Consider the following 115,343-nt stretch of genomic DNA (forward strand, 5'->3'; position numbering starts at 1 on the left):
CGGGCAGACAACGTGAGTTCGCGAATTTTGGCGAGAAATCCGTCGCACCCCTGTACCGTCTCTAGTTCCGCGAGGGGCGCTTCGGGATTGTCTTCTCTGAGGCCATTGATGGACTCGCACAGCGAAGTGCCGGATTTAAAGTCGGTCGGCTTTAACGACTCGATGATTGTGACTTTGCTAAAGCTGAAATTAGACATTCTATGGCCCCGATTGGGTTTTTTTATATGGATCGAATGATAAGACACTGAGATGCCAAGCGTCAGTAAATGCATAGCTCAACTATTGCCATTGACTGCGCATCAGTTAGAAGCCGTTGCTAAAAAGACAACGGTAATTACTGCTTTTCGCCAATAGCCGACCTTCATAACGCACCACTGTCGGCACGGAGCGGACGCAGCCAGCCCAAAAGAGTGGACGCTCAATGCTGAAAATGTGGTGCACCCCGCGCATATCGCCGCGTTGAGTTCACGCAGATTATCAATCTTCATTCGACCTTCGATAGGCCGGATGGGCGTTTCAAATAAACCGCCAATTGTCCTTCGGTGAGAAAGGTCACTCCAGGAAGATCGATATTTTCATCCGCGGAAATAATCGGCGCCTTAGTTACTACGATGCACTCATCAGCACCAAGGCTGGATGCAGCAGCGCGCAATCTCTCGGCCAATTGAGCCAGGACAGGTATCGGAACCCTGCGCGTCCAAGACTTTACCTCGATAAGAAATTTACGTCCGTCGCGTTCGACCAAAAAATCGCCGGCCACCACCTCAGAAGATAAGACTTGAAGATTGGCGCCGGACTTTTTGAGTGTGCTCGCCACATTTCGTTCAAAGCGAATTGACTGTTCGATTCCCTGACTTTTTGTCGTCGGTTCTTCTTGCGCGGCGCGAATTCTGTAGGCGGTGAGAAACAATGCGATCATGGCCAGGCTGGCGATCGCGGTCAAAATGGCGGGCCAAAGAAGTTCGGGGCGCTCGGTATCAAGATTCGCAATACTCGGAAGCGCAGCGACTATCGCGCCAACTATAGACGCCAGGACAGCCATGAGCGTAACCGCCCGCATTCTCTCGATCTGTGCATGCTTAATTTCAACCTCTTCGGCGGCCACCGCCTCGACCGGCTTCGCTTCACTTTCTAGAAGTGCCGGAGTAATTCGGTCGACCATCTTTCGACGTTCGTCGGGAGGTACGAGATCGCTTTCCACTATGCGCGTATAGAGAGTATTTAGAGTTTGCAGGACGGATAGTAAGTCGTCTGGCTGAACCCGGAAGTCACGAGCCTTTCCGTCTATGAGACGTTCAATGTCAAGACGGTTCGGGACATAGCCTTCGAGAATGAGTCGACGAAAGATAATCTTCTCCACCTCGACGTTGCATGCTGCAATGCGCTCTTTCTTCGCACCGATAGTTTGTCGATAGCCAATCAGGAATAGCCCAAACGATACGACGATCCCAAAAATCGAAAGAAATGTGTCCATCCTACCCTGACTCCGTCTTGACTCATGATCCAGCGGCAGCACTTCCGGCTAGTTCGTGCTCTCGCCGCTCTATTTAATCACGGCGTGCGGCGCCTCTCCACCGACGTTGTGAACCTATATAACGGCTATTGAGGCCAAAACTTGAGTTCGGGTTGAGCATACATTCTGAGATGCGTCGATTTAAGTCTTCTAACGGTCGCTTCCTCTTTGCCTCTTTGCCTCTTTGCCGGAAGCAGCTATTTTCAAATGACAGGAAAAAAGTGTCAGACTCTGAGGTTTCCCCGCGAAGTTCCAGGGAAACTCATTCTGAATCAATGGCTTGTTGCGCGGGGCGGAGGCAAGCTTTTGGCTTGTAGATGATCAAGGGCGTGCATGGCGCCAGTCTTATACCCTTCATAGGGCGACCAAACCGTTTGAAGGAAGACAGGCCATGCACGCAGTCGGAGTATTGCAGAAGCTGCTCCAGGATTCGATCCCCAGCCTGCATCTAAGCCAGCTCAAGGCCTTGACGAGCACTGTGCGAAGTACGATGACAACCCGGCGGCTGACTCTCAGTGGACTGGCGCGTGGTTTGCCGGCCGACCAGGCAATCAGGCATCGGATCAAGCGGGTGGACCGGCTGCTGGGCAAGAAAAAAAGGTGTCAGACTGAGCTAACCCGGGTTTTCCGGACACCCGAAGAAGTAGACAATACTTGAAGGAGGTGTCCCATGGATAAATCCAAACCCGAAGGCAAGCCGCTTGAAGCCAAACGCCAGTATCACAGTCGGGAGTTCAAGATCGAGGCGGTCAGACAACTGGAGGAAGGCAAGGTCAGCGGCACGCAACTATCGCTGATGCTGGGCGTGAAGCGGTCGATTATTTACCGATGGAAGAAAGAGCTGGCGACACACGGCCCAGACGTCTCATTTCCCGGTAAAGGCAAGGCTCGCACCGACGAGCAGACCGAGATTCAGCGCCTCAAGCGTCAGTTGGCCGAGGTCACCGAAGAGCGCGATATCTTAAAAAAAGCGGCAGCGTACTTTGCGCGGGAACTGCCGTGAGGTACGCCTTTGTGCAGGCTCATCAGCAGCAGTTCCGGGTCGCTCGGTTATGCCGGGCCTTGCACGTCAGCCGCAGCGGGTATTACGACTGGCAACGTCGTGAACCCTCGGCAAGGCAGCAAGAGGACGTCAAGCTGCTCGCGGCCATCGAGCAGACCCATCAGACCTGCCGGCAAGCGTATGGCGCGGAAAAGACCTGGCGCGCGCTTAACGCCAACGGCGTGGCGTGCGGCAAGCATCGCGTCGCAAGACTGCGACGCCAAGCCGGCATCGAGGCGCTGCGCAAGCAGCGGTTTCGTCGGCTGGAGAAGCATTCGCTGCTGGGGCCAGCCCCGAACCGCCTGCAACGTCAGTTCACCGTGCAATGTCCCAATAAAGTCTGGGTGGGCGACATAACGGTTGTACCAACACGGACAGGCTGGCTATATCTGGCCGTACTGCTGGATCTCTACTCTCGGTCGGTGATCGGCTGGAGCATGGCCGAGAAGGCCGACCGCAGGTTGTTGATCCATACACTTCAAATGGCCCTAGCCCGGCGCCGTCCCGATCCTGGACTGTTGCACCACAGCGATCGCGGTGCGCAGTACAGTTCGGCAGAGTACCGAGGCATGCTTAAGGACCACGGCATCATCATCAGCATGAGCGCCAAGGGGGATCCCTACGACAATGCCGTCGCAGAGAGCTTCTTCAGCAACTTAAAGAACGAATTAACGCATCACAAGGTCTTCCACAGCAGGGAGCATGCGCGGCTGGCGATCTTTAACTACATTGAGGTCTTCTATAACCGCCAGCGAATCCACCAGGGGCTAGGTTATCGAACCCCTGCCCAGGTCGAGGCCTCCGTGTCTTAACCAAACTGTCCGAGAAATCCGGGTCAGCTCAGTCAGACTACAACTCTCTCGGCAGATTGCAGCCAAACACCATTTCTCCCACGCGCAAAGGGGATAACCCATGCCAAAGTTCGTTACCATCGGATATGGCGATCAAGAGGGCTACGACCGTACGCCCGCAGCCATCCGAAACGCAGCGCATGCGCACGACGCAAAATTGCGAAAAGACGGGGTATTGATGGGCGTCGCAGGCAAGCCCATACAAGTGCGCAACCACGAGGCCGCCCGGGTCGAAACAACGCCCGGTCCATTCATGAGATCGCCCTTACCAGTAGCAGGCTTCGCCATCATCGAAGCCGCCGACATGGCCGAGGCTATAGCAATGGTGTCGCAAACGCCCTGCGCCGTCGCGCACGGGGTCGTTGAAGTGTGGCCGCTAGAACAGCCGTAGCGACACCGCTCATCCGCACCGCAGGTTTATGTCTCGCAAGAACAAGGGAATAACAGCCCAGCGCCTATCCCCTACCCCGCATTCACAAATGCCGATGGCTGCAAACCATAGCCTGCCCGGTCAGCCCCTCGATCAGCCTGGCCAGCCCCCTCGCACTGCCATCATCCAGCCATTCAGTCCGAACCATCCGAAACCCCATCGCCAAGCTGAACCGCCAATCCAGCTCCAATATCCGGTAATCGCGCCCATTCTCCGCGCAATGCCACTGCGCCGCCGGATCCTCGTAAGCCGCCCCAATAAAATCAACATGCGAGTCAAACGGCGGCATGGATTCCAGCAGTTCATCTGACCCCGGCAAACTAGGCTCGGACAGATTCTCCCCCACCGCCACATGTGGCTCAGGCCCGTCATAGGCCAGCAGCATCAACGGAAAATTCTTGGGGTCTGCGTCATAGGAAGCCCGCGTATCGTCAGTCAGATAGGCACGCGCCGCCGGCCCCAGGCAGTACTGCGGACTATTCCAATCGCTGCTCTCGTTATCCGCATACCGATCCCCCGGCGTAATACCGTGCTCAGCCAGCAACGCCATGGCCTCTGCCATCGTGTCGTTATGGCGTATCGGTATCTCCACCGGCAGATACCCCGCCCCCACGTACATGGCGATCACGTCTCCCGTGGTGCGCAGGCCTTCCTGATATTGGTACGAACCTTCGTTCAAGCTCGCCAGATCGAAGCTCAGATTCAACAGCGCGCGATACGGAACACCGTCACCGCGCGGCTCCAGCACATATCCGCCTTCCAGCAGTTTTATTTCCAGCACCCGCCAATCGGGCGGCGGCAAATGCATGTCGCGGGGGCACAGAAACTGGTGGTGTTCAGACATGGGCGGGACTCACTCTGCTGAGGTAGTTGGGGCCGGCGAATTGTATGCTGGCGCCCCGCGCATTTCCCTAGGCAGGGAATCAGGCAACGCAAACACTTAATCCACTTTCGCCCCCGACCGCTGCACCAGCGGCACCCATTTGGCGATATCGGCCTGGATAAAAGCAGCCAGTCCGCTGGGTGGCCCGTCGTGGAAGATCTCATACCCCAAGCCCTGCAGCCGCTGGCGCTGTTCGGCGCTGCCCATGACTTTGCGTGCCGCGGCGTTGAGTTTTGCCACGACATCCGGCGGTGTGCCGGCGGGCGCCATCAAGCCGAGGTCGACGGTGATCACGTAGCCCGGCACGCCCTCTTCCATCATGGTTGGCATGTCTGGCAGCAAGGGGGATCGGGCCTCGCCGGTGACCGCCAGGGCGCGCAGCTTGCCCTCCTTGACCAGGCCGGACACGCTGGGCGTGTTGTAGAAGGCGAAGGCGACTTCATGTGCCATGACGGCGGCCACGCCTTGCGGCGCGCCGCGGTAGGGGATGTGCGCGGCCTGGGTGCCGGTGATCGACAGCAGCAGTTCGGCCGAGAGGTGGTGCGTGGTGCCGTTGCCGCCGGATGAGTACATCAGCTTGCCGGGTTGGGCTTTCAAGGCCGAGACCAGTTCGGGTACGGAGCGGTATGGGCTGTCGGACGGCACGACCAGTACATTGGAGCCGCCGGCCAGATAGGCGACCGGCACGAAGTCCTTGTTCGGATCGTAGGACAGCTTCGAGAACAGTCCCAGGTTGATGGCCCAGGTATTGTTGGAGCCCAGCACCAGCGTATAGCCATCGGGCGAGGCCTTGGCTACGTAGCTCATGGCGATCTGGCCGCCGCCGCCGGGCTTGTTCTCGACGACGACCGTTTGCCCCAGTTGCTGGCTCAGGCCGGGTTGGATGGACCGCGCCAGGATATCGGCCGTGCTGCCCGCCGCAAGGGGCACGACCAGCGTGATGGGACGATCCGGAAACGGCGCCGCCTCGGCTGGCGTCGCGACTAGCGACGCACAGGCCAGTACAGCCCCCAGTAGAACCCCTTGTAGTGTTTTCATGATGCCTCCGCGCTGGCGCGAGCAATGGAAACCATGCGGGCTTGCATGATGCCAAGCAGCGTATCGGAGCAGGCAACCCCGAAAAATAGGCGGGGTGCTATAGCGTCATGCCATCACGGCATGGCGGCGTCGCGGCGCAGGCGTTGGGAGACGGAACGGACCACGGCGACGAAGGCCTGGGCCGCGGGAGACAAAGGGTAGTTGGCCAGGCGCGCGATGGAGATCGGCCATTCCAGCGCCGGATTGCGCAAGGCGATGCCCTTGATGCCGGCGGGCATCTGCCCGCGCGCGATCTGCGGCAGCATGGCTACTCCCATGCCCGCCTGTATCAGGCCGATGGCCGTGGACAGCAGGACGACGCGCTGTTCGACGCGCGGATAGATGTTCGCGGCGATCAAGCGGCGGCTGATGTTGAGCCAGGCGGGCGCTTCGGGATTCAGCTGGATGCAGGGCAATTCGGCTAGCACCTTGGCGTCGACCTCGTCCAGCCTGGCCAGGGGGTGATCCATGCGCGCGAAGAGCGCGACGCCGCTGTCCGAAAGCTGTTCCACCATGATGCGGGAGTCGTCGTCCTGCATGACCGCGCCCAGGCCGACATCGGCCTCGTGCGAGAGCAGGCGCGTGCGGATCTGCTGCACCATGCAATCGACCACGATCAGGTCCAGTTGGGGGTGGCGCTGGCGGAACTCCATCAGGATGTGCGGCAACAAGGTGGCCGCGCTGACGTGGCCCACGGCGACCATGACTTTGCCGCGCTTCAGGTCGGAGTGTTCGCGGCATTCCTGGATGGAACTGTCGATGGCCAGGATGGCGCGCCGCGCCGCGTCGACCATGGCCTGGCCGTCGCGCGTCAAGGAGACCTCGCGGCCGCGCACCACCAGCGGCTGGCCGACTTCGGTCTCCAAGCGGCGGATCAGGTGGCTGACCGAGGGTTGCGACAGGCCCAGGCGTTCGCCGGCGGCCGTGAAACTGGCCGTTTCACCGATAGCGACCAACGCGCGCAGTTGGCGCAGGGAGACGGACTCGATCGGCTCGGTCATGTAGCGACGTCATGATGGAATAGTTTGCATACTATAGCTATATGGATGTGCGGTCCCTAAGATGGGATTTCCCTAACCCGCCAGGAACCGCAATGCCCCACTCTTCCTACGCCGCCGACCGCATGGGATCGGCCATCGTCGAACCTACCGGCCGCTTCGAAGCGGGCAGCTTCGCGTCGTTCACGCTGACGTACACCGCAGGCTATTTCGGCATCGACGACACCGGGTCGATCAAGATCGTGCACCGCTTCGCCAGCGACATGGGCAAGCCGCAGTTCGATCAGCCGGACGGCTGGAACTACACCACGGTCGAGGCTTCCAACGGCGCGGTATTGCAGGTCGAGTACGACGGCAAGCGCAACATCCGGCCCTGGGACAAGACGCTATTCATCCGGGTGGTGCGCGGCTACCTGGAGGAAGGCGATCGCATCGTGGTGCGCTTCGGCGATACGCGGCAGGGCTCGCCCGGCATGCGGGTGCAGACGTTCAGCGAGCCAACTTTCGAATTCAAGGTGCTGGTGGACGCCTTCGCCACCTACAACTACACCGAACTCCAGCACTCGCCCACCATCGCCGTGGTGGCCGGGCTGCCGGTCGCCTACAAGGCCATCCTGCCCAGCCAGGCGGTGGCGGGCGTGCCCTTCGGCCTGGGTTTCAAGGGCGAAGACAAATGGGGCAACCCCAGCGATCAGGTAACCGGCGAGTTCACCCTGCGCAGCAGCCTGCCGCTGCACGGCCTGCCTGCCACGCTCACTATGCGCGAGGGCGAGCTCTCGTCGAGGCTTGAAGGATTGGTGGCCGAAGCGCCCGGCGAGCTGCGCATCGAGGTGCTGCGCGATGGCGTGCCCGTGGCGCAAAGCACGCCCTGCCGCATCGTCGCGGCCGGCAGCGGAACGCGCGGGCACTACTGGGCCGACCTGCACGGGCAGTCCGAGGAAACCATAGGCACCAATTCGGCCGAGGACCTGATCCTGTTCGCGCGCGACCGCGCCTTTCTGGATGTCATGAGCCACCAGGGCAATGACTTCCAGATCACCACGCCGTTCTGGGAACAGTTGAACAAGCTGACCGCGCAATACAACCAGGACGGATCGTTCATCATCTTCCCCGGCTATGAATGGTCGGGCAACACCGGCCTGGGCGGCGACCGCAACGTGCTGTACCTGAAGGAAGGCCGTCCCATCCATCGTTCCTCGCACGCGCTGATCGACGACCTGTCGGACCTGGCGCTGGACGCCAACGATGCCGATGCGCTGTTCGACGCGCTGAAGGACGAGGATGTGGTGGTGTTCGCGCACATCGGCGGCCGCTACGCCGACATTACGCGGTCCCATGACGCGCGGCTGGAGCGCTCCATCGAGATCCACTCCGACTGGGGCACCTTCGAATGGTTGCTGGAGGACGCCTTCCGGTTGGGCTACCGCGTGGGCATCCTGGCCAATAGCGATGGACACAAGGGCCGGCATGGCGCCAGCCATCCTGGCGCATCGATGTTTGGCGCGTATGGCGGCCTGAGCTGTCTGATTGCCGACCAGCTAACCCGCCAGTCGATCGCCGAGTGCCTGCGCCAGCGCCGCCACTACGCCACCACCGGATGCCGCGCCTACCTGGATGTGCAAGCGCATTTCGACAGGCCGGCGCAGCGCTATTCCGACGATCCCAAGCTGGGCGCCCCGCTCACGCGCGAGCCTGTCACGCAGGCCGATATGGGTGCCATCCTGTCGTACGACGGCGACTCGCTGGAACTGTCCTTCGAGGTCCTGACCCATGGCGCCATCGAGCGCGTGGAAGTCCGCAACCGCATGGACGTGGTGCAGACGCTGTACCCCTACGACGAGGCTGCGCTGGGCAGCCGAATCCGCATCGTGTGGGAAGGATCCGAGTACCGCGGCCGCGGCCGCCAGACGGTCTGGGACGGCAGCGCGACCCTCGAGGGCAATACCTTCGTCGATCCGCTGCCCATCAATTTCTGGAACCTGGACAAGACCTTGACGCAACCTCGCCCCGACATGCTGAGCTGGCGCTCGCTGACCACCGGCGGCTATAGCGGCATCGACGTGCGGCTGAGCAATCCGCGCGCCGGCGTGCTGAAAATCGACACGCCGGTGGTGCGTGCCGAGATCCCCGTCGACCAGATCGGACTGGAGCCGGTCGTCGTGGAAAACGGCGGCATCCGGCGCCGGCTCCAGGTCTATCGCCTGCCTGACGAGAACCCGGTACAGCGGATGCAGGCGCGGGTGCGCGTGCCGCTGCACACAGACTCCGACAATGCGGTGTACCTGCGCATCACGACTGAGGACGGCTTCTTCATCTATTCCAGCCCGATCTATGTGGAGCGGACCGGGTCCGGGCCGAAATAAGATGGCCGGCCGCTAAGCGCCGGCGGCATCGATCAATTCCGCCGAGGACTCCCGCAGGCACTCGGCGAATAGCTGCGTGGTAGATGTCGTGGTGTCTTCGCGCCAGTACAGGATGGCCTCGCCCAAGGGGCCCAACGGCGGCAGCGGCAGCATCCGCATGCAACATGGCAAGCAGCAGAAACGTTGCCTCACATGAGGTCAACCCGACAAGCGTCAGATGCGCGCCGAGCAACTCCACCAACACCAGCGCGCGGAGCATCATCAAGGTCGGCCCATCGAGCCGCGGCCGGTGGTGGGAAATCTCCTGCAACGCAGCTTCTGCTCGGGCTTATGCGACGGAATCGGCGAGGGGCAAACGTACCGCATCCCTTTCCAGCGTTTCGATCAGTGCGTCGCGCATCACCGCGACGGGTCGCACAAGACGGCCTGGCAGCACGCCATGCACGAGCCATACGCTCAGCCCGCTATTGAACTCCGGCACATCGACGATCTGCAGCGCATTGCGATGCGGGCTGCGCGCCAGCACTTCAGGCGCAGCGAGCCCGACGCCCAAGGCGCGCGCGACCAGCGACAACTGCAGTTCCGAACCGAACGCTTCGACAGCGACATTGAACGGCAAACCCGCCGCAGACATGGCGCGGCTCAGTGCTGAACGCATTCCGCAGCCGTCCTGGTTCAGCACCCAGGGATAAGCCGCTAGATCGGCGAGCGAGACGGGTTTGTCGGGCAGACTGAACGAGCGCGGCGCGACGACGACCGTGGGCTTATAGGCGAGAAGCGTCGACGTCAGGCCTTCCGGCAACGGCACGCTTTCGGGTAAAAGCACGACGACCGCGTCCGCCTTCGCCTTTTCGATGCCCTCCAGCAGTCCTGGCGACCAGCCCGCTGTCACGCGCAGCGTCAGATTCGGAAAGGCGGCACGCAGACGGTCGATGGGTTGTTCCAACGCCAGCTCAGACAAAAACGGCGGCACCCCGATCCTAAACTCGCCTGTCGGCTCGCTATCAGGCGACGCGACGGCCAGCAGGTCGTCGACCGCGCGTAGCACCGCACGCGCAAGGCCATAGACATCGCTTCCTGCCGCCGTCGGCTTGAGCGGCTTGCTCTGCCGGTCGAGCAACTCGATGCCGAGCATCGTTTCCAGATTCTGGACACGGCGCGTGAGTCCCGGCTGAGTCAGAAACAGCCTCTCTGCGGCCCGCACCATTGAGCCGTTTTCGACCACTGCCACGAAAGCCTGCAAGTCACGCGTGTTCATAAAACAATCTCGCATAAACATTATCAAGATAATTCAATTGTCGCATAACGTTCTTGTCCTTAGGATGGGCCACACTCGTACACCCGGAAGCCCAAACCCATGAGTCAACCCGCTGACGCCTGCGCTCGCAAACTGCCCTCCGCTTCGCTGCCCTCACTGCAAGCGGATGCGCCCCCAGGCGGTGGCCTGACCACGTCATTGACGATCTTTTTTGCCGCCGCCGTCGGCGTGATCGTCGTGAACCTGACGGCCGCGCAACCTCTGACGGGGCCTGTCAGCCGAGCACTGACTCTGCCGCCCGAGCTTGCCGGCGTGATCGCGATGCTCCCGCAACTCGGCTACGCCGCAGGTCTGCTATTGCTCGTACCGCTATGCGACCTCCTCGAAAATCGCCGCCTGATCGTGTGGACGCTCGCCTGCTGCGCGATGTTCCTCGGACTGGCGTCGCTCGCGCGATCAGGCTGGCTGTTCCTGGCATCGGTGTTCATGGCGGGGGCGACATCGAGCGTGATCCAGATGCTCGTGCCGATGGCGGCGTCGATGGCGCCTGAAAGCCGGCGCGGACGCGCAGTCGGCAACGTGATGAGCGGCCTGATGCTTGGCATCCTGTTGTCACGACCGCTCGCGAGCCTGATCGGCGGAACGTTTGGCTGGCGTGCGTTCTATTGCATCGCGGCGTTGGCCGACTTGCTGCTTGCAGTCGTGCTGCTGACACGGTTGCCGAGTCACACGCCGCACACGGCCGCTCGCTACCTGGACTTGCTGCGCTCGCTGTGGACCTTGCTGCGCACCGAACCCGTCTTACAGCGTCGCGCGACGCTTGCCGCGCTCGCGCTCGGTGCGTTCAGCGCGTTCTGGACAGCCATCGCACTGCTTCTCGCCCAGCCGCCGTTTTCGCTGGGTATGCAAGGCATTGCCGCCTTCGCGCTGGCGGGTGCAACCGGTGCGATGGTGACGCCGCTCGCGGGCTACCTTGGCGATTGCGGCGCGGGGCGTGCGACACAAATCGCCGCGCATCTGGTGATGATCGCGGCGGTACTCGTGCTCGCGGCTGCCGGGGCTGGCTGGGGCGGGTTCTCCGCGGCCATGCATCCCGTCCTTGCACTCGCATTGCTGGTAGTCGGGGCGGCGGCGCTCGACGCCGGTGTGATCGCCGATCAAACGCTCGGCCGACGCGCGATCAACCTGATTAATCCGGCGGCTCGTGGCCGATTGAACGCGCTCTTTGTCGGCATCTTTTTCGTCGGCGGCGCAATTGGTGCTGCGCTGTCAGGCGCGGCATGGGCATGGGCGGGATGGAATGGCGTGTGCGTCGTCACACTGGGATTCGCAATTGCCGTGTTTTTGTTCGGCTGCTTCGACCGTGCCGCGGAGTCAAGCCGCCGATGAAGTGAACACGGTCACCGCCGACGGCGCAGTGCGCGAGGCGCTGCACACAGACTCCGACAATGCCGTGTACCTGCGCATCACAACCGAGGACGGCTTCTTCATCTACTCCAGCCCGATCTATGTGGAACGGACCGGGGCCGGGCCGAAATAAGGCGGCCAGCCGCTAGGCGCCGGTGGCGTCGATCAATTCCGCCGACGACTCCCGCAAGCACTCGGCGAACAGCTGCGTGGTGGATGTCGTGGTGTCTTCGCGCCAGTACAGGATGGCCTCGCCCAGTGGCCCCAGCGGCGGCAGCGGCAGCATCCGCATGGTTCCGCGCTGCACGTAGCGGCGCGCGAGCGACAGCGGCAGGATCGAGACGTATCCGCCGTCGCGCAGCAAGGACAGGTTCAGTGCCAAGGAACTGGACTCGATGGTCGGGCGCAGCAGGGTCACGCCATGTTCGGCCAGGATTTCGACCATGGTCGCAAAAGCGGGCGAACCCTGCATGGGCGTGATCCAGCGCACGTCCTGCAGGTCGCCCCAGGCCACGGGGGTGTCGGGGCCGCCCAATGGGTGGCGCGTGCCCACCACGAACACGAACGGCTCGTGATGCAAGGATTCGTGGCGCATCACCGGCAGATACCCGGTCACGCGGTTGCGGCCCAAGGCCAGGTCGAGGTTGCCTTCATCCATCATCTTGAGCAGGCGATCGAGCGTGGCTTCCACGAACGAGAACGAGGCGTTCGGCGCGCGCCGCGTGAACAGTTCGACGGCATGCGCGATCAGGGGTTGGGGAATCGTCACCACGGCGCCGAATCTCACATGGCCTGCCGTGCCAGAGGCCAGCGCCTTGACGTCGCGCCGCGCCAGTTCGATCTGGCGCAGGATCTCGCGCCCGCGTTCGACCAGCACGCGTCCTATGCGCGTCAATTCAATGGCGTTGCCCACGCGGCGCACGACCGGCGTGGCCAGCGCTTCCTCGATCTCCGCGATCTGCTTGGAGATGGCTGGCTGCGTGACGTGGAATGCCGCGGCCACCCGTGTCACCTGACGAAGCTCGCCCAGCGCCACCAGGATACGCAGATGCCCTAGCTTCAAGCCGCTGCGGAAGAAACGTTCTATCGAGTTGTCGGACGGCGTGCTGGCGGACATGTCGGGAGTGGAAAGACTGGGGAATCTGTCGCCATCGGGTAATGGCGCAAGCCGCCAATCATAACCAAACGGTAATGCCGAATGCGGAAAGTGTGATTTGCCGCCGGGTCCAGGCAGCCCGTACCCTTCGAACGGACAGCACTGTAGCGCGGGCCTCTCATGAAGCATCGATGAATCACCGGGAGCAAGGATTGATCCCGCGTCGATGCCGCATCGCATAACCGAACTCGCAGTCTGCCGAATAACTCGATGTGCCCCATGGCACACACCCACGGAGACAACACCCATGAGCTCGTCCCTTTCCGGCGGCGCGCCGGCCTATGCCGGCTCGCAGGCCGCGCAGAATCCTGCGCAGCTAGACGCGCTGTACCGCAAGCTGGCCTGGCGCATCATGCCGTTCCTGTTCCTGTCGTTCATCGTCGCGTACATCGACCGCGTGAACGTGAGCTTCGCCAAGCTGCAAATGCTGGCCGATCTGTCGATGTCGGAAACGGTCTACGGCTTGGGGGCCGGCATTTTCTTTCTGGGCTACTTCATCTTCGAGGTGCCCAGCAATCTGATCCTGCATCGCGTGGGCGCGCGCATCTGGATCGCGCGCATCATGGTCACGTGGTCGATCATTTCGTCGCTGACGATGTTCGCGCAAGGACCGCTGTCGTTCTATCTGCTGCGTTTCCTGCTGGGGGTGGCCGAAGCCGGCTTCTTCCCGGGCATCGTGCTGTATCTGTCGACCTGGTTCCCGTCGAGCCGTCGCTCGCAGATCATCGCCCTGTTCATGGTGGCCATCCCGGTGTCGGGCGCCATCGGCGGCCCGCTGTCCGGCTGGATCATGGAGCGGTTCGGTGGCATGCATGACCTCGCTGGCTGGCAGTGGCTGTTCCTGGTCGAGGGTATCGGATCGCTGCTGGTCGGGATCGCCGCCTTCTTCATGCTGCAGGACCGGATCGAGACGGTGAAGTGGCTGAACGCGGACGAAAAGCGCCTGCTGGCGCAGGATCTGGCCGCCGACGACAGCACCCGGGCCCGCCATAGCGTGAGGCAGGTGTTCGGCGACCGCAAAGTGTGGCTGCTCGGCCTGCTCTATTTCTGCATCGCCATGGGCAACTATGGCCTGGTGTTCTGGCTGCCGACGATGATACGGGCCGCGGGCGTGGCCAACCTGGGCAGTATCGGCCTGCTGTCGGCGGTGCCGTCGCTGGTCAGCGCGGTGGCGATGATACTCATCGCGCGCCATGCGGACCGCACCAACGAACGCCGTATCCACGTTGCCGTGTGCTGTGTGCTGGGCGCCGTCGGCATGCTGGTTTCCGTGCTGCTTGCCGAGCACCTGTGGTGGTCGATGGCCGCCCTCATCGTCGCCGCCATCGGCATCAACTCGATCGCGCCGGTCTTCTGGGGCATCCCCACGGCGATGTTGAGCGGCGCGGGCGCCGCGGCGGCCATCGCGCTGATCAATTCCGTCGGCAACCTGGCCGGCTTCGTCAGCCCCTATGTCATCGGCTTTCTCAAGGACACCACGGGGCAGCTGCTGCCCGGCATGATCCTGCTGGCCTGCGCGCTGGTCGGCGGGGCCTTCATCGCCCTGTCGCTGCGCACGAAGCGGGGTCAGGCATGAGCGTGCCCGTCTGTCTGGTAACCGGCGCGGCCAGCGGCATCGGCGCCGCCACGGCCCTGCGTTTCGCGCGTGAAGGCTGGGCCGTGGCCATCAACAATTTCGACCAAGGCACCCGGGCGTCTGCCGAGGCGGTGGCCGCGCAGTGCGGCGACGCCGGCGCCCAGACCCTCATCGTGGATGCCGACGTGGGCGACGACGCCGCTTGCCGCCGCATGGTCGATGCCGTCGCGGCACGGTGGGGACGGCTGGACGCGGTCGTGAACAGCGCGGGCACGACCCGTGTGATTCCGCACGGCGATCTGGAAGCGGTCGACGCCAGCGAGTTCGAACGCGTCTATCGCGTCAACCTCATCGGCATGTTCCAGGTGACGCGCGCTGCGGCTCCCCTGCTGCGCGAGCATCCGGCGGGCGCGGCGTCGGGCTGCGTCATCAATATTTCTTCGCTGGCGTCCTTGAATGGCACGGGATCGTCCATCGCCTATGCGGCCTCGAAGGGCGCGGTCAATTCGCTGACGCTGTCGCTCGCGCGCAATCTCGCCCCGCAGGTCCGCGTGAACGCCATCGCCCCGGGCATGGTCGACGACGGCCTGCTGCGGCGCGTGCTCGGCGACGAGGCCTACGCCCGCGTGGTCGACGGCATGCGCGAGAACGCGCCTCTCAAGCGGGTATCCCAGCCGTCGGAAGTGGCGGAACTGGCCTGGTTCATCGCCGCCCGAGCGCCGGCGATGACTGGCCAGGTGCTGGCCATCGAAAACGGCTTGATGCTCAACACCTGAGCCTCCCCCGAGACTGATACTAGGAATTCCATCCATGAAAGATCTGCACAAACACCGCTCCCGCACGGTCACCGAGGGCGTGACGCGCGCGCCGCACCGCGCTTTCCTGCGCGCCACGGGCCTGGACGACGAGGCCATCGACAAGCCGTTCGTCGCCATCGTCGACACGTACGGCGAGAACACGCCCTGTTCCATGTCGCTGAACCAGATTTCGGACAACGTGCGTCTCGGAATCGCGGCGGGCGGCGGCGTGCCGATACGCGGCTCGGCGATCTCGGTCTCCGACGGCACGTCGATGAATCACTCGGGCATGCGCTTCTCGCTGGTGTCGCGCGAGACCATCGCCGACAGCGTCGAACTGTTCGTGCGCGCCCACTGCTACGACGCGCTGGTCGGCGTGGCCGGTTGCGACAAGACCCTGCCCGGCATCCTGATGGGCATGGTGCGCGTGAACGTCCCCGGCGTGTTCCTTTTTGGCGGGGCGATGCTGCCGGGCGTGGCCCCGGACGGCTCGCAGGCCACGATCCTGACGGCCATCGAGGCCGTGGGCGCGGCGCAGCGCGGCGACATGTCGGCCGAGACGCTGCGCGGCATAGAAAAGCGTTGCACGCCGACCGCCGGTTCCTGCCCGGGGCAATTCACGGCCAACACCATGGCGATGGTCGCTGAGGTGCTGGGGTTGGCTCCGCTAGGCTCGGCGATGGTGCCGGCCGTCTACAGCGAACGCATCGCGATTGCCCGCCGCGCCGGTGAAAGCGTCATGCGCACGCTGCGCAACGGCGGGCCGCTGCCGCGCGACCTGGTGACGCGCAAGAGCCTGGAGAACGCCTGCGCGGCCGTCGCCGCCACCGGGGGTTCGACCAATGCCATGCTGCACATCCCGGCCATCGCCCACGAGGCAGGCATTGCATTCACGCTAGATGACGTCTCGGACGTCCTGGCGCGCACGCCGCTCATCGGCGACATGCAGCCGGGCGGACGCTATCTTGCCGTGGACCTGCATCATGTCGGCGGCGTACCGGCGGTACTCAACGCCCTGCTCGCGGGCGGGCATATACACGGCGACACGCTCACGCAAAGCGGCGAAACGCTGGAAACGGCGCTGCGCGCCTTCCCCGGCCCCGACGGCCGCGTGGTCAAGCCGCATGACGAACCGCTCTCGCCCAACGCGGGGCTGGTGGTCCTGCGCGGCAATCTGGCCCCGGACGGCGCCGCGCTGAAAACCGCCGGCCTCAAGCAGCTGGTGTTCTCGGGCACGGCGCGGGTGTTCGAGACGGAAGAGGACTGCATGGCGGTGGTGGCCGCCGGCGCCTATCGGGAAGGCGACGTCCTCGTGATACGCAACGAAGGGCCCAAGGGCGGCCCGGGCATGCGTGAAATGCTGAGCGTCACCGCAGCGATCTATGGGCAAGGCATGGGTGAAAAGGTCGCGCTGCTGACCGATGGCCGGTTCTCGGGCGCGACGCGCGGCATGTGCATCGGCTATGTGGGGCCAGAAGCGGCGGCGGGCGGCCCGATACGCCTGCTGCGCGACGGCGACCGCATACACATCGATGCGATCAAGGGGAGTCTGGACGTCGAACTCCCCGACGAGGAACTCGCGGAGCGGGCGAAGGCCAGCCAACCGTTCGTGCGCGGCAGGCTGGGCGGCGTGCTTGAGAAGTATGAAGCGCTGGTGCGTCCGGCCAAGCTGGGCGCCGTGACCCATTCCGGGGCCGTGACGTGGCCTTACGAAGCATCTCTTGGGGAAACGCCAGCCCAGGGAGGTCAACAATGACGAAGACGCCACGCATCGGGTTTTGCGGCATCGGCCGCATGGGCGAACCCATGACCCGGCGGCTGTTGGCCGCTGGGTATGAGGTCGCTGTCTGGAACCGCTCCAGCGCGAAGCTCGGCTCCCTGCTCGATGCCGGGGCCGTGGCAAGCGCCACGCCTCGGGCGCTGGGCGCAAGCGTGGACATCGCCCTGCTTTGCCTGGGCGACGGCAAAGCCGTCGTGGACGTGGTGTTCGGCGAACACGGGCTGGCGCACGCCGCCACGCCGCCCTCTTCTCTCATCGACCATTCGACCTTGTCGCCCGCACTCACCCGCGCCCTGGCCCAGCGCTGGACGGCAGCAACAGGCGGCGTGTGGATCGATGCTCCTGTCTCGGGCGGCACGGACGGCGCGGCCGCCGGCAAGCTGGCCATCATGACGGGCGGCCCGGCGGACACAATCGAATTGGTAACGCCCGTGCTGCGCACGTACGCCGCGCGCGTCACGCGCATGGGCGATGTCGGCGCGGGCCAGACCACCAAGCTGGCCAATCAAGCCATCGTCGCGACCACGCTCGCCGGTTTGGCCGAAGCCTTCGTGCTGGCCAAGCGCAGCGGCATCGATACTGCCGCCCTGCCGTCGGCCCTGCAAGGCGGCTGGGCCGATTCCGTGCTGCTGCAAACCTTATGGCCGCGCATGGTGACCCCGCCCGAGCATGCTACCGGTACGGTGCGCGTGTTGCTCAAGGATCTCGACGCGATTGCCGAACTCGCCGAAGCGAGCGCCACAATCCAACGCGTGCTGCCGGAAGTTCGCCGGCTGCTGCAGGATGCCGCGCAGCGTGGGATGGGGGACTGGGATCTGTCGCAGGTATTCCGGATCGGCGAAGCGGAGAGTCAGGCCGGCGTGTAGCGGACTGGGCGTCAGGGAGCGTTTGGCGGCGCGGGACGCGTCGGGATGGAATTCGATCCCGGCGCTGCCCTGCCGCCTATCGGAAGCAGTTTCGGCAGTGGTGATGGCGGCAGGGGAAGCGTGGGCGGCTTCCACATTTCCGAGGTAAGAGCAGCCTCAAACTGACACCACTTGACCGGCGTTGAAACCCGTCTCTGCAACGCGCCTGGATGGGTTCACTGGGCCTTGGGCATCATGCTTTTGGATGGCTAGGCGCGTCGACGCCTCGTTGCTACGCTGGCTACCAGCATTCGTCAGAAACGCTCGGTCCAGTTATCGACACCCAAAAACATGCTCAGGCGCCGGACGCGTAATACCCCTCTTGCTCCGCGATTGCACGGAATGGCGTTCGTACGCCGCGGGATGCCATCAGTCCTGGTACTGGTTCTATTGACCGCCTGTGCCGCCCGCCCCCCAGGCGCCTATCCGATATTCACTCCAGAGTCCCGTGAGCCCTTCGCCACCGTCGCCGACGGCGGCAAACGCCTTATCGAAGAACGGAAAAAATACCAAGACCGCGCGGATCAGGCGCAACTTGGACTATATGAACAAAGCGATTGGACGCTGGCAGGCGTGGTCGTCGGCGTCACGGGCGGCTTGATTGGAAATGTGGCCACCACGGCCGCTGGCGCCGGCATTGCGGCAGGCGCGAGTCAATTGGCCGCGCGGTATCACTTAGAGGCTCAGCGCGGCTTTTTCGATGCGGCGGCGAAGAAGGCGGGCTGTGTGGTCACGGTGACGTACGTCTTGCAGAACAGCGCCCCACCGTCGTTGGTCGAAGCGCTCGACAAGCTGCCCATGCTGGTACGGTCCATGAATTTTGCGTCGATGGAGATTCAATCGCAGCTGCGCCAGAATCTCAATACGCTGACGCCGGCCCCCATCGATGCTGCGGCGGTACTGGCGGCGTACAACAGTTACTACAAGATGCAGAGCACACCGCTACAGGGTTCAGGCAAGAAGGTCGCAGGCGTCGCCATTCAAAATTATCAGGCGGCTGAACTACTCGCCAAGGAGGTAAAGCTGGCCCTCCTGGATATCGAGTCGTGTGTAAAGACGGGGGCTCCGGTCGCTCCATCCACACCGGCAGCTGCCCCGTCTTCAGCCGATACTGCGACGCCCTTGACGCAAGCCGATCCAGTCTTCGGTTGGTTGTTGAACGCCCCTGCAACGCAATGACACTCCGCCCCCGCGCATAGACGACGCACCAAAAACACTGGAGACAATCATGCCTAGATTCAACCCGGGTGATTCAGGACTGCTGGTCGAGCGCTGGAATCAGTTCCTGAAGGACCACAACTTCGCGCATGGGGCAAAGCAGTTCGATGGGGAAAGCGAAAAGGGAACCCGCAGTTTCCAGGTCGCGTTCAACAAGAAGGCGAACGCGAGCATCCTCACTGTCGATGGGATCGTGGGGAACATGACCTTGGGTTGCGGCCTGGCCTTCGACACCACGGACGATTTCGATGCTCGCCTGGCGGCCAAGCTTTGGGGCTATTCCTATCCCGAAATCGCCGCGCAAACCAAAAGCCCGCTCAGCCAGGAACAGATGCACGACGTGTTCGGCCGCATCGAAGCCAAGCCGGCGGGCGAACCAGGCAATAAGGAACGCCTGATCATTACCAACGGGTGGGAGGCGAAGCACTTGCAGTCGGTGGCCCTGCCGCAATTGAAGGGCATTGCTGGCGGGCAGCCCAAGGTGCCGTTTCATAAGGAGCTGGCGTATCAGCTGACTGCGCTATGGAGCGCCTGGGAAAAAGCCGGCCTGTTGCCGGATGTGAAATCCTTCGAAGGCACTTTCAGCCGGCGCTACAAGCGCGGCAGCACGCATGAGTTGAGCAACCATTGCTGGGCAACCGCGTTCGATATCAATTACAGCGCGAACAAGTTGAATGCCTTCCCGGCGACACCGGACGAGATCGGCTGTGTCTATCGGCTGGTTCCGGTGGCTCAGGATTTCGGCGCTTATTGGGGCGGCTTTTATAGAGGCCGTCTGGATGGCATGCATTTCGAATTCACCCGGATCATGAGTTCCGATGAGGTGGATGCGGCGTCGGAGCGCGTGGTCAAAGCGGCCGGGACCGGGGTGCGCAGGCGGCGCTGATCAAAAAGCGGAACCGGCCTGCAATTTCAGCAGAGATGGAGCAGACCGACACCACGCGACCGTAGGCGCGCTCAAAAGCAAAACGCCCACGAGCGCGCATCAGGTCGGCTCACGCCCAACCCCTTCCCGTTATCAAGCCAGCGGCAGTTCCAGCACCCGCTTCGTCGTCATGATGTCCCCGAAGGTGTCATCGATGCTCGCCAGCGCAGCGCGATGCAGCATCGCATGCGGCAACGCAGCCTGCTCCCCCGCACCCGTATCCAGGTCGCGCGTGGCGCAGGCATCGGCCGCCACGATCACCTGATAACCCAGCGGCACCGCGTCGCGGGCCGCGCCTGCAACGCAAGCGTGGGTCATGAGACCGGTGATCAGCAGCGTGTGCACGCCTGCTGCCTTGAGGCGCTGGTCGATGTCGGTGCTGGGAAACACGCTGACGGTGGACTTGCGCAGCACCGTATGGCCCGGCGCGGGGCTCAGATCGGGATGGAATTCAATGCCGGCGCTACCGTCAGCGAAGACGGGACTGCCGGCCGGGGTGCCGTGCTGGATGTGGAAGACCGGGATGCCGTGCCGATCGGCGTGGGCGACGAGCTTGGCGGCGTTGCGCAGGGCCGCGGGGCCTTCGGGAATGGGCAGCCTGCCGCTGAAGTATTCGTTCTGGAAGTCGATCACCAGCAAGGCGGTGCTGGCCGGGTCTATGGACTGCGGGGCGGTGGCGCCGGCGATGGCGCGGATGGTCGGGTGGTTCATCGTAGGTCCTTGATCTGTAGGCGTTTAGTGTGCAGTTCACGCATGAGGGCGAACAGCATCAAGGATCCGCCATCGGCCCAGCACCGGAAAGTGGCCCGAATACCAATAAATGATAGGATCGGGCCAAATCCGCATTTTTTGCCTCAAGCGCCATGCACACCATCGCCGTCGTCGCCTTCGCGGGCATCAGTTCCTTCCACCTGTCCGTGCCCTGCATGGTGTTCGGCGACGACCTGGCCCGGCTCGGCGTGCCGCGCTATCGCCTGCTGGTCTGCGGCGAAGCGGTCGGGCCGGTCGCGACCATGTCGGGGTTCGATATCCATGTGCCGCACGACTATTCGGCCCTGGCCGAAGCCGACACCGTGATCGTGCCGGCCTGGCGCGATCCGGACGAGCGCCCGCCCGAGACCATGCTGCAAGCGTTGCGCGATGCACATGCGCGCGGCGCGCGGGTCATCGGCTTGTGCCTGGGCGCCTTTGTGCTGGCCGAGGCCGGTCTGCTCGACGGCCGCCCCGCGTCGACGCACTGGGTCTGGAGCGACGACTTCGCCCGCAAGTACCCGCGGATCCGGCTCGACCGCAAGGCTTTGTACGTGGACGACGGCGACATCCTGACCTCGGCCGGCACTGCCGCCGCCATCGATTGCTGCCTGCATCTGCTGCGCTGCGACCATGGCGCGGAGCTGGCGAACCGGGTGGCCCGCCGCATGGTGATGGCGCCGCACCGCGATGGCGGGCAGGCGCAGTACATCGAACGACCGCTCACGCGGGAGGACGGCGGCGACCCGATAGGCGTCGCGATGGAATGGGCCATCGAGCATTTGCAGGAGCCGCTGGGGCTGGACCGCCTGGCCAGCGAGGCCGGGCTCAGCCGCCGCAATTTCACGCGGCGCTTCAAGCTGAAGACGGGCACGACGGTGACGCAATGGGTGCTGAACCACAGGCTGGCCGCGGCGCAGCGGCTGTTGGAGACGGGCGGATTGTCGGTGGACCGGGTGGCCGAGGCGACGGGGTTCGGGTCGACGGTGTCGCTGCGACAGCACTTCACGGCGGCGTTTTCGGTGTCGCCTGCGGGGTATCGGAAGCAGTTCCGGCAGCGCTAAGCGAGGCGGGCGCCGAACCGCCTATCAGATAGCGCCGGCCTATCGGATCGCCCGCCGCAGATCAGAAAAAGATCTTCCAATACTTGCTTAAAGCAAATAATAATATGCTTTAGGCAAGTATTTGGATTCCCCCCATGACCGAGCAATCGCTCCACGACCGCGCCGAAGCGGTCCGATACTTCAACCGTTTCTACACCCGCCAGATCGGCGTCCTGCACGAACACCTGCTGGCCAGCGAGTTCTCCCTGACCGAAGTCCGCATTCTTTACGAGCTGGCTCACCGCCCCGCACTCAGCACCTCGGACCTGTGCCGGGAGCTGAACCTGGACGCAGGGTATGTCAGCCGGGTGATATCGGGCTTCGAGAAGAAGGGTTTGATTGCCAAGACGCGCTCGGCGGCAGACGCCCGCGTGGGCGTGCTGGAGCTGACCGACGCGGGCCGGGCGGCGTTTGCGCCGCTCAATGAGGCGTCGCGCAACGAGATCATCGCCATCCTCAAACAGCTATCGGAGCCGGCGCAAGCGCAGCTGGTTAATGCCATGAACGAGATCCAGAACCTGCTCGGCGACAAAGCCCCCCTGCCCTATGTGCTGCGCGATCCGCGGCCAGGCGACATGGGGCTGGTGGTGGCGAACCAGGCCATGGTCTATGCGCAGGAGTTCGGCTGGAACTCGGAGTACGAGGCGCTGGTGGCCGAGATCGTGGCGAAGTTCATCCGGGAGTTCGACCGCAACAGCGAGCGCTGCTGGATCGCGGAGAAGGACGGGAAGATGGTGGGCTCGGTCTTCGTGGTGCGGCAGGACGAAACCACGGCGAAGCTGCGCCTGTTATATGTGGACGGCTGCGCGCGCGGGCTGGGCATGGGCCACAGGCTGGTGGACGAATGCCTGCGGTTTGCCCGGCAGGCGGGCTATAAGCGCATGGTGTTGTGGACCAATAGCGTGCTGACGGATGCGCGCCGGATCTATGAGAAGGCTGGTTTCGAGCTGATCGAGGAAGAACAGCACCACAGCTTCGGCAAGGATCTGGTGGGGCAATACTGGGCGCGGGATCTGTAGGCAACGCCATGCATCCCTGCCGTCTGATGAAATCCGTGTTTGCGGACAGGCGCGGCTCAGATGAGTGAACGCGCCCAAGCTGTTGCTGCTGCCGCCGTCACAGGCGCATTGGTGGGGGCCGCGATGGTGTCCACTCGCGCGGTGTCGAACGACGTCTCGCCGGAGACGCTGGCCTTCCTGCGTTATGCCATAGGAGCGGTCGTGCTTGCCGCGCCCATGCTGCGGCGATGGTCGGTGCCGTTTACGGCCAAGGATTTCTGTGCCGTCGCGGGCCTGGGCATTCTGCAATTCGCGATGCTCATACTGCTGTTGAACTATGCACTGGCCCGGCTGCCGGCCGCCACTTGCGCCCTGGTGTTCTCCACGCTGCCGCTGGTGACCCTATGCCTCGCGATCGCCACGGGACGCGAACGCTTCAGTTGGGCCCGCTTGACAGGTGCGGTCGTGGCGGTCTCGGGGATTGCCCTGTTGCTGCAGCCCACTGCTGCTGCGGTTGGCGGCGCTTCCAATGGCTGGGCTTGGGCCGCCTTGCTGGGCGCGACGTTCATCGGCGCGGCTTGCAGTCTTTTATATCGTCCCTACCTGCAGCGTTATCCGTCGATGTATATCAGCGTGGTGGCGATGTTTGTCTCCGTTTTGTTCCTGGCGGGCGTCTGCCTGATGCGAGGCGCACCGCTATTGCCCAGCCTGTCGGGCTTTCAATGGGCGAATGTGGTCTTCATCGGGCTTTCCAGTGCGGTGGGCTATTTCTGCCTGCTGTGGGCGCTGACTCGATTGGAAGCGAGCCGGGTAATGTCGTTTCAGGCGCTGGCGCCGATCACGGCGGTATTGATCGAGTTGCTGAGCGCCTCGTATCCGCTGACCTGGCGCCTGACGGGAGCATTTATCCTGGTGCTTTCCGGCGTCTGGTTTGGCACGCATGAACGGCCTGCGGCTTCACGCGAGACCGCGACGTAGTTAGCCGCCAGGTCGCTAACTTCTCAGGTTTCCGGATCCATGCGCTCGCGCGTTTTCTCATCCAGGACACTGCGCACCAATGCAAACAAGGGATCCGCGTCGGTGTGCTTCTGGCCATAGGTCAGGTTGAACCCATAATCAAAATCCGGCGGATTCTGGCCTTGTGTGTGCTGGAGGATGGTTTCCAGCTTATCCAGGGCCTTGACGGCCTTGGCCTCCGGCGTGGCGGCATCCTCATATTCTTGCCAAAGCGCCATGATGCCGGCTCGCTGTGTCTCGTCCAGAGAGCGGGTCAGATGCAGCAGGTCGGTTTTCTCCTGCTCGCTCTTGTCCGGATGCTGGTGTTTCTCGATGGCCGGAACGTCGCCATGTATGGCCTCGCCCAGATCGTGGAGCACGCACAGTTTCAGGACTTTGAGCATATCCAGGCCGGCCAGTTCGTCCTCGAAAGCCATGGCCATCAGGCACAGGCGCCAGCTGTGTTCGGCCGTACTTTCGGGACGGCCGGTGGACGTGAATCCGCTACGCAGCACGCTTTTGAGTTTTTCGGCTTCCTGCAGAAAGGCCAGCCGGCCTTTGATGTTCTCGATATTCACGCTCAGTCTCAGCCCATTGCAGCGCGGCCATAAGCCGCGCCCGTCATCACAAGGTCGGCTGCGGAATGGGGATATCCTTCGATATCAGGTTCCCGCCATTGATCCTCGTGTCGCAGCCGGAGCTCAGGCCCCACTTGGTGACACTGCCATCGTCAATCCTGAATTTCTCCGTGCATCGGTAGATGGTGTTGTTGATGATGCCACGGACGTATTCGTACGAAATGATCTTGCCGCCGCTGGACAAGGTATAGCTGTTGGTGGGCGGCCCCCATTTGGAAACCAGCTTTTCTTCGCTCTCGCCGACCCACGATTGCATCATGTCAGCCCGGGTTTCCTGGCGTTCATTATTGATCATGTTGCTTATCGGGGACCCCGCACACCCGGCAAGCAGTTGAGTCGCAAGAACCGTCAAGACTAGCTTCTTCATTTTATTGTTTTCCCCTGGAATCGGCCTGGCATGGCCGTGGATTACAAAGACAGCAGTTCGCAGCGCGACCTAGCGGCAAGATTCCTTCGGCAGATCAAACCCGATCTTGACGCTGGTCGCGGTCACGTTCTTGAAAGCGGCCGCCGCCACATTGTTGTAGCGGGCGTCGCAATTGAATTTGTTGTTAAGCAGGTAATCCTTGCCTTCCGCCTTTTCCATCTGCGTGGCCCATTTGTCGGCCGCGTCCAGCGCGTCGCCTCCGGCCTGCACGAAGCCCAGCATGACTTCCATGCCGCCCGCCGCACGGGGCGCGGTCCAGCTTGCGTAGACCCACGGGTCGGCGGCATTGCCGCAGTCCGTCAGGCAATCGGCCGTGTACGTCAGGCCCGAGTCGAAGGCGGCGGGGATGATTTTCTGCCCAGGCTTGGGCGCATATTCGCCAATGAAGCTGGCGAGGTCGGGCTGGCAGGTTTCGGAAGGCTCCATGCTCAGCGCCGATACCTTGCCCGACTTGATCGTCGCGGTGATCAGGCAACCCTGCACGTCGAACACGCGATCGTCGCCGTAGGATTCCTGCGGCGCGCCGGCTATCGTTTCGAAATGCGCCTGGCTCTTGCCCAGCATTTTTCCGTTGAAGACTTCCTGCACCGTGGCAGCCTGCGCAACACTGGCGCCCGCCATCAGCAACCCCATGGTCAAAACTCTGAAACGCATACTGGACAAAGCTCCGTGGAGTATGAGTCGCGCGGCTGGCGCAACCGCGCGCAAACGGAGCGTATTCAACCATAGATGCCATTGCGCGGATGGCAAAAAAATCAGCTATCCCTGGCCATAAGCCGCGGATTTTCCGCATGCCCTCGAAGCCGCCGATTCAAGCGGTAACAACTGCGCCGACGGCGCAACAAATTATCACGTTTACGACATCGCCCTGGCAACGCGTGGATAACCGGCGGCCTATTACTGCTTGGGCGCGAATGTCACCTGAACTGGCGAATTCTGTTTGAACGTCCGGGCCCATGGGCCATTCTTCGGCTCGAACGCAGGATGCCAGGCCCGGAGTTCCGTATCGGAAAGCCATTCAAGCTGCAGTTGCTCGTCAGGCGTATACGATCGGAACTGCGTCAGCGCCACGATGAACGCATTGCACTTTTCCGACACGCCCGCTTCAACCACGGAAACCTGGGTCTGCTCGTCCCAGGTCAGCGACCCGCGCTGCGGGCATTTGCGGACCTCAACGTGATACTTCCCGTCAGGCGAAGGCAGATCGGCGATGATTTTGTCGGGACCACAAGCCGTCAGCAGCATGGACGACAGCAATACCAACGGAATGCTTTTTTTCATTGAAAAGCCTTCTGACCCGTGAAGGAGGTCGATCCGTGAAAACCTGCGCATGATACCTTGCGACGCTTGTGTCATTGAGGATTGCCAGCATTTGCGAAGAGCGCGCCATCGCCGCGCTTTCCGCCTGCCGACTTGTCTTGACCCACATCAATTGATTGCGGCACTACAGTTGGCCTGCGGACCGCTCCGGTTTAGCCTGAGGAATCACCTACCGCCCCAAGGAGACTCTGATGCCCGCTCTCATGAAAGCTGCAATCTTCGTCGCGCCTGGCCGGATCGAGCTGACCGACAAGCCCATCCCGGACGTCGGCCCCAATGACGCGCTGATCCGCATCACCACCACCACCATCTGCGGCACGGACGTGCACATCTTGAAAGGCGAGTACCCCGTCGCCCAGGGGCTCACCGTTGGCCACGAACCAGTGGGCGTGATCGAGAAACTGGGTAGCGCCGTGATCGGGTACCAGGAGGGCCAGCGCGTCATCGCCGGCGCCATCTGCCCGAGCTTCACCTCGTATCCCAGCCAGGATGGATTCCCCAGCCAGGACGGCGCTTATCTAATCCCCAGCGGGCGCTGCGGCTGCCACGGCTACAAGGCCACGGCGGGCTGGCGCTTCGGCAATCTGATCGACGGCACGCAGGCCGAGTACGTGCTGGTGCCCGACGCGCAGGCCAATCTCGCGCCCATTCCGGACGGGCTGACCGATGAACAGGTTCTGATGTGCCCGGACATCATGTCCACGGGATTCAAGGGCGCGGAGAACGCCAACATCAAGATCGGCGACACGGTGGCCGTGTTCGCGCAAGGACCTATCGGCTTATGCGCCACGGCGGGCGCCAAGTTGCGCGGCGCCACCACCATCATTGCCATCGACGGCAACGACCACCGCCTGGACATCGCCCGCAAGATGGGCGCGGACGTGACGCTGAACTTCAAGAACTGCGACGTCGTGGCCGAGATATTGAAGCTCACGGGCGGGCGCGGCGTGGATTCGTCGATCGAGGCGCTGGGCACTCAGGGCACGTTCGAATCAGCCCTGCGCATCCTCAAACCGGGCGGCACGCTGTCCAGCCTGGGGGTGTATTCCTCCGACCTGCGCATTCCCATGGATGCGTTTGCCGCGGGCCTGGGCGATCACCAGATCAACACCGCGCTGTGCCCGGGCGGCAAGGAACGCATGCGCCGCCTGATGAATGTGATCGAATCGGGCCGTGTGGATCTGGGTCTGCTCGTCACGCACCAGTACAAGCTGGATGACATCGTCGCGGCATACGAACTGTTCGCCAACCAGCGCGATGGCGTGCTGAAAGTCGCTATCAAGCCTCATTGACCGCCGCTCCCCGTGCGGCGGCGCTGATCGCACGGGGGGAATACGGCATGGCCAAGATCATCGAATCTGGCCATGCTCCGGCCGACCGAGGGCAATAGTGCGGCGGAGACACTGCAAAAACACATTTAGAAATATTTATTTATTTTTTATCGCTTTTATTCCTTGGGCTGACTTCCAAGTAAGGCATCATTTGCCCCGCCCCGCCCGTGGGCAGATTCCCGTTCATCCCCCTCAGGTGCCTCCTTGCAATCCCTCACCGCCATCCGCCGCGACGTCCGCGCTCTGGTTCAATCCCGCGCCTACGCGCAGCTCGACGCCTATTACGCCGACCTGGAACAGCAAGACTGGGCAAATACGGAAGACCCTGGCGCGCCCTATTTCGAGGCGGCCAATTCCGGCACCCTGTTCGACTATTCGACGGTGCCATACCAGGACGCCTCGGATTTCCTGCAAGCCTGGATCGCCGCCTGCCCGGACTCGTATCACGCGCAGCTGGTGATGGGTAATTTCTGCTACGGCCGCGCGGCGGACATACGCGGTTATGGCTGGGCGGACAGCGTGACCCAGGACCGCTGGCTGGGCGCGGCACTGGCTTGCGAGCGTTCAGCCGCTGCCTTGCTGCAGGCGATGGCGCTTTCTCCGCGACCGATTGCGGCCTGCGTGACGATGATGCAGCTGGCCGCCCACTTCAAGGAGCCGTACTGGCTGCGTGCGCTGTACGCGGGCAATCCGCCCGAGACCTTGACGCATGACGATATCGAGGAAGAAGGCCTGATGGATGCAGCGCTGGCGCATCTGGCGTCAGTGGGCGTGCCGCGTCTCGCGCAGGCGCCGCAAGCCTTGCCGGCTTGGCTGGCGCCGCGCGCCGAGCATGAAATGGAGCAGGCCAAGGATTATTGGCTGCTGCGCGCCCTGGAGCTGCGGCCCGGGCATCTGGGCGCGCTGACGGCTTACGCGCAATACCTGCAGCCGCGTTGGGGCGGCAGCTATGAGGATATCGACGGCATGGCGGGCGGCCCGCTGTGCGAGGCGCTGACGGAGCCGCAGCGCAACGCGATCCGCTGGATCGGCATTCATGACGCGCTGGACAGCTATCCGGAGCCGGACGACGTCGAGGCCGTGGAAGAGTACCGCCGCATTTTCGAGTCGTTCCTGGCGCGCGAGCTGCGGCCGACGGAGCGCGGCATGGCGCTGGGCTATTACGCGCAATTCGCCAGCTATTCGCTGCAAGATCAGGCGCGCGCCCGCGCACTGCATGGCCAAAGCGTGGCGGCGTTTGGGCCGAACGAGTATCTTGCGCAGGTGGACGGGCCGTTCCGCAGCTTCGCGCACGTGAGCATCATCCATCATCAGCCGGACGAGGATGGCGCGTTCAAGCGCGTGCTGGAACGCATGTGCGGCTGGGACCAGGTGGCCACGGCGCAGGCGCTGGCGGCAGTGGCGCATCAGTTCGGCCGCTGGGGCTTTGCGCAGGATCCGGTGCGGGCGCAGCAGTTGCTGGACCGCGCGGCGGAGCTGGCGGCAGACCAGATGGACGACGATTTCAACGTGCTGGCGGCGGCCGCGATGTTGTGGGACGGCGGCGACCATGAGCAAGGCTATTTCCTGACACGCCAATTGGCGGACCGGCGCGTGCCGGACGCGGCCAGCAGCATGTATGACATCCACCGCGGCTTCCGCGACAACACGCCCGACAGCTACCTGGACGACGCCGTGCGCGACCAGTGGCTGCAGCGCGCCGTGGACGACGGCTCGCCGCTGGCCATGTACAACATGGCCCATCGCAATATCTTCGACGGCGGGACGGACTTCTCGCGCCGCGAGAACCTGGACAAGGTGCTTGGACTGCTGCAAGGCGCCCGCGAGGAGCCGCGCGCGGAAGCGTTGGCGCGCCTGCGCATCGGCGTGCTGCTGCGCGACCATGGCACCGGACAGGAACAGCAGGAAGGCGTGCGCGCTTATCTGCGTCCGTTGGTCGAGGAAGACGACGACTGGCGCGCCGGCCGCGCCAGCGCCGAGATCGCGCTGGCCTACACGCATGGCCGCGGCGCCAAGAAGAACCGCTTTGCCGCGATCGAATGGGCCCAGCACGCCTGCCGCCTGCAACCGGACGACGAGGACATTGAAGATATCCAGGCGCAGGTGATGAACTCGCACAGCCTGGTCAAGACCATAGGCACGGTGTTCGGCGCCTATCTGGGCCGCGGCGGCGTGTCAGCCGAAGACCTGCCGCCCAAGCCGGCCGCACAGTAAGCACATGGCGCGCCTCGGGCTGTCGGGATTGAAGCTGTCGGCCCGGCTGCTGCTGGGTGATGCTGCACTGGTAAGTGCGGGCGTGGCGCTATGCACCGCGCCCGCATGGCTGTATGCGGCGCTGCCGGGTGTGCTGGGCGTTGCAGCAGGAGCTCTCGCCCTGCCGCTGCCTTTCGCGGGCTGGGCAATGCTGCGGCTGCCATTCGCGGCACGGCCGCCAGCCGCGGAGGATGGCATCCGCCTGCGGGCCGAAGACGCCCCCGCGCTGTTCCGCGAGATCGAGCAGGTGCGCGCGCGCTTGGGCGCGCCGGCGCTGGACGCGGTCTATCTGAACGGCGAGTTCAACGCCAGCATCCGGCAGCACCGGCAACTGCTGGGCCGCACGCGCAACGTGCTGTGGCTGGGGCAGCCGCTGCTGGAGATGCTGTCGGCCGATGCTTGCCGCGCCATCCTGGCGCACGAATGCGCGCACATCGCCGGCAGCCATGGGCGCTACGCCAGCCGGGTGTATTTCGCACGGCTGCAATGGCAGGAGGCGGCGCGGCAGCTGGAGCGGCGCAAGGGACTGTCGACGGGGCCGCTGCGCCTCTTCATGAATTGGCATGTGCCGCGCTTTCTGACGGCCAGCCTGGGTTTTGCCCGGGAATGCGAGTACGAGGCCGATGCGCAATCGGCGCAAGCCTGCGGCGCGGCTGCGGCTGCGAATGCGCTGGTGGCGGTGTCCCTGCAAGCCAGGGCGCTGCGCGAGTATTGGCCGGCCGCCTACGCGCAAGCCGCCGACGCTCAGCCGCCCTCGCCCCATGCGCGGCTGGCCGGACATACCGAACTGGCCTTGCCGCGCGACGAAGCCGAGGCGCAGGCCTGGCTCGATCAGGCGCTGTGCCGTCCGACCACTGGCGACGACACTCACCCTTCCCTATCTGACCGTCTGGCCGCGCTGCACACCACGGCATCGCCGGAACAGCGAGCTACCGGACCTTCGCGCCAAAGCGCAGCACAAACCTCAGCCCCGCAAGCGGCGCCAACAAGCACCAACCCACTACCCTGGCGCCGCGCCTCGCCCACCGCAGCTGAAGAATGGCTCGGCGACCAACGCCTGCCGCTGGCCCAGGCCCTGGACGCATCGCAACGCGACGCCATCGAGCAGACTGCCCGCGAACTGCGGAACGAACGCGACGAAGCCATCGCCGGCCATCATGACCTGATGCGCAAGCAACGCTTGCGCGCGCTGTCGGCCGACGAACGGGCCAGCATGGCCTGGTACGCCGACATGCTCACCGGCGATGCGGACAGCGCCGCCATCCTGCTGGAACAGAACCTGCGCGCACACCCCGGCCACGTGCCTACGCTTTGCCAACTGGCTGCGCTGCAGCTGCGCAGGGCCCGCATGGCCCCTACCGAGGCCTCGCGCCTGGAAGCAGCGGCGGAAGTGTTGTGGACGCAGGCCGCCAACGAGCCCGGCCCGCAGCGCCTGCCCTGCCTGCGCCAACTGACGGCGGCGGCGCTGCGGCGCGGCGACCTGGAGCAGGCGCGAGCCTGGCGCCTGGAAGCGGACCTGCTGGAACGCCAGACCCAGGCCGGCGACGCCACGCCGCGCTTTCAGGCGCACGGATTGAACGAGTCCGATCTGCGCAAACTGGCCGACACGCTGGACCCGCTGCTGCGCACTGCCACCGGCGTCTGGCTGCTGCGCAACACCGACAGCAACCGTCTGGCGCTGCTGGTACTGGCGCGGGACTCTGCATTGGCGCGCGCCATCGGCAAGCTGACAGGCGAGCAAAGCTATCTGCGGCGCGATTGCGAAATGCTGTTGGCGCGGCTGCTGCCGCGCGTGCGACAGCCTGTCGAACCAATACTGATGGAAGCCGGCGATCCCTTGCTGAACCAGTGCACGCAAGCCTGCCTCCTGCGCAAAGCCGGAGCCTGAGCGAGACTTGAGACCGGACGCCACGCTGCTTATCCGCGCCGCGTCCGCAACACTATTGCTACCGGTTGCGGCAACACGACAATGCTCTGCGCATGGACAGCCGATTAATCACACGCCGCGCACAGCCCTTGATTTACATCAATCGCGCCCGGATTTTCCAGCATTAATCTGAACTTGACCTCCTTTGCAAAACCCTCGTTCGTGCATTTCCAGACCATGTGCTGAATCCGGAGGTCCAAGCAGCTCTGCCATGGAACAGAACTACTGAGGCTAGGCATTTTTTTGTCGGTTCTATCTGCCATGCGCGTTGCCTGTACGTCCCCCCTCCTCCCCGGCCAGACCTGCCATCGCTCCGCCTTGCGCGCGCGCCTTGGCCTGGACACCGTCCCTATTCAGCCTCTGATCGGAACCGCTTCGGTTCCCTGATCGCCCGGCTCTTCCACGCACACCCAAGGCTCCCGTTTGAAAAAGCGGGAGCCTAGACATCGCTGCGCCTCCAGCATCCGCCCCTTTTTATTGTTGTAACCACAGCAATAAACAGGCTTATGCTAAATGCCTGCCCTTGCCCGGGATCAGACCCGCCGGCAACTTCAATTGGCAGGCATTACGCGCAGACGATCACTTCACTGAATTTCTTTTGATTAAGTGAGTAGAGAAGATGCAGCCCTTGTCACCAATTGACGTCCGCTTGTCATTCAAGCTTTCCAGCGCATTCCTGATCGCGTTGGGCGCTTTCCCCGCCTATTCCCAGACCATCGATGGCGGTTCGGTGGTCACCGTTCCGGGGTCGCAGAGTTCACCCTGGAACCTGGGCGCCAGCTCCCTGACGGTAGGCAACACCAGTACCGGGACATTGCAGATCGGCGCGACCGGCGTGGTGTCCAACGGCTCCGGCTTTGTTGGCCGGCAGGTCGGCAGCACCGGCCATGTAACCGTGAGCGGCGCCGGGGCGCAATGGACTAACAGTTCGGGCCTGTCCGTGGGATTCTCGGGCACTGGCACGCTGGGCGTTTCGAATGGCGGCATTGTAAGAAGCACCACCAACACCTATGTGGGCGTGGCGGCTGGCGGCACCGGCACCGTGACGGTCAGCGGCTTGGGATCGCAGCTGAACAGCACCGGTTTCATGCGCGTCGGCCAGACCGGCAACGGCACGTTGCAGATCAGCGACAGCGCGGTCGTGAGCAATGGGCTGGCCTACGTAGGCTATGACTCGGGCAGCGTGGGTCTGGTGACGATCAGCGGGGCGGGAACGCAGTGGAACAGCAGCGCCGAACTTACTGTGGGCTTTTCCGGCAACGGCCGGGTCAACGTCACCAATGGCGGCGCGGTTGCCAGCACGAATGGCACCATCGGCGCCGGCGCGAATTCGACGGGCGCGGTCACAGTCGACGGCACCGGCTCCTCTTGGACCAACTCCGGCGTCCTCACGGTGGGCAACTCCGGCTCCGGCGCGCTGACCATTTCGAACAACGCCACCGTCAGCGCAGCCAGCGCGCGCGCAGGCGTGGCGGCCGGCTCGCAGGGCGTCATCAATATCGGCGCGGCCGCATTGTCCGCGGCGGCGGCCCCCGGGACGCTGACGTTGACGGGTCCCAGCCCTAATCTGACGCTGGGCGCCACCGGCGGGCTGGTGTTCAACCACACCAATACCAGTGGCTATCTGTTTGTCCCCGGCATCACGGGCGCGGGCAAGCTCAGCACCTACAGCGGCACCACGATCCTGACCGCCAACAACAACTACACGGGCGGCACCACGATAGCCGGCGGCACGCTGCAGTTGGGCAATGGCGGCACCAGCGGGGCCATCGTCGGCAATGTGAGCAATAACGGGGCCTTGAACTTCAACCGCAGCGATAGCGTCACGTTCGCGGGCCTGGTCTCGGGCAGCGGCGTGGTCAATCAGAACGGCACGGGCGCCACGATACTGACGGCCAACAATACCTATACCGGCGGCACCACCATCTCGGCGGGCACCTTGCAGCTGGGCAATGGCGGCACCACCGGCGCCATCGTCGGCAACGTGGCCAACAACGGGACGCTGGTATTCAACCGGTCCAATACCCTCTCGCTCGGCGGCCAGATTTCCGGCAGCGGCTCGGTCAGCCAGATCGGCGCCGGCACCACGGTCCTGACGGGAAACAACACGTACACGGGCGGCACCACGATTTCGGCGGGCACGCTGCAACTGGGCAATGGCGGCACCTCGGGGGCAATCGTCGGCGACGTAGCCAACAACGGCATGCTGGCCTTCAACCGCTCCGATAGCGTCACGTTCACGGGCCTGGTATCGGGCGGCGGCGCAGTCAACCAGATCGGTACAGGCACCACGATCCTGACGGCGGACAATACCTACACCGGCGGCACCACGATTTCCGCGGGCACGCTGCAACTGGGCAATGGCGGCGCCACGGGCGCCATCGTGGGCAACGTGGTCGACAACGGCGCGCTGACCTTTAACCGCTCCGATGTAGTGACCTTCGCCGGCCAGGTATCCGGCAGCGGCGTGGTCAACCAGATCGGCGCAGGCACCACCATCCTGACCGCAGACAACACCTATACCGGCGGCACCACGATTTCGGCGGGCACGCTGCAACTGGGCAGTGGCGGCACGTCGGGTGCCATCCTGGGCAATGTGATCGACAACGGCGCGCTGACCTTCAACCGCTCCGATGTCCAGACCTTCGCGGGCCAGATCTCCGGCAGCGGCGTGGTCAACCAGATCGGCGCCGGGACCACGATCCTGACCGCAGACAACACCTATGCCGGCGGCACCACGATTTCGGCGGGCGCGTTGCAGCTAGGCAATGGCGGCACTTCGGGGTCCATCCTGGGCAATGTGGCGAACGACGGCTTGCTGGCCTTCAACCGCTCCGACACCATGACGCTTGCCGGCCAGATATCCGGCAGCGGCGCGGTCAACCAGATAGGCTCGGGCACCACCGTGCTGACGGGCAACAACAGCTACACGGGCGGGACGACAATCGCCGCAGGCACCCTGCAATTGGGCGACGGCGGCACCTCTGGCGCCATTGTGGGCAATGTGGCGAACAACGGGGCGCTTGCGTTCAATCGTTCCGACGTCCAGACATTCCCGGGCCTGATCTCTGGTAGCGGCACGGTCAGCCAGATCGGCGCCGGCACCACGATCCTGACGGCCGACAATACCTACACCGGCGGCACCACGATTTCGGCAGGCACGCTACAGCTGGGCAACGGCGGTACTACGGGCGCCATCCTGGGCGACGTGACGAACCATGGCGCGTTGAATTTCAACCGCTCCGATGTCCAGACCTTCCCTGGCCTGATTTCTGGCAGCGGCGTGGTCAACCAGATCGGCGCCGGCACCACGATCCTGACGGCCGACAATACCTACACGGGCGGCACCACGATTTCTGCGGGCACGCTGCAGTTGGGCGACGGCGGCACCTCCGGAGCCATTTTGGGCGATGTGGCGAACAATGGAGCACTGACGTTCAATCGCTCCGACGTCCAGACGTTCCCGGGCCTGATCTCCGGTAGCGGCACGGTCAACCAGATCGGCGCCGGCACCACGATCCTGACGGCCGACAATACCTACACGGGCGGCACCACGATTTCTGCGGGCACGCTGCAGCTAGGCGATGGCGGCACCTCCGGCGGCATCCTGGGCAATGTAGCCAACAACGGCGCACTGAGTTTCAACCGCTCTGACAGCGTGACGTTCGCGGGCCTGATCTCCGGCAACGGCACGGTCAATCAGAACGGCAGCGGCACCACGATCCTGACCGCCCAGAACACCTATGGCGGCCCGACCAACATCAATAACGGCGTGCTGCGCGCCGGCGCGGTCTCCACGCTCAGTCCGAACTCGGCCGTGAACGTGACGGCTGCTGGCACGCTCGATCTCAATGGCTACAGCCAGGCCACGGCCGGCGTGATCAACGCCGGACTCATCAACATGGGCAGCGGCACCGCGCCCGGCACCACGCTGACGACGCCGAACTACGTCGGCCAGGGCGGCAGGATCGCCATGAACACCTTGCTGGGCGGCGACGGTTCGCCGTCGGACCGGCTGGTGATCAATGGCGGGACCGCTTCCGGCTCGTCGTCGCTGATCGTCGCCAATGCCGGCGGCGCGGGCGCAGTGACCACCGGCAACGGCATCCTGCTTGTCGATGCCGTCAATGGCGGCACGACCGCCGCCAGCGCGTTCACGCTGGGCAATGCCGGCGGCTATGTCGCCGCGGGCCCCTACGCCTATACGCTGCAACGCTCCAGCGTGGACGGCAGCGGGCTGCAGAACTGGTACCTGCGTTCGACGGTGGACTGCGCCGCCGCGCCCAGCAATCCCGCCTGCAAGGACCCGGAACCCCCGGTGCCGCCGAATCCGCCCGTGCCGCCGATTCCGCCCAATCCGCCCACGCCCACGCCGCCGGCGCCGCCCAACTACCGGCCCGAAGTCTCCACGGCCGTGGCGACGCCGGAGCTGGCCTTGCGCTACGGCGCGACCTTTCTGGACTCGCTGCACGAGCGCATCGGCGAGGCGCGCTACGCCCTGCCCTCCACCCCGGCCGGCGGCAATTCCCTGGCCTGGGGCCGCGTCATCGGCGTGACCGGCGAACGCAACGGCAGCAACTCGGGCATCCTGGGCTCCAGAGGCCCCGACTACGACTACAAGATCTATGGCCTGCAATCCGGCGTGGATCTCTACCGCCGCGCCAACGCCAACGGCAGCATGGACCACGCAGGCGCCTACGTCGCCTTCGGACGCGCCACGGCCGACGTCGACCACCTCGACGGCCGCTCCGCTGGCCAAGCGGCCATGAATGGCGTGACGCTGGGCGGCTACTGGACGCATATCGGCAAGGAAGGCTGGTATGTCGATGCCGTGATCCAAGGCACGCGCTACGACGTCGACAACGGCCGTTCCCCGGCCGGCTACAACCTGGACACCCGCGGCTTCGGTTTCGCGACCTCGCTGGAAGGCGGCTATCCGTTCCGCCTGAACGACGAGTGGGTCATCGAACCCCAGGCGCAGCTGGTGTTCCAGAACGTCAATCTCAATGACGCCAACGACGGCGCCGCCAAGATCCGCTTCAACGACGTCGACAGCCTGAGGGGCCGCCTGGGCGTGCGCCTGGCGCGCACGGTGGAACTGGATCCGGGACCGGACGGCAAGCGCATCGCAACCACCTGGCTGCGCGCCAGCCTGGTCAATGAGTTCCTGACCAACCCGACCACGGAGTTCTCTTCCCAGAACGGCTATGTGCCGTTCCGGGCTGACATGAAGGGCACGTCGGTGCAACTGAATCTGGGCGCGGACGTGGGCGTCAAGCGCAACGTCTCGGTGTACGGCAGCGTGGGCTCGGAGATCAGCCTGCGGGGCGATGGGCAGAGCTTCAACGGCAAGCTAGGCGTGAAGATCGCGTTCTGAGGCGCAAGCCTGCGGATCGGGGCGCCCGGCCCGATCCGCCAAGCGCTATCGATCAGCGGAACCGCAAATGCCGCCGCTGCAATTCCGCGACGGTCCTGCAGCCCATCAGCTTCATGGCGCGCTCGATCTCGACGCGCATCAGTTCCAGCGCGCGCTCCACCCCCGGCCGGCCCGCGGCCGCCAGCGGGAACAAATAGTAGCGGCCCAGGCCCACCGCCTTGGCGCCCAGGGCCAGGGCCTTGAGCACATGGGTGCCGCGCTGCACGCCGCCATCCATCATCACATCGATGCGGTCGCCGACCGCGTCGACGATTTCGGCGAGCTGGTCGAAGGCGCTGCGCGAGCCGTCCAGTTGGCGGCCGCCGTGATTGGACAGCACGATGCCGGTGCAGCCGATGTCGGCCGCGCGCCTGGCGTCTTCCACCGACATCACGCCCTTCAGGCAAAACTGTCCGCCCCATTCCTGCACCATGGCGGCGACGTCGTCCCAGGTCATGGCCGGGTCCAGCATGTCGGTGAAATAGCGGCTGATGGACATGGCGCCCCCGCCCATGTCGACGTGGGTGTCCAGCTGCGGCAGCCGGAAGCGTTCATGCGTCAGGTAGTTCAGCGCCCAGGCCGGCTTGATGGCGAACTGCGCGATGCCGGCAAGGTTCAGCCTGAACGGAATGGCGAAGCCGGTGCGCTTGTCGCGTTCGCGGTTGCCGCCGGTGATGCTGTCCACGGTCAGCATCATGACCTGCACGCCAGCATCCTTGGCGCGCGCCATCATCTCGCGGTTCAGGCCGCGGTCCTTGTGGAAGTAGAACTGGTAGACCTGGGGGCCGCCGCTGATCTTGCGGGCTTCTTCCAGGCTGACAGTGCCGAGCGAGGAGACGCCGAACATGGTGCCGAATTTGCCCGCCGCGGCGGCCACGGCGCGTTCGCCATCGTGATGGAACAGGCGCTGCAAGGCGGTGGGCGAACAATAGACCGGCAGCGCCAGCTTCTGGCCCATGACGGTCACCGACATGTCCACGTCGGACACGCCGCGCAGCACGTCAGGCAGCAGGTCGCAGGATTCGAAAGCGGCGGTGTTGCGGCGGTAGGTGGTTTCATCGTCGGCGGCGCCGTCGATGTAATTGAAGATGGGGCCCGGCAGCCGCTGGCGGGCCATGCGGCGAAAGTCGTGGAAGTTCTGGCACTGGTTCAGACGCATGGGTAGACCCTTATCGACACTACACGTACGGACAGCCTGAGCCCCCGGATGGAGCGGGGGGAATTGTAGACCGACAGCCGCATTTACCAGGGCGTCGGCGGGAGCCCTGTCGCAGATCGTGTTAAATGCGGTCTTTCGCAATACGAACGGAACTGCCCCGCAATGCCCCATCCCTTGCTCAAACCGGCCGCCTGGGCCGCGGCCGCCGTGCTGGCGCTGGCCGCCGCAACCGCCTCGGCGCAGCAGAACCTGGAGCGGGCCACCTCGCTGGCCCAGATCCACGCCATCATGGAGTATTGCAAGGTGCTGACCCCCGAGCTGCTGGAGATACTGAAGAAACGGCAGCAGTCGTCCGCCCGCGAGTCCGGCGTGTCGTCCCTGGTGTTCGATGCGGAGTATCTGCGCGCCTACACCAAGGCGCGCAAGGACCTGGCGGAATTCGGAGAGGAAGAGAATGAGCTGACCTGCCAACCCATGCGGGCCATGGCCGGCAAGGAGTGAGCGCGGCATCCAAGACGGCTGCGCGGCAGCTTGAAACAGGAACCCGGCAAGCGTAGTCTGACACCGCTGATTCTCCCCCCACTCGATAGCCAGGAGCGATTCATGGCGCAGAAAGAACGACATAAGGGCCGCTTGATCGATCACATCGGGCTGGTCGTGCGCGACCTGTCCGCCAGCAAGGCGTTCTATACCGCGGTCTGCAATGCGCTGAAGATTCCCATCGGCGGCTCCGACGACAAGAACTTCTGGGCGGACGAGCTGTTCATCTCCGCGCCCGGCAGCGCCGAGGTACAGGGCGAACTGACCGGCCGCATACACCTGGCCTTCCAGGCGGAAGACCAGGCCATGGTGGATGCCTTCTACCAGGCGGCGATGGCGCACGGCGGCCGGGATAACGGCCCGCCGGGCGAGCGTCTTGCCTACCATCCCGGCTACTACGCGGCATTCGTGCTGGATCCGGACGGCAACAACATCGAAGCCGTCTCCCGCACGCGGGCCGAGCGCAGCGCGGCCTCGGTGCGGATCACCTACTGATCATGCCTTCATCGCCCGGGGCCGGATGTCATGCCGCGCCCCGTGGCGCCTGGATCATCTTCCAACCGTTGCCCGCCGGATCGCGGAAACCCGCGTCCACGCTGCCGTAGCGTTCGATCGGTTCCTGCGTGAACTCGACGCCCTGCGCCTGCAGCCGGGCGTAGCTTTCCCGGCAGTCGGCCACGTGCAGCACCAGAGGCGGCATCGCGCCCTTGGCGACCATGGCGCGCAAGGTCTGCGCGGTGGCCTCGTCGTGGATGGGCGGACCGGGCGCGAACAAGCCGAGCTGAAACGAGGGCTGATCCGGATGCTGCACCGTCAGCCACCGGTACGGTCCGTTGCGCACGTCCGTATGGACGCGGAATCCGAGCTTGTCGACGTAGAACGCCAGCGCCGCGTCCTGATCGTCCACGTACACGCCCGCCACATTGATGCCTAAGTTCATAAGACCTCCTGGGTTGATGGCGGAAATTTACCGTCGGCCTCGCGCCGCCGCTTCTCCAAAACAGCGATATTGAGATCGGGGCGCTGCGCGGCCTTCACCACGCAGGCGGGCATCCGGTCCAGCGGCTGCGCTTCGGTCCGCGCCTGCGCGCGCATGGCGCTGGGACTCAGCCCGGTGATATCACGGAAGATGCGGCTGTAGGTGCCCAGGCTTTCCCAGCCCGTGGCGTAGGCGATTTCCGTGACGCTCTGCTCCGTATCCCGCAGCATGGCCACGCTTTGCTCGATGCGCCGCGTCAGCAGGTAGCGATGCGGCGGCAGGCCGAAGGCGCGTTTGAAGGAATGCGCGAAGTGCGCCTTGGAAATGCCGCTGACCTCGGCCAGGCGCTCCACCGGCCAGGCCTCGTGCGAGGCGGCGTCCATGCGGTCCTTGACTCGCAGCAGGCGGCGCAGCAGCGCCGGGTCCTGCTGCGGGCCTTCGCCCGGCGCCGCTTGCGCCAGCAGCGTTCCCAGCCTCGACAAGGCGTCTTCCTGCACCGCGCTATAGCCCACCACCACGCCCGGCGGCAGGTCTACCTTGCGGCAGAAATCCGCCAGCGGCTGCATGCCCACACCCGCAGCCCGCGCCGCCACCACGGCCTGCGTCATATCCCAGCCCGGCGGCAGCCGCCACAGCAGATGGAAGCCGGCGTGCTCGCCGCTGACGCGCAGTTCGTCGCTGCCAACCGCCTGGCGCAAGGCGCGCAGCGCGGCGTCGCGGCGGCGCGCGTAGACGCCGCGCGCCTTGCGCACGTGGCGCGCGAAACTGCCGTCCTGCAGGAACGCTGCCAAGGTCATCTGCTCGATGATGCTGGGCGAGCGCCCCGCCCGGCGGCGTGCCTGCACGAAATCGGGCGCCAGCGCCTTGGGTACCACCGCATAGCCGATGCGCAAGGCATTGAACAGGGTCTTGTTGAAGCTGCCGCAGTGGATGACGCGGTCGGCCGTGTCCAGGCTTTTCAGGGCGGCCAGCGGCGCGCCGTCATAGCTGAATTCGCTGTCGTAGTCGTCCTCGACGATCCACCAGCCGGCTTGCGCGGCCCAGTCGAGCAGCTCCAGGCGGCGCGAGACCGGCATGGTGACGCCGGTGGGCGCCTGGTGGGCGGGCGTGACGTGCACCAGCTTCACGCCGCGTTGATTGCGGGCCCGCGCAACCGGAAAGCCTTCGGCGTCGATGGCCAGCGGCACGACGTGGCGGGTGTACTGGCCGAAGATGGGTTCGGCGTTCAGGTAGCCGGGATCCTCGATCAGCACCCTGTCCTGCGGCTGCAACAGGAGATGGCCGCAGAGGTCCAGGCCGTCCCGGATGCCGCCCAGCACGATGACCTGGTCCGGATCGCAGCTGATGCCACGGGCCGCGCCCAGGTAGCGGGCGATCTGCTCGCGCAGCGGGCGCCAACCTTGCGGCTCGTCGTTGGCCAACTGGGCCGGCGTCACGCGCCGGGCGCTGGCCATCAAGCCCTTGCGCCAGCGTTCCATGGGAAAGAGCGCGGCGTCGGCGCTGCGCGAGAAGAACAGGGAGTTGGACGGGAACGGCGCCAAGAGCGCGGCCACGTGCGGCGCAGGCGGCGGCGCGCTGGCGTCTGGCGCGGGCGCGGCCATGGCTGCTTGCGATGCGGACATCGGCCCCCGCGCCTTGGGCGTAGCGGCGCCCTCGCCTGGCAGCCCCGTCCGGAAGAAGTTGTCCGGGATCACCGCCGCCACATAAGTACCCGATCCGACCGTGCCCGCGGTATAGCCTTCGCTGCGCAGCTGATCGTAGGCAGCCTCGACCGTGGAGCGCGCAATATGCCAGCGTCCGGCCAGGCTGCGCGTGGACGGCAGGCGCGCGCCGGAGGGCAACGCACCCTTCAAGATGCGTTCGCGGATCTCGCGGTAGACCCAGGCCTGCTTGGACTCCCCGGGCCGCGCCGCATCCCGCGGCAAGTCCAGGCTGGCTTCCTGGCGCTTCGCGCCTGACTGTTTCGCGGAAAGTGGCTTGTTCATATTCACGGAAATGGCTCTATTTCATGTAGCCATTCTATCGGTAGATTGAAGGCCTGCGCCCCTTTTGTGGGGCAATTTTTCCGGAACCTGCCATGACCGCTACCTGCCATACCATCACCCTGGAGACCGGCCCCTTCCTCACGGACGGCAAGACCTCGATCCTGGAAGCGGCACTGGCGCAGGACATACCCGTACCCTTCTCCTGTCAGCGCGGGGCCTGCGGCTCGTGCCGCGCCGTGGTGGTGGACGGCAGCTACGAACGCATCGCGCCGCCCACGGACGGCAGCTACCAGACCGCCAACGACGAACTGCTGATGTGCCAATGCCGCGCGGCCAGCGACCTGACGCTGCGCTTCCCGCACTGGCGCGCCCCCGAGCAGCCCACGCCGCCGCGCCGCGCCAGCGTGGTGTCGCGCCTGCCGCTGGCGCCGGACGTCACCCAGCTCATCGTTGAACTGCAAGATGGGGATGACTACAGCTACCTGCCCGGCCAGCATGCCCAACTGATCCTGGACGGCGGCGCCCGCCGCAACTTCTCGATCGCGAACGCACCCGGCGCGGCCGGGCCTGCACGGCTGGAATTCCATATCCGCCGCATGCCCGGCGGCGCTTTCACCGACGGCATCCTGCCCGGGCTGCGACCCGGCGACGCACTGACCCTGGACGCCGCGCAGGGCGACTGCACCTGGCCCGCGGAGATGCCCCCAGGCATAGACCACCTGCTGCTGCTGGCCACCGGCACGGGCTACGCGGGCGTGGCGCCCATCCTCATGGCCGCGCTGCAAAGCCGCGCCCTGAAGACGGTGACGCTCTACTGGGGCGGCCGCGAGCCCGACGATTGCTACGCCGGCCAGATGCTGAACGCCTTGCAGGGCAAAGGCGACGGGTTCCAGTGGCATGCGGTGCTGTCCAAGGCCCAGGACGGCCAGGACGCCGATGCGGCTGATGGCGCGCAGCATCGCCATGCCGGCCGGCACGTGCAGGACGCAGCCGTGGCGGCCGGCCATGACTGGTCCCGCAGCCTGGTTTACGCCTGTGGCAATCCGGCGATGGTGAGCGCGGCCCGCGAACGGCTGCTGGCGGCCGGCCTGCCCGCAGACCGGTATCGCGCCGAAGCCTTCCACCCGGCGGCCGGCGGCGCGGCCGACATCGCGCCACAGCCTGAAGCGCATCCCTGGGAACGCATCAGCCCGCGCTACACGCTGGCCGGCATCCTGGACGCGCGCCGGCGTTCCATGCAGGCGGTAGAAGAAATCGCCGCGCTGATGCGGCCCGGCATGACCACGCGCGAGGCCATCGCCGTGGCGGACGACCACCTGCGCCAGATGGGCGCGTCCAACAACTGGCACCCGACCTACGTGCGCTTCGGCCCGGACACGCAATCGCCGCCCGTCCAGCCCACCGACTACGACCGCAAGCTGCAGGAGCACGACATCTTCGTGCTGGACATCGGGCCCGTGTGGGACGGTCATGAAGGCGACTACGGCGACACCTTCGTGCTGGGCGCGGACGCCGACCGCCAGCGCTGCGCCGAGGCCGCGCGCGAGGTGTTCAAGCGCGCCCGCCTGGCATGGCTGGAAGGCCTGACGGGCGCTGCCCTCTACGATCGGGCCTCAGAATATGCGCGCGAGCTGGGCTGCGAACTGGTGCGGGAAATTCCCGGACACCGGGTATCCGACTTCCCGCATGCGCTGTATGGCAAGCACCTGCTGGCGCAGGCGGACTTCGTGCCCGCCGACGGCATCTGGGTGCTGGAGATTCAGGTGCGCGATGCGCAGCGGCCCATCGGCGCGTTCTACGAGGACGTACTGCTGCGCTAGCGCGGCGGCGGCCCCGCGCGCGGGTGCGACTGTCCGCCCGCCGCGCCCGCTCTACCCCCGCTGGCTCAACGCCCGGCTGATCCGGTGCTTCGACACCGTGGTCTTCGGCACGTTGAACGGGAACCAGCTGCGCACGTCCTCGTCCAGCCCGATGCCGTGCATGTAGTTGTAGATGGCCTTTTTCAATGCCTTACCCAGCGCGTCGTGGTCCACGCCGGTGGGATCATGGAAGCCGACGTCGTTCTTGGCGAACGTGACCGGCGGCAAGGGCTTCAAAGTGACGCCGTATTCCTCCGGGTTCTTGCCCACCGGCGAATGCACCGTACAGGCGAAACGGTGGAAAAAACCGCTCTGGATGCAGCCGTTGTCGAACAGCTGCCGCACGTATTCCAGCGCGTCCACGGTGTCCTGCACGGTCTGCGTGGGAAAGCCGTACATCAGGTAGGCGTGCACCAGGATGCCGGCGTCGGTGAAGGCGCGCGTGACCCGCGCCACCTGCTCCACCGAGACGCCCTTCTTCATCAGGTTGAGCAGACGGTCCGACGCGACCTCCAGGCCGCCCGATACGGCGATGCAGCCGCTATCCGCCAGCAGTTCGCAGAGTTCGGGACTGAAAGTCTTTTCGAAGCGGATATTGCCCCACCACGAGATGCCGGTGTTGCGGGCGATCAGTTCGGTCGCCAGCGCCTTGAGCGACTTGGGCGGCGCGGCTTCGTCGACGAAATGGAAACCGGTCTGCCCGGTTTCGCGCACGATGGCCTCGATGCGGTCGGCCAGCACCTCGGCGGACGCGCCTTCGTAGCGGCCGATGTAGTCCAGGCTGACGTCGCAGAAGCTGCATTTCTTCCAATAACAGCCATGCGCCACGGTCAGCTTGTTCCAGCGCCCGTCGCTCCACAGCCGGTTCATGGGATTCAGCATGTCCAGCAGCGACAGGTAGCGGTCCAGCGGCAGGCCGTCCCAGGTGGGCGTGCCCACTTCGGCGAAGGCGATGTCGGGCTCGACCATGTTCACATAGCGCACCGCGCCCGTGTCGGCCTCGCGCAGGAAGGTGCGCACCAGGCGCTGGCGCGAACGCTTGCCCTGCACGTGCTCCAGCAGCGACAGCAAGGGCCGCTCGCCCGCGTCCAGAGTCACATAGTCGAAATAGTCGAAGACCCGCGGGTCCTTCAGCTCGCGCAATTCGGTGTTGACGAAGCCGCCGCCCAGCACGGTGATGATGGAGGGATCGTGCGCCTTGATGGTCTGGGCGATGCGGAAGGCGGCGTAAACGGCGCCCGGGAACGGCACGGACAGCAACACCATGGTCGGCGTGTGGCGGGCCAGCGCCTCCGCGGTCAGGCTGCGCAGCATGTCGTCCACCAGCGTCGGCGCGGCCGCCAGCGCCTGGGCCAAGGGGTCGAACGTGGGCTGGCTGCCCGCGAGCGATTCGGCGTAGCGCACGAACTCGAAGCGCGGATCGACGGCGTCGCGCAACACGTCGGCCAGATCGTTCAGATACAGCGTCGCCAGATGCTTGGCGCGGTCATGCAGGCCCAGCGCCCCGAAGGCCCAGCCCAGCGGATCGCCGCCCTCTTCGTCCAGGTATACGTCCAGCGAACTGAAGCGCGGCCCCTCGGGCAGGAAATTGCGGCCGACGATGCGGTGCGCCAGCGTCGAATCGCGGCCCTGCAGGAAGGCGATCACGGGCGCGATGGTCGCCAGGTAGCGCGCCTCCTGTTCCGCGAAGGCCTGGACCGCGGGGCTGCGCTTATTCGCCGGCAAGGCGGCGACGCGTTCCGCCACGGCGCGCAGGCCGTCGGCCGACAGCAGGCGCAGCACCAGGGCCAGCGCCAGGTCTTCCTGGAACGAGGTCACGCCGCGCGACCGCAGAAAGCCGGTCAGGTAAGCGGTGGACGGATACGGGGTATTGAGCTGCGTCATCGGCGGAATGACCGACAGCACGCGTAGAGGCAAAGAGGACATGAAGCACGGCACAACTGCCGTCGAAGCGGGGATCGGAGCCATTATAGGCAGCGCGGCGGAACCGGCCCCGCCGCCCGGACAATGGCCGACGGGTTGCGCCGGCCGCAGGCGTCAAAGATCGCCGAGCACGCTGGGATCGAACCGCCAGCGGTGATCGCCATTGACGCTGCACACCGCCGTCGTCTTCTTGTGGCGCTTCGGGCCGATCTCCCTGAGCTTCAATTCACCGTCGCATACAGGGCACTGGCCACCAATCTCCGTGTAGAAAACCTCGCCGGCGCGATTGGCCTCCAGGTTGCACATCATGAAAAACCGCGAATAGCGCCTACGCTTCAGATCACCGCCGGTGTCCAGGCTAATGAAACTCAAGAAAATCAGGATGAACCACCACGCCGACATCCCCCAGGCGTAGACGCCCAGGGCGGTGATCGCCAAGCCTGCAGCGCCGCCTGTCAAGAGCCAGGCCGCCTTGACGGGTTTGCCGCGCAGCCGCAGGGGCACGATGCTGTAGCGCTGGAATGCTTCAGCCCAGCTGCCGCGAGAAGCCGCAGCGGCTGGCGGATTGGCGGCGGGCTGCGGACTCGCCGTAGCTGACGGCGTCTCGGCCGCCGTAAAACTGCCCGCGTCCGATGCGAAGATGTCCTTGCTCCGCATATTGCCCAACACTCTTGCGCATTCGTCGCACACGCTGTTCTTGCCCTTATGGGCGGCTCCGCATCTAGAGCAATGCACGCTATCCCCTCGCAGTGGAAACTTTGATCTGGCGCCATTATTACCATTATTCTTAGGCACCCGCCGCAACCGCACCCCGCCTGGCGTCATTTCATGCGCAACCGATCAGACCCATTCGCCCCACCCCCGAAGCAACGGACCGTCCGCCTCAATTCCCTGCTCTGGATCCTCGAGCCTCTGGAACGCGACGCCGGTTATATGCGCCGCAAGATGTTCGGCTGCGATGCGGCGTACCTGGATGGCCTGCTGTACCTGGTGGCCGCCGACCGCGACGATCCCTGGAGCGGGCTGCTGGTGTGCACCTCGCAGGAACGCCAGGAGGCGCTGTTGACGGAATTTCCGACCCTGCGGCCGCACCCGGTGCTGGGAAAATGGCTATACCTGCCCCAGACCGACGAGGACTTCGAGACGATTGCGGCGGGAATGGCGCGGCTGGCGCTGGCGCGCGATCCGCGCATGGGCGTGGCGCCCAGGCCGCGGTCCAGGCGCAAAAAAGGCTGACTCGCACCCGGGCCGGTTTCCCTCAGCAGTTCACGGAACCCGCCGCAAACGCCAATTCCACCCGGTTCCCGCCCAGCGCCTTGGCCTGATACAAAGCCCGGTCCGCCGCGGCCAGCGCATCGGCCAGGGCCGGGACTTTGTCCTCGAACTGCGCCAGCCCGACGCTGACCGTGGCCGGGATGCCGGCGCCGTCATCCCGCCGCGACACCGTGCCGGCAAAGTGCTGCGCCACGGCCGCGCCCAGTACGGTGGCGCGGCGCGCGTCCTGGCCGGACAGCAGCGCGGCGAATTCTTCGCCGCCGATGCGGGCGAGCAGCACGTCGGGGCCGAGCACGCAACGGGCCGACTCCGCGAAGAACTTCAGCACCTGGTCACCGGCCTGGTGGCCATGCCTGTCGTTGATCGCCTTGAACTGGTCCAGGTCGAACGCCAGGACCGCAACAGGCCCACGCCCTGCCCCGCCCTCGATGATGCGCGCGCCCTGTTCGAAGAACCACCGGCGGTTGCCCAGGCGGGTCAGGTAGTCGGTCTGCGATTCGCGCAGCAGCTGGCCATGTGTCTCTTCGCGGACCAGCTTGAGCAGCGTCATCGGCAGCACGATCGAATACAGCACGCCTTCGTACATGGTGAGCGTGCTGGCGGTCAGGTGTATGCCGGGACCATGCTCGGCCACCCACCAGGGCAGGATGAAGGCCCGGGCGGCGTAGACCAGCGCGTGGATGCCCGCCGCCGCCGTCGCGATACGCAGTGGCGTCAACGACCTGAGCGACTGGCAGCGCAGCAGCTCCCAAGCCGTCATGCCGCTGACCAGCGCGATCGGGAATGCGCTGACGTACTTCCAGACCAGATCTTCCCGCTGGGCGCCAGCCGCCAGCCAGATCAGGGCCATGACGATCAGCAGCCCGATGGAGGCGGCGCGATAGCGCCTGCCACTGAGCGAAGCCGCGCCATTCATGATCAGCAGATAGCCGCTGAGGACGATGAGATTGGCGACCGCCGAGCCGAGCGGGCTGGGAAGCCTCGCACGAAACAGCACGACGGTACAGCCCACGGCAAGCGTGGCGAAGCCCGCGGCCAGGATACGCAATGATCCGCTGCGGTTGGGATGGGTCCGATGCTCCCAGAACGTCAGGCCTGCACTGGCGAGCAGCGTTCCGATGATGATGAAGTAAAGAGTGAGGAGATCAACGTACATCTTGAATGCTTGGATATCGCGCCGCCGCATCGCGGGGCCAGCAGAAATTCTACGTGGGAAATATGTCGTTGAAACATAGCGTAACCCCTTGCACGGAGCGGTTTCTTTGTATGTCGCGCTAGCACGACACCACTGTCTCGCATGAAGAAACCATCGCGCTCAGTGGCAAATTTGCCACTCATCTACAATCCGTGGCGGTGCCGGTTGCCAACCGCAATCGGGCAGTAGCTCACAGGTAGTAATGACGCGCGCGAAGACACCCGCTTCCAAGAAGAGAAGTCCCCCCAGCATATCCAAGGCCCGCGCCGGTTCCCGGTCCAGCGGCCGTTTCCCCCGATTCCTGAAGGCCTTGCTGTTCTCGTCCCTGGCGAGTTTCGGCGCCGCCACCTATGTGCTGAATCCGCAGTGGCGGATTCCGGCGCCCGTGCAGGACGTCATCACGCGCCTGGGCTGGCCGCAGCAGCGCGAACATGCGACGCCTGCGGCAGTACCGACCGCCGCGCGGACCGGGGCGCCGGTTCAAACAATGTTTGCGGAGTGCCGGCAGTTCTTTCCGCATTCGCGCCCGCCCGAGGTACCGGGCGGCCAGAAGCTGCGCGAGGTGTGTTTTTCCGCCTTCGCCATCCTGCATGACGGGCAGACCAAGACGCCGGTGTTCGTGGCCGAACGCCTGAACCGCCAGATGCTGACCCAGGCCCAAGGGCAGCGCCGGACCGACAAGTTCTACGCCGAGGCGCGCTTGCCGCGCGCCGAACGGGCCGAACTGGACGACTACCGCGGCTCCGGCTATTCGCGCGGCCACATGGCGCCGGCCGGCGACATGTCCAGCCCCGAGGCCATGGCGCAGAGTTTCTCGCTGGCCAATATGGTGCCGCAGGACCAGACGCACAACGGCGGCGCCTGGAGCAGCATCGAGCAGGACACGCGCAAATACGTGATGCGCGCCGCGGGCGACGTGTACGTCTTCACGGGGCCGGTCTATGCCGACAAGCCCAAGACCATCGGTTCGGGAGTCGCCGTGCCCACCTACATCTACAAGGTCGTATACGACGCGACTACGGGGCGCTCGTGGGTGCACTGGCAGGCGAACGCCGCCAGCACCAAGGCCGGGCCGCCCATCAGCTATGAGGAATTCGTCAAGCGCACGGGGATCCGGGTGCTGCCGGCCGGAGGCTGAGGGCCGGGCCGGCCTGCAAATTCAAATCTTGGATTCGTAAAACTCCACCTCGATGCGGTCCGCGCTCAGGTAGCCGCAGAGATTGGCCGGAAAACGGGCCCGGCTGCATGCGGCATAGGCGTTCCCGTACAGCACGGCATTCTGCAGAAAATTGCGGCTGAGCGCCGTGCTGTCGGACTGGATCGTGCGCGTGAGTTCAGCTTGCAGCCGCTCGCTCTCCGTGCGCATCGGCCGCAGTATTTCCGCCTCGAACTTGCGGGCCACGCGCGCTTCCGCTTCACTCGCCGGCACGCTGGAATGCTCGGGGTCATACGCGTCCAGCAGCTCATTCTTCGCTCGGCGCGCGCAATAGAACGCCTGATAATACGAGCCCGTCGCGGGCCGCTTGAGGCGGGCTTGCGCAAAGTAGACCAGCGACGGCACAGGGGAACTCCACGAGATCAAGGTGCTCGTCGTGCCCGGTTTCACCGTGCTCACGTATGTAGGCAGGCAGGCGCCAGCAGGCTCGCGCCTGGACCGCAGGTCGGCCAGCCTTGCGGCGGCGTAACGATCACCGTAGCGCAGCACATCCTCGTAATTGCCGCTGAGATGGCTACCTATGATGGCCCCTTGCGCCACCCAAAAACAGTAGCCATCGACAGACTGCCCATCTTGGCAATACGTCGCCAGCGCGCGCTTCATGCTGGGCCCCATGGCCTGAAAGCCCTCATCCAGGGCGCTGGAATAGGCTTTGTACAAGGCCTCGCTGCTCGCCGTGCCCAAACCCAGCGGCGCCCCCAGGGTCGAAGACGCCAGCACGGCCGTCATGACCGACGCGAACAATGGCATGTCACTTCTCCTGTTGGGTGGCCGACAGCCGGCTGCGGTCGCGCGCGTTCAACACCGTGTCGGGATAGCGGTAGGCCCAGCGCCCGTCCCGGCATTGATAGACCCGGCCGCCATACACGACGGTCGAGCCTTCGCTGTAATAGTTCAGATGCGCGGCGTCCGAGGGCCGGGTGAAGTACTCGCAGGCCTGGCCGGCATAATCAAGCCCGGGACTCTTGGCCGCGGCCTTGGCTGACACCGATGGATCTGGCGCGTCGGCGGGCGCATTGCGCGGCTTATCGCGGCTGGCGGGGTTGTTGGCCCAGGGATTCAGGGCGGGATCGGCGCTGTAGCGCCCCTTGATCCGGTCGCGGTTGCGCAGGTAGTCGGCCTCCCGCTGCTTCGCGAGGGCCTGGGCGGCCGCGCGCTGCGCGTCCTCGTACTGCTGCCGCAACCGGTCCTGCGCGCCCTGGTCGAGCATCGCGTCGTCCTGCTGGCTGGAATCGCGCAGATAGTCGCTCAACGCCCGTTGCGCCGCGTCGATGGCAGCGCCGGTGTTGTTGCGCGAGGAAGACGAGGAACGGGACGAGCCGGTAGCTTCCATGGCCTGCCCAGGCCCTGCCTGCGCCGAGACGCCGATGCCCGCAAGCACGATGGCCGCCACAAGGCGAACCGCGAGCGTGGCCATAGGAAAGCTCCCCGAGGAAGATACGGCAAACGCCGCCAAACCTGGGAACAGGCCTTGCTGATGGCCGGTCCGCGCGCGGCGCCTTCATGATAGATCGCGCCGTTCCCGCCGGAATCAGCCAAAGGGATGAGTCCGCCCTCCTAGCCCCGCTGCGCTGCCTCGATGGTCGCGATGTCGATCTTGCCCATCGTCATCATCGCGTCGAAGGCGCGCTTGGCGACGGCGGCATCGGGGTCCGAGATCGCTTCTATCAGCATGCGCGGCGTGATCTGCCAGGACAGGCCCCACTTGTCCCTGCACCAGCCGCAATCGCTGGCCTGACCGCCGTTGCCGATGATGGCGTTCCAGAGACGGTCGGTTTCAGCCTGGTCTTCGGTCGCAATCTGGAAGGAAAAGGCCTCGCTGTGCTTGAAGGCCGGGCCGCCGTTCAGGCCCACGCAAGGAATCCCCGCCACAGTGAACTCCACCGTCAGCACATCGCCTTGTTTGCCGGAGGGATAGTCTCCCGGGGCGCGCAAGACTTTGCCTACGGCACTGTCTGGAAAGGTCCGGGCATAGAACTGCGCGGCTTCGAGCGCGTCCCGGTCGTACCACAGACAAATGGTGTTTTTGCTAGCCATATTTATCCTCCTGCCGATAGTCCCGCGCACGCAGCGGCTGCGTGGAGCTTCGACGCATGCGGCGAGAGGCCAGGATCGGCCTCTCGCTTTCAGCCCTACGGCGTCACGATATTGAACCAGAACGGGAAGTCATCCAGCGCGCCGAAGACTTCCGCCAGCTTGGCCTGATCGCCCGTGACTTTCACATCCCCCTTGGCCATCGCATCCTTCAGCGTGGTCTGCTTCAGCATGATGTTGTTGAGCGTATCGCGGGTCAGCGACACGCTGGCGCTGGGCTCCTTGGCCTGCTTGCCTTCGGAATGGTTCAGCACGCTGTTGGCCATTTCCAGCATGTACTGCTGCTTGGTGTCGGTGAAATCCACGTTCAGCACCACATGCTTGTCCTCGGTCTTTTCCCGGTTCAGGCGCACCGCGAAGTAGTCGAACAGCATGTCCAGCGTCATGGCGCGCACGGTATCCGGGCTGGCCGTGTCCGGCACTGGCAGCTTTTGCACGCCTTCGCGCAGCTCCTTGGCGCCGGTCAGGTAGAAGTTGCGCCACGGGCCGCTTTCGGCCTGATAGCCCAGCTGTTCCAGCGCGTCGGCCTGCAGGCTGCGCGCCTCCTGGTTCTTCGGATCCGCGAACACTGCATAGTTGACGACCTCGGCCACCCAACGGTAGTCGCCCTTGGCATAGTACTCGCGCGCCTTCTTCACTACCGCGTCCACGCCGCCCATCATGTCGACGTAGCGCTTGGCGCCCTCTTCGATGGGCAAGGTGTGCAGCGTGGCAGGGTTGCCGTTGAACCAGCCCAGGTAAAGCACGTAGGTCGCGCGCACGTTGTGATTGACCGAGCCGTAATAGCCCCGGTTGGAGAATTTGGTGGCAATGGACTTGGGCAGCTTGACCTGTTCGGCGATCTCTTCCTTGTTGTAGCCCATGTTGGCCAGGCGCAAGGTCTCGTCGTTGATGTAGCGGTACATGTCGCGCTGCAGGCTCAGCTGTTCGCGCACTTCCTTGTTGTTCCAGACCGGCCAATGATGCATGGCGTACATCACTTCGACGTCGTCGCCCCACAGGTTCAGGGCCTCGTTCAGGTATTTCGACCAGGCCAGCGGATCGCGGATCTTGGCGCCGCGCAAGGAATAGGTGTTGTGCAGCGTATGGGTGGAATCCTCGGCCGTGTTGAGCGCCTTCTTTTCCCGGATGTAATACAGCATCTCGGCCGGCGCTTCGCTGCCGGGCGCGTAGAGGAATTCGTAGGTCAGGCCGTCGATGGTGCGCTTTTCGCCGGTCTTCTCGATGATGTCGGTGGGCGGAATCAGGGTGACCGTGCCCGCCGAGGTCGTCGTGCCCAGGCCCGCGCCCACCTGGCCGGTCGCGCTGGGCGGCAGCAGGTTGCCGTACATATAGCTGGCGCGGCGGCTCATGGCGGTGCCAGCCATCACGTTCTCGGCGACGGCGTGCTCCAGGAATCCCAGCGGAGCATAGATCTTGACCTTGCCCGCCTTCACGTCGGCCTCGTCCACCACGCCGCGCACGCCGCCGTAGTGATCCACGTGGCTGTGGGTGTAGATCACGGCCACGACGGGCTTCTTGGGGCGATGCTGATAGTAGAGGTCCAGCGCGGCCTTGGCCGTTTCGGTGGAGATCAATGGATCCATGATCGTCAGGCCTTCCTTGCCTTCGACGATGGTCATGTTCGACAGGTCCAGGTTACGCACCTGGTAAATGCCGTCGGTCACTTGGAACAGGCCGGAGATGTTGATCAGCTGCGCTTGCCGCCAGAGGCTGGGATTGACGGTGTCGGGCGCATCGGAACCTTCCTTGATGAAGCCGTACTTGTCCGAATCCCATACCGGATTGCCCTCGGCGCCTTTGATCATGCCCGCAGGCAGCGGCGCGACAAAGCCCTTGTGCGCCAATTCGAAAGCTGTCTTGTCCGCGAACGGCAGTTCCTTCAACAGGGCTGCGTTCGCTTCCTTGGTGGGCGCTTCAGCGGGTTTGGGCGCTTCAGCCGACCAGGCCGGCGCCGCAAGCGCGATGGCCAGCGCCGTCAATGCGGCGGGCGCCGAAGTGCGGCGCCTGGGTGGTACCAGGTCCTGTCGGATAGGGAAGAGAGTCGCGCGGTGAAACAGCTGCATAGTCACTTTCTCCAGACGGGTAGAGGACAAACCGCCCGAAATGGCGGTCCGGCAAGCAACGGAGTCAGGCGAATGCAAAAGGCAAGGTCACACGTGCAAAAAACGGCAAGGCGTGACGGCCGAAGCGGCGGCAGTAACAGGAATGACAGGCGTGAGCGGCATCACGCGGCGCTGTGTTGGCTATAACGAACAAAGCCTACACATTTTTTCCCCTAAATCAATCGTGGATTGCAATTAATCACGTTTCGCATTGCGGGCTGCGTCCGCGCCATTTATCTTTGTCAAACTAGACGCGGTCGATACACCCCTACGCATGGAATACTGCATGGAGTCTCGATGAGCCCCCGGTCAAACCCCTCAGGCAGGCGCAAGCTCGGATTGCATGCGGTTCTGGTCGCGCTGGCCGTACTCAGCGTTGCCGTCGGTTTTTCCACCGCCATGTACTCCAGCTACCAGGTACAAAAGGCGCAGATCATCGGGAATGCCTTGGCCGCCAACCACGCGCGCGCCCAAAAGCTGGCCGAGGTCATCGACGTCTACATTGCCGCGCTGCACCGCCAGGCGCGCAATGCCGCAAGCCAACTCCCCGCTTCGATGGACAAGCCGCAAGCGCTGCAGAATGAACTGCGGCGCCTGGCCGGCCAGATCGACTCGCTGCACGCGGTCATGCTGGCCGACACCGCCGGCCGCATCGTTGCCCGCTCGCCCAGCGGCCAGCTCGCCGATGCGAAGATCCTGAGCCTTGCCGATCTGGGCGTGGGTCCCTCCGGCCCGAGCGCCTGGGTGACGACGCTATCCAGTACGCAGGCTGCAGTGCTTACCGTGACCGAACCCGTGGCAGGCCCCGCTGGCGCGCCTCTGGCCCATCTGGCCATCGTCATCAAGCTGGACGCCGGCAGCGGCATGGACCGGATCATCGGCGAGCGCGACGATATCGCCGGCATGTCCGTGTTCCTGGTCAGCGGCACCGGCCAGGTGTTGTACCGCAAGCAAGCAGGCGCCGGGGTATTCGATCTGGCCAGCATGGAACCCGCCCGACGGGACGGCGGCGCCCTGCTCTCGGATGCGAAAGACGGCACGGTATTGACCGGCTACGCGCCCTTGGCCAAAGGCAATTGGGCCGTGGTGGCGCAGCGCTCGCTGGATCAGGTGCTGTCGCCGCTGCGCGAATTGCTCGGCGAGGCCTTGCGCTCGGCAATCCCGGCCATCGCGCTGACGCTGCTGCTGGTATGCGGACTGGCCTATGCAATTGCATCGCCGCTATCGCGCTTGACCCGCGCCATGACTGTGGGGAAATCAGCAGGCGTGGACATCGGGCGGCTCAATGCCTGGTACGCCGAGGCCGACACCTTGCGCGACGCGGTCCAACTGACGCTGGACCAGCACCAGGACGAAGTGGGCCGCCTGAACACCCAGGCGCTGACGGATCCGATGACCGGACTGCTGAACCGCCGGGCCATGACCGACGTGCTGGACGCTTACGCCGCGGACGGCACGCCCGTCGCGGTCATCGCCATGGACCTGGACCACTTCAAGCGTATCAACGACGCCTTCGGCCACATGACGGGCGACAAGGTGCTGATCGCGCTGGCCGAGGTGATCCGCGCCGGCCTGCGCGACCAGGACCGGGCTTTCAGGGTGGGCGGGGAAGAGTTCATTGCGCTATTGCCCACCGGTGCAGCCTCCCAGGCGGGCGAGGTCGCCGAACGCCTGCGCGCGGCCGTGGCCCGGCGCCTCATGCCAGACGGCGTGGGCCGCGTCACGGTGTCCATCGGCATCGCGCTCTGGCCGCAGGACGGCGATTCTGCTTCCGACGTGATACAGCGGGCGGACGAGGCCCTGTACGAATCCAAGCAGACGGGGCGCAACCGCGTCACGCTCTGGCACGACAAGACCCCGGCTGCGCCGCCCTACCCGACCAACCGTAACTGAACGCCTGGTGACCATATGAACTACTCCCGACTGCTGGCGGGTCTCGCGGTCCTGTTCTTCGTGCTGCTGTTGATCGCGATGCGCATCGGCAAGCGCCTGGGCCATGGCGCCGACGACAAGAGCGCCGGCGCCGCGGCCATCGAGGCGTCCGTATTCGCGCTGCTGGGCCTGCTGGTGGCCTTCACGTTTTCGGGCGCGGCCCAGCGCATGGCCGAGCGCCGCAATCTGCTGGTCCAGGAGGTCAACTCCATCGGCACGGCCTGGCTGCGCATCGATATGCTCAATGCCCAGGACCAGCCTAAGCTGCGCGAGCAGTTCCGGCGCTACGTGGATACGCGCATCGACTACTACCGCCACGTTCCCGACCTGGACCAGCGCGACGCCATCGCGGCGCGGGTCGGGGCGCTGCAAAAGGAAATCTGGACCACGTCCATGAGCGCCGCGCGCAATACCGTGCCGCCGTTTGCGACGTCCTACATAGGCGCTGTCAACGACATGTTCGACGTGTCCAGCGCGCAGACCGTGGCGCAGAAGGTCCATCCGCCCATCGCAACCTACGCTTTCCTGGTCTTCCTGGCCCTGGTGTGCGCCTGCCTGATCGGATCAAAGCTGGCTGTCACGCAGCGCGACAGCATGCTGCACCAGCTGGTTTACGCCGTGGTCATGACAGCGGCGATCTACATCATCGTGGATTTCGAGTTTCCGCGGATAGGAACCATCCGGATCGACCAGAGCGACGCGCTGCTGGCGGCGCAGCGCCAGGCCATGGTCGACCCGCCCGCCGCCGCCCAATAGATATCCCGGCGCCGCAAGACTGGCTGTTGTGGGACACGCGTTCATTCCGGAGATGACATGCCCATGCCCGTGAAGGTGGCGAAACGAGGTGCAGGTTGGCTGCTTGCCGTGCTGGCCTGTAGTGCCGCGCCGCAGGCTCTGGCCCAACAAGGCCTGCGCTTGAGCCAGGACGACCTGCAGAAGCGCGCCAACGGGGTGCTCGCGCTCATGTCGTTCTCCATCGTGCCCGACATTACAACCAGTTCCCTGAACATAGGCGGGGGCAGCGGATCGGTCTCGGGCTCCAGCGAATTCGCCATGACGCAGCTAGGCGGCGGCGACACCATATCCAAATCAGTACCCATCTATCTGGAAGGCGTGCTCGCCGCGAGCCGCTACGACCCAACTTTCATCGCCACGCAGGGCGCGGAGTCTCGGTCCATTCCCACCAAATGGAACAGTATTTCCGCCACCGGCGGCATAGGCTGGGACTTCAAGCTGACCGACGAACTGAAGCTGCGGCCCATCTTCAATTTTGCATTGGGAAACGTCACCAGTGATTTGCGCGCGGCCAGCTGGTACGTGGGGCGCCAAACGGGCAAGGACATCAGCTTCCTCGACCGGGGTTCCCTCAACGCCTACGGCCTGGGCGGTTCGCTGATGCTGGACTACGAGCATTACCGCCCCGGCTATGAAGTCGACGTAGAGCTACGCTATTCCGACATGCGCCTGCAAAGCTTCAACAGCTCCGCGGCCGTGGAGGGGCATGCCACGGCGCAATCGGCCAATCTGTGGGCGCGCTACCGAGCACCCACGGGAATCGTGATGCTGCAGCGGCCGCTGCGCTATGTGCTGGAGCTGACGCACTCGGAGTTCCTGGGCGACCAGCGCGGCATCCTGGGATTCGACCGGCTGACCTCCGTGGGCGCGGGCCTGGAACTGGATTCCAGCGCCTATGACGTGATCATCACCCGCACCCGGCTGGTGGGCCGTTATGTGTTCGGCACCAATGTGTCCGGCTTCTCGGTGGGCCTGGCGGTGAGCTTCTGAGCCGGCCGGCGGCGGAATTGCGCCGGATTTGTTACTCCCCCCTCCCCGCCCGGCGGTGCCAGACTGTTTCCAGGCCGCCCAGCAGCCAGACTGCGCGCAGACCTTGCGCCAGGGCGCCGGCCCGCGATAAGGAGGTATCGACACCATGACCGCAACCACCCAAGACACCCGCATGCGTACGCCCCCGGTCGTCTCGCCCCAGGAATGGGAAGCCGCCCGCCAGCAACTGCTGGTAAAGGAAAAGGCGCAGACCCGCGCCCGCGACGCCCTGACCGCCGAGCGCCGGCGCATGCCCTGGACCGCAGTGGCCAAGACCTATGCGTTCGAGGGTCCAGCCGGCACTCTCACCCTGTCCGACCTGTTCGATGGCCGCCGCCAATTGATCGTCTACCGCGCCTTCTTCGAGCCAGGCGTGTACGGCTGGCCGGAGCACGCCTGCCGCGGCTGCTCCATGGTGGCCGACCAGGTCGCCCATCTGGCGCATCTGAACGCCCGCGACACCACGCTGGTCTTCGTGTCCCGGGCGCCGCAGGCAGACATCGCGCGGCTGAAAGCGCAGATGGACTGGAAGATGCCCTGGTACACGCTGACCGACAGCTTCGATGCCGACTTCGGCGTGGACGAGTGGCATGGCACCAATGTGTTCTACCGCGACGGCGACCGCATCTTCCGCACCTACTTCCTCAACAACCGCGGCGACGAGCAGATGGGCGGCACCTGGAACTACTTGGACATCACGCCGCTGGGCCGGCAGGAAGTCTGGGAGGATTCGCCCGAGGGCTATCCGCAGACGCCGACCTACAAGTGGTGGAACTGGCACGACAGCTATGTCGCGGACGCGCCGCCTGACAAGAAATGGGTCGAGATATCCGATGCGGGCGAAGCCGCATTCCGGGCGCAGAGCGCAAGCGACAAGCGGTGAGTAGCTGGGGCGCGGGGATGCATCGGGCTGTCTGCCGTATTTATTGGTAATTCAAATAACCAATAGATACACAAGCTCAAACAACAGCAATTATCGGGGTCCGATGACCGTGCTAATTTATGCGCCCGCCGACCCTCGGCCCAGGCCCATCCGCGGCGGTGTCCCCGTCAGGCTGGCCAAGCCGGGCAGCCGCGCCCTCCTACCCCTATTTGACGAGAACCATGCACAAGAACCTCGAGAGCGACAGCCCCATCGCCCAGGGAAAAAAAAGGATTTCCAGCCTGCTGCTGGCGGCAGGCCTGGCCTTTGCGGCAGCCACGCCGGTCATGGCGGTGCCTCCGATCAAGGCGCATCAAGGCGCCCCGGACTCCGCGCCGGCCGCGGCCCCTGCCGCGGGCGCCCCCTCGGGTTCGGCGCAGAAGACCGACATCCAGAACCAGGCCGCGTACGAGCGCCTGATGAACAACAGCGGCATCACGCTGCAATGGCTCTGGTCGGCGCAGCGCGGCAAGTTGACCGCGACGGATGAAAACGACCTGGTCCGCCTCGAGGGCACGCAAGCCAACCACGAGGGCACGCTGAAGATCAAGGGCGATGTCGTCTCCATCGCCAGCGACCGCTTCATCTTCCGCGGCACGATCCTGATCCTGGACGCGCCGGACAAGGGCCGGCGCTGCGAACGCAACGGCGAATTCGAGTTCCGAGCGACGGGCAAGCGCAAGTACTGGCGCCTGCAGCAGATGGAAGCCTGCGGCGGACTGACGGACTACGTGGACGTGTATTACTAAGCCGAGCGGCAAGAAGGCTATGCTTGCGGCTGCATGCCGGCGGCCTCCCCATCCACAACCCGCCGGCCCCCGCCACGCGGCATATACGAGGAGGCTCGCATGATCACCGAAACGGACAAGAAACACCTGGCGCGATGCGTCGAGCTGGCGAAACAGGCGCTGGATGCGGGCGACGAGCCCTTCGGCTCGGTACTCGTGTCGCCCAGCGGCGAGGTCCTGTTCGAAGACCATAACCATGCGTCCAGCGGCGACCGCACGCGCCATCCGGAATTCGAGATTGCCCGCTGGGCCGCCAATAACGTGCCTGCCGCCGAGCGCGCCGCCTGCACCGTCTATACCTCCGGCGAACACTGTTCCATGTGCGCCTCGGCGCATGGATGGGTGGGCCTGGGCAGGATCGTCTATGCCTGCTCGTCCGCCCAGTACCGGCAATGGCTGCAGGAATGGGGCGTCGCCCCGACATCGAAGGTGCGCCCGCTGGCCATCGCCGAGGTCGTCGACGGCCTTGCGGTGGAGGGGCCGGTGCCGGAATTCGCCGCACAGGTCAGGCTGCTGCATCAGGAAAGAATGCGGCGCCGGGCCCAGGCACGGTAGCTCCGCCCAGATGACGGTTACCGCCCGTCTCAATCGTCAGTCGCAATCCGCAGTATTCTCGCTGCACCGCATTATGAACAGGACTCCCGCATGCCCTCTGCCCTGACCAAGTGGCTCGCCAGCATCGCATTTGGCCTGCTCGTCGCCTGGGCCAGTCATGGCGTCCTCGGTCCGGTCATGCTGCGCATGTTCGGACTGGCGGACGCGACGGGGCTTGCCTATGCGGCAGCGCTGGACCGGATGCTGATCACGACCAGCATTGTGTCGCTGCTGACCGGCGTGGCGCTTGTCGCGGCGCTTGTGCGCATTCCCAATTTCCGCCGCCTGCTCGGCTGGGGCTGCGCGGTGCTTGGCCTGATCCTCCTGCTGACCCTGCTCGCCGCCCTGCTCGGCATGGAACCCGGCATCTTCAATCCGGCCACCGGCGGCAAGCAGGCCGCCAACGACGCCTATACGGCGCTGTTTTTCTGGGCGCTGATTTTCGGCCTGCCTTATCTGGTGACTGGCCTGGCGCTGACCATAGGCGGCTGGGTCTTGATCCGCAGGAATCCCGGCCCCGGCGCCGCCAGACCGGCATGACACCGGCGCCGCGCCCCCTTACAGTGTGAAATTACCGGGAGCCCCCCGGGCTCCGCTCTTCCTCATTCTTCTCGCCCTATTCGCTCCATGTCCAACCTCATCGTCCACGGCGGCACCCCCTTGCGCGGCCGCGTCATCCCTTCGGCCAACAAGAACGCGGTGCTGCCGGTGCTGTGCGCCACCTTGCTGACCGACCAGCCGCTGCGCCTGCACGGCGTGCCCGACATCACCGACGTGCGCAAGATCCTGGACATCTTCCGCACCCTGGGCAGCGACGTCCGGCTGGACGAATCCACCCGCACCCTGGACCTGCATCACCGCGACACAGCCTTCGATGCCGCCAGCCACCGGCTGCCCGAGGAAATGCGCTCGTCCATCATGCTGGTGCCGCCGCTGCTGGCGCGCTTTGGCGTGGCGCGGCTGGAAGACAACGTCAAGGGCTGCACCTTGGGCGTGCGCGAGATCGATCCGCACGTGGACATCTTCCGCTCCTTCGGCGGCGAGGTGGAACGCGCCAGCGGCTCGCTGCTGGTGCGCAGCAGCGGCCCCTTGAAGCCGACCCACCACTGGCTGGACTACGCCTCGGTGACGACCACCGAGAACTTCGTGCTGTGCGCGGCCGCCGCGCAAGGCGAATCGACCCTGACGAACGCGGCCTCCGAGCCGCACGTACAGGAATTCTGCCGTTTCATGGCGATGATGGGCGCGGACATCGACGGCATCGGCACCTCGCGCCTGACGGTGCGCGGCGGCGCCCGCCTGGGCGGCGGCGAATTCACCTTCGAGGAAGACTTCCACGAAATCACCACCTTTCTCGCACTGGGCGCGATCACGGGCGGCGACGTGGTGGTGCGCAACAGCACGCCCGAGAACTTCCCGTTGATCGACCGCACCTTCGCCAAGTTCGGCGTGCAGATCGTGCACGAGAACGGCTGGTCGCGCGCGCTGCGTTCCGGGCCGCTGAAGGTGCAGACGCCTTTCACCAGCAATGTGCTGACCAAGGTCGAGGCGGCGCCGTGGCCCTATTTCCCGGTGGACCTGCTGCCCATCTTCATCGCGCTGGGCGTGTGCGCCGAGGGCAACGCCATGTTCTGGAACAAGGTCTACGACGGCGCGCTGGGCTGGACCGGCGAACTGTCCAAGTTCGGCGCGCACGTGTTCTCGTCCGATCCGCACCGGCTGATCACGTTCGGCGGCCGGCCGCTGACGCCGGCGGTGGTTGAAAGCCCCTACATCATCCGCGTCGCCATCGCGCTCTTCATGATCGCCAGCAGCATCGACGGCCGTTCGGAAATCCGCAACGCCACGCCGATCCGCCGCGCCCATCCGCGCTTCGTCGAGAACCTGCGCAGCCTCGGCGTGCAGGTGGAATGGACCAGCGAGGAGTAAGCTCTCCAGATACGCACGCCACGGCGCGCAAAACGGGAGCGGGCCGACCGGCTCCCGGCGCGGCGCGCCGCCCTACCCGGGTCATGGCCCCTCATGCAGGAGGCATATCCATGCCGCGCCCGAACCCCTAGGCGGCCAGGGCCTGCTCCGCAGGCCCCAGTTTCAGAGGTTGTTCACGAAGCTGCACCTTCAAGGAGGTGTGTGATGAGCAAACTTTCCGATAGCGCCCTGGATGATCTGAAAGCCTCGGCCCGAGGCCAGGTCCTCAGCCCGGGCGACCCCGGCTACGACGACGCCCGAAAAATCTGGAATGCGATGATAGACCGCCGGCCGGCGGTGATCTTCCGCTGCGCGGGCGCGGCCGACGTGCGCCGCGCCGTGGATTTCGCGCGCGACAACGGCCTGGCCCTGTCCGTGCGCGGCGGCGGCCACAATATTGCAGGCACCGCCGTATGCGACGACGGCATGATGATAGACCTGTCGCCGATGAAGTCGGTGCGCGTCGATCCCCTGCGGGCCCGGGCCTATGTGGAGCCTGGCGCCACCCTGGCCGATTTCGACCATGAGGCCCAGGCTTATGGCCTGGCGACGCCGCTAGGCGTCAATTCCACCACCGGTGTGGCCGGGCTGACGCTGGGCGGCGGCTTCGGCTGGCTGACCCGCAGGTTCGGCATGAGCATCGACAATCTGCTCTCGGCCGACGTCGTCACCGCGGACGGCAAACTGCTGCACACCAGCGAACAGGACAACCCGGACCTGTTCTGGGCGATCCGGGGCGGCGGCGGCAATTTCGGCGTGGTCACCATGTTCGAATTCCAATTGCATCCCGTCGGCCCCGAGGTCTATGGCGGCCTGGTAGTGCTGCCGCTGGAACAGGGCAAGGCAGCGCTGTCGAAGTACCGCGACGCGCTGGCATCCATGCCGCAGGAGCTGACGGTCTGGGCGGTGCTGCGGCTGGCGCCCCCGCTGCCCTTCCTGCCGCAAGCGGTACATGGCAAGCCCATGGTCGCCTTCGCCCTGTGCTATTCGGGCGATCCAGCCCAGGGGCCAGCCGCGGTCGAAGTGGTGCGCGGCTTCGGCACGCCCTATGGCGAGCATCTGGGTCCGATGCCGTACTCGGCTTGGCAAAAGGCCTTCGATCCGCTGCTGACGCCCGGAGCTCGCAACTACTGGAAGTCGCACAACCTGGGCGGCCTGGAAGACGGGCTGATAGACGCCATCGTCGCAGCGGTGGAAAACCTGCCGTCGCCGCAATGCGAGATCTTCCTGGGCTACATCGGCGGCGTGGCCGGTGGGGTGCCGGTGTCCGCCATGGCCTATCCGCACCGCTCGGCGCAATTCGCCATGAACGTGCACGGCCGCTGGGACTTCCCGGAAGAGGACGAGCGCTGCGTCGCGTGGGCCCGGACGCTGTTCCGCACCACCGAGCCCTATGCGCAGGAAGGGGTGTACGTGAACTTCCTGACGCAGGATGAACCCGAACGCCTGGGCGCCGCCTACGGGCCGAACTTCGACCGGCTGGTCCAGGTGAAGACCCGCTACGACCCACACAATCTGTTCCGGCATAACCAGAACATCAGGCCGGCCGCGCCTTGAACTGACCGGATCGCCAGCCTGGCATGGCTGCTATCCTGTTGCCCCGGCATCCGCCGGGGCACGGGCTGCCCTGGTCCGACTCCAGGCGCGCGTGGCAACTACACCTGAGGTTTGATTCGCTGCATGGCTTTCCGCTACTCCCTTCCCCGCATTTTCACTGTCTGCTTCTCTCTCTGGGCGTCGTGGTGCTCTGCGCAGACCGTGGCCCTGACCTTCGATGATGGACTCAACCCGGATAAACAGCCCAAGGCCGCCGAATGGAACGCTCAACTGCTGGGGGCCCTGCAAAAGCACGGCATCCAGTCCGCGCTGTTTCCGGCGCTGAGCAGCATAGGCGGCGCCAACGGACTCGGGCTGGTGGAGGAATGGTCGCGGGCGGGACACTGGATCGGGAACCATACGGCCAGCCACCCCAGCCTGGACGATCCCAAGCTGTCGCTGGAAGCGTTCATTGCCGATGTCGAAACGGCCGATGCCGCCCTCAAGCGCTTGCCTGGATTCGTGCCCATGCTGCGGTTCCCCTATCTGAGAGAAGGCGATACGCAAGCCAAGCGGGACGGCATGCGGGACTGGATGACCCGCAACGGCTACAGGAACGGACTGGTATCCATAGACGCCAGCGACTGGTACTACAGCCGCGTCTACGCCGATCACCTGAAGGCGGGCGATGCCGCCAAGGCCCAGGACGTGAAGCAGCGCTACGTCCGCCATCTGCTCGACCGCGCGGCCTATTACGACGGGCTGGCCCGCCAGCTGCTGGGCCGCAGCCCCAAGCATGTCATGCTGCTGCACACCAACCCGCTCAATGCCGAAGCCCTGCCGGACGTGATTGCCGCCCTGACCGAACAAGGCTGGACCATCACCTCGGCGAGCGCCGCGTTTGAAGATCCGCTGTATGCGCAGGCGCCCGCTACGCTTCCTGCCGGCGAAAGCATCGTCTGGGCGCTGGCCAAGGCCCGCAACCTGCCAGACCTGCGCTATCCGGCAGAAGGCTCCGAGTATGAGGAGCCGCTGTTGCGGGACGCCGGACTGCTGCCCTGAGCGGGATAGACCGGAGACTATTTTTTCGCGGCGGCGGACCTCGCCGCCGCATTCGACGCCGGAAAATTTGTTAACGTGGTCAGCAAACCAAAAAACTAAGCGCTGTCGCTTGTACGCGGGAGAGGAGAATCAAGGGCAATGGCTAATCTTGTTTTGTTGCTGCTGGGCGTGGACTATCTGCGCAAACGCGCTCGCGGCCTGTACGTCATCGGCGGCCTGCTCTTGCTGACAGGCGTCACGCTGTTCATCGACGCGCTCGACAATGCCGTCTACTTCCCGCTGAACTTCTTCGCGGCGCTGATGGTCATCGAGGCCCTGGCCACGCTGATGATCGCCAAGTCCGGGGTGGGCGGGCAGCGGGTGCTGCGCTACGCCAAGGGCGCCATCGTGCTGACCGCCGGCACCCTGGTCCTGGTCGGCCACCATCACGGGCATTTCGTGCTGTCCATGCTGTTCGGCCTGATGTTCCTGGTGGACGGACTGATCCAGTGCATGGCCGCCTATGTGGTGCGCTACGAGCGCTGGCGCTACGTGTTCGCCTCGGGCGTGGCGGAAATCCTGCTGGCCGTCTTCTTCTTCCAGCCCTACCCCACCCATTACGTCGGCACGGTGCCGTACTGCCTGGGGCTGTTCCTGGCGTTCACGGGCCTGCGGCTGCTGTCGCTGGCGCGCCGCGTCCGTCACCTGGATTCCAACCCGGCGCTGGACGTCAATCCACACCCGGACTTCATGCCCACGCGCGTCGAAGTCCACGCGCAGAAGGTATTCGACGGCCCGCCCCTGGAATCCGAGCGTGCGCTGACCGTGCACGTCTGGACGCCCTCGGGGTCCGCCAAGAACGAAACGCGCAACTACCCCGTGGTGAACCGCTACATCGCCGCCGTCGACATCAATGGCGTGGTGTCCACCGGCCACGCGGCGCTGGAATCGCCGGAAGGCGTGTACATCAGCCTGTATCCGGCCCAGGAGATCGACCACTCTCCGGAACAGTTCGGCACCTTGCTGCGCGCCACGGCCGAGAACAACGTGCCGGGCGTGTTCCAGCCCGACTACGCCACCGAGTCCAAGGCCTGGACGCCGTCGACGATGCGGGTGCGCATCCGCAACTACGACGCGGCCAAGCTACAGGCATTCTGGGACGAGTACCGCAAGACCACGACCTACAACCTGACCCACCGGAATTGTTCCAGCTCCGTGTCCAGCGCGCTGGAAGCGGCGCTGGACGGCGTGGTCGGCCGCCTGCATGGCCCAAACGCCGGATGGCGGGTGCTGCTGCGCCTGCTGCTGACGCCGGAACTGTGGGTCGCGGCGCAGATCCGCAAGCGCGCGTTGACCATGGCCTGGACCCCGGGCCTGACGCTGGACTATGCGCGCGCGCTGAGCATGCTGGCCGATCCGCGCCCGTTCGGCTGGTGGAAGATGTCGCAGGACGCGCTGCGCCAGATCGCCCGCATGCGCGCCGGATGGCGCAAGCAGGACCGCAACGCGCATGCCCGCAACGCCGAGCAGGCCGAATCTTCACAAGGGGCGCAATAAGGGGCGCGGCCCCGCCTTGCGCATGAAGACGCCATGATTCCGCAGATCGTGATTGGGGTAGCCATACTGGCCAGCGCTGCCTGGGGCGCGGCAGCCCTCTGGTTCCAGTCGCCGTTCGCCGGCCCCGCGCGCGCCGTCCTGCCAACGGCCTGGCTGGCGCTCGCGGTGGCGGCGCTGATCGGCGTGTTTACCGGACAGCCCTGGCCCGCCTGGCTGTACGGCGTTTTGCTGCTGGCCCTGCTGGCGTGGTGGCGTCTGGGCGTGCGCGCGTCGAACGAACGCCAGTGGATGCCGGAAGTGGCGCGCCAGACCGAGGGAACTGTCGATGGCGACATCGTCACCCTGCGCAACGTGCGCAACTTCGACTGGCGCACGCGCAGCGACTACGACGTACGCTGGGAAACCCGTTCCTACGACCTGTCGCGCCTGGACGCGGTGGACCTGGCGCTGTCGTATTGGGGCCGCCCGGCCATCGCCCACGCCATGGTGTCGTTCGGCTTTGCCGACGGCCAGCACGTGGTGTTCTCGGTGGAGATCCGCCGCAAGCTGCATGACGTGTTCTCGGAAATCGGCGGTTTCTTCCGCCAGTACGAACTGTCGGTGCTGGCCTCGACCGAGGAAGACAGCCTGCGCGTGCGCACCAATGTGCGCGGCGAGGAAGGCTATCTGTACCGCGTGCACATGCCGGAAGGCGCGGCCCGCAAGCTGTTCCTGTCCTATGTGGAAACGGCCACGCGGCTGGTGAAGAAGCCGCGCTTCTACAACACGCTGACGGGCAACTGCACCACCATCGTGTACCGGCTGGCCGACCAGATCGTGCCGGGCCTGCCGCTGGATTACCGCGTGCTGTTCTCGGGCTACCTGCCCGAATACCTCTACCGCCTGAACGCGCTGGAAGGCGCGGACAGCCCTCAGGCCTACCGGCAGGCCGGCCACTACACGCAACGCGCCCGCGCGACGCTCGATGCGGCGCAGTTCTCGCGCAATATCCGGCGCGGCGTGCCGGGCGTGCCGCAAGCGGCCGCCCCCGATCAGGATGACGCGGGCGTACCCGGCGCGGGCGCGCGCAACAGCGCTACGTAAGCCCCCAGGGTCTCCGCGTGACGTTCTTCCGCGCGCAGCCCGACGTGGCCGTCCGCCCTGACGACCAGCAACAGGACGTGCCGCACGCCCAGCCGTCCGGCCATCGAGGGATCCAGGTAGCCGTCCACGCCGTCGACATCCGCGTTCGCCGTCAGCGCCATCACGGCTTCGACGATAGCGCCATCGGATAAGGGCTCTACGGCGGCGCGCACCTGGGCCAGCGCCTCCCTGGGCGTCCGCGGGCCGCCAAGAATGAAGACCGTATGGCCTTTGCGGTTGGTGTGGTCGTGCAACATCCCCTCGCCTCCCGCCGCAAGACGGATCGGGATCTGGTCCGGTAGCCGCTGCCCCGGCGAAACGGGGTCGTGCCGGTCTCCCATGACGATGGGTGAATCAGCGTAGTCGATGTCCAGCTCGGCCTCGGCCACCGCCTCGTGATGCTGCGAGGCGCCGTCCTCGAAGGCCTTGCGGATGGCGGCATTGCGCTCGCGCAACACGTCCGGATCGGTGGCCAACTGCGCGCTTTCGGCCTCGTCGCCCGATGCCAGCACGCGCTGCGCGGCGGGACGGCGCTCCGCCTGGTAGCTGTCGAGCAGCCAGTCCGAGCACTGCCCGCCGCACACCAGCGCCAGCTTCCAGGCCAGATTGACGGCGTCGTGCAGGCCGGTGTTCATGCCGTGGCCCTGGGCCGGACTGCAGGTATGCGCGGCGTCTCCGGCCAACAGGACGCGGCCGGCCCGGAACTGCCGCGCGACTTTGGTGTAGCAGCGGAAGCGCGCCGGATGGGCAACGTCCTCGAAGCGGGCTTCGGGCAGATAGCGCCGCAGCGTGGACAAGGCATCGGCCACCAGATCGGAGTCTTCGGCGCTGGGCCGCAGATACACGCGCCAGCGCTGGCCGGGCAGCGCCGTCAGGATGACCGGGATGCGGTCCAGGTACGCGTAGTTGGCTTCAAAAATCTCGGGCCAGCCGCTGACCGCGGCATCGAACACGGCCCAAGGCTGGCTGATGTCGTGGCCGTCCTGTTCGATGCCGGCCAGTGTGCGCACCGTGCTTTGGTGGCCGTCGCAACCTATCACCCACTGGGCCAGGACTTCGATCTCGCCGGCCGGCTGTTCGATCCTGGCCAGCATGCCGTCCGGCCGTTCCTGCAAGTCCACCAGCTTGCTTGCCCGCTGCACGCCGCCGCCGTGGCTGGCCAGGTAGTCGGCAAGGATGGTCTCGGTGACCTCTTCCGAAATCCCTATGTTGTAGGGATAGCGGCTGCCGCAAAGGTCCAGATCGATTTCGCCCAGCACCTTGCCGTCGGCGTGGATGCGCGCGCCGCGCTGCTTCACGCCTGCCCTCAGCAGCGGTTCCACGATACCCAGCGAATCGAATATCTCCAGCGAGCGGGGATGGACCACCGTTGCGCGGTCCCATTCCAGCGGCCGCTCATGCGCGTCTATCAGCAGACATTGCACGCCGCGCCGTTGCAGTTCGGCGGCGGTGAGCAGGCCCGCCGGACCGGCGCCAACCACCAGGACTGTCGTTGCGATCACCATGATGAGGCCTCTGGAAACGTCGAGGCGGCCCGGATTGCGCCTCGGCACGAATCCAAAAAAATAAAACCGCGCATGGCCAACCGTCAAAGATATTGAGGCTTACGCCGCTGGCATGGATTGCCGGGCCGGCCTCAACCTTTTGGACCGATCCGTCGCGTTTCAGGGATGGCCGGCCAGCTGCGCGGCCTCGCCCAGCAGCGCGTCCAGCAGGCGGCGCGCCGGCACGGTCAGCGGCGCGTCGGCGCGGTGCGTCACGTAGATGACGGTCTTGGGCAAGGGATCGGCGAGGTCGAGCCGGACCAGTCCTAGCGCCGGGCCGTAACGGTCCAGAAACCCCTGCGGCATGATGCCGATCAGGTCCAGCTGCGGCATCAGCGCCAGCAGCGTGGAGAAGGACTCGCATTCGAGCTGCAGATGCAGGGCGCGCGCCTGCGCCTCATCGGCATAGAGCGCGCGCGGATCGCCCGGCCCCTGCGCCGGCCCGGTCAGCACCCACGCCGCTTCGGCCAGCTCGCTCAGCCGCCGCGCGCCTGCCAGCGGATGCGCGGCGCGCGCGACGATGACGGACTGGCTTTCGAACAGCGGCTGCACGGCGAGGTCGCCGCCGCCGCCCGCCTCGGGCAGCGGCCCCAGCGCCATGTCCAGTTCGCCGGAACGGATGCGTTCCAGCGCCTGCGGATACAGCGTGTCGCGTACCCGCAGCCGCACCTGCGGCCAGCGCGCGCCATAGCGCGCCACCGCGCCCGGCGCCAGCAGGATGGCAGCCGCGGGCGACACGCCCAGCGTTACCTGGGCTTCGGCGCCGCGCAGATGCCAGGCCAGGTCTTCGCGGGCCTTATCGATTTCGCGCATGACCACGGCGGCGCGCGCCGCGAGGATCTCGCCGGCCTGCGCCAGGCGCACGCCCTTGGGCGTGCGCACCACGAGCTCCGCGCCGACCTCTTCTTCCAGCTGGCGCAGCGATTTGGTCAGCGCCGGCTGCGACACGTTGAGGACTTGCGCGGCGGCGCGCATGCTGCCGGTCCGGGCCAAGGTAAGCAACAGGTTCAGATGCTGGAGTCGCAAGCCGGCTCTCCGGCCGATTACCTGGGGTAATCGACATCAAAACAATTCAAGGGATGCGCGCGCAGGCCGTCGATAGAATTCCTGCATACCCCATCGGAGACAGGAGCCTAGCATGACCCGAGGCGTGAAGAACATTCTCTTCATCATGTGCGACCAGCTGCGCTACGACCACCTTTCCTGTTTTGGCCACCCCAGGCTGAAGACGCCGAATCTGGACGCGCTGGCCGCGCGCGGCATGATCTTCGACCGGGCCTATGTGCAGTCGCCCGTGTGCGGCCCCTCGCGCATGAGCTACTACACCGGACGCTATGTGCATGCGCATGGCGCCAGCTGGAACTTCGTGCCGCTGAAGGCCGGCGAGATGACCATAGGCGACCATCTGCGGCCGCTGGGCGTGCGTTCCGTGCTGGTGGGCAAGACGCATATGCGCGCCGACGCGGCAGGCATGTCGCGGCTGGGCATAGACCCGGCCTCCGTCATCGGCCGGCGCATCGCCGAATGCGGCTTCGACGCCTACGAGCGCGACGATGGCATCCATCCGTATTCGGGCCACGATCCGGACCCGCGCTACAACGACTATCTGCGCGCGCAGGGCTATGGCGGCGACAATCCCTGGGAGAGCTGGGCCAATTCCGCCCAGGGCGCGGACGGCACGGTACGGTCGGGCTGGTTCCTGAAGTACTCCAACCTGCCGGCGCGCGTGCCTGACGAGCATTCGGAAACGCCGTACATCACGCGCCGGGCGATGGACTTCATCAGCGAGGCCGGCGAACAGCCCTGGTGCCTGCACCTGTCCTACATCAAGCCGCACTGGCCCTATCTGGCGCCGGCGCCCTACGCCGGCATGTATGGCGCGGAAGACGCGCTGCCGGTGGTCCGCTCCGACGCCGAACGCGCCGATCCGCATCCCGTGTACGCGGCGATGATGCAGCATCGCGTGTCGGCGACCTTCTCAGAGCCCGGCGTGCGCGAGGCGGTCATGCCCGGCTATATGGGACTGATCAAGCAGATCGACGACCAGCTCGGCGTGCTGTTCCGCTTCATGGAGGCGCGCGGCCTGTTCGATAACACCATGATCGTGTTCACCTCCGATCACGGCGACTATCTGGGCGACCATTGGATGGGCGAAAAAGACCTGTTCCATGAACCCGTCATCCGCATGCCGCTGATCGTCTACGACCCGGACCCGCGCGCCGATGCGGCCCGCGGCACGCGCTGCGCGGCCATGGTCGAAGCGATAGACCTGGCGCCGACCTTCCTGGAGGCATGCGGCGGCGTGCCGGTGCCGCACATCATGGACGGCCGTTCACTGCGCCCCCTGCTGTTCGGCCAGAAGCCACGGGATTGGCGCGACCACGTCATCTGCGAATACGACTACGCCTTCCAGGATTCGCGCATCGCGCTGGGGACGCCGGCGCGCCAGGCCTGGCTGCGCATGGTGCGCGATGAACGCTGGAAGTACGTGCTGGCCGAAGGCTACCGGCCGATGCTGTACGACCTGCAGGAAGACCCCAATGAATTCGTCGACCTGGGCGCGTCGCCCGCGCACGAGGCGGTGCGCAGGCGCATGGAGGACCTGCTGTTCCGCTGGGCGCGCCAGCCGCGCCAGCGCGCCACGGTGGCCGACGGCACCATCGAGTCCATCGAAGTTCAGCCGCGCATATCCGAAGGCGGCATCCTGATCGGCTATTGGGACGAAGCCGACCTGGCCCGCGCCCGGCAGACCTTCAAGCCCCGTTTCGCATCATCCAACCCGCTCGTGAAGCCGACGCTGGATCGGCTCTCGCAATCCTGAGGAGTGCAGCATGATTCTCGAAACCCCCGACATCACCCGCGCCCAGGCCGGCCTGGACGGCGTCTCCTGGAACATCCTGGGCCAGGTGTACGTGCCCAAGCAGGTCAGCCTGGACAGCATTTCCTGGCACGCCACTTTCCCGGAAGAATCCTTCGTGCCGCCGCACGTGCATCCCAACCAGGACGAGTACATCTTCGTGCTGGACGGCCGTATCGACCTGCTGCTGGACGGCAAGAAGACTTCGGCCGGTCCTGGCGACCTGGTGCGCATGCCTCGCGGCGTGCCGCATGCGTTCTTCAACAATTCGGGCTTCGCCGCCACCGCGCTGTTCTGGGCCGCGCCCGCGGGCAAGCTGCTGGAGCTGTACCGGCGCATCCACAACATGTCGAGTCCGGCGGAGGTGGTGGCGGTGGCGCCGGAATACGACGTGATCTTCATGCCGCCTGTCTCGTCAGCGGCCTGAACCATGCACCGCCGCACGCTACTGAAGGGCCTTTCCGGGGCCCTCGCCTGTACCCTGCCGTGGTCCGCGCGGGCCGCGTACCCGGACAAGCCCGTACGCATCATCGTGCCGCTGCCCGCGGCAAGCCCGCCCGACGTGCTCGCACGCGTGATCGGCGAAAGGCTGCAGCGCCTGTGGGGCCAGCCAGTGGTGGTTGAGAACCGGCCCGGCGCGACCGGCATGATAGGGCTGGACGCAGTCGCCCGCAGCGCCCCCGACGGCTATACCGTGGGCATCATGTTCCTGACCCACACCGTGCTGCCGGCGCTGTTCGGCAAGGTGTCCTATCGCACGGATGGCGATTTTGCGCCGATCGCCAATCTGGTCTGGCTATACAACGTGTTGATGGTCCCGCCAGACAGCGAATACACCGACGTTCGCGGCCTGGTTGAACAGGCCAAGCGTCAGCCCGGCAAGCTCAGCTATGGTTCCGGCGGCAACGGTTCGCCCGCCCATTTGTTGGGCGCGGCCTTCTGCCAGGCGGCGGGCATAGACATGCTGCACGTGCCATTCAAGGGTCCTGCGGAAGCCGCGCAGGCGCTCATGGGCGGCTACCTGCAGACCATGTTCGCCACCGCCTCCGTCGCCGTGCCGTTGGCGCAATCGGGCAAGCTGCGCGCGCTGGCGGTCACGCGCGATGGCGGCATCGACGCCCTGCCCGGCGTGCCCACGCTCGCCGCGGCTGGCGTGCCGGCCTACAACCTGAAGGAATGGGAGGGCATCGTCGCGCCTGCAGGCACGCCGCCGGACCTGATCGCCAAATGGAACGGCGCCATGCAGGCCATCCTGGCCGACGCCGGGGTGCGCGACAAACTGGCCGGCCTGGGCATGGAAGCCGCCCAGCCCAATACGCCGTCCGAGTTCGCGGGGCTGATACGGGGTGAGCTACAGCGCTGGTCGGCGTTCGTGTCGGAGCAGAAATTGCGCAACGGATAGGCCGCCGCGCCCTCGGGGCAGGCGCGCGTGCGCGCTCGCCTGCCCGCCTCGTTGTTGCGCCGCCGGCATGCCCGCCGGGCTGGAGCCGGCGGCTTGTGCGGCCACTTGGCTGCCGCTTACCAGGCGACGCCTCCCACGCGCCCCAGAAACTCCAGCACCGCCAGATAGGACCCTTCGTTGCCCGCCGCATTGGCGCTGGGCGTTCCCCCCGCGTCCAGCAGCAGGCCGGACATCGCGTGCGGCTTGCTGATCAGGGTGGCGGGCAGGCAGGGATAATGTACGTGATGGCCGGCGCCCATGCAGACATGGTGGAAAGTCGGCAGGCCATGTTCCTGGCGCCGCCGCATGACGATTTCCGAGTACGCGGTGCTGGGCCAGAAGCCATCATCGGAAGCGCTAATCAGCAACACCGGACCGGGATAGTTCTCGACCGGAATGCGGGCGCGCTCGAACGCGGCGCTATCGCGCGTGGCGCTGAGGAAGGCGTGGGTCTGGCGGTATGGCGGCTGCGAGGCGTAGGCCGCGTCCCAGTTGGCGCTGGCGTTGTCCTGCCACAGATGCGGCAGCGGCTCGCCGGCCTTGGTCCAGACCTGCGCGTCGCGGCCGGTGCCAGGCGCGCCGGCGCTGACCACGCCATGCATGACGGGCGACGGCACATAGGCGACCACCGCGCTGACCAGCTCCGGATAATGCGAGGCCACCAGCAGCGAAGTCTCGCCGCCGCGGCTGATGCCGGACAAGGCCACGAAGCCGTCGCGCGGCGCCAGTTCGGCGCGAGCCCAGCGCAACACGTGCTGGAAGTACTCCAGCGGCATGTCATTCAGGTACTTGGGACGGCCCTCGTAGTTGAAGATGGCCAACGCCAGGCACTGGTAGCCGCGGGACGCGAACAACGCGGCGCGCGGCGCGTTGACGCCGCCGGACGAGCCGTTCATGTAGATCACCAGCGGGTGCGGACCGGGGCCGGCGGGCGTGTAAAGCTCGCCGGATAGCGTCATGCCGCCCACCTGCTCGCGCACCGCGCGGTGCGTCACGCCGTCGGCCTGGAACTCCTGCACCAGGGTGGCCGTAGCGGTGTGGCGTCCATCGCTGGCTTCGATGTGGATGGCGAGCGGCTCGGTCCGGTCGGGCGGGAACACCACGCTGGCGATGTCCTCGCACGCCATGGACCAGACGATGCCCATGGCCGAGGGTTCGGCATAGCTGCCGGACACGGGGCAATCGCGCGCCAGGTCCAGGCTGCCGTCGTGGCCGGCCACGAATACGGCTTGCGAGCGCCACGGCGCGCCGCACATCGTCATGCTGGCCGTGATGGTGATGAAGGCATAGGCCGGAAAGCCGCTCACGCGGATCTCGCGCGCCACATCGATCAGCGCGCGTTCCGGGGTGACGGTGATGCTGGGTTGTTCTGCCACGGTGGCTCCTTAGCTCTTCAGGTCGGTCTTGGGCACGCCATTGGCCTTGATCACCTGGGCCCACATGGCGGATTCGTCGGCAATGACCTTGTCCAGGTCGGCCGAGGACGTGAACTCCACGGTCACGCCCTGGTCGGCGAACTGCTGCACCAGGCCGGGATCGCGCGTGCCTTCGCGCACCGCATTCTCCAGCGCGGCGACCACCGGAGCGGGCATGGCGGCTGGGCCGGAAATCATCATGCGGGTATAGAGCTCGAAGCCGTCCACGCCCGCTTCCTTCATGGTGGGCACGTCCGGCAGGCTGGAGAGGCGCTTGTCGGAAGTGACCGCCAGCACCTGCAGCTTGCCCGACTTGATGTTAGGCAGCGCCGAGGTCGGGAAGTCGAAGGTGCTCTGCACCGTGCCGGCCATCAGGTCCAGCAGCGCGGGACCGCTGCCCTTATAGGGCACGTCCTGGAACTGGGTGCCGGTCTTGGACTGGAAATGCAGCAGCGCCAGATGATTGATCACGCCGCGTCCGGCGTGCGCGCACGTGATGTCGCCGGGCTTTTTCTTGGCCAGCGCGATGAACTCCTGCACGTTCTTCACCCCCAGATCGGGGTGCACGATCAGCAGCATCGGCGACTTGCCCATGGAGCCCAGCTGCTTGAAGTCCGATGGCTGGTAAGGCAGGTTGTTGTAGAGCAAGGGGTTCAGGATCATGCCGTTGGTGCCGGCAAAGCCCAAGGTGTAGCCGTCCGGTTCGGCGCGCGCCACGGCCACCGTGGCGATGATGGCCTGGCCGCCGGGGCGGTTTTCCACCACCACGCTCTGTTTCAAGGTCTTGCCCATGCGCTCGGCCAGGGCGCGCGCCGCGATGTCGGTCAGTCCGCCTGGGGCAAAGCCCACCAGCAGCCGCACAGGGCGGGTCGGAAAGGTGTTCTGCGCCCAGGCGGGGCGCGAGATCAGGGGCAGCGCGGCAAGCGCGCCCAGGGCATGGCGGCGGGTGAATCGCATACAACTCTCCAGGCAAGGACAACGCCCCCGCGCCCGGGAGAGGCCGCGGGGCAAAGCAATCGAAGGGAAAGGACGCGCGGACGGCCCGCCTTACGGCAAGCTGTCACGGCGTCAGTATGTTGTATGCAATACCGCGGGCGGGCTATCTAGGGATATCCCGAGGCTTCCCGGAGGAAGCAAGGCTTGTATTCCGCAATGCGGTATTTGGTATGCGATCTGATAAACCGTCCGGCCTGGGCCTAAGCCTTGGTCATCAGCTTCTTCCAGCCTTCCAGGCCCAGCCGCTTCATCGTGTCGATGTTCTTCTCGTAAATCTCCGCGGCGTCCGGGAAGGATTCCACCGCGCGGTCGATGCTGTCTTCGCGCAGCAGATGCAGGATCGGATACGGCGAACGGTTGGTGTAGTTCTCGATGTCGTCCGGCTGCGTGTCGGCGAACTGGAACTGCGGATGGAAGGTGGCCACCTGCAGTTCGCCCACCAGGCGCATGCGCTTGAGCAGGCGGTCCGACAGTTCCTCGAAGTCATTGAAATCCAGGAAGTCGTCCAGCGCGTCCGGGATGATCAGCAGCGTGGTGTCGATCTGCTCGGGATCGGTCTCGGCCAGCAGCGCCAGCTCGTCCTGCAGGTCGGTGAGGACGCCTTCGGCGTCGGTGGCGTCGCTGACGGCAAAGCGGATCTGGTCCTTGACCTGCACCGCCTTGGCGAAGGGACAGAGGTTCAGGCCGATCACGGCCTGGTTCAGCCAGTGCTTGGTCTCAGCGACCACGTTGGCGTAGGCGTCGGAAGTGGAAATCATGGGGGTCCATCCTGGAAAAAAGAAAAGCGCGGGCATTGCGGCCCGCGCTTCAAACAGCCTCGCCGCCGCTTACGCGGCCGGCATGGCAGCCATGGTCTGGGCCACGGCCGCGGTCAGCTTCTTGCCGTAGGGCACGTGCAGGAATTCATTGGGGCCGTGGGCGTTGGACTTGGGACCCAACACGCCGCAGACCATGAACTGGGCCTTGGGGAAGCCCTTCTGCAGAATGCTCATCAGCGGAATGGTGCCGCCCTGGCCGATATAGCCGCAGGACGCGCCATAGTATTGCTGCGAGGCGGCGTCCAGCGCCTGGGTCAGCCAGGGTGCGGAAGCCGGGGCGTTCCAGCCGGTGGCGGCGCCTTCGTTGGCCTTGAACAGCACCTTGGCGTTGTAGGGCGCGTCGGCTTCCAGCAAGGCCTTGATCTCTTGCGAGGCAGCCACGGCATCCACCAGCGGCGGCAAACGCAGCGACAGCTTGAAGGCCGTGCGCGGACGCAGCACGTTGCCTGCGCTGGACAGCGGCGGCAGGCCTTCGGCGCCAGTCACCGACAGGGTCGGGCGCCAGGTGCGGTTCAGCAGGGCCTGTTCCGGTTCGGTCGTCATGGGCAGCACGAAGCCGCCGTCGGCGCCGCAGCTCCAGGGGAAACGGCGCCAGACTTCGTCGCCCAGGATGCGCGCGGTCGCGTGCACTTGTTCGACGCGATCGGCGGGAATCTCGCAATGCAGGCTCTGCGGCAGCAGGCGGCCGGTGCCGCTGTCTTCAAGGCGGTCCAGCAGATGGCGCAGGATGCGGAACGAGGACGGCACCACGCCGCTGGAGTCGCCCGAGTGCACGCCTTCGTCCAGCACCTGCACTTCCAGCGTGCCCGACACCATGCCGCGCAGCGAGGTCGTCATCCAGAGTTGGTCGTAATTGCCGGCGCCCGAGTCCAGGCACACCACCAGGGCCACGTTGCCCAGGCGGTCGCGCAGCGCGTCCACATAGGGCAGCAGGTCGTAGCTGCCGGATTCCTCACAGGTTTCGACGATGCCGACGCAGCGCGGACGCGGAATGCCCTGCTTGTCCAGCGCCATGATGGCGGTCAGCGAGGCGTACACGGCATAGCCGTCGTCGGCGCCGCCGCGGCCATACAGCTTGCCGTCTTCGAGCTTGGGGGTCCAGGGGCCCAGGCCGGCGCGCCAGCCGGAGAATTCGGGCTGCTTGTCCAGGTGGCCGTACAGCAGCACGGTGTCGCCGTTGTCGCTGCGGGTGGCGGGCGCGTCAAAGAAAATGACGGGCGTGCGGCCCGGCAGGCGCACCACTTCCAGCTTCAGGCCGGAGACCTTCTGCGCCTCGACCCACTGCGCGGCGTCGCGCACCACGCGTTCGATGAACGCGTTCTTTTCCCAGTCCGCGTCGAACGCCGGGCTCTTGGCCGGGATGGCGATGTAGTCGGTCAGCGCCGGGATGATCTCGTTGTCCCATTTGTCGTCCACGAAAGCCTGCAAGGCCTTCGGGTCCAGGGTGGGAGGAAGAGCGTCTTCGGGGATGCGTGCGTTCATGGCGCGGGATCCTGTGTGCGGAGGGGGTAGGCAATCCGCTATTTTATGCCTGCGCGGCGCGGCTGGCATCTTTTGTCCCTGATTGTTGTCGGCGCGGGGAAATGGTGCCGCTATCCGGCCCTGGTTTCGCCGCTGCGGTTTCTGCCGGCGCGTCGGTCCCGGCTCAAAAACGGCAAAGCCCCCAGACGCGATGCGCTGGGGGCTATGGCGGTACTCATGGCCGGCCATCCTGGATGGCCGGCCATGCAAGGACTTCAGGCGCCGAGCAAGGCCGGTTCGCCGCTGCGGCCCACGGCCGGCGCGTCGGCGTCGATCACGCGGCCGGTCTGCAGCTTGAACACCGCCACCGCTTCGCGCAGGCGCTGCGCCTGAGTCTCCAGCGAGGCTGCGGACGCCGCGGCCTCTTCGACCAGCGCGGCGTTCTGCTGCGTCACGCTGTCCATCTGCGACACGGCCTGGTTGACCTGCTGAATGCCCTGCGACTGCTCCTCGGAGGCGCTGGAGATCTCGTTGATGATGTCCGTCACGCGGCGCACCGAGGTCACGATTTCCTGCATGGTGGCGCCCGCGGCTTCCACCTGGTCCGAACCGATGGACACCTTCTGCACCGAGTCGTCGATCAGGCCCTTGATTTCCTTGGCGGCGGCGGCGCTGCGCTGCGCCAGGGCGCGCACTTCGCTGGCGACGACCGCGAAGCCCTTGCCCTGCTCGCCCGCGCGCGCCGCTTCCACGGCCGCGTTCAGCGCCAGGATGTTGGTCTGGAAGGCGATGCCATCGATCACGCCGACGATGTCGGCGATGCGGTTGGAACTGTCGGCGATGCCACGCATCGTGCCGACCACGTCGCCCACCGCCCGACCGCCGCGCGAGGCCACCTCGGACGCCGCCACAGCCAGTTCTGAAGCGCTGCGCGAGCTTTCCGCGTTGTTCTTCACGGTGGAAGACAGCTCGTCCATGCTGGCGGCGGTTTCTTCCAGCGAAGCGGCTTGCTGCTCGGTGCGCGAAGACAGGTCGATGTTGCCGGCGGCGATCTCGCGCGCGCCGGTGTGGATCTCTTCCACGCCCAGGCGTACGGCGGATACCGTGCGGGCCAGGCTGTCCTGCATGCGCTTGACGGCGCCGTACAGCACGCCGATTTCGTTGTTGCCGCGTTGCTCGATGCGGTTGGTCAGGTCGCCGGCGGCGATGCGGTCGAACAGGCGTCCGGCCTCATGCAGCGGACGGAACACCGAGCGGCCGAACACCGCATACAGGCCCACCACCAGCGCGGCCACCACGACCAGCAGGCCGACCAACACCGCGATCGCTGCGTTGATGCGGGAGGAAGCCTCGCGCGCCACGCGCTGGCCGACTTCGTCGGCGTAGTCCAGGTACTTCTGGATGGCCGCGGTGAAGGTGAGGCCCAGCGGCGTCACTTTCTCCAGATTCAGTCGACCGGATTCCTGAGCGTTGCCGGCGCGGATGGCCGCGATCATCGGCACGATCGCATCGCGGTGATAGACGTCGTAGGCCGCCAGGGCAGCGTCCAGCAGCGGCTTGCCCTGGGCCGAGGTTTCCGGCGTCTTGCGCACCAGATCGATCAGTTCGCCCGCCTTCTTGGTATAGCCGTCCAAGCGCTGCATGCTGGCCAGGTTGTCCAGGCTCTTGCCTTCCATCAGGGCGGTCTGGGCGGACAGCAGCACCAGGCGGGCCCGCAGCAGTTCAGTGCCGGCGCCGTTCACGGCATTGGCGCGGACCAGGTTGGTGTCCAGCAGGACTTCGATGGAATTGCGATTGGAGGTCAGCTGCTGATGCACGGCGATGCCGGTTAGCAGGAAAAGCGCGAAGAAAACGGCTAAAGCGGTCGTCAAGACCGCGCGAATACTGAGATTCTTGAACATTGGGGTCACTCCGGGTTGCGTATAGCGGCTACCTATGCTTTACGACAGGTTGCAATCAAAAGTTAAACATCTCATTTGATTGCAGGCTGCATTTCCTCCCCGCCGCGCTTGTCCAACACAATTAACAACGATTATCATTTGCAGCTTTGGACCTGACGGAAACCCATCGTGACGGCGGCCACCCAGCCCACGGCGCAACATGCCTTGAACCTGCTCTACCGCGACCATCACGGATGGCTGGCGGGTTGGCTGCGGCGGCGGCTGGGCTGCGCGCATGACGCGGCGGACCTGTCGCACGACACCTACGAACGGCTGCTGAACTCGGGCCGGCTGCCGGAAGCCGGGCAGGCCCGCGCCTTCCTCACCCAGATCGCCAAGGGCCTGGTGGTGGACCTGTTCCGCCGCCGCGCGCTGGAAAGCGCCTATCTGGACGCGCTGGCCAGCCTGCCAGAGGCCCACATGCCCTCGGCCGAGGCGCGCGCGCTGGCGCTGGAAACATTGATGGCGGTGGATGCCGCGCTGGACGCCCTGCCCGCCCGCGCGCGCCAGGTCTTCATCCTGTCCCGCTTCGAGGGCCGGACCTACTCCGACATCGCGCAAAGCCTGGGCGTGTCGGTGGCGCTGGTCCGCAAGCACATGCTGCGCGCCGCCCAAGCCTGCCTGGCCGCGCTGTGAGCGCCAGGCACGGGGACATCCCCGAACCGGTCCTGGCGCAAGGCCTGGAATGGCTGGTCATCCTGTGGTCCGGCGAAGCCAGCGCCGACGAACGCGCCGCCTGGCAGCGCTGGCGCGCGGCCCATCCCGACCACGAACGCGCCTGGCAGCAGGTGCAGCGCATCGACACGCGGCTGATGGACATATCGCCCGAGGCTTCGGCCCAGGCCCTGGCCCACTCCGGCCGGCAGGCTGGACGCCGCAAGGCCCTGCGCCTTATGGGCTGGGCCGTGCTGGGCACGGGCGCCGCCGGCTTGGCGGCCCAGCGACTGCCCTGGCATGCCTATGTTGCCGACTACCGCAGCGCGGTGGGCGAGCGGCGCGAGGTCATGCTGGCGGACGGCACCCGCCTCACGCTCAATGGCGATAGCGCCGTCGACATGGAGTACAGCGCCGATACGCGCCGGCTGGTCCTGCGGCGCGGCGAAATCTATATAGAGACCGGCCACGGCCCCGCGGCCGCGGGCCGCCCCTTCTTCGTCGCCACCGCCTATGGCGACGTACAGGCGCTGGGCACCCGGTTCAGCGTGGAGCAGCAGCGCGACCGGGTACGGGTCGGCGTGTACGAAGGCGCGGTCGAGATCCAGCCCTCGCGGGGCCGCGCCTTGCGGCTGGACGCGGGCCAATCCTCCGCGTTCACGCCGCTGGCGGCCGAACCGATGCCGGAATCCTTGCAGCAGGCGCCGGCATGGCTGCGCGGCCAACTGGTGGCCGAACGCCTGCGGCTGGCCAACTTCCTGGATCAGATCGGGCGCTACCGGCGCGGCGTGATCCGCTGCGACCCGCGCGTGGCCGACCTGATCGTCTCCGGCGTGTACTCCCTCGACGATACGGACCGGATCCTGGCCTCCCTTGCCCGCGCCTTGCCGCTGCGCGTGTCGCGCTACACCGGCTACTGGGTGGTGATAGAGCCCAGGTAGCCCACGACGCCGCGCACCCGCCGCACAAACTGGCGGCCGCTACCGCGGCGCGTTTTCCCGGCTTCATCCTGGCCTGCAAAAAAATTCGCAAAAACCGTAGCACTTTTTATTTCTCGTTCGGGATACCTGCATAACCGCAGCATTCACGTCCGCAACGAGGAACCCCCGACATGCAAGCCCGCTCCATTCCCAAGCCCGCCCGCAGCACGCTGGCCCTGGCCCTGACCGCCCTGGCGCTTGCCGCGCCCCCCGCCGTCCTGGCGGCCGGGCCTGGCGCCGCATCGCCCCAGGAGCGGGCCGCCCAAAGCTACGACATTCCCGCCGGCCCGCTGGACCAGGTGCTGAACGCCTACGCCCAGCAGGCAGGCGTAACCATCACCATCGACGGCGCCCTGACCGCAGGCCGGCGCAGTCCCGGCCTGCGCGGCGCCTACAGCCTGAACGCGGGCTATGCCGCCATCCTCGCCGGCAGCGGCCTGGCGGCGCGGTTGGAAGGCGGCAGCTACGTGCTGCGTCCGCTGCCGCCTGGCGCGGCCGGCGTCTCCACGCTGGAGCCGGTCACCGTCCGGGCCTCGGGCATGGCGCCGGACAGCTACGTGGCCGAAGAGACCCGGGCCGGCACCAAGACCGACACGCCCATCCTGGAAGTGCCGCAATCGATTTCCGTGGTGACGCGCGCGCAGATGGAAGCGCAGAACGCGCAGAGCGTGACCGAAGTGCTGCGCTACGTGCCCGGCGTGACGGTGGAAACCTATGGCGTGGATCCCAAGGGCTTCGACTGGGTCATGCTGCGCGGCTTCAATGCCCAGGCCACCAGCGACTATAAGGACGGCCTGCGCCAGGCGACTTCCGGCTACACCCTGTTCCGCAGCGAACCCTATGCGCTGGAACGCATCGAGGTGCTGCGCGGCCCCTCTTCCGTGCTGTATGGCCAGGGCGACGCGGGCGGCCTCATCAACCGCGTCAGCAAGCTGCCCTCGGCCACGCCGCACTACGAGGCCGAACTGGAGTACGGCAGCTTCCAGCGCAAGCAGGCGGCGGTCGACCTGACCGGTCCGGCGACCGCAGACGGCACCCTGCTGTACCGGGTCATCGGCGTGGCGCGCGATGCCAACACGCAATTCACCTACCCCAACGGCGACAGCATTTCCGACGACCGCCTGTATCTGGCGCCTTCGCTGACCTGGGCGCCCTCCGCCGCGACCCGCTTCACGCTGCTGACGGAGTACCTGCGCGACCGCTCGGGCGGCACCATCGGCACGGTCACCGTCAACGGCAAGCCCACCAACCTGCGCAACGGCGATCCCGACTTCAACCGCTACGACCAGGACCAGAAGAGCATCGGCTACCTGTTCGAGCACCGCTTCAACGACACGCTGCAGGTGCGGCAGAACCTGCGCTACGGACGCGTCGATTCGATCCTGGACAATCTGTTCCTGGCCGGGCTGACGCCCACTGGCATCGCCCGCACCGCCCGCCGCTACGACGAAAGCATGACCGCGCTGGCGCTGGACAACCAGGCCCAGCTCGATCTGCGCACCGGCCCGCTGGCCCACACCCTGCTGATCGGCCTGGACTTCAACCGTAGCAGCGCAGACGTGTCGCGCACCTGGGGGCCGGCGCCCAGCTTGAACCCCTTCAATCCGGTCTATGGCCTGGACGTGCCGACCCCGACCCTGCCGCTGGCCAACTACCTGGAACGCACGCACCAGACCGGCCTGTACCTGCAGGACCAGGTGCGTTTCGACGAACGCTGGGTGCTGACCCTGGGCGGCCGCTACGACTGGTACAGCCAGAAAACCGAAAACCGGATATTGAACAGCGACAGCGACCAGAGCGGCAGCCGCTTCAGCGGCCGGGCCGGCCTGAACTACGTCATGCCCAACGGCGTCGCACCCTACGTCAGCTTCGCCCAGTCCTTCCTGCCCAATACCGGAACCTCGGCGCCCGCTACCGGCAGTTCGACCTTCGCGCCCTCGCGCGGACGCCAATGGGAAGGCGGCATCAAGTTCCAGCCGCCCGGATCGAATGCGCTCTACACCTTGGCCGTCTTCGACATCAAGAAGAGCAATGTGCTGACCAATGACCTGCAGAACCCCGGCTTCCAGGTCGCCTCGGGCGAAGTGCAATCGCGCGGCGTGGAACTGGAAGGCAAGTTCAGCCTGGGCGACGGCTGGGACTTCATCGGCTCCTACACCTATGTGCGCGCCCGCATCACCCGCGCCAACAACGGCACCGAAGGCAATCGCCCGGCCCTGGTTCCGGAGCACAGCGCCTCGGGCTGGCTGAACTACACGGTCCGCAACAGCGCGCTGGCCGGATTGAGCCTGGGTGCGGGCCTGCGCTATGTGGGCTCGACCTACGGCGACAACGCCAACACGCTGAAGATCGCCGGACGCACGCTGGTGGACGCGGGCGTGTCCTACGCGGTCGATAAGCACCTGACGCTGTCGGTCAACGCCACCAACCTGTTCGACAAGGAATACCTGGCGACCTGCTCCGACCTGAGCGATTGCTACCCCGGCAGCCGGCGCAGCGTCATCGGGCGGGTGAAGTACCAGTTCTGAATGCCACAATGAAAACGCCCCGCCAATTGGCGGGGCGTTCGCGCAAGCGCCGGGCAGCAAGTCCCGGCGTCAGCGTTTGCCTTACTTCAACCAGACGCGCGCGTTGCGGAAGATGCGCATCCAGGGGCTGAACGTGCCGCCCGCATCCGCGCGGCCCCACTTTTCAGGCGCCCACGACATCATGACGTTGCGCGTCACGCGTTCCGGGTGCGGCATCATGACCGTGAAGCGGCCGTCGGCGGTGGTGACGGACGTCAGGCCGGCGGGGCTGCCGTTCGGGTTGAACGGGTAGGCTTCGGTGACCTGGCCGCGGTTGTCGATGTAGCGCGCGCCAGCCAGCACGCGGCTGGCGTCGCCCTGCTGCGAGAAGTCGGCATAGCCTTCGCCGTGGGCCACGGCGACCGGGATGCGCGCGCCTTCCATGCCGGCAAAGAAGATCGACGGCGACTTGGCCACTTCGACCATGGACAGGCGGGCTTCGTACTTTTCCGACTGGTTGCGCGTGAAGCGCGGCCAGAATTCTGCGCCCGGGATCATGGGCGCCAGCGCGGCCATCATCTGGCAGCCGTTGCACACGCCCAGCGCGAAGGTGTCGGGACGCGCGAAGTAAGCAGCGAACTGGTCCGACAGCTTGCTGTTGAAGCGGATGGTGCGCGCCCAGCCTTCGCCGGCGCCCAGCACGTCGCCGTAGCTGAAGCCGCCCACGGCCACCAGGCCCTGCACTTGCGCCAGGTCCACGCGGCCGGACAGCAGGTCGGTCATGTGCACGTCGATCGCTTCGAAGCCGGCCGTGTCGAAAGCCCAGCCCATTTCCACCTGGCTGTTGCAGCCCTGCTCGCGCAGGATCGCCACGCGCGGACGCTTGCCGGTGTTGATGAACGGCGCGGCCACGTCTTGCTGCGGATCGAAGTCCACGTTGGGGCTCATGCCCGGATCGGTAGTGTCGTTCCAGACGTCCAGTTCGGCCTGGGCGCAGGCCGGGTTGTCGCGGCGCGACATGATGCGGTAGGACACTTCGCTCCAGGCGCGGCCGAGTTCGGCGCGCGGCTGGCCCCAGACCTTCTTGCCGTCGCGGTAGAACTCGACTTCGTCGGCGCCATTCAAGCCGCCGATGACGTGCGAGTGGGCCGACAGGCCCGCGCCGCGCAGCACCTGCATGACGGCGTCGCGCTGGGCGGCGGGCACCTGGATGACGGCGCCGGCTTCTTCGGAGAACAGCGCCTTGAGCGTCAGTTCCTCTCGCTGCACCGCCACCTGTTCCGGGCGGATCTTGTAGTCGCCCCAATCCGCCGATTGCGGATCGAAGGTCAGCATGTCCAGATTGACCGAGATACCGGTGCGGCCGGCGAAGGCCATTTCGGTCAGGGTCGCGAACAGGCCGCCATCGGAACGGTCGTGGTAGGCCAGGATGGTGCCGGCTTCGGCCAGCGTGCGGATGGTGACGAAGAAGGCGCGCAGATCCTGCGGCGCATCGATGTCCGGCACGGTTTCGCCGACCTGGTTGTAGGCCTGCGCCAGGATCGAGCCGCCCATGCGATGGCGGCCGCGGCCCAGGTCGATCAGAATCAGCACGCTGTCGCCGGCATCAGTGCGCAGCTGCGGGGTCAGGCTGGCGCGCACGTCGGCCACGGGCGCGAAGGCCGTGATGACCAGCGACACCGGCGCCACCACCTGGCGCTGCTCGCCGTCCTGTTCCCAGGACGTCTTCATGGACAGGGAGTCCTTGCCCACCGGAATCGACAGGCCGGTGGCCTGGCACAGTTCGCTGACGGCGGACACGGTGTCGTACAGCGCGGCATCCTGACCGGCCACGCCGCAGGCGGCCATCCAGTTGGCCGACAGCTTGATGTCTTCCAGGCGCGCCACGTCGGCGGCGGCCAGGTTGGTCAGGGCTTCGGCCACGGCCATGCGGCCGGAAGCCGGCGCGTCCAGCATGGCGATCGGGGTGCGCTCGCCCATGGACATGGCTTCGCCGCGGAAGCCTTCGTAGTCGGCCAGGGTCACGGCGCAGTCAGCCACCGGCACCTGCCACGGGCCGACCATCTGGTCGCGGCTGGACAGCCCGCCCACGGTGCGGTCGCCGATGGTGATGAGGAAGGACTTGTTGGCCACCGTGGGGTGGCGCAACACGCGGTAGGCGGCTTCGGTCAGGTCAATGCCGGCCAGGTCCAGCGGCGCGGACACGCCGGGCAGGCGCGTGACGTCGCGGGTCATGCGCGGCGGCTTGCCCAGGATGACGTCGATCGGCACGTCCACCGGACGCACTTCGGCCTCACCTTGCGGGCGGATCGTGTCCAGGCCCGGCAGGCCCTCGCCGTCCACCACGCGCAGTTGGCGCTCTTCGGTGGCCACGCCCACCACCGCGTAGGGGCAGCGTTCGCGGCGGGCGATGGCGTCAAAGCGTTCGAGGTCCTTGGGCAGGATCGACAGGACGTAGCGTTCCTGGGATTCGTTGCTCCAGATTTCGGCGGGCGACAGGCCCGATTCTTCGAGCGGCACGCGCTTCAGATCGAAGATGGCGCCGCGGCCAGCGTCGTTCACCAGTTCCGGGAAGGCGTTGGACAGGCCACCCGCGCCGACGTCGTGGATCGCGATGATGGGGTTGTTCTCGGCCTGCTGCCAGCAGCGGTCGATGACTTCCTGGGCGCGGCGTTCAATTTCGGGGTTGCCACGCTGGACCGAATCGAAGTCCAGTTCGGCCGAGTTGCTGCCCATGCTGATGCTGGAGGCGGCGCCGCCGCCCATGCCGATGCGGAAGCCCGGGCCGCCCAGCTGGATCAGCAGCGCGCCGGGAGGAATCACGTCCTTGTGCGTCAGGCCGGCATCGATGCTGCCCAGGCCGCCCGCGATCATGATGGGCTTGTGATAGCCCCAGCGCGTGCCGCCGGCGGTCTGCTCGAACGAACGGAAATAGCCCAGCAGGTTGGGACGGCCGAATTCATTGTTGAACGCCGCGCCGCCGATGGGGCCGTCGATCATGATGGACAGCGGCGAGGCGATGCGCTCGGGCAGACCGTGGTGATCGGCTTCCCAGGGCTGCAAGGCGTCGTCGAAGCGCAGGTGCGACACGGTAAAGCCGGTCAGGCCGGCCTTGGGCTTGGAGCCGCGGCCGGTCGCGCCTTCGTCGCGGATCTCGCCGCCGTTGCCGGTGGAGGCGCCGGGGAACGGCGCAATCGCGGTCGGGTGGTTGTGGGTTTCCACCTTCATCAGCGTGTGCACGGTGGTGTCGCGGCGGATGTACTTGGCGCCTTCGACGCCCTCGCCCGTCACGCCCGGCACGCCGGCCTGGAAGCGCTGCGCGGGGCCGCCTTCCATGATGGCGGCGTTGTCCGAATAGGCGACCACGGTGCCTGCGGGCTGCGCCTTGTGGGTGGCGCGGATCATGCCGAACAGCGTGTTGGGCTGTTCCTGGCCGTCGATCACCCATTGGGCATTGAAGATCTTGTGGCGGCAGTGTTCGCTGTTGGCCTGCGCGAACATCATCAATTCCACGTCGGTGGGATCGCGGCCCAGGTCGGTGAAGGACTTGGCCAGGTATTCGATTTCGTCGTCCGACAGCGCCAGGCCCAGCGAGGTGTTGGCTTCGGCCAAGGCTTCGGCGCCGCGCGCCTGCACGCCGACCGTACGCATGGGCTTGCCGGCCAGCGGCTGGAACAGCGCCTGGCCGTCGAAGCTGGCGTCCACTACGGTTTCGGTCATGCGGTCGTGCAGGCAGTCGGCCGCGCGCGCCAGCATGGCATCGTCGAAGGACTTGGTACCCAGCAGGCCGCGCTCGGGGGTGATCACGTAGCGCACGCCGCGCTCGATGCGATGCACCGAGGCCAGGCCACAGTTGTGGGCGATGTCGGTGGCCTTGCTGGCCCAGGGCGAAATGGTGCCCAGGCGCGGGATCACCAGCAGGGACAGGCTCTTGGCCGGCGCGTCGCCGGTGGCGGGCGTGCCGTAGTCCAGCAGTTGGGTCAGGTGTTGCTGCTGCTCGGCCGTCAAGGCCGCGTCGGTGCTGACGAAGTGCTCGTAGCGGGCGGATATGTCGGCCACCGGCAAGCCGGCTTCCTTCAATTGCGCCAGGAGGCGATCGCGACGGAAGGAGGACAGGACGGAGGAACCAGGCAGATGCTGAACTAGGGACACGATGCGGGCGCCGTATAAAGAGAGGAGAGCAAAAAGAGATTTTACCTGTTTAGGGGGTTTTCCCGGAGCCGTTGTTCGATCAACGCCCGACAGCTCCGTTTCGGCCATTGTTACAAAAGAATTCCAACCGCCGCGCGGCAGGATGTTGCGTAGCAACATTCGCGGCAAAAGCCCGCTGCCGCAAAACTTTCCCAATACCGGCGGCCTTCGAGGCACAAAATTTATGTTGCGACGCAGCATGTTGCAGCTATCCCGCACCACGGGAAAACACGAACTTCCGGTCCCACGGCGCGACGGTAGGATGCAGCGACCCCATAAATGAATAGCGCCTACCCGGCGCTGGCCGTTGCCTCACATGTCCCGCCCCGAAGCCCCCGCCGAGCCTGTCGAACCGATCATTCCCGCCGAATCAGATCCCGCAGTCAAAGTGCCGCTGGCCATCGAGGACTGGCTGGCCGTGATCCTGCTGGCGACCCTGGCCATCATCACCTTCCTGAACGTGCTGGTGCGCTACTTCACCGACCAGTCCTTCGCCTGGACGGAAGAAATCTCGGTGTTCCTGCTGATCGTGCTGACCATGGCCGGCGGCAGCGTCGCCTTCGTGCGCAACCACCATATCCGCATCGAGATCCTGGCGGACTCCGGTTCGCCCCGCCGCCAGCGCATCATGGCGCTGATCTCCAACGGCTGCGTGCTGGCTTTCTTCCTGCTGCTGACCGTGCTGTCGGTCAAGCTGGTTGCCGACGAATACATCTACGAAGAGACTTCGCCCGCCATCGGCGTGCCGACCTGGTGGTATTCGATCTGGCTGCCGGTGATGGCGGCGGCGATTTCGCTGCGCACCATCGGCACCCTGCGCCGCATCGCCAAAAGCCCCAGCCGGGAACAGCAATGATCGCGGCCATCCTCTTTACCGTCTTCATCGTCCTGATGCTGATCGGCGTGCCGGTCGGCGTGGCCCTGGGCCTGGGCGGGACCGTGGCCATCGTGCTGTCCAACCTGGACACGCCCTGGTATGGCTTGTTGACCGTGCCGCAGAACTTCTATGCCGGCCTGGCCAAGTACCCGCTGCTGGCCATTCCCATGTTCGTGCTGGTGGGCTCGATCTTCGACCGCTCCGGCGTGGCCAAGCGGCTGGTGGACTTCGCCATCGCCATCGTCGGGCGCGGCCCGGGCATGCTGCCGCTGGTGTCGATCGCGGTGGCCATGTTCCTGGGCGGCATTTCCGGCTCGGGTCCGGCCTGCGCGGCGGCTGTGGGCGCGGTGATGATCACGGCCATGTCGCGCGCCGGCTACCCGGGCTCGTTCTCGGCCGCAGTAGTGGCGGCCGGCGCCGCCACTGACATCCTGATCCCGCCGTCGGTGGCCTTCATCATCTACTCGGTGCTGGTGCCCGGCGCCTCGGTGCCGGCGCTGTTCGCCGCCGGCATGATCCCGGGCATCCTGGCCGGCATCGCCCTTATCGTTCCGGCGGTCTGGCTGTCGCGCAAGCACAAGATGGGCGCGCTGGAAGCCCACCTGCCCCGCCCGCCCTTCTGGGCCAGCCTGCGCGAAGCCTCATGGGGCCTGGCCGCGCCGGTGCTGATCCTGGGCGGCATGCGCATGGGCTGGTTCACGCCCACCGAAGCCGCCGTGGTCGCGGTGTTCTACGGCCTGTTCGTAGGCATGTTCATCCACCGCACCATCAAGCTGCGCGACCTGTACACCATCCTGCGCGAAGCCGCCGAACTGTCCGCCGTCATCATGCTGGTGGTGACGCTGGCCGGCATCTTCGCTTGGGCCCTGTCGACGCTGAGCGTGATCGATCCCATCACCCATGCCATCGTCAATTCCGGCCTGGGCGAATGGGGCGTGCTGGCGCTGCTGATCCTGCTGCTGATGACCGTGGGCATGTTCCTGGACGGCATCTCCATCTTCCTGATCTTCGTGCCGCTGCTCATGCCCATCGCCAACGCCTATGGCTGGGATCCGGTGTGGTTCGGCGTGATCCTGACCTTGAAGGTGGCGCTGGGCCAGTTCACCCCGCCGCTGGCCGTCAACCTGATGGTGTCCTGCCGCATCGCGCGCGTGCCGATGGAGTCCACGGTGCGCTGGGTGGTGTGGCTGCTGGGCGCGATGTTCCTGGTGCTGGTCGCGGTGCTGGTGTTCCCGCAGTTGGCGCTGTGGCTGCCGCACAAGCTGGGTTATTGAAAGGGCCGGACGGGGCGACCCCAAGGCCGGCGATACCGGTGTTCATTACAACAACAGACAGACTCGCAAAGAGAGGAGACGCAACATGAAATTCCGCAACCTGATCGGAGCCGCCCTGTGCGCGGCGGCCGTCGTCGGCATGGCGCCCGCGCACGCGCAAACCTACAAGCCCGAGTACAAGCTCTCCATCGTCGTCGGCACCACCTTCCCCTGGGGCCAGGGCGCCGAAATCTGGTCCAACCTGGTGCGCGAGCGTACCCAGGGCCGCATCAATATCAAGGTCTATCCCGGCACCTCGCTGGTCCAGGGCGACCAGACCCGCGAATTCACCGCCATCCGCCAGGGCGTGATCGACATGGCCGTGGGCTCGACCATCAACTGGTCGCCGCAGGTCAAGCAGCTGAACCTGTTCTCCCTGCCCTTCCTGATGCCCGACTACGCCGCCATCGACTCGCTGGTGCAAGGCGATGTGGGCAAGGAAATGTTCAAGCTCATCGAGAAAGCCGGCGTGGTGCCGCTGGCCTGGGGCGAAAACGGCTATCGCCAGCTCAGCAACTCCAAGCACGAGATCAAGAAGCCCGAGGACATGAAGGGCCTGAAGCTGCGCGTGGTGGGTTCGCCGCTGTACATCGACACGTTCACCGCGCTGGGCGCCAACCCCACGCAGATGAGCTGGGCCGACGCCCAGCCGGCGCTGGCCAGCGGCGCGGTCGACGGCCAGGAAAACCCCCTGTCGATCTACACCGGCTCCAAGCTCTACACCGTGGGCCAGAAGTACCTGACGCTGTGGAACTACGTGGCCGATCCGCTGATCTTCGTGGTCAACCGCGAGGTCTGGAATTCCTGGTCCGAGAAGGACCGCGACATCGTGCGCCAGGCCGCGCTGGACGCCGGCAAGCAGCAGATCGTGATCGCGCGCAAGGGCGTGACGCCGGAAGATCCGTCGCTGCTGAAGGAAATCGCCGGCCACGGCGTGACCGTGACCTCGCTGTCGCAGGCGGACCACGAGGCCTTCGTCAAGGTCACCAAGCCCGTCTATGAAAAGTGGAAGAAGCAGATCGGCGAAGACCTGGTCAACCTGGCCGAGAAGTCGATCGCCAACCGCAAGAAGTAAGCCGCAAGGAACAAGCAGCAAGCCCCAGGGGAACGGCGGCGCAAGCCGCCAACCGAGGCAGGGACGTCAGATCCCGCCCACCAACGGGCGCCGGCCACAAGCTGGCGCCCGTTTTCTTTTGCGCGTCAGGATTCGGTTGCTGGCGCCGGCCAGATCGGGCGGCTAGGCCGGATAACTGACGTCCAGGATGTCCAGTTCCTCGATCCCGCCCGGCGTGCGCAGCACCACGGTATCGCCTTCCTTGGCCTTGATCAGCGCGCGCGCCACCGGCGAGATCCAGCTGATCTTGCCGGCCAGCGGCTCGGCCTCGTCGACGCCCACGATGGTGACGTTGTGTTCCTCGCCGGCCTTGTCCGAATACAGCACCGTGGCGCCGAAGAAGACCTGGTCTCGGTTGGGCTGGGCGGCCGGATCGACCACTTCGGCGATGTCCAGCCGCTTGGTCAGGAAGCGCATGCGGCGGTCGATCTCGCGCAGGCGCTTCTTGCCGTACAGGTAGTCGCCGTTCTCGGAACGGTCGCCGTTGGACGCGGCCCACGACACCACCTGCACCACCGACGGGCGCTCCACGTTCATCAGGTGCGTAAGTTCGCTGCGCAGGCGCTCGTAGCCGCCCGGCGTCATGTAGTTCTTGGTGCCGGCAGGCAGGGCCTGGGCTTGCGGCAGATCGTCGTCGTCCTCGTTGTCCGACTCTTTGACAAAGGCTTTGTTCATGGCGGTTGCGCCGTTTGGGCGCGGTCACAGTCGATAGCGTGCAGGGCAAGGCGGCCTGGCCGCCGCCCGCGTCAGAACCAGTCGTGCCAGACTGGCTTAAGGTCGGGCGGCAGCGCCGGCAAGCGGCCCAGGTCCACCCGGCTTTCCTTGGGACTATGGAAGTCCGAGCCGCGCGACGCCAGAAAGCCGTAGCGGCGCGCCACATCCGCATAATAGCGGGCCTCTTCCGAGGTATGGCTGCCGGTGTTGACCTCGATGCCGAGGCCGCCCAGCTGCAGGAATTCGTCGAACAGCGCGGCGAATTGCAGCGGCGTGTACTTGTAGCGGCCCGGATGCGCGATGACCGCGGTACCGCCCGCCCCGCGTATCCAGCCCACCGCCTCCGCCAACGTGGCCCATTGCATGGGCACGTGGCCGGGCCGGTCGTCGCCCAGGTGCTTGGTGAACACGGTCTGCACATCGGGGCAATAACCCGCTTCGACCAGATAGCGGGCAAAGTGCGTGCGGCTGATGAGTTCGGGGTTGCCGGCAAAAGGCAGCGCGCCCTCGTAGGCGCCGGGCATGCCCATGTCGGCCAGGCGTTCGCCGATGCGCTTGGCGCGTTCGGCGCGGCCGGAGCGGGTCTTGCGCAGGCCTTCGACCAAGGCAGTGTTCTCGGGGTCGAAGCGCAGGCCCACGATATGCACCGTGACGCCCGCCCAGGTCACCGAGATCTCGACCCCGGTGGCGAAGTCCATGTCCAGGTCGCGCGCGGCGCGGGCCGCTTCGGCCAGGCCGCCGACTTCGTCGTGATCGGTCAAGGCCCACACGTCCACGCCGTTGGCATGCGCGCGCTGCGCCACGTCGCGCGGCGCGAGTGCGCCGTCCGAGACGGTGGAATGGCAATGCAGATCGATGTTCAGTGTGCGCGCGTTCATCCAGCTATTGTAGAGAAGGCCCGGCAGCGTGGATAGCGCCGTGCCGTCCCCGGTTTGCTGGCGTACTCAGGACAGCAGGAACGCCGCGACCGGATCGACCTGCTCGTCCGACATCAAGGTGGGTGCGTGGCCCACGCCGCGCACCTCGTGAGCCTGCGCGCGCGGATTGCGCTTGAGCATTTCCTCGACGGTGGCGCGCGTCAGCAGGTCGGATTCGGCGCCGCGCACGATCAGCACGGGGCACGGCAGCGAATCATACGAACGCCACAGGATCTGTTCGCCCGCCGCCAGTTCCTCCGGGGTCTGCGCGGCCAGGGCCTGGGACAGGGCCAGGTCGTAATGCTTGACCCATTTGTCGCCCTGCCGGGGATACAGATAGCGCGCCAGTTCCGCCCACTGCGCATCGGTATGCGGGCCGAAGGTCGTGGAGTTGGCGCGCATGGTGGCCACGGCCTCTTCGAAGCTCGCGAATTCGCCGGGCTCGCCCACGTACTGGCCAATGCGCGCCAGGGCGCCGGTTTCCAGGCGCGGCCCCACGTCGTTGAGCACCAGCGTGTCCAGATGGAACCCCTGCTCGGGTGGCAGCATGCCCGCGTGCGGACGCATGGCCAGCATGGCGCGCGCAAAGACAGCCGCGCCCGACAGCGCCAGGCCGATCAGCCCGCCCATCGACGTGCCCACCCAGGCCAGGCGCGCCGGCTTCAGCCGCGCCAGCAGGGTCACCATGTCCGAGACGTATTGCGGCACGGTGTAGAACGCGGGATTGGCCAGCCAATCGGAACGGCCGCGCCCCACCACGTCCGGGCAGACCACCCGATAGCGCCCCGCCAGCCGCCGGGCCAGCGTATCGAAGTCGCGCCCGCTGCGGGTCAGGCCGTGCACGCATACCAGTACCTGGTCATTGGCCGGGTCGCCCCATTCCCAGTAGGCCATGCGGTGCAGGCCCGCCGGGCTGGCGCAAGTGACGAAATCCAAACGGGGTTCCAGGCTGGCGTCCACCATCGATACACTCCACAAGTCGTTGCGCGCCGCGGCTGGAGGCGCGCCAGGCCGGTATCTTATCGGACTGCGGGCGGCGGCGGCGCAACACCCAGGCCGCCTGGTTCTGGACTATCAGGCCGGTCGTCGCTACGATCCTGGCATCCGGATCGCCAACCCCGCTCCACGAAATCGCGGGATTGCCATTGCCTATCGAGGCGATCCAATCATTAAATTGGAGTTGCGGACCTGTTAGGATCAGAGTCGGAAGTTTCAAGCATTGCCAGATCAGTCATCCCAAAATTGATATGGAGTCCGTATGCAGCAGAGCAGTCCTTCCTCGCCGCTGGCCACCGGCCATCAATCCGTCAGTCCCCCTCCCCCCGAACCTCCCAAAGTGCTCCAGGACGTCCTGGCCCGCGCTGACGTGCACATCAACGGCACGCGTCCCTGGGACATCCAGGTTCATGACAAGCATATGTATGACCGCGTCTTCGCCAGCTGGTCGCTGGGGCTGGGCGAGTCGTATATGGACGGCGAGTGGGACTGCGACCAGCTCGACGAACTGTTCACCCGCCTGCTGCGCGCGGACATGGGATCGGCGGCGTTGGGCCTGGCCCGCGTCAAGCTGATCGCCGAGCACCTGCGCCACAAGCTGTTCAACCTGCAATCCAAGAACCGCGCCTTCGAGGTCGGCGAACAGCATTACGACGCGGGCAACGACGTGTTCGAAGCCATGCTGGACAGCCGCATGATCTATTCCTGCGCCTACTGGGAAAACGCCCAGACGCTGGAAGAAGCGCAACTGGCCAAGCTGGAAATGATCTGCCGCAAATTGCAGCTGCGCGAAGGCGAGACGCTGCTGGACATCGGCTGCGGCTGGGGCGGCCTGGCGCGCTTTGCCGCCGAGCGCTATGGCGTCAAGGTCACCGGCGTCACCGTGTCCAAGGAGCAACTGGCGCTGGCGCAGGAAAGGGTCAAGGGCCTGCCCGTGCAACTGCTGCTGCAGGACTACCGCGACCTGCAGGGCAGCTTCGACAAGGTGGTCTCGGTAGGCATGTTCGAGCACGTCGGCCCCAAGAACTACGACACCTACTTCAGCAACGTGCAGCGCCTGATGGCCCCGGACGGCGTGTTCCTGCTGCACACCATCGGCATCGCCTCCACCAGCCAGAGCACCGACCCCTGGATCGACCGCTACGTCTTCCCCAACGGCAAGCTGCCGTCCGCCCGCGAGATCGCCACGGCGGTGGAAGGCCGCTTCATCATCGAAGACTGGCACAACTTCGGCGCCGACTACGACCGCACGCTGATGGCCTGGTGGGACAGGTTCGACCACGCCTGGCCCGAGCTGGAACCGCGCTACGGCAAGCGCTTCTACCGCATGTGGAAGTACTACCTGATGTGTTGCGCCGGCTTCTTCCGCTCGCGCGAGGGCCAGCTCTGGCAAGTCATGCTGACCCATCCGCAGCGGCAGGAGACGTACCGCTCGCTGCGCTGAACGCGGTCACGCCATCACAAGAAAGCCGCCCGCATGAGCGGCTTTTTTTCCGGGATGCAGTACGTCGATTCAACGGCCTGCTGCCTCCTCGCGGATCATGTCGGCCGCCCGCTCCGCGATCATGATGGTCGGCGAGTTGGTATTGCCGGAGGTAATCAGCGGCATCACCGAAGCATCGGCGATGCGCAAGCCCTCCAGCCCGTGGACGCGCAACCGCGCGTCCACCACCGCCCCGCCATCCGCGTCGCGCCCCATGGCGCAGGTGCCCACAGGATGGAAGATGGTGGTGCCGATCTTGCCGGCCGCTTCCCGCAGTTCGGCATCGGTCTGGAACGCCGGCCCCGGCAGCCATTCCTGCGGCTGGTAGCGCTGCAAGGCCGGCGCCGCCGCGATCCGCCGCACCAGGCGGATCGAGTCCGCCGCCACGCGCAGGTCTTCCTCGGTGCTCAGATAGTTGGGGCTAATGGCGGGCTTCCCTTGCGGCCCCTGCGCGTGCACGCTGCCGCGCGAGGTAGGCCGCAAGTTGCACACGCTGGCCGTGAAAGCGTCAAAGCCATGCAGGGGTTCGCCGAAAGCGCCCAGCGACAGCGGCTGCACATGAAATTCCACGTTGGCGCGCGCCTGCTTCGGATCCGACTTGGCGAACGCGCCCAGCTGCGACGGCGCCATGCTCATGGGGCCGCTGCGCTTAAGCAGGTACTCCAATCCAATGCCCGCCTTGCCCAACCAGGTGGAGGCGATGCGGTTCAGCGTCTTCACGCCCTGCACCTGGATGATGACGCGCAGCTGTAGGTGATCCTGCAGGTTCTCGCCCACCCCCGGCAGGGCGTGGCGCAGTGCGATACCGCTTTCGCGCAGGCGCGCCGGCTCCCCCACGCCGGAGGTCTCCAGCAACACCGGCGTATTCACGGCCCCCGCCGCCAGCACCACCTCGCGGCGTGCGCGCAAGGTGACGCTCTGGCCGCCCTGGCGCAACTGCACGCCCACGCAGCGTTTGCCTTCGAACACCAGCTGCTCGGCCTGCGCGCCTGTCATCACCCGCAGGTTCGCACGCCTGCGCACCGGGCGCAGGAACGCCTTAGAGGTATTCCAGCGCCAGCCGCCGCGCTGGTTCACTTCGAAGTAGCCGCAGCCGAAGTTGTCGCCCCGATTGAAGTCCTGCACCCGCGGGATGCCCTCCTGCTCGGCCGCGCCGGCAAAGGCTTCCAGGATGTCCCAACGCAGGCGCTGCGATTCCACGCGCCATTCGCCGCCGGCGCCATGGAACTCGTCCGCGCCGCGGTGGTAGTCCTCGCTGCGCTTGAACACGGGCAGCACCTGGTCCCAGCCCCAGGCCGGATCGCCGGACAACTCGGCCCAGTCCTCGTAGTCCTGGCGCTGGCCGCGCATGTAGATCATGCCGTTGATCGATGAGCTGCCGCCCAGCACGCGGCCGCGCGGATAGATCAGCGAACGGCCGCCCAGGCCCGGTTCCGCCGCGGTGCGGTACATCCAGTCCGTCCGGGGGTTGCCGATGCAATGCAGATAACCCACCGGGATATGGATCCAGTGGTAGTTGTCGCTGCCGCCGGCCTCCAGCAGCAGCACCTGCACAGCGGGGTCGCGGCTCAGGCGGTTGGCCAGCACGCAACCGGCAGAACCCGCGCCCACGATGATGTAGTCGTATGTCTCCATAAGCTCTTCTTATCTTTTTGCCGGGCGGAGCGCCCGCCGGCGACGTTGAGCCGACCCGGCTGCGACCGCATTCCGCGCCCCGGGCACTAGCGTGACTCTCGCGCAGCCACGCGGAACTGTCCAATGAATTGTTGAAAAACGGTTTATAAGAAACTTAAATAATGCTCTAGCCTTTTGACGGCTTTCAGTCCTGCCGCTCGCCACTCACTCCGGGAACCGCCCCATGGACCTGAAGCACATCCGCACCTTTGCCGCCGTGGCCCGCGAGGGCAACCTGACGCGCGCGGCCGAGCATCTGCACCTGACCCAGCCCGCGCTCAGCCTGCAGCTGAAGAACTTCCAGGAATCGCTGGACCTGAGCTTGTTCTCGCGCACGGCGCAGGGCCTGGCGCCCAACGCCGACGGCCGCGCCCTGCTGCCCTCGGCGCAACGCATCCTGGAGGCGCTCGACGACTTCCAGCGCGCCATCGGCGCCTTGCGCGACACCGTCCAGGGCGATCTGCGCATCGGCACGATTCTTGATCCGGAGTTCCTGCGCCTGGGCGCCACGCTGCAATACCTGGTGGAGCGCTATCCCAAGATCCGCCCCACCCTGCGCCATGGCATGTCCGGATCGGTGGCGAAACAGGTGCGCGCGGGCGAACTGGACGTGGGCTTTGCGCTCGGCCCCCAAGGGCGGGACCCCGGACCCGCCGGACTGCAGGCGCTGCCGCTCGCGTCATTCACCTATTTCGTCGTGGCTCCCAAGGGTTGGGGCGCGCAGGTGGCCGGCCGCGACTGGGCCGCGATCGCCGCCCTGCCCTGGATCTGGACGCCGCCGGACTCGGTCCATCACCGGCTGCTGTCGGAAAAATTCGACGCGCTGGGCATTGCGCCCAACGCCGTGGCCGAGGTGGACCAGGAAGCTTCGATGCTGGACCTGGTGCGCTCCGGCGTGGGCCTGTCGCTGGCGCGAGACTCCATCGCGCTGCGCGAGTCCCAGGCCAGCGGGCTGGTGCTGGTCAAGGGCTTGGCCATCCAGGCCGAACTCTCCTTCATCACCCTGGCATCCCGCCGCGACGATCCGCTGGTCGCCGCCGCCTTTGCCGCTGTCCAGACAGCGTTTGCGTAGCGGCGTTTCCCTGTCCGCCCGGCTGCGCCAAACGGGTGCAGATCCGCACAGGGATATGCACCGCCTTGACGCATCGGCGCCTTGGGGCGTCCGCAGGCAGATCGCGCCGCCCGCCCCGCTCCCACTCTGTTTCCCCTATGAATCCGCGGACGGCTCCCGCTCGCGGATGCGCTACGGCATCCCTGGCACGGACTTTGCTTGATGGTTCATGCGCGGGCCGCAAGGCCGGCGAGACAACTTGAGCAGCAACGGCAATGGCGCCCCGACCGCAAGGTCCAGGGCGCCTTTGCGTTTTCTGAAACCGAATACCCAAGCCCGGGGATATCCCATGAACGTAGCGGCCTCATCCGATTCTCTGCAGACTCTCGTTGTCATCGGCAACGGCATGGTGGGCCACCATTGCGTCGAGCAACTCATCGCCCGCGGCGCGCTTGCCCGCTACCGCATCCACGTCTACGGCGAGGAAAGCCGCCGCGCCTACGACCGCGTGCACCTGTCCGAATATCTGAACGGACGCGACGCGGAATCGATGGCGCTGGGCGATGCGGCGCTGTACGAACAGGAAGGCGTGACCCTGCACCTGGGCGCGCCCGTACTGGAGATAGACCGGCGCCATCGCGAACTCGTGACCGCACACGGCCGCAGCGCCTACGACAAACTGATACTGGCCACGGGCTCCTACCCCTTCGTGCCGCCGATCGTGGGTGCGGAAGGCGCATCGCGCCTGGTGTACCGCACGCTCGACGACCTGGACCTGATCCGCGAGGCCGCCCACGGCGCGCGCCGCGGCGTGGTGGTGGGCGGCGGCCTGCTGGGACTGGAAGCCGCCCACGCGCTGAAGTCGCTGAACCTGGAGGCGCACGTGGTGGAGTTCGCGCCGCGCCTGATGCCGGTGCAGCTGGACGAGCAAGGCGGCGCGGCCCTCAAGGCCCGCATCGAGGCGCTGGGCGTGGGCGTGCACCTGTCGCGCGCCACGCAGGACATCAAGCCCGGCACGCAGTACCGCTACCGCATGCGCTTTGCCGAGGGCGCGCCGCTGGAAACCGACCTGATCGTGTTCTCGGCGGGCATCCGGCCGCAAGTAACGCTGGCGCGCAAAGCCGGACTGACGCTGGCCGAACGCGGCGGCGTGGCCATCGACGACCACTGCCGCAGCAGCGACGAACACATCTACGCCATCGGCGAATGCGCGGCTTGGAATGGCAGCGTGTTCGGGCTGGTGGCACCCGGCTACCAGATGGCGCGCACGGTGGCGGCAGCGCTTTGCGACGACGCCGCGCAGGCGTTCAGCGGCGCCGACATGTCGACCAAGCTCAAGCTGCTGGGCGTGGACGTGGGCTCGATCGGCGACGCCCATGGCGCCACGCCCGGTTCGCGCAGCTACCGCTACATCGATGAAGCCGGCGCCGGCTACCGCCGCCTGGTGGTCTCGGCCGACGGCAAGCGCGTGCTGGGCGCGGTGCTGGTGGGCGACAACAGCTACTACGACACGCTGCTGCAATACGTGCAGAACGGCATCGCGCCGCCGGCGGACCCGGCCAGCCTGATCCTGCCGCAGGGCCAGGGCGCGCCGCTGCTGGGCGTGGACGCGCTGCCGGCCGGCGCCACCCTCTGTTCCTGCCACAACGTAAGCAAGGGCGCGGTCAGCGCCGCGATCGACGGCGGCTGCGCGGACCTCGCTGCGGTCAAGGCCTGCACCAAGGCGGCCTCCGGCTGTGGCGGCTGCGCCAGCCTGCTCAAGCAGGTGGTCGAACACGAACTGGCCTGCCGCGGCGTGGCGGTCGACAAGAGCCTGTGCGAACACTTCCCGCACACCCGCCAGGAGCTGTACGCCATCGTGCGGGTCAACGGCATCGAATCCTTCGAAGAGCTCCTGGCCAGCCACGGGCGCGGCCAGCAGGGTTGCGACATCTGCAAGCCCGCCGTGGGCTCCATCCTGGCCTCGTGCTGGAACCGCCCGATCCAGGACCCGCAGCTGGTGCCGCTGCAAGACACCAACGACACCTTCATGGCGAACATGCAGAAGAACGGCACCTACTCGGTGGTGCCGCGCATCCCCGCCGGCGAGATCACGCCCGACGGCCTGATCGCCATCGGCGCCGTGGCCAAGAAGTACCAGCTGTACACCAAGATCACGGGAGGCCAGCGCATCGACCTGTTCGGCGCGCAACTACATGAGCTGCCGGACATCTGGGCGGAACTGATCGCCGCCGGCTTCGAGACCGGCCACGCCTACGGCAAGTCCACCCGCACGGTGAAGTCCTGCGTAGGCAGCACCTGGTGCCGCTACGGCGTGCAGGACAGCGTCAAGATGGCGCTGGACATCGAGCACCGCTACAAGGGCCTGCGCTCGCCCCACAAATTGAAATTCGCCGTATCCGGCTGCACCCGCGAATGCGCCGAGGCGCAAAGCAAGGACATAGGCGTCATCGCCACCGAGAACGGCTGGAACCTCTACGTCTGCGGCAACGGCGGCATGCGCCCGCGCCACGCGGAACTGTTCGCCACCGACCTGGACGACGCCGCCCTCATCCGCACCATAGACCGCCTGCTGATGTTCTACATCCGCACCGCCGACAAGCTGCAGCGCACCTCGGTCTGGCGCGAATCGCTGGAGGGCGGCCTGGACTACCTGAAGCAGGTGGTGTTGGAGGACAGCCTGGGCTTGTGCGCCGAGCTGGAAGCGCAGATGCAGCTGGTGGTGGACCGCTACGAATGCGAGTGGGCCAACGCGCTGAACGACCCGGAAAAGCTCAAGCGCTTCCGCACCTTCGTCAATGATCGCGGCGCCGATCCCGACATCCAGTTCGTGCAGGAACGCGGCCAGCCCCGGCCCGCTCCCGCGCGCGTCATCCCCATCGCCGAGGAGATTGCCTGATGGACGCCCTGATCCGCGAACCCCAAGACTGGCTACCGGTGTGCCGCCGCCAGGACCTGGTGCCCAACTCCGGCGTGGTGGCGCTGGTGGATGGCGCCCAGATCGCCCTGTTCTACGTGCCGCAGCCCGCCGGCGGCGGCGTCTACGCCCTGGAAAACCGCGACCCCCGATCCGGCGCCAACGTCATCGGCCGCGGCCTGGTCGGCCACGTCGGCGGCGAACTCGTGGTGGCCTCGCCGCTCTACAAGCAACACTTCCGGCTGGAGGACGGCGTTTGCGTGCAGTACCCGGAACAGCGGCTGCGGACCTGGCAGGCGCGCTTGAACGGCGATGCGGTGGAGATCGCCTGAGGCGCGCCGCCTCTGGATCAGCCCAGCCCGATGCGGCTGGCGCCTTGCCGGAACAAAGCCTCGGCGTCGCCGGCCAGGCGGAAGGCCGCCAGGAAATCGTCCACGCGGTACGAGGGATGCGTCTTGCGGATCGCGGCCAGCAGGCCGGACGTTTCATCGCCCTTGCCGGCTATCGCAAGACAGCAGGCCGCGATCGCCAGGATGTGCACATGGGCATTGGGACGCGCCGCGGCCTTCAGGGCCCAGTCGGCGGCCTCCTCGAACCGGCCCAGGCGGACCAGCGCCAGCGCGCGCACGGCCAGCATGCCGAACAGCAGCAGGTCGTAGGGGCTCAGGTCGCGCGAATGGTCGGACGAGCCTATCGCGGCCTCGGCGTCGCCGGACTGGCAGTTGACGAAGCCCAGGGTGTAGTGCGCCAGGGCGAAGTTCGGGCTCAGGTCCACGGCGCGCCTCAACTCCGCCAGCGACTGGTCCTGGCCGCCGCGCAGCCATAGCGCCCGGCCCATGGCCCAGTGCGCCGCCGGATCGCGGTCATCGGCGATCAGGCCCTGCCCGGCGGCTTCGAAGGCCAGGTCGATGGCCGGCGCCTGCTCGCCCCACCGCTGGAACGCGTCCTGCCAGTGGGTGAACGACAGGCCCGCGTAGGCCCGTGAAAACGTCGGATCGAGGCGCAAGGCCATCTCGAAGAAATGCCGCGCCTGCGCGTTGTCGGCCCGGTTGAAGCGGTACATGTGCCACAGGCCGCGATGATGCGCCTGCCAGGCGTCCAGGGAGTTCGGCGGCCTCAGAATGGCCCGGTTGCGCTCGGCGGATTCGATCTCGATGTCCACGGCGGCCACGATCCGGTTGCCGATCTCGTCCAGGGCCAGGAATGCGTCATCCAGCTCGCGGTCGAAGACGTCCGCCCACACGATGCGGGCGGTTCGCGATTCCACGAGTTCCACGGCCACGCTTATGCGCTTTTCGCGCCGTTGCAGCGCACCGCTGACGACATAGTCCACATTGAGCGTACGGCCAGCCTCGTCCGGCCCCACATTGCGCTGGTCCAGCGCAAAAACCGTGCCTTGGGCGATGACGAACAGACTGCGCAGCTTGGCCAGCCGGGTGATGATGTCATAGGCCAGGCCGTCCGCCACGCCTCCCCGCACGCCGGCCTGCGCCGACCGGTCCACAAACGGCATCACCGCGATCGAAGCGCGGCCTGCGCGGTCGCTGGCGCCCACGGACGGGTTCTCGGCTTCCTCCCTCCGGGCCGCGTCCGGCCGTGGCGTCTGGCTGGCTCGCCCCCTGAGTTCCCGCCATGCGTCGCGCAGGGGCCGCCCGTCCAGGCCATCCGCTTCGAAGGCCCGCATGGCCGCGGCCAGATGCTCCTCGCCTTCACGCCACTGGCCGCGCTGCGCCAGCAGATCCAGCAGCAGCTCGTGGGCGCGCCGATCGAACGGAGCAAGCTGCAGCCACTTGTCCAGGCAGGCGAAGACCTCGCCGGACCCTGCGGGCAGAGCGGACGCCAGATGCTCCAGGACTGCCGCATGGCAGGCCCTCAAGCGCCGGCGCTGCGCGGTCAGCCAGTTGTTGAAAAAGGGATTGCGATCGATCTCCAGCCCTTCGAGAAAATCGCCCGCAAACAGACCGGCCAGCGCGCGCAGCCGCTCGATGTCCAGCCGGGCGATGCCCTGCTGCATCGCGCTGCCGATCTCGATGGCGTCCACCTGGCAGTCGGCCAGGTCCAGCCTCACCGTGTCCTGCGCCGTCTCGACCCGGCGGCGGCCTGGATCGTCCAGCAGGGTTCTGGCCTTGCTGAGACACCAGCGCAGCTCGCCGCGCGGATCGTTCGGCACGTCCCATAACAACTCGCAGAGATGCGCGCGCTGCACGGGATGCGGAGCCAGCGCGAGGTAGGCGATGAGACCGCGCAGCTTGCGCGATGGCGGCAGCGCCACCGCTGCGCCCGCCCGGCTGATCGCCATGGCTCCGAGCAGCCGCAACTGGAGAGCCGCGCCGGGGACGGAACCAGCCCGCGGATCGCGGTCCGCCGAACCCTCGGCCGATTCCACGCCGGCTACCACGCCCGCCTCCATGGCCGGCTCTTAACTTGGACCTCGGGAAGCACGGTGCGCGCAAGCCTGCGCGGCGCCGGTTGCGATTCCCCGGCAGGCCGGCTTCGCCCGCTGCCGCATACACAGCGCTTTAACGGAGACAGACCATGTCCATTTCCTCCCTCGCCACCAGCCCCGTGCGCGACACCGCGCAGCCCGACCTGGCCGCCTTGAAGACACGCCAGCAGGGCACCTGGGCTTCCGGGGACTATGCCGTTGTCGGCACCACGTTGCAGATCGTAGGAGAACAGCTGTGCGAATCGCTGGACGTCCGCGCCGGACAGAAGGTGCTCGATGTGGCCGCCGGCAACGGCAATGCCTCGCTGGCCGCCGCGCGCCGCTGGTGCGATGTCGTCTCGACCGACTACGTGCCGGCGCTGCTGGGACGCGCCCGCGAACGCGCCGCCGCCGAACACTTGCAGATCGAGTTCCAGGAGGCCGATGCCGAAGCCCTGCCCTTCCAGGATGGGAGATTCGACGCGGTGGTCTCGACCTTCGGCGTGATGTTCACCCCCGACCAGGACCAGGCGGCAGCCGAAATGGTCCGCGTGTGCCGCTCCGGCGGCAAGATCGGCCTGGCCAATTGGACGCCTGACGGCTTCATCGGCCAGGTCTTCAAGACCATCGGCAAGCATCTGCCGCCGCCCGCCGGGATCAAATCGCCCGCGCTGTGGGGCACGCGGGCGCGAATCGATGAAATGTTCGGCCCGCATGCGTCCTCGATCCAGGCCGAACCCCGCCACTTCGTGTTCCGTTACCGTTCGCCGGAGCACTGGCTGCAGGTCTTCAAGACCTACTATGGTCCGCTGCTCAAGGCCTTTGGCGCGCTGGAACCTGCGGCGCAGTCCGCGCTGACCAACGATCTCATGGTGCAGATAGACCGGTACAACCGCTCTGGCGATAGCGCGATGGTCGTACCCAGCGAATACCTGGAGATCGTGGTGACGCGCCGGTGACCGGGTCTTGATGCCAGCCTTGGCGCGGTCCGGGCCATCCACGCGGACAGCGGACAGGAAATGATCCATGGCGCAACGCCTTCACGGTCACCCGACGATAGGCCCGGGTGACCGAGGTTGAGCAACCCTGCGATGAAGGAGGCAATGGCGTGCCGGCCATTGCCGGACGGGGTGCGAGCCCTTATCGGGAATCATACGCCCGCCGCGGCTCGCGCAGCGCTATAGCGCGGACGCCAGCACGTACTCCATATAGAGTTGCCGCAGCTCCCGGCATACCGGTCCCGGCCGTCCCGTGCCGACGGGCTGGCCGTCCAGCTCGATCACCGGCAGCACGAAGTGCAAGGCGGACGTCAACACCAGTTCCGTCGCCCGCCGGCACTCGTCCAGCGTGAACTTGCGCTCCTCCACGGCCACCCCGCGTTTGGCGGCCAGCGCCAGCACGGCGGCGCGGGTGCAGCCCGGCAGTATCTCGCGCGACAAGGGCCGCACCACGATCCGCCCCTGCGCGTCGACCAGCAGCGCGCTCGACGACGCTCCTTCCGTCACCACGCCGTCGGGGTCGACCATCAGAGCCTCGAACGCGCCCGATGCCTGCGCGGCCTGCTTGGCCAGCACCTGGGCGATCAGCGACACGCTCTTGATGTCGCGCCGCTGCCAGCGCATGTCCGGCACGCTTGCCACTCGCACGCCAGATTCAGCCAGCGGATTCACCCGCAAGGACTTCTCGCTGACGTACATCATCACGGTGGGCTCGACCTCAGCCGGAAAGGCGAAATCGCGCTTGCTGTCCGCGCCGCGCGTGACCTGCACATAGACAGAGCCTTCGCGCAGGCCGTTGCGCCGCACCAGTTCGCGGCAACGCTCCAGCAGCGTGTCGCGCGGCAGCGGATTGCGGATGCCGACCTCGGTCAGGCTGCGCGCCAGGCGGGCGGCATGCCGCTCAAACTCCAGCAGCAGGCCGTCGATCACCGCGATCACTTCGTAGACGCCGTCGCCAAATAGAAAACCCCGGTCCAGCGCCGGAATGACGGCCTGTTCGGCCGGAACGAGATTGCCGTTGATATGAAAAATGGAGGACATGGAAGCTTATGAAGGTGAGAGAAATCAGTGGCTGATGATGCGGGACAGGAAAGCGCGCGAGCGCGCCGAGGCGGCGTTGCCGAAGAATGCCTCGGCACTGGCGTCGTCGACAATCTCTCCGGACTCCATGAACACGACGCGGTCGGCCACGCGGCGCGCGAATCCCATCTCGTGCGTGACGACCATCATGGTCATGCCGTCGCGCGCCAGCCCCGTCATCACATCCAGCACTTCGCCGATCATTTCCGGGTCGAGCGCCGAGGTCGGCTCGTCGAACAGCATCACCACCGGGTCCATGGCCAGCGCCCGCGCAATCGCGACCCGCTGCTGCTGGCCGCCTGAAAGCTGCCCCGGATGCTTGTCGCCGTGCGCCGCCACGCCGACCCGTTCCAGCAGCGCGGCGGCCTTCTCCATCGCCTGCGCACGGCTGCGGCCCAGCACGCTGACCTGTCCCAGGCAGACGTTCTCCCGCACCGTCAGATGGGGAAACAACTCGAAGTGCTGGAACACCATGCCGACGCGGGCGCGCAGCTTCGGCAGGTCCGTGCCCGGCGCGCCGACGTCGGTGCCGTCGACCACGATGCGGCCCGCATCGAACGGTTCCAGCCGGTTCACGCATTTGATCAGCGTCGACTTGCCCGACCCGGACGGCCCGCAGACCACCACCACTTCGCCGCGCTGCACGCGCAGCGAGCACTGCTTGAGTACCGGCAAGTCGCCGTAGCGCTTGCCGACCTGTTGAATTTCGATCATGAATGTAGACTCCGAATGGAAACGCCCGGGCGCTCAGGCGCCGATCCGGGCGCGCAGCGCCCGCACGCCGCGCGAGGCGGTGAACGAGATCACGAAGAACACCAGCGCCACCAGCATGTACATCTCGACCAGCCGGTTGTCGCGCTGCGCGATCTTGGTCGCCGCCCCCAGGAAATCCGTGAGCGACAGGACATAGACCAGCGCGGTTTCCTGGAAGATGACGATCACCTGGGTCAGCAGCACCGGCAGCATGTTGCGAAACGCCTGCGGCAGGATCACCTTGCGCAGCACCTGGCCGTGTCGCAGGCCCAGGGCGCTGCCCGCGGCATACTGGCCGGGCCCGACGCTGCCTACCCCCGCCCGGATGATTTCCGAAAAGTACGCGGCCTCGAACAGAATGAAGGTAATGAAGGCCGACCCCATGGCGCCCAGCACGATGGGCCGCTCGGATCCCGTGATCGCTTGCAAGGCATAGGGCAGGATGAAATAGATCAGGAAGATCACCAGCACCAGCGGCAAGGAACGGAACAGGTTCACATATACCGTCGCGGGCCACGCCGCCAGGCGTCCGCCATAAAGCCGGGCAACGGCCAGCAAGGTGCCCAGCAGCACGCCGCCCACGGTCGACGTCAAGGTCAGCAGCAGGGTGAAGCGCAAGCCGGACAGGATCAGGTACGGCAAGGCGTCAATAATCGATTGCAGATCGAAATCGGTCATGCCCGGCTCCCTTTCGCCATGCGCCCGCCAACGGCCCGGCCCGGAATCCGCAGCTTGTATTCCAGCGCGCGCATCACCACGATGACGATGAGATTGAGCGCCAGGTAGGCCATGGTGGCGGTCAGAAAGGCCTCGAACACCTGGAACGAGAATTCCTGCATCGCATGGGCCTGGGCAGTCAGTTCCGCCAGCCCGATGGTCAGCGCCACCGAGGTGTTCTTGATGGTGTTCAGGCAGTCCGACGTCATGGTCGGCAGGACCGTGCGCAATGCGTTGGGCAAGAGCACGTGCCGGTACAGCTGCGGCAAGGTCAGGCCCAGCGCCAGGCCCGCGTTGCGTTGGCCCTGCGGCAAGGCCTCGATTCCGGCGCGCAGTTGTTCCCCGATGCGCGCCGACATGTACATGCCGATAGCCAGCGCCGCCGTATAGAAGGACGCGTCGGGCAATTGCTTGATCCAGTCGCCGGCCGCCGTCGGCAGCAGCTCCGGCAAGACGAAGTACCACAGGAACATCTGCACGATCAGCGGGATGTTCCTGAACACTTCCACATAAACGGCTGCCGCCGCGCGCACCCCACGGGACGGCAGCGTGCGCGCCACGCCGACCGCCAGGCCCAGCGCCAGCGCGATCAGCCACGCCAGCGCCGCCGTTTTCACGGTCACGCTCAGCCCGTCCAGCAGGGTTTGCAGATACGTCTGCCCGCCGTCGGGCGACGGGGCGAACAACACGCCCCAGTTCCATTGATATGCCATGCTTTTCTCGATGATCTGGCCGCGCGCGGTCCCGGCCCCTCGCCGGGGCCGCGCATCGGCGTATTGCGGCTAAGCCTGGGCCTAGCGGTAGGCGGCGGGATCGCCCGAATCGGTGGGCGTGGCGACCACGCGCTTGAGCGCCTCGCTCATGGCCACGTTCAGGTTGATGCCCTTGGGCGGCAGCGGGCTGCGGTACCAGCGGTCGTACAGCGCCTGGAACTCGCCGCTGGCGTAGAGGGCCTTGATGGCGTCATCCACCAGCGCCTTGAACTGCGGGTCGTCACGGCGCAGCATGATGGCGTAGGGCTCGATCGACAGGGACGCGTCGGAGACTTCGTAGCGGTCGGGCTGCTTGGCGTTGGCGATCAGGCCGTACAGCAGGATATCGTCCATGACGAAGGCGGCGGCGCGGCCGGTCTCCACCATCAGGAAGCCTTCGGCATGCTCCTTCACCGGCACGATACGCATGCCCAGTCCGCGCGTTTCGTTCAGTTCATTGATCTGGCGAATGTTCGCAGTGCCGGAGGTCGAGGCCACGACCTTGCCCTTCAGGTCGTCGACGGTGCGCAACTTGGAAGACTTCTGGCTGAGAAAGCGGTTGCCTGTCACGAAGGTGGTGACCGAGAACGCCACCTGCTGCTGGCGGTCCAGGGTGTTGGAGGTCGAGGCGCATTCCAGGTCGATGGTGCCGTTGCCCATCAGGGGAATGCGCGTCGCGGAGGTGACCGGCAGGTACTTCACCTGGATATCGCTGCGCTTGAGCCGGGTCTGCACCGCGCGGACGATGCGCTCGCAGATGTCGATCGAGTAGCCCACGGGCTTCTGGTTGCCGTCATAGTAGGAAAACGGGATCGAGGTCTCGCGATGGCCGATGGTGATGGTGCCGGTGTCGGCGACCTTCTTCAGCGTGCCGTCCAGTTGCTGGGCCGATGCGGCGCCCGCCATAAAGATCGCCAACGCCGCGACCGATGCCTTGATGCGAAGTGCCATGCTTTTCTCCTTAGGGTTTATGTCAGCGCTTGGTATAGAGGTTGAATACGCGTTCCACGGGCTCCTGGGCCGGCCCCTGGCGGCGGGCATACATGCAGATCTGCATCGGGATCGCGCAGCGGCGGTCCTTGATCGCGACGATCTCTCCGGCGTCCACCGACACCCGGGCGCTGGATTCGGGCAGCCATGCCAGCCCGACGCCGGCGCTGACCAGCGTGCGCGCGCCATCCACGAAATCGGTTTCGCAGACGCGTTGCAGGACGGGGCGCTGCAGCAGGTCGCCGCAAGACAGGTCGACCAGCCGCCGGAAGTAGGCGCCCTGGGCATGCGACACATAGGGATAGCGCGCCGGGGAATCCACGGCGTACAGCGCGGTCTCGTCCACCGGCATGGCGGCGGGGCGGAACAGGCGCAAGAAGTCCGGCTCCATGCCGGTCCGCATATAAGCCTGCGGGTCCAGTTGTATGTCTTCGGCGGCGTGGCGGAAGCACACCAGCAGGTCGACCACGCCCGCGGCCAACCACTCGACCGAGTCGTGCACATTGCCTACATGCAGCCGCAGCGACTCGACGCCGCTCTCGTCCTTCCAACGGACGCACCAACCCGGAAAGTGCGAGGTCGCCAGGCAATGCGGCATGGCGACTCTGAGAACTGCGCCGTCATGGCCGGTGACGCCGGCCTCGCCGCGCGCATCCACCACCTTGCGCACGATCTCGGCGGCATTGGATCGGAATTGCTCGCCCGCCGCGGTCAGACGCAAGGGGAAACAGCCCCGGTCGATCAGCGCCGCGCCAGCCCAGGTTTCCAGGGACTGGATGCGCCGGCTGAACGCCGATTGCGAGACATGCCGCAATTCGGCGGCCGTGGTGAACTGCCCGCATTCCGCCAGGGTCAGAAAATCCTGGAACCAACGTAGATCCATAACAACCGCCGCGCCGTCAGATTGAATGCGAGGCAGTATAGGGACCACGTCCGGGGGCCTTATGCATAGTTTGCATAACGCCCCCGCAGTCAGGGTTACTCCGGACCTGCCCGTCTACGGCAGGTTTTCGCGGAAGATCACCTGGCTGCGCGCCAGTTCCACCCCGTTCATCGGACTGCGCTTGTCGCGCAGGTTGCAGAAGATGCGCACGCAGCTCATCAGCGCTTCCATCGGGCTTTGCGTGATGACTGCGTCCATGGTGCCGTCTATCAGCAGCGCGCGGGTGTCGGGCGTGAGGCCGTGGCCGATGAAGACAACGCGGTGCTGCAAGCCGGCTTCCTTCAACGCGCGCGCCACGCCGTCGGATGCGCCACCGATGTTGTAGATGCCGGCCAGCTGCGGGTACTGCTCCAGCAACTGGCGGGCCTGCTCGTAGTTGCGCTGCGCATCGTCATAGCCCTCGCGCAGATCCACCACCTGCATGGCCTGGAACTGTTCCGCGTATAGCTGCAGGAAGCCGCCTTCGCGCTCTTCATGGGCGCGGTAGTGACGCGATCCGGCGATCAGCGCCACATGCGCCGCGCGCGAGCCGATGAAACGGGCAATCAGGTAGCCCGCGGTGCGTCCGGCCGCGCGGTTGTCCAGGCCCACGTAGGCCACGCGGGCGCTGTTGGCCAGGTCGGAGATCAGCGTCACCGCCGGCACGCCCTGCTGCGCCAGCAGGTTGACGGCCTCGCGCACGGCGGGATGCTCCAGCGCCATGAACGCGATGCCGTCGGCGCGCTTGCCGTGCCTGGCCAGCGCCTGCGCGAGCGCATCGGGATTGAAGCTTTCCACATACTCGACCTGGCACTTGGCGTTGAGCGGCGCGAAGTGCTCCTGGGCGTAGCTGACGGTGTCGCCCAGCATGCGCAGGTAGCGGTTGCTGCCGCGCGGCAGCAGGAACACCAGCCGCAGGGGCTCGGGCGCGGCGGCCGCAAGCACCTCCTGTTCCGGCAGATAGTCCAGTTCGATGGCCGCCTTGAAGACTTTCTGGGCGGTGCTGGCGCGCACGCCGGGCCGGCGATTCAGGACCCGGTCGGCCGTGGCGGTGGACACTCCGGCGCGCTCCGCCACATCGGCCAGGCGCGCCAGCTTGCGTTCGGGAGGCGTTCGATTCACATCAAAATCCATCATCAATCAGGTTTGACGATGATAGCGCTGATTCACTATTGTCCATTCTGCCGCATGGTACTGGCGCTGTTGTGGCACATCAAAAAACATCATAACCAGAATTATGGAGACAACCATGAAGCTGCTGACACGCCGCAGTGCCCTGCGCCGCCTTTGCGCGGTTCCCGCCGTCGCCCTGAGCTCGGGCTTCCCGCTGATCGCCCGCGCGGCCGACTACACGCTCAAGTACGGCAACAACCTGCCGGTCACGCACCCGCTGAATATCCGCGCCCAGGAAGCCGCCGAACGCATCCTCAAGGAAAGCAACGGCCGCGTGGACATCAAGATCTTCCCGAACAACCAGTTGGGCGGCGACACCGACATGCTGGCCCAGGTGCGCTCGGGCGGCATCGATTTCTTCACCCCGTCCGCCCTGGTCATCGCCACCCTGGTGCCGGTCGCGGCCATCAACGCCGTGGGCTTCGCCTTCAAGGACTACAACCAGGTCTGGAGCGCCATGGACGGCGCGCTCGGCGCCCACGTGCGCGCCGCCATCGCGCAGCGCCGCCTCTACGCCTTCGAGAAGATGTGGGACAACGGCTTTCGCCAGACCACCAGCAGCAAGGCGCCGGTCAAGTCCGCCGCCGACATGGACGGCCTGAAGATCCGGGTGCCGGTCAGCTCGCTGCCGATCTCCATGTTCAAGGGCCTGGGCGCCGCGCCCGCCAGCCTGCAGTTCAGCGAGGTGTATTCCTCGCTGCAGACCAAGGTGGTGGACGCCCAGGAAAATCCCCTGCCCATCATCCAGGTGGCCAAGCTGTATGAAGTGCAGAAGTACTGCTCGCTCACCAACCACATCTGGGACGGCTACTGGTTCATCGCCAACGGCCGCATGTGGGAAGGCCTGCCGCAGGATCTGAAGGCCATCGTGGCGCGCGGCATCAACGAGGCCGGCCTGGCCCAGCGCGAAGACATCAAGAAGCTCAATGCCTCGGTGCAATCGGATCTGGAAGGCAAGGGTCTGCTGTTCAACCAGCCGTCCGCCGACAGCTTCCGCGAACAATTGCGTACCGCCGGCTTCTACAAGGAATGGCAGGGCCGCTTCGGCAACGAGGCCTGGACCCTGCTGGAGCAGGCCGTCGGCAAGCTGGTCTGAGGACGCGCCATGTCCTCCTTGTCCGCACCCCACCCCGCGCCGCAAGCGCTGCCGGCCCATCCCCTGCGCCGTGCCGCCGGGGCCTTCGACGCGCTGCTGGGCAGCGTGGTCGAACACGTGGCGGCGGCCCTCGTGCTGGTCGAGATCGCCGTGCTGTTCGCGGGCGTGGTGGCGCGCTACGCCTTCCACAGCCCGCTGGTCTGGTCCGACGAACTCGCCTCCATCCTGTTCCTGTGGCTGTCGATGCTGGGCGCGGTGGTCGCCCTGCGGCGCGGCGAGCACATGCGGATGACAGCCTTGGTTAACAACGTCAGCCCGGCGCGCCGCGCCCAGCTGGAAACGCTGGCGCTGGCCGCGTCGCTGGCCTTCCTGGCGCTGATCCTGGCGCCCGCCGTGGAATACGCGCATGAAGAACACTTCATCGTCACGCCCGCGCTGGAACTGAGCAACGCCTGGCGCGCCGCCGCGATTCCGGTGGGCATGGGGCTGATGGCGGTGGTGGCCCTGCTGCGGCTCTTGCGCACGCAAACCGCGCCGCAGATGCTGGCGGCGCTGGCCGGGGCGGCCGCGGTGGTCGCGCTGTTCTGGCTGGCGCAGCCGCTGTTTTCCACATTGGGCAAGCTGAACCTGCTGATCTTCTTCGTGGGCATCGTGGCCGCCACGGTGTTCTCGGGCGTGCCCATCGCGTTCTCGTTCGCCCTGGCCACATTCTCCTACCTGGCCTTGACCACCAACACCCCGATGGTGGTGATGGTCGGCCGGCTGGACGAAGGCATGTCGCACCTGATGCTGCTGGCGGTGCCGCTCTTCATCTTCCTCGGCTCGTTGATCGAGATGACCGGCATGGCGCGCGCCATGATCCAGTTCCTGGCCAGCCTGCTGGGACACGTGCGCGGCGGGCTGTCCTATGTGCTGATCGGCGCCATGTACCTGGTGTCCGGCATATCGGGGTCCAAGATCGCCGACATGGCGGCCATTGCGCCCGTGCTGTTCCCGGAAATGCAGAAGCGCGGCGCCAAGCCGGGCGATCTGGTGGCCTTGCTATCGGCCACTGGTGCGCAGACCGAAACCATTCCACCGTCCATCGTGCTCATCACTATCGGCTCGGTCACGGGCGTGTCCATCGCCGCGCTCTTCACGGGCGGGCTGCTGCCGGCCGTGGTGCTGGGCCTGGCGCTGTGCTCGGTGGTGTGGTGGCGCTACCGCAAGGAAGACCTGAGCCTGGCGCAGCGCTTCAGCGCCCGCGAGATCGGACGCTTCTTCGTCATCGCCCTGCCCGCCGTGGCCCTGCCCTTCGTGATCCGCGCCGCGGTGGTCGAAGGCGTGGCCACCGCCACCGAGGTCTCGACCATCGGCATCGTGTATTCGGCCGTGGTCGGCCTGCTGATCTACCGGCGCTTCGACTGGGCCCGGCTCAAGCCCATGCTGATCGAGACCGCCTCGCTGTCGGGCGCCATCATGCTGATCGTGGGCTGCGCCACCGCCATGGCCTGGGCGCTGACGCAGTCCGGCTTCTCGGGCGACCTGGCCAAGCTGATGGCCGGCATGCCCGGCGGCAGCTACGGTTTCCTGGCCGTGTCCATCGTCGCCTTCATCATCCTGGGCAGCGTGCTAGAAGGCATACCCGCCATCGTGCTGTTCGGCCCGCTGCTGTTCCCGATCGCGGCGCAGGCCGGCGTGCACGAGGTGCACTACGCCATGGTGGTGATCTTCGCCATGGGCATCGGCCTGTTCGCGCCGCCCTTCGGCGTGGGCTACTACGGCGCCTGCGCCATCAGCCGCGTCGATCCCAACGAAGGCATCGGCCCGATCTGGGGCTACATCGCCGCGCTGCTGGTGGGCCTGGTCATCGTCGCCGCCTTCCCCTGGTTCTCCATCGGTTTCCTGTGAGGCCTGCGGCCCGGGTCCGGGCCGCGTCCTCCCGACATCCTCAAACCTCTTCCCGCAAAGAATCCATCATGAGTCGTTTCCTGGGCGAAATCCGCCAACTCGGTTATGTGGTGCACGACATCGAAGCCGCCATGGACTACTGGAGCGCCACGCTGGGCGTCGGCCCCTGGTACTACAACCCGCGCGTGCCCATCGTGAACTATCAATACGACGGCGCTAGCCACCAACCGCACAACTCGGTGGCGCTGGCCAACTCCGGCTTCGTGCAGGTCGAGCTGATCCAGACCCGCAACGACGTGCCCTCCATGTACCGCGACTTCCTGCAGGCCGGCCGCACCGGGCTGCAGCACGTGGCCTACTGGACCGAAAGCTACGACGCCGACCTGGAGCGCCTGCTGGCCCAGGGCTTCAAGCCCAAGATGAGCGGCGAAGTCGGCGAGAAAGGCCGCTTCATCTACTTCGACACCGAGTACCACCCCGGCACCGTGATCGAGCTGTCCGAAGTCGCCGGCCCCAAGGGCCGCCTGTTCGACCTGATCCGCGACAGCGCCCGCGACTGGGACGGCAAGGATCCCGTGCGCCCCTTCCCCGACCTGAACCGGATCTGACCTTTTTCTGCCACCGCCGCCATGAATTCCCAATCGTTTACCGCCACCTATCTGATCGAAACCCCGCTGGACCCCGCAAAGGTCGCGGAAGTCATGGCCGGCGAGCAATCCTGCGGCACCTTCACGCGGGTGCAGGGCGAAACCGACGAGCTCCGCGCCCGCGCCCGCGCGCGCATCGAATCGATCGAAACGCTGGAATCCGCTGCCGCGCCCAGCCTGCCCAACGCCTGGCTGGCGCGGCAGCCCGGCGGCATGCCGGGCCTCTACCGGCGCGCCCGGGTGCGCATCGCCTTTCCCGTCGCCAACGTCGGCGCTAGTCTGCCGACGCTGGCCGCCACCGTAGGCGGCAATCTGTACGATCTGGGCGAAGTCACCGGGCTGCGCCTGGAAAGCATGGAGTTGCCGGCCAATTACCGCGCCCAGTTCGACGTGCCGCGCGTGGGCATCGCCGGCACGCGGCAACTGACTGGCGTGGCGCACGGTCCGCTCGTAGGCACCATCATCAAGCCCAACGTCGGCCTGTCGCCCGAACAGACCGCGCATCTGGCAGCGCAACTGTGCGCCGCGGGCGTGGACTTCATCAAGGACGACGAAGTCTGCGCCAACCCCGCCCACGCGCCGCTGGCGCAGCGCGTCGCCGCCGTCATGGCGGTGGTGCGCGCGCACCGCGAACGTACCGGACGGCAGGTCATGGTGGCCTTCAACATCAGCGACGAGACCGACGCCATGCGCCGCCACGCCGACCTGATCGAACGCGAAGGCGGCACCTGCGTCATGGCCAGCCTGAACCATTGCGGCTACTCGGCCATCCAGACCCTGCGCCGCAGCACCCCGCTGGCGCTGCACGGCCACCGCAACGGCTACGGCGCGCTGTCGCGCCACCCCTTGCTGGGCCTGGGCTTCCAGGCCTACCAAACGCTGTGGCGGCTGGCCGGCGTGGACCATATGCACGTGCACGGCCTGCAAGGCAAATTTTCCCAGGAAGACGCCGAGGTGGTCGAATCCGCGCGCGACTGCCTGGCCTCGCTGACCCTGGGCATCGATGACCCCGTCATGCCCGCGTTTTCTTCCGGCCAATGGGCCGGCACCGTGCCCGCCACCTGGGCGGCGGTGCGCAGCGACGACCT

96 protein-coding genes and 1 pseudogene (2 of these 97 only partly in view) are annotated in these 115,343 nt (G+C 65.9%); 54 read left to right on the forward strand and 43 right to left on the reverse strand.

The window, feature by feature from the left end:
* Both AXYL_RS18685 and AXYL_RS18690 read right to left on the reverse strand, forming a co-directional pair.
* A protein-coding gene (locus tag AXYL_RS18685; RefSeq protein ID WP_041653945.1) for a hypothetical protein crosses the window boundary here: on the reverse strand, window positions 1–197 show its 5' portion. Its footprint begins 694 nt before the window's first position; 197 of the gene's 891 nt are visible here — the first part of the coding sequence; the start codon lies at window positions 195–197; its stop codon lies beyond the left edge, outside the window.
* Window positions 198–484: 287 nt separating this feature from the next.
* Window positions 485–1,474, reverse strand: a complete 990-nt coding sequence (locus AXYL_RS18690; protein ID WP_013394407.1) for a hypothetical protein — start codon at window positions 1,472–1,474, stop codon at window positions 485–487.
* 709 nt (window positions 1,475–2,183) lie between these two features.
* Here AXYL_RS18690 and AXYL_RS18700 point away from each other — a divergent pair.
* The 3 genes and pseudogenes from AXYL_RS18700 to AXYL_RS18710 all read left to right on the forward strand — a co-directional run bounded on the left by AXYL_RS18700 (window position 2,184) and on the right by AXYL_RS18710 (window position 3,797).
* Window positions 2,184–2,516: a transposase gene (locus AXYL_RS18700; protein WP_013394409.1), complete on the forward strand. Its 333-nt coding sequence runs from the start codon at window positions 2,184–2,186 to the stop codon at window positions 2,514–2,516.
* Window positions 2,507–3,367: pseudogene (locus AXYL_RS18705) on the forward strand (IS3 family transposase); the annotation flags it as partial. The gene AXYL_RS18700 and the pseudogene AXYL_RS18705, both read left to right, overlap by 10 nt.
* Window positions 3,368–3,467: 100 nt before the next feature.
* Window positions 3,468–3,797 carry a YciI family protein gene (locus AXYL_RS18710; protein ID WP_013394411.1) on the forward strand — a complete coding sequence of 110 codons (330 nt, stop codon included), beginning with the start codon at window positions 3,468–3,470 and terminating at the stop codon, window positions 3,795–3,797.
* 82 nt (window positions 3,798–3,879) lie between these two features.
* Here AXYL_RS18710 and AXYL_RS18715 read toward each other — a convergent pair whose 3' ends face one another.
* The 3 genes from AXYL_RS18715 to AXYL_RS18725 form a co-directional block, all read right to left on the reverse strand.
* Window positions 3,880–4,680 carry a hypothetical protein gene (locus tag AXYL_RS18715; protein ID WP_013394412.1) on the reverse strand — a complete coding sequence of 267 codons (801 nt, stop codon included), beginning with the start codon at window positions 4,678–4,680 and terminating at the stop codon, window positions 3,880–3,882.
* 96 nt (window positions 4,681–4,776) lie between these two features.
* On the reverse strand, window positions 4,777–5,757 hold the full coding sequence (locus AXYL_RS18720; protein ID WP_013394413.1) for a Bug family tripartite tricarboxylate transporter substrate binding protein: 981 nt from the start codon (window positions 5,755–5,757) through the stop codon (window positions 4,777–4,779).
* Window positions 5,758–5,870: 113 nt separating this feature from the next.
* Complete coding sequence (locus tag AXYL_RS18725; protein ID WP_013394414.1) at window positions 5,871–6,797, reverse strand: LysR family transcriptional regulator; 927 nt, start codon at window positions 6,795–6,797, stop codon at window positions 5,871–5,873.
* A 92-nt stretch (window positions 6,798–6,889) separates the two neighbouring features.
* On the opposite strand from AXYL_RS18725, the gene AXYL_RS18730 reads away from it, so the two are divergent.
* The gene (locus AXYL_RS18730; protein ID WP_013394415.1) at window positions 6,890–9,157 is read left to right on the forward strand and encodes a hypothetical protein; all 2,268 of its coding nucleotides are present in this window, start codon (window positions 6,890–6,892) and stop codon (window positions 9,155–9,157) included.
* Between the two features lie 12 nt (window positions 9,158–9,169).
* Here AXYL_RS18730 and AXYL_RS34895 read toward each other — a convergent pair whose 3' ends face one another.
* Window positions 9,170–9,316, reverse strand: coding sequence for a hypothetical protein (locus AXYL_RS34895; protein ID WP_179215139.1), 147 nt, complete (start codon window positions 9,314–9,316; stop codon window positions 9,170–9,172).
* A gap of 169 nt (window positions 9,317–9,485) precedes the next feature.
* A complete protein-coding gene (locus tag AXYL_RS18735; RefSeq protein ID WP_041653949.1) occupies window positions 9,486–10,415 on the reverse strand; it encodes a LysR family transcriptional regulator in 930 nt (309 codons plus the stop codon).
* Window positions 10,416–10,514: 99 nt separating this feature from the next.
* Between AXYL_RS18735 and AXYL_RS18740 the strand changes: the two genes are divergently transcribed.
* Both AXYL_RS18740 and AXYL_RS35085 read left to right on the forward strand, forming a co-directional pair.
* The gene (locus tag AXYL_RS18740; protein WP_013394418.1) at window positions 10,515–11,804 is read left to right on the forward strand and encodes an MFS transporter; all 1,290 of its coding nucleotides are present in this window, start codon (window positions 10,515–10,517) and stop codon (window positions 11,802–11,804) included.
* 1 nt (window position 11,805) lies between these two features.
* The gene (locus AXYL_RS35085) at window positions 11,806–11,955 is read left to right on the forward strand and encodes a hypothetical protein (protein WP_158307667.1); all 150 of its coding nucleotides are present in this window, start codon (window positions 11,806–11,808) and stop codon (window positions 11,953–11,955) included.
* Window positions 11,956–11,967: 12 nt separating this feature from the next.
* On the opposite strand, the gene AXYL_RS18745 is transcribed toward AXYL_RS35085, so the two are convergent.
* A complete protein-coding gene (locus AXYL_RS18745; protein ID WP_013394420.1) occupies window positions 11,968–12,939 on the reverse strand; it encodes a LysR family transcriptional regulator in 972 nt (323 codons plus the stop codon).
* A 286-nt stretch (window positions 12,940–13,225) separates the two neighbouring features.
* Between AXYL_RS18745 and AXYL_RS18750 the strand changes: the two genes are divergently transcribed.
* The 6 genes from AXYL_RS18750 (at window position 13,226) to AXYL_RS34075 (ending at window position 20,140) form a co-directional block, all read left to right on the forward strand.
* Window positions 13,226–14,554: an MFS transporter gene (locus AXYL_RS18750; RefSeq protein WP_013394421.1), complete on the forward strand. Its 1,329-nt coding sequence runs from the start codon at window positions 13,226–13,228 to the stop codon at window positions 14,552–14,554.
* Entirely contained in the window at window positions 14,551–15,330 is a 780-nt protein-coding gene (locus tag AXYL_RS18755) for an SDR family NAD(P)-dependent oxidoreductase (protein WP_013394422.1), read from the forward strand. The genes AXYL_RS18750 and AXYL_RS18755 overlap by 4 nt, the downstream gene beginning before the upstream one ends.
* Before the next feature lie 34 nt (window positions 15,331–15,364).
* Window positions 15,365–17,107, forward strand: a complete 1,743-nt coding sequence (gene ilvD / locus AXYL_RS18760; RefSeq protein WP_013394423.1) for a dihydroxy-acid dehydratase — start codon at window positions 15,365–15,367, stop codon at window positions 17,105–17,107.
* Entirely contained in the window at window positions 17,104–17,997 is an 894-nt protein-coding gene (locus AXYL_RS18765; protein ID WP_013394424.1) for an NAD(P)-dependent oxidoreductase, read from the forward strand. Before ilvD ends, AXYL_RS18765 begins: the two co-directional genes overlap by 4 nt.
* Window positions 17,998–18,399: 402 nt before the next feature.
* The gene (locus AXYL_RS18770) at window positions 18,400–19,215 is read left to right on the forward strand and encodes a hypothetical protein (RefSeq protein WP_148260612.1); all 816 of its coding nucleotides are present in this window, start codon (window positions 18,400–18,402) and stop codon (window positions 19,213–19,215) included.
* A gap of 49 nt (window positions 19,216–19,264) precedes the next feature.
* Window positions 19,265–20,140 carry a M15 family metallopeptidase gene (locus AXYL_RS34075; protein ID WP_013394426.1) on the forward strand — a complete coding sequence of 292 codons (876 nt, stop codon included), beginning with the start codon at window positions 19,265–19,267 and terminating at the stop codon, window positions 20,138–20,140.
* 132 nt (window positions 20,141–20,272) lie between these two features.
* Here AXYL_RS34075 and AXYL_RS18780 read toward each other — a convergent pair whose 3' ends face one another.
* Entirely contained in the window at window positions 20,273–20,890 is a 618-nt protein-coding gene (locus AXYL_RS18780) for a cysteine hydrolase family protein (RefSeq protein ID WP_013394427.1), read from the reverse strand.
* A gap of 152 nt (window positions 20,891–21,042) precedes the next feature.
* On the opposite strand from AXYL_RS18780, the gene AXYL_RS18785 reads away from it, so the two are divergent.
* The 3 genes from AXYL_RS18785 (at window position 21,043) to AXYL_RS18795 (ending at window position 24,008) form a co-directional block, all read left to right on the forward strand.
* The gene (locus AXYL_RS18785; RefSeq protein ID WP_013394428.1) at window positions 21,043–21,993 is read left to right on the forward strand and encodes a GlxA family transcriptional regulator; all 951 of its coding nucleotides are present in this window, start codon (window positions 21,043–21,045) and stop codon (window positions 21,991–21,993) included.
* 134 nt (window positions 21,994–22,127) lie between these two features.
* Entirely contained in the window at window positions 22,128–23,051 is a 924-nt protein-coding gene (locus AXYL_RS18790) for a helix-turn-helix domain-containing GNAT family N-acetyltransferase (protein WP_013394429.1), read from the forward strand.
* A gap of 60 nt (window positions 23,052–23,111) precedes the next feature.
* Window positions 23,112–24,008 (forward strand): DMT family transporter, encoded by an 897-nt coding sequence (locus tag AXYL_RS18795; RefSeq protein ID WP_013394430.1) that lies wholly within the window; start codon window positions 23,112–23,114, stop codon window positions 24,006–24,008.
* A gap of 23 nt (window positions 24,009–24,031) precedes the next feature.
* Here the strand turns inward: AXYL_RS18795 and AXYL_RS18800 are convergent, their stop codons facing one another.
* From AXYL_RS18800 to AXYL_RS18815, 4 genes are all read right to left on the reverse strand, one after another.
* Window positions 24,032–24,604, reverse strand: coding sequence for an HD domain-containing protein (locus AXYL_RS18800; RefSeq protein WP_013394431.1), 573 nt, complete (start codon window positions 24,602–24,604; stop codon window positions 24,032–24,034).
* 46 nt (window positions 24,605–24,650) lie between these two features.
* Window positions 24,651–24,959: a hypothetical protein gene (locus tag AXYL_RS18805; RefSeq protein WP_202798610.1), complete on the reverse strand. Its 309-nt coding sequence runs from the start codon at window positions 24,957–24,959 to the stop codon at window positions 24,651–24,653.
* A 141-nt stretch (window positions 24,960–25,100) separates the two neighbouring features.
* Window positions 25,101–25,745: a hypothetical protein gene (locus tag AXYL_RS18810; RefSeq protein ID WP_013394433.1), complete on the reverse strand. Its 645-nt coding sequence runs from the start codon at window positions 25,743–25,745 to the stop codon at window positions 25,101–25,103.
* Between the two features lie 243 nt (window positions 25,746–25,988).
* Window positions 25,989–26,372, reverse strand: a complete 384-nt coding sequence (locus AXYL_RS18815) for a hypothetical protein (RefSeq protein ID WP_013394434.1) — start codon at window positions 26,370–26,372, stop codon at window positions 25,989–25,991.
* A 230-nt stretch (window positions 26,373–26,602) separates the two neighbouring features.
* On the opposite strand from AXYL_RS18815, the gene AXYL_RS18820 reads away from it, so the two are divergent.
* The 4 genes from AXYL_RS18820 to AXYL_RS18835 all read left to right on the forward strand — a co-directional run bounded on the left by AXYL_RS18820 (window position 26,603) and on the right by AXYL_RS18835 (window position 37,299).
* Window positions 26,603–27,703, forward strand: a complete 1,101-nt coding sequence (locus AXYL_RS18820; RefSeq protein ID WP_013394435.1) for an NAD(P)-dependent alcohol dehydrogenase — start codon at window positions 26,603–26,605, stop codon at window positions 27,701–27,703.
* Window positions 27,704–27,946: 243 nt separating this feature from the next.
* The gene (locus tag AXYL_RS18825) at window positions 27,947–29,956 is read left to right on the forward strand and encodes a DUF4034 domain-containing protein (RefSeq protein ID WP_013394436.1); all 2,010 of its coding nucleotides are present in this window, start codon (window positions 27,947–27,949) and stop codon (window positions 29,954–29,956) included.
* Between the two features lie 4 nt (window positions 29,957–29,960).
* Window positions 29,961–31,883 (forward strand): M48 family metallopeptidase, encoded by a 1,923-nt coding sequence (locus AXYL_RS18830; RefSeq protein WP_013394437.1) that lies wholly within the window; start codon window positions 29,961–29,963, stop codon window positions 31,881–31,883.
* Window positions 31,884–32,571: 688 nt separating this feature from the next.
* A complete protein-coding gene (locus tag AXYL_RS18835) occupies window positions 32,572–37,299 on the forward strand; it encodes an autotransporter-associated beta strand repeat-containing protein (protein ID WP_049797821.1) in 4,728 nt (1,575 codons plus the stop codon).
* A 52-nt stretch (window positions 37,300–37,351) separates the two neighbouring features.
* On the opposite strand, the gene AXYL_RS18840 is transcribed toward AXYL_RS18835, so the two are convergent.
* Window positions 37,352–38,497: an alpha-hydroxy acid oxidase gene (locus AXYL_RS18840; protein ID WP_013394439.1), complete on the reverse strand. Its 1,146-nt coding sequence runs from the start codon at window positions 38,495–38,497 to the stop codon at window positions 37,352–37,354.
* Between the two features lie 162 nt (window positions 38,498–38,659).
* Here AXYL_RS18840 and AXYL_RS18845 point away from each other — a divergent pair, with 162 nt between their 5' ends.
* Window positions 38,660–38,998 (forward strand): hypothetical protein, encoded by a 339-nt coding sequence (locus AXYL_RS18845; protein ID WP_013394440.1) that lies wholly within the window; start codon window positions 38,660–38,662, stop codon window positions 38,996–38,998.
* A gap of 102 nt (window positions 38,999–39,100) precedes the next feature.
* The gene (locus AXYL_RS18850; RefSeq protein ID WP_013394441.1) at window positions 39,101–39,532 is read left to right on the forward strand and encodes a VOC family protein; all 432 of its coding nucleotides are present in this window, start codon (window positions 39,101–39,103) and stop codon (window positions 39,530–39,532) included.
* A 28-nt stretch (window positions 39,533–39,560) separates the two neighbouring features.
* Here the strand turns inward: AXYL_RS18850 and AXYL_RS18855 are convergent, their stop codons facing one another.
* Both AXYL_RS18855 and AXYL_RS18860 read right to left on the reverse strand, forming a co-directional pair.
* Window positions 39,561–39,977, reverse strand: coding sequence for a VOC family protein (locus AXYL_RS18855; RefSeq protein ID WP_013394442.1), 417 nt, complete (start codon window positions 39,975–39,977; stop codon window positions 39,561–39,563).
* The gene (locus AXYL_RS18860; RefSeq protein ID WP_013394443.1) at window positions 39,974–42,001 is read right to left on the reverse strand and encodes an aminotransferase class I/II-fold pyridoxal phosphate-dependent enzyme; all 2,028 of its coding nucleotides are present in this window, start codon (window positions 41,999–42,001) and stop codon (window positions 39,974–39,976) included. The genes AXYL_RS18855 and AXYL_RS18860 overlap by 4 nt, the downstream gene beginning before the upstream one ends.
* Before the next feature lie 92 nt (window positions 42,002–42,093).
* Between AXYL_RS18860 and AXYL_RS18865 the strand changes: the two genes are divergently transcribed.
* Complete coding sequence (locus AXYL_RS18865) at window positions 42,094–43,821, forward strand: NAD(P)H dependent flavin oxidoreductase family protein (RefSeq protein ID WP_013394444.1); 1,728 nt, start codon at window positions 42,094–42,096, stop codon at window positions 43,819–43,821.
* A 51-nt stretch (window positions 43,822–43,872) separates the two neighbouring features.
* On the opposite strand, the gene AXYL_RS18870 is transcribed toward AXYL_RS18865, so the two are convergent.
* Together AXYL_RS18870 and AXYL_RS18875 are read right to left on the reverse strand one after the other, a co-directional pair.
* A complete protein-coding gene (locus AXYL_RS18870; protein ID WP_193353236.1) occupies window positions 43,873–45,786 on the reverse strand; it encodes a B12-binding domain-containing radical SAM protein in 1,914 nt (637 codons plus the stop codon).
* 111 nt (window positions 45,787–45,897) lie between these two features.
* The gene (locus AXYL_RS18875; RefSeq protein WP_013394446.1) at window positions 45,898–46,440 is read right to left on the reverse strand and encodes a hypothetical protein; all 543 of its coding nucleotides are present in this window, start codon (window positions 46,438–46,440) and stop codon (window positions 45,898–45,900) included.
* Between the two features lie 171 nt (window positions 46,441–46,611).
* On the opposite strand from AXYL_RS18875, the gene AXYL_RS18880 reads away from it, so the two are divergent.
* Complete coding sequence (locus AXYL_RS18880; protein WP_013394447.1) at window positions 46,612–47,019, forward strand: hypothetical protein; 408 nt, start codon at window positions 46,612–46,614, stop codon at window positions 47,017–47,019.
* A gap of 22 nt (window positions 47,020–47,041) precedes the next feature.
* Here the strand turns inward: AXYL_RS18880 and AXYL_RS18885 are convergent, their stop codons facing one another.
* On the reverse strand, window positions 47,042–48,214 hold the full coding sequence (locus AXYL_RS18885) for a sensor domain-containing diguanylate cyclase (RefSeq protein WP_013394448.1): 1,173 nt from the start codon (window positions 48,212–48,214) through the stop codon (window positions 47,042–47,044).
* Between the two features lie 241 nt (window positions 48,215–48,455).
* On the opposite strand from AXYL_RS18885, the gene AXYL_RS18890 reads away from it, so the two are divergent.
* Window positions 48,456–49,391 carry a DNA/RNA non-specific endonuclease gene (locus AXYL_RS18890; RefSeq protein WP_013394449.1) on the forward strand — a complete coding sequence of 312 codons (936 nt, stop codon included), beginning with the start codon at window positions 48,456–48,458 and terminating at the stop codon, window positions 49,389–49,391.
* Between the two features lie 21 nt (window positions 49,392–49,412).
* Here the strand turns inward: AXYL_RS18890 and AXYL_RS18895 are convergent, their stop codons facing one another.
* The 4 genes from AXYL_RS18895 to AXYL_RS18910 all read right to left on the reverse strand — a co-directional run bounded on the left by AXYL_RS18895 (window position 49,413) and on the right by AXYL_RS18910 (window position 53,629).
* Window positions 49,413–50,219, reverse strand: coding sequence for a hypothetical protein (locus AXYL_RS18895; RefSeq protein WP_013394450.1), 807 nt, complete (start codon window positions 50,217–50,219; stop codon window positions 49,413–49,415).
* Between the two features lies 1 nt (window position 50,220).
* Window positions 50,221–50,886: a hypothetical protein gene (locus AXYL_RS18900; RefSeq protein ID WP_013394451.1), complete on the reverse strand. Its 666-nt coding sequence runs from the start codon at window positions 50,884–50,886 to the stop codon at window positions 50,221–50,223.
* A gap of 140 nt (window positions 50,887–51,026) precedes the next feature.
* Window positions 51,027–51,506, reverse strand: coding sequence for a VOC family protein (locus tag AXYL_RS18905; protein WP_013394452.1), 480 nt, complete (start codon window positions 51,504–51,506; stop codon window positions 51,027–51,029).
* Between the two features lie 95 nt (window positions 51,507–51,601).
* Entirely contained in the window at window positions 51,602–53,629 is a 2,028-nt protein-coding gene (locus AXYL_RS18910; RefSeq protein WP_013394453.1) for an alkyl/aryl-sulfatase, read from the reverse strand.
* Between the two features lie 336 nt (window positions 53,630–53,965).
* On the opposite strand from AXYL_RS18910, the gene AXYL_RS18915 reads away from it, so the two are divergent.
* From AXYL_RS18915 to AXYL_RS18970, 12 genes are all read left to right on the forward strand, one after another.
* Window positions 53,966–55,561, forward strand: a complete 1,596-nt coding sequence (locus tag AXYL_RS18915; RefSeq protein ID WP_013394454.1) for a sensor domain-containing diguanylate cyclase — start codon at window positions 53,966–53,968, stop codon at window positions 55,559–55,561.
* A gap of 15 nt (window positions 55,562–55,576) precedes the next feature.
* Window positions 55,577–56,356, forward strand: a complete 780-nt coding sequence (locus AXYL_RS18920; protein ID WP_013394455.1) for a hypothetical protein — start codon at window positions 55,577–55,579, stop codon at window positions 56,354–56,356.
* A gap of 57 nt (window positions 56,357–56,413) precedes the next feature.
* Window positions 56,414–57,385, forward strand: coding sequence for a hypothetical protein (locus AXYL_RS18925; protein ID WP_013394456.1), 972 nt, complete (start codon window positions 56,414–56,416; stop codon window positions 57,383–57,385).
* A gap of 145 nt (window positions 57,386–57,530) precedes the next feature.
* Complete coding sequence (locus tag AXYL_RS18930) at window positions 57,531–58,307, forward strand: DUF899 domain-containing protein (protein WP_013394457.1); 777 nt, start codon at window positions 57,531–57,533, stop codon at window positions 58,305–58,307.
* A 221-nt stretch (window positions 58,308–58,528) separates the two neighbouring features.
* A complete protein-coding gene (locus AXYL_RS18935) occupies window positions 58,529–59,095 on the forward strand; it encodes a hypothetical protein (RefSeq protein ID WP_013394458.1) in 567 nt (188 codons plus the stop codon).
* Window positions 59,096–59,194: 99 nt separating this feature from the next.
* Complete coding sequence (locus AXYL_RS18940) at window positions 59,195–59,689, forward strand: nucleoside deaminase (RefSeq protein WP_013394459.1); 495 nt, start codon at window positions 59,195–59,197, stop codon at window positions 59,687–59,689.
* 90 nt (window positions 59,690–59,779) lie between these two features.
* On the forward strand, window positions 59,780–60,268 hold the full coding sequence (locus AXYL_RS18945) for a hypothetical protein (RefSeq protein ID WP_013394460.1): 489 nt from the start codon (window positions 59,780–59,782) through the stop codon (window positions 60,266–60,268).
* An 87-nt stretch (window positions 60,269–60,355) separates the two neighbouring features.
* Window positions 60,356–61,657: a UDP-N-acetylglucosamine 1-carboxyvinyltransferase gene (locus AXYL_RS18950; protein WP_013394461.1), complete on the forward strand. Its 1,302-nt coding sequence runs from the start codon at window positions 60,356–60,358 to the stop codon at window positions 61,655–61,657.
* A 204-nt stretch (window positions 61,658–61,861) separates the two neighbouring features.
* Window positions 61,862–63,253 carry an FAD-binding oxidoreductase gene (locus AXYL_RS18955; protein WP_013394462.1) on the forward strand — a complete coding sequence of 464 codons (1,392 nt, stop codon included), beginning with the start codon at window positions 61,862–61,864 and terminating at the stop codon, window positions 63,251–63,253.
* A 123-nt stretch (window positions 63,254–63,376) separates the two neighbouring features.
* Window positions 63,377–64,294 carry a polysaccharide deacetylase family protein gene (locus tag AXYL_RS18960; protein ID WP_013394463.1) on the forward strand — a complete coding sequence of 306 codons (918 nt, stop codon included), beginning with the start codon at window positions 63,377–63,379 and terminating at the stop codon, window positions 64,292–64,294.
* A gap of 138 nt (window positions 64,295–64,432) precedes the next feature.
* Window positions 64,433–65,830: an HdeD family acid-resistance protein gene (locus tag AXYL_RS18965; protein WP_013394464.1), complete on the forward strand. Its 1,398-nt coding sequence runs from the start codon at window positions 64,433–64,435 to the stop codon at window positions 65,828–65,830.
* A gap of 33 nt (window positions 65,831–65,863) precedes the next feature.
* Entirely contained in the window at window positions 65,864–66,913 is a 1,050-nt protein-coding gene (locus AXYL_RS18970; protein ID WP_013394465.1) for a DUF4105 domain-containing protein, read from the forward strand.
* Here AXYL_RS18970 and AXYL_RS18975 read toward each other — a convergent pair.
* The gene (locus tag AXYL_RS18975; RefSeq protein WP_013394466.1) at window positions 66,862–68,457 is read right to left on the reverse strand and encodes an FAD-dependent monooxygenase; all 1,596 of its coding nucleotides are present in this window, start codon (window positions 68,455–68,457) and stop codon (window positions 66,862–66,864) included. The two genes, AXYL_RS18970 and AXYL_RS18975, sit on opposite strands and share 52 nt — an antisense overlap.
* A 159-nt stretch (window positions 68,458–68,616) precedes the next feature.
* A complete protein-coding gene (locus AXYL_RS18980) occupies window positions 68,617–69,522 on the reverse strand; it encodes a LysR family transcriptional regulator (protein WP_013394467.1) in 906 nt (301 codons plus the stop codon).
* Between the two features lie 112 nt (window positions 69,523–69,634).
* Here AXYL_RS18980 and AXYL_RS18985 point away from each other — a divergent pair, with 112 nt between their 5' ends.
* The 3 genes from AXYL_RS18985 to AXYL_RS18995 are packed head-to-tail and all read left to right on the forward strand — an operon-like array spanning window position 69,635 to window position 72,755.
* Window positions 69,635–71,317 (forward strand): alkaline phosphatase family protein, encoded by a 1,683-nt coding sequence (locus tag AXYL_RS18985; protein WP_013394468.1) that lies wholly within the window; start codon window positions 69,635–69,637, stop codon window positions 71,315–71,317.
* Between the two features lie 10 nt (window positions 71,318–71,327).
* Window positions 71,328–71,780 (forward strand): cupin domain-containing protein, encoded by a 453-nt coding sequence (locus AXYL_RS18990; protein ID WP_013394469.1) that lies wholly within the window; start codon window positions 71,328–71,330, stop codon window positions 71,778–71,780.
* Between the two features lie 3 nt (window positions 71,781–71,783).
* A complete protein-coding gene (locus AXYL_RS18995; RefSeq protein ID WP_013394470.1) occupies window positions 71,784–72,755 on the forward strand; it encodes a Bug family tripartite tricarboxylate transporter substrate binding protein in 972 nt (323 codons plus the stop codon).
* A gap of 116 nt (window positions 72,756–72,871) precedes the next feature.
* On the opposite strand, the gene AXYL_RS19000 is transcribed toward AXYL_RS18995, so the two are convergent.
* From AXYL_RS19000 to AXYL_RS19020, 5 genes are all read right to left on the reverse strand, one after another.
* Complete coding sequence (locus AXYL_RS19000) at window positions 72,872–74,170, reverse strand: acyl-CoA thioesterase/BAAT N-terminal domain-containing protein (RefSeq protein WP_013394471.1); 1,299 nt, start codon at window positions 74,168–74,170, stop codon at window positions 72,872–72,874.
* 9 nt (window positions 74,171–74,179) lie between these two features.
* On the reverse strand, window positions 74,180–75,166 hold the full coding sequence (locus AXYL_RS19005) for a Bug family tripartite tricarboxylate transporter substrate binding protein (RefSeq protein ID WP_013394472.1): 987 nt from the start codon (window positions 75,164–75,166) through the stop codon (window positions 74,180–74,182).
* Between the two features lie 239 nt (window positions 75,167–75,405).
* Window positions 75,406–75,963, reverse strand: coding sequence for a DUF1415 domain-containing protein (locus AXYL_RS19010; protein WP_013394473.1), 558 nt, complete (start codon window positions 75,961–75,963; stop codon window positions 75,406–75,408).
* Window positions 75,964–76,032: 69 nt separating this feature from the next.
* The gene (locus AXYL_RS19015) at window positions 76,033–77,505 is read right to left on the reverse strand and encodes a M20 family metallopeptidase (RefSeq protein WP_013394474.1); all 1,473 of its coding nucleotides are present in this window, start codon (window positions 77,503–77,505) and stop codon (window positions 76,033–76,035) included.
* Between the two features lie 254 nt (window positions 77,506–77,759).
* Window positions 77,760–79,385, reverse strand: coding sequence for a methyl-accepting chemotaxis protein (locus AXYL_RS19020; RefSeq protein WP_013394475.1), 1,626 nt, complete (start codon window positions 79,383–79,385; stop codon window positions 77,760–77,762).
* Between the two features lie 168 nt (window positions 79,386–79,553).
* On the opposite strand from AXYL_RS19020, the gene AXYL_RS19025 reads away from it, so the two are divergent.
* The 3 genes from AXYL_RS19025 (at window position 79,554) to AXYL_RS19035 (ending at window position 83,586) form a co-directional block, all read left to right on the forward strand.
* Window positions 79,554–80,060, forward strand: a complete 507-nt coding sequence (locus AXYL_RS19025; RefSeq protein WP_013394476.1) for a sigma-70 family RNA polymerase sigma factor — start codon at window positions 79,554–79,556, stop codon at window positions 80,058–80,060.
* Window positions 80,057–81,019, forward strand: coding sequence for a FecR domain-containing protein (locus AXYL_RS19030; protein WP_013394477.1), 963 nt, complete (start codon window positions 80,057–80,059; stop codon window positions 81,017–81,019). The genes AXYL_RS19025 and AXYL_RS19030 overlap by 4 nt, the downstream gene beginning before the upstream one ends.
* Before the next feature lie 170 nt (window positions 81,020–81,189).
* A complete protein-coding gene (locus tag AXYL_RS19035; protein WP_013394478.1) occupies window positions 81,190–83,586 on the forward strand; it encodes a TonB-dependent siderophore receptor in 2,397 nt (798 codons plus the stop codon).
* 81 nt (window positions 83,587–83,667) lie between these two features.
* Here AXYL_RS19035 and purL read toward each other — a convergent pair whose 3' ends face one another.
* Window positions 83,668–87,717, reverse strand: a complete 4,050-nt coding sequence (gene purL, locus AXYL_RS19040) for a phosphoribosylformylglycinamidine synthase (RefSeq protein ID WP_041653965.1) — start codon at window positions 87,715–87,717, stop codon at window positions 83,668–83,670.
* Between the two features lie 355 nt (window positions 87,718–88,072).
* Here purL and AXYL_RS19045 point away from each other — a divergent pair, with 355 nt between their 5' ends.
* The 3 genes from AXYL_RS19045 (at window position 88,073) to AXYL_RS19055 (ending at window position 91,021) form a co-directional block, all read left to right on the forward strand.
* On the forward strand, window positions 88,073–88,612 hold the full coding sequence (locus AXYL_RS19045) for a TRAP transporter small permease (protein ID WP_013394480.1): 540 nt from the start codon (window positions 88,073–88,075) through the stop codon (window positions 88,610–88,612).
* A complete protein-coding gene (locus tag AXYL_RS19050) occupies window positions 88,609–89,907 on the forward strand; it encodes a TRAP transporter large permease (RefSeq protein ID WP_013394481.1) in 1,299 nt (432 codons plus the stop codon). The genes AXYL_RS19045 and AXYL_RS19050 overlap by 4 nt, the downstream gene beginning before the upstream one ends.
* Before the next feature lie 85 nt (window positions 89,908–89,992).
* Window positions 89,993–91,021 carry a DctP family TRAP transporter solute-binding subunit gene (locus AXYL_RS19055; protein ID WP_013394482.1) on the forward strand — a complete coding sequence of 343 codons (1,029 nt, stop codon included), beginning with the start codon at window positions 89,993–89,995 and terminating at the stop codon, window positions 91,019–91,021.
* A gap of 162 nt (window positions 91,022–91,183) precedes the next feature.
* On the opposite strand, the gene greB is transcribed toward AXYL_RS19055, so the two are convergent.
* The 3 genes from greB to AXYL_RS19070 all read right to left on the reverse strand — a co-directional run bounded on the left by greB (window position 91,184) and on the right by AXYL_RS19070 (window position 93,654).
* On the reverse strand, window positions 91,184–91,735 hold the full coding sequence (gene greB, locus AXYL_RS19060; protein ID WP_013394483.1) for a transcription elongation factor GreB: 552 nt from the start codon (window positions 91,733–91,735) through the stop codon (window positions 91,184–91,186).
* 71 nt (window positions 91,736–91,806) lie between these two features.
* Window positions 91,807–92,652: a 3',5'-nucleoside bisphosphate phosphatase gene (locus AXYL_RS19065; protein WP_013394484.1), complete on the reverse strand. Its 846-nt coding sequence runs from the start codon at window positions 92,650–92,652 to the stop codon at window positions 91,807–91,809.
* Window positions 92,653–92,718: 66 nt separating this feature from the next.
* Window positions 92,719–93,654, reverse strand: coding sequence for an alpha/beta fold hydrolase (locus AXYL_RS19070; RefSeq protein ID WP_013394485.1), 936 nt, complete (start codon window positions 93,652–93,654; stop codon window positions 92,719–92,721).
* Window positions 93,655–93,949: 295 nt separating this feature from the next.
* Here AXYL_RS19070 and cfa point away from each other — a divergent pair, with 295 nt between their 5' ends.
* Entirely contained in the window at window positions 93,950–95,131 is a 1,182-nt protein-coding gene (gene cfa, locus AXYL_RS19075) for a cyclopropane fatty acyl phospholipid synthase (protein WP_013394486.1), read from the forward strand.
* A gap of 69 nt (window positions 95,132–95,200) precedes the next feature.
* On the opposite strand, the gene AXYL_RS19080 is transcribed toward cfa, so the two are convergent.
* Window positions 95,201–96,805 (reverse strand): GMC family oxidoreductase, encoded by a 1,605-nt coding sequence (locus AXYL_RS19080; RefSeq protein ID WP_013394487.1) that lies wholly within the window; start codon window positions 96,803–96,805, stop codon window positions 95,201–95,203.
* Window positions 96,806–97,028: 223 nt separating this feature from the next.
* Here AXYL_RS19080 and AXYL_RS19085 point away from each other — a divergent pair, with 223 nt between their 5' ends.
* From AXYL_RS19085 to nirD, 3 genes are all read left to right on the forward strand, one after another.
* Window positions 97,029–97,916, forward strand: coding sequence for a LysR family transcriptional regulator (locus AXYL_RS19085; protein WP_013394488.1), 888 nt, complete (start codon window positions 97,029–97,031; stop codon window positions 97,914–97,916).
* A 328-nt stretch (window positions 97,917–98,244) separates the two neighbouring features.
* Window positions 98,245–100,794 (forward strand): nitrite reductase large subunit NirB, encoded by a 2,550-nt coding sequence (gene nirB / locus AXYL_RS19090; RefSeq protein WP_013394489.1) that lies wholly within the window; start codon window positions 98,245–98,247, stop codon window positions 100,792–100,794.
* On the forward strand, window positions 100,794–101,144 hold the full coding sequence (gene nirD / locus AXYL_RS19095) for a nitrite reductase small subunit NirD (protein ID WP_013394490.1): 351 nt from the start codon (window positions 100,794–100,796) through the stop codon (window positions 101,142–101,144). Before nirB ends, nirD begins: the two co-directional genes overlap by 1 nt.
* A gap of 17 nt (window positions 101,145–101,161) precedes the next feature.
* Here nirD and AXYL_RS19100 read toward each other — a convergent pair whose 3' ends face one another.
* Window positions 101,162–103,222 (reverse strand): transcriptional regulator, encoded by a 2,061-nt coding sequence (locus AXYL_RS19100; RefSeq protein ID WP_013394491.1) that lies wholly within the window; start codon window positions 103,220–103,222, stop codon window positions 101,162–101,164.
* Window positions 103,223–103,347: 125 nt separating this feature from the next.
* Between AXYL_RS19100 and AXYL_RS19105 the strand changes: the two genes are divergently transcribed.
* Window positions 103,348–104,196 (forward strand): class I SAM-dependent methyltransferase, encoded by an 849-nt coding sequence (locus AXYL_RS19105; RefSeq protein WP_013394492.1) that lies wholly within the window; start codon window positions 103,348–103,350, stop codon window positions 104,194–104,196.
* A gap of 219 nt (window positions 104,197–104,415) precedes the next feature.
* On the opposite strand, the gene AXYL_RS19110 is transcribed toward AXYL_RS19105, so the two are convergent.
* The 7 genes from AXYL_RS19110 to AXYL_RS19140 form a co-directional block, all read right to left on the reverse strand.
* The gene (locus AXYL_RS19110) at window positions 104,416–105,276 is read right to left on the reverse strand and encodes a D-amino acid aminotransferase (protein WP_013394493.1); all 861 of its coding nucleotides are present in this window, start codon (window positions 105,274–105,276) and stop codon (window positions 104,416–104,418) included.
* A gap of 24 nt (window positions 105,277–105,300) precedes the next feature.
* The gene (locus AXYL_RS19115; RefSeq protein ID WP_013394494.1) at window positions 105,301–106,029 is read right to left on the reverse strand and encodes an amino acid ABC transporter ATP-binding protein; all 729 of its coding nucleotides are present in this window, start codon (window positions 106,027–106,029) and stop codon (window positions 105,301–105,303) included.
* A 33-nt stretch (window positions 106,030–106,062) separates the two neighbouring features.
* A complete protein-coding gene (locus AXYL_RS19120; RefSeq protein ID WP_013394495.1) occupies window positions 106,063–106,746 on the reverse strand; it encodes an amino acid ABC transporter permease in 684 nt (227 codons plus the stop codon).
* Window positions 106,743–107,498, reverse strand: a complete 756-nt coding sequence (locus AXYL_RS19125; protein ID WP_013394496.1) for an amino acid ABC transporter permease — start codon at window positions 107,496–107,498, stop codon at window positions 106,743–106,745. The genes AXYL_RS19120 and AXYL_RS19125 overlap by 4 nt, the downstream gene beginning before the upstream one ends.
* A gap of 81 nt (window positions 107,499–107,579) precedes the next feature.
* On the reverse strand, window positions 107,580–108,488 hold the full coding sequence (locus tag AXYL_RS19130; protein ID WP_013394497.1) for a transporter substrate-binding domain-containing protein: 909 nt from the start codon (window positions 108,486–108,488) through the stop codon (window positions 107,580–107,582).
* Window positions 108,489–108,510: 22 nt separating this feature from the next.
* Window positions 108,511–109,410: a LysR family transcriptional regulator gene (locus AXYL_RS19135; RefSeq protein ID WP_013394498.1), complete on the reverse strand. Its 900-nt coding sequence runs from the start codon at window positions 109,408–109,410 to the stop codon at window positions 108,511–108,513.
* Between the two features lie 114 nt (window positions 109,411–109,524).
* Window positions 109,525–110,586, reverse strand: a complete 1,062-nt coding sequence (locus AXYL_RS19140; RefSeq protein WP_013394499.1) for a LacI family DNA-binding transcriptional regulator — start codon at window positions 110,584–110,586, stop codon at window positions 109,525–109,527.
* Window positions 110,587–110,698: 112 nt separating this feature from the next.
* On the opposite strand from AXYL_RS19140, the gene AXYL_RS19145 reads away from it, so the two are divergent.
* From AXYL_RS19145 to AXYL_RS19160, 4 genes are all read left to right on the forward strand, one after another.
* Window positions 110,699–111,718, forward strand: coding sequence for a TRAP transporter substrate-binding protein (locus AXYL_RS19145; RefSeq protein WP_013394500.1), 1,020 nt, complete (start codon window positions 110,699–110,701; stop codon window positions 111,716–111,718).
* Window positions 111,719–111,727: 9 nt separating this feature from the next.
* Window positions 111,728–113,608 carry a TRAP transporter large permease subunit gene (locus AXYL_RS19150; protein WP_013394501.1) on the forward strand — a complete coding sequence of 627 codons (1,881 nt, stop codon included), beginning with the start codon at window positions 111,728–111,730 and terminating at the stop codon, window positions 113,606–113,608.
* A 68-nt stretch (window positions 113,609–113,676) separates the two neighbouring features.
* Complete coding sequence (locus AXYL_RS19155; protein ID WP_013394502.1) at window positions 113,677–114,216, forward strand: VOC family protein; 540 nt, start codon at window positions 113,677–113,679, stop codon at window positions 114,214–114,216.
* A gap of 21 nt (window positions 114,217–114,237) precedes the next feature.
* Window positions 114,238–115,343, forward strand: the 5' portion of a protein-coding gene (locus AXYL_RS19160; RefSeq protein ID WP_013394503.1) for a ribulose-bisphosphate carboxylase large subunit family protein. Its footprint extends 172 nt past the window's final position; the window shows 1,106 of its 1,278 coding nt (coding positions 1–1,106); it begins with the start codon at window positions 114,238–114,240; the stop codon falls past the right edge of the window.

It is taken from the genome of Achromobacter xylosoxidans A8 (assembly GCF_000165835.1).
In the GTDB taxonomy this organism is placed as follows: Bacteria; Pseudomonadota; Gammaproteobacteria; order Burkholderiales; family Burkholderiaceae_B; genus Achromobacter; species Achromobacter xylosoxidans_B.

Coding starts and splice junctions, on each gene's coding strand:
- AXYL_RS18725 (WP_013394414.1), bottom strand. CDS start 6,797: ATGACCGAGCCGATCGAGTCCGTCTCCCTGCGCCAACTGCGCGCGTTG.
- AXYL_RS19070 (WP_013394485.1), bottom strand. CDS start 93,654: ATGGTGGACGCCAGCCTGGAACCCCGTTTGGATTTCGTCACTTGCGCC.
- AXYL_RS18810 (WP_013394433.1), bottom strand. CDS start 25,745: ATGCGTTTCAGAGTTTTGACCATGGGGTTGCTGATGGCGGGCGCCAGT.
- AXYL_RS18890 (WP_013394449.1), top strand. CDS start 48,456: ATGACGCGCGCGAAGACACCCGCTTCCAAGAAGAGAAGTCCCCCCAGC.
- AXYL_RS18900 (WP_013394451.1), bottom strand. CDS start 50,886: ATGGCCACGCTCGCGGTTCGCCTTGTGGCGGCCATCGTGCTTGCGGGC.
- AXYL_RS18985 (WP_013394468.1), top strand. CDS start 69,635: ATGACCCGAGGCGTGAAGAACATTCTCTTCATCATGTGCGACCAGCTG.
- AXYL_RS18855 (WP_013394442.1), bottom strand. CDS start 39,977: ATGAACTTAGGCATCAATGTGGCGGGCGTGTACGTGGACGATCAGGAC.
- AXYL_RS18955 (WP_013394462.1), top strand. CDS start 61,862: ATGAGCAAACTTTCCGATAGCGCCCTGGATGATCTGAAAGCCTCGGCC.
- ilvD (WP_013394423.1), top strand. CDS start 15,365: ATGAAAGATCTGCACAAACACCGCTCCCGCACGGTCACCGAGGGCGTG.
- AXYL_RS18790 (WP_013394429.1), top strand. CDS start 22,128: ATGACCGAGCAATCGCTCCACGACCGCGCCGAAGCGGTCCGATACTTC.
- AXYL_RS18930 (WP_013394457.1), top strand. CDS start 57,531: ATGACCGCAACCACCCAAGACACCCGCATGCGTACGCCCCCGGTCGTC.
- AXYL_RS18965 (WP_013394464.1), top strand. CDS start 64,433: ATGGCTAATCTTGTTTTGTTGCTGCTGGGCGTGGACTATCTGCGCAAA.
- AXYL_RS18765 (WP_013394424.1), top strand. CDS start 17,104: ATGACGAAGACGCCACGCATCGGGTTTTGCGGCATCGGCCGCATGGGC.
- AXYL_RS19145 (WP_013394500.1), top strand. CDS start 110,699: ATGAAGCTGCTGACACGCCGCAGTGCCCTGCGCCGCCTTTGCGCGGTT.
- AXYL_RS19135 (WP_013394498.1), bottom strand. CDS start 109,410: ATGGATCTACGTTGGTTCCAGGATTTTCTGACCCTGGCGGAATGCGGG.
- AXYL_RS19125 (WP_013394496.1), bottom strand. CDS start 107,498: ATGGCATATCAATGGAACTGGGGCGTGTTGTTCGCCCCGTCGCCCGAC.
- AXYL_RS19105 (WP_013394492.1), top strand. CDS start 103,348: ATGTCCATTTCCTCCCTCGCCACCAGCCCCGTGCGCGACACCGCGCAG.
- AXYL_RS18920 (WP_013394455.1), top strand. CDS start 55,577: ATGAACTACTCCCGACTGCTGGCGGGTCTCGCGGTCCTGTTCTTCGTG.
- AXYL_RS18995 (WP_013394470.1), top strand. CDS start 71,784: ATGCACCGCCGCACGCTACTGAAGGGCCTTTCCGGGGCCCTCGCCTGT.
- AXYL_RS18830 (WP_013394437.1), top strand. CDS start 29,961: ATGGCGCGCCTCGGGCTGTCGGGATTGAAGCTGTCGGCCCGGCTGCTG.
- AXYL_RS19005 (WP_013394472.1), bottom strand. CDS start 75,166: ATGCGATTCACCCGCCGCCATGCCCTGGGCGCGCTTGCCGCGCTGCCC.
- AXYL_RS19050 (WP_013394481.1), top strand. CDS start 88,609: ATGATCGCGGCCATCCTCTTTACCGTCTTCATCGTCCTGATGCTGATC.
- AXYL_RS18850 (WP_013394441.1), top strand. CDS start 39,101: ATGGCGCAGAAAGAACGACATAAGGGCCGCTTGATCGATCACATCGGG.
- AXYL_RS19100 (WP_013394491.1), bottom strand. CDS start 103,222: ATGGAGGCGGGCGTGGTAGCCGGCGTGGAATCGGCCGAGGGTTCGGCG.
- AXYL_RS19035 (WP_013394478.1), top strand. CDS start 81,190: ATGCAAGCCCGCTCCATTCCCAAGCCCGCCCGCAGCACGCTGGCCCTG.
- AXYL_RS18915 (WP_013394454.1), top strand. CDS start 53,966: ATGAGCCCCCGGTCAAACCCCTCAGGCAGGCGCAAGCTCGGATTGCAT.
- AXYL_RS19055 (WP_013394482.1), top strand. CDS start 89,993: ATGAAATTCCGCAACCTGATCGGAGCCGCCCTGTGCGCGGCGGCCGTC.
- AXYL_RS18820 (WP_013394435.1), top strand. CDS start 26,603: ATGCCCGCTCTCATGAAAGCTGCAATCTTCGTCGCGCCTGGCCGGATC.
- AXYL_RS18815 (WP_013394434.1), bottom strand. CDS start 26,372: ATGAAAAAAAGCATTCCGTTGGTATTGCTGTCGTCCATGCTGCTGACG.
- AXYL_RS19155 (WP_013394502.1), top strand. CDS start 113,677: ATGAGTCGTTTCCTGGGCGAAATCCGCCAACTCGGTTATGTGGTGCAC.
- AXYL_RS18970 (WP_013394465.1), top strand. CDS start 65,864: ATGATTCCGCAGATCGTGATTGGGGTAGCCATACTGGCCAGCGCTGCC.
- cfa (WP_013394486.1), top strand. CDS start 93,950: ATGCAGCAGAGCAGTCCTTCCTCGCCGCTGGCCACCGGCCATCAATCC.
- AXYL_RS18865 (WP_013394444.1), top strand. CDS start 42,094: ATGACCGCTACCTGCCATACCATCACCCTGGAGACCGGCCCCTTCCTC.
- AXYL_RS19010 (WP_013394473.1), bottom strand. CDS start 75,963: ATGATTTCCACTTCCGACGCCTACGCCAACGTGGTCGCTGAGACCAAG.
- AXYL_RS18740 (WP_013394418.1), top strand. CDS start 10,515: ATGAGTCAACCCGCTGACGCCTGCGCTCGCAAACTGCCCTCCGCTTCG.
- AXYL_RS18840 (WP_013394439.1), bottom strand. CDS start 38,497: ATGCGTCTGAACCAGTGCCAGAACTTCCACGACTTTCGCCGCATGGCC.
- AXYL_RS18770 (WP_148260612.1), top strand. CDS start 18,400: ATGCCATCAGTCCTGGTACTGGTTCTATTGACCGCCTGTGCCGCCCGC.
- AXYL_RS18990 (WP_013394469.1), top strand. CDS start 71,328: ATGATTCTCGAAACCCCCGACATCACCCGCGCCCAGGCCGGCCTGGAC.
- AXYL_RS18710 (WP_013394411.1), top strand. CDS start 3,468: ATGCCAAAGTTCGTTACCATCGGATATGGCGATCAAGAGGGCTACGAC.
- AXYL_RS18875 (WP_013394446.1), bottom strand. CDS start 46,440: ATGCGGAGCAAGGACATCTTCGCATCGGACGCGGGCAGTTTTACGGCG.
- AXYL_RS18940 (WP_013394459.1), top strand. CDS start 59,195: ATGATCACCGAAACGGACAAGAAACACCTGGCGCGATGCGTCGAGCTG.
- AXYL_RS19140 (WP_013394499.1), bottom strand. CDS start 110,586: ATGATGGATTTTGATGTGAATCGAACGCCTCCCGAACGCAAGCTGGCG.
- AXYL_RS18715 (WP_013394412.1), bottom strand. CDS start 4,680: ATGTCTGAACACCACCAGTTTCTGTGCCCCCGCGACATGCATTTGCCG.
- AXYL_RS18780 (WP_013394427.1), bottom strand. CDS start 20,890: ATGAACCACCCGACCATCCGCGCCATCGCCGGCGCCACCGCCCCGCAG.
- AXYL_RS19020 (WP_013394475.1), bottom strand. CDS start 79,385: ATGTTCAAGAATCTCAGTATTCGCGCGGTCTTGACGACCGCTTTAGCC.
- AXYL_RS18960 (WP_013394463.1), top strand. CDS start 63,377: ATGGCTTTCCGCTACTCCCTTCCCCGCATTTTCACTGTCTGCTTCTCT.
- AXYL_RS18870 (WP_193353236.1), bottom strand. CDS start 45,786: ATGTCCTCTTTGCCTCTACGCGTGCTGTCGGTCATTCCGCCGATGACG.
- AXYL_RS19015 (WP_013394474.1), bottom strand. CDS start 77,505: ATGAACGCACGCATCCCCGAAGACGCTCTTCCTCCCACCCTGGACCCG.
- AXYL_RS18745 (WP_013394420.1), bottom strand. CDS start 12,939: ATGTCCGCCAGCACGCCGTCCGACAACTCGATAGAACGTTTCTTCCGC.
- AXYL_RS19080 (WP_013394487.1), bottom strand. CDS start 96,805: ATGGAGACATACGACTACATCATCGTGGGCGCGGGTTCTGCCGGTTGC.
- AXYL_RS18945 (WP_013394460.1), top strand. CDS start 59,780: ATGCCCTCTGCCCTGACCAAGTGGCTCGCCAGCATCGCATTTGGCCTG.
- AXYL_RS18885 (WP_013394448.1), bottom strand. CDS start 48,214: ATGTACGTTGATCTCCTCACTCTTTACTTCATCATCATCGGAACGCTG.
- AXYL_RS18905 (WP_013394452.1), bottom strand. CDS start 51,506: ATGGCTAGCAAAAACACCATTTGTCTGTGGTACGACCGGGACGCGCTC.
- AXYL_RS18845 (WP_013394440.1), top strand. CDS start 38,660: ATGCCCCATCCCTTGCTCAAACCGGCCGCCTGGGCCGCGGCCGCCGTG.
- AXYL_RS18795 (WP_013394430.1), top strand. CDS start 23,112: ATGAGTGAACGCGCCCAAGCTGTTGCTGCTGCCGCCGTCACAGGCGCA.
- AXYL_RS18730 (WP_013394415.1), top strand. CDS start 6,890: ATGCCCCACTCTTCCTACGCCGCCGACCGCATGGGATCGGCCATCGTC.
- AXYL_RS19045 (WP_013394480.1), top strand. CDS start 88,073: ATGTCCCGCCCCGAAGCCCCCGCCGAGCCTGTCGAACCGATCATTCCC.
- AXYL_RS18925 (WP_013394456.1), top strand. CDS start 56,414: ATGCCCATGCCCGTGAAGGTGGCGAAACGAGGTGCAGGTTGGCTGCTT.
- AXYL_RS19115 (WP_013394494.1), bottom strand. CDS start 106,029: ATGATCGAAATTCAACAGGTCGGCAAGCGCTACGGCGACTTGCCGGTA.
- AXYL_RS19085 (WP_013394488.1), top strand. CDS start 97,029: ATGGACCTGAAGCACATCCGCACCTTTGCCGCCGTGGCCCGCGAGGGC.
- AXYL_RS18785 (WP_013394428.1), top strand. CDS start 21,043: ATGCACACCATCGCCGTCGTCGCCTTCGCGGGCATCAGTTCCTTCCAC.
- AXYL_RS19110 (WP_013394493.1), bottom strand. CDS start 105,276: ATGTCCTCCATTTTTCATATCAACGGCAATCTCGTTCCGGCCGAACAG.
- AXYL_RS18895 (WP_013394450.1), bottom strand. CDS start 50,219: ATGCCATTGTTCGCGTCGGTCATGACGGCCGTGCTGGCGTCTTCGACC.
- AXYL_RS34895 (WP_179215139.1), bottom strand. CDS start 9,316: ATGCGGATGCTGCCGCTGCCGCCGTTGGGCCCCTTGGGCGAGGCCATC.
- AXYL_RS19130 (WP_013394497.1), bottom strand. CDS start 108,488: ATGGCACTTCGCATCAAGGCATCGGTCGCGGCGTTGGCGATCTTTATG.
- AXYL_RS18880 (WP_013394447.1), top strand. CDS start 46,612: ATGCGCAACCGATCAGACCCATTCGCCCCACCCCCGAAGCAACGGACC.
- AXYL_RS19120 (WP_013394495.1), bottom strand. CDS start 106,746: ATGACCGATTTCGATCTGCAATCGATTATTGACGCCTTGCCGTACCTG.
- AXYL_RS18805 (WP_202798610.1), bottom strand. CDS start 24,959: ATGATCAATAATGAACGCCAGGAAACCCGGGCTGACATGATGCAATCG.
- nirB (WP_013394489.1), top strand. CDS start 98,245: ATGAACGTAGCGGCCTCATCCGATTCTCTGCAGACTCTCGTTGTCATC.
- AXYL_RS18735 (WP_041653949.1), bottom strand. CDS start 10,415: ATGAACACGCGTGACTTGCAGGCTTTCGTGGCAGTGGTCGAAAACGGC.
- AXYL_RS34075 (WP_013394426.1), top strand. CDS start 19,265: ATGCCTAGATTCAACCCGGGTGATTCAGGACTGCTGGTCGAGCGCTGG.
- AXYL_RS18700 (WP_013394409.1), top strand. CDS start 2,184: ATGGATAAATCCAAACCCGAAGGCAAGCCGCTTGAAGCCAAACGCCAG.
- AXYL_RS18750 (WP_013394421.1), top strand. CDS start 13,226: ATGAGCTCGTCCCTTTCCGGCGGCGCGCCGGCCTATGCCGGCTCGCAG.
- AXYL_RS18690 (WP_013394407.1), bottom strand. CDS start 1,474: ATGGACACATTTCTTTCGATTTTTGGGATCGTCGTATCGTTTGGGCTA.
- AXYL_RS19150 (WP_013394501.1), top strand. CDS start 111,728: ATGTCCTCCTTGTCCGCACCCCACCCCGCGCCGCAAGCGCTGCCGGCC.
- AXYL_RS18935 (WP_013394458.1), top strand. CDS start 58,529: ATGCACAAGAACCTCGAGAGCGACAGCCCCATCGCCCAGGGAAAAAAA.
- greB (WP_013394483.1), bottom strand. CDS start 91,735: ATGAACAAAGCCTTTGTCAAAGAGTCGGACAACGAGGACGACGACGAT.
- AXYL_RS18910 (WP_013394453.1), bottom strand. CDS start 53,629: ATGCAGCTGTTTCACCGCGCGACTCTCTTCCCTATCCGACAGGACCTG.
- AXYL_RS18950 (WP_013394461.1), top strand. CDS start 60,356: ATGTCCAACCTCATCGTCCACGGCGGCACCCCCTTGCGCGGCCGCGTC.
- AXYL_RS18720 (WP_013394413.1), bottom strand. CDS start 5,757: ATGAAAACACTACAAGGGGTTCTACTGGGGGCTGTACTGGCCTGTGCG.
- AXYL_RS18975 (WP_013394466.1), bottom strand. CDS start 68,457: ATGGTGATCGCAACGACAGTCCTGGTGGTTGGCGCCGGTCCGGCGGGC.
- nirD (WP_013394490.1), top strand. CDS start 100,794: ATGGACGCCCTGATCCGCGAACCCCAAGACTGGCTACCGGTGTGCCGC.
- AXYL_RS18860 (WP_013394443.1), bottom strand. CDS start 42,001: ATGAACAAGCCACTTTCCGCGAAACAGTCAGGCGCGAAGCGCCAGGAA.
- AXYL_RS18755 (WP_013394422.1), top strand. CDS start 14,551: ATGAGCGTGCCCGTCTGTCTGGTAACCGGCGCGGCCAGCGGCATCGGC.
- AXYL_RS19065 (WP_013394484.1), bottom strand. CDS start 92,652: ATGAACGCGCGCACACTGAACATCGATCTGCATTGCCATTCCACCGTC.